General features: G+C 61.1%; 111 protein-coding genes and 3 pseudogenes (2 of these 114 running past the window's edge). 63 read left to right on the forward strand and 51 right to left on the reverse strand.

Features of this window, described 5'->3' with window-relative positions; genetic code table 11:
- The 4 genes from CAG18_RS02045 to CAG18_RS02060 all read right to left on the reverse strand — a co-directional run.
- A protein-coding gene (locus CAG18_RS02045) for an endonuclease (protein ID WP_015270262.1) crosses the window boundary here: on the reverse strand, window positions 1-567 show its 5' portion. 399 nt of this gene lie to the left of the window's left edge; the window shows 567 of its 966 coding nt (coding positions 1-567); it begins with the start codon at window positions 565-567; its stop codon lies beyond the left edge, outside the window.
- Window positions 568-581: 14 nt separating this feature from the next.
- Window positions 582-881: a hypothetical protein gene (locus CAG18_RS02050; RefSeq protein WP_015270263.1), complete on the reverse strand. Its 300-nt coding sequence runs from the start codon at window positions 879-881 to the stop codon at window positions 582-584.
- A gap of 387 nt (window positions 882-1268) precedes the next feature.
- Complete coding sequence (locus tag CAG18_RS02055) at window positions 1269-2453, reverse strand: MFS transporter (protein ID WP_043935602.1); 1185 nt, start codon at window positions 2451-2453, stop codon at window positions 1269-1271.
- Between the two features lie 80 nt (window positions 2454-2533).
- A complete protein-coding gene (locus tag CAG18_RS02060; RefSeq protein ID WP_085720112.1) occupies window positions 2534-3415 on the reverse strand; it encodes a LysR family transcriptional regulator in 882 nt (293 codons plus the stop codon).
- Between the two features lie 170 nt (window positions 3416-3585).
- Between CAG18_RS02060 and CAG18_RS02065 the strand changes: the two genes are divergently transcribed.
- Window positions 3586-5229, forward strand: coding sequence for an acetolactate synthase large subunit (locus tag CAG18_RS02065; RefSeq protein WP_013972567.1), 1644 nt, complete (start codon window positions 3586-3588; stop codon window positions 5227-5229).
- Between the two features lie 134 nt (window positions 5230-5363).
- On the opposite strand, the gene CAG18_RS02070 is transcribed toward CAG18_RS02065, so the two are convergent.
- Window positions 5364-6686: an APC family permease gene (locus CAG18_RS02070; RefSeq protein WP_054571951.1), complete on the reverse strand. Its 1323-nt coding sequence runs from the start codon at window positions 6684-6686 to the stop codon at window positions 5364-5366.
- 99 nt (window positions 6687-6785) lie between these two features.
- On the reverse strand, window positions 6786-7607 hold the full coding sequence (locus tag CAG18_RS02075) for a carbon-nitrogen hydrolase family protein (protein WP_085720114.1): 822 nt from the start codon (window positions 7605-7607) through the stop codon (window positions 6786-6788).
- 162 nt (window positions 7608-7769) lie between these two features.
- On the opposite strand from CAG18_RS02075, the gene CAG18_RS02080 reads away from it, so the two are divergent.
- Together CAG18_RS02080 and CAG18_RS02085 are read left to right on the forward strand one after the other, a co-directional pair.
- Window positions 7770-8558 carry a LuxR C-terminal-related transcriptional regulator gene (locus CAG18_RS02080; protein WP_085720116.1) on the forward strand — a complete coding sequence of 263 codons (789 nt, stop codon included), beginning with the start codon at window positions 7770-7772 and terminating at the stop codon, window positions 8556-8558.
- A gap of 91 nt (window positions 8559-8649) precedes the next feature.
- Window positions 8650-9291 carry a dTMP kinase gene (locus tag CAG18_RS02085; RefSeq protein WP_054571948.1) on the forward strand — a complete coding sequence of 214 codons (642 nt, stop codon included), beginning with the start codon at window positions 8650-8652 and terminating at the stop codon, window positions 9289-9291.
- 18 nt (window positions 9292-9309) lie between these two features.
- Here the strand turns inward: CAG18_RS02085 and CAG18_RS02090 are convergent, their stop codons facing one another.
- Window positions 9310-9732 carry a hypothetical protein gene (locus tag CAG18_RS02090; RefSeq protein ID WP_054571947.1) on the reverse strand — a complete coding sequence of 141 codons (423 nt, stop codon included), beginning with the start codon at window positions 9730-9732 and terminating at the stop codon, window positions 9310-9312.
- 239 nt (window positions 9733-9971) lie between these two features.
- Between CAG18_RS02090 and CAG18_RS02095 the strand changes: the two genes are divergently transcribed.
- From CAG18_RS02095 to CAG18_RS02110, 4 genes are all read left to right on the forward strand, one after another.
- Window positions 9972-10409: a YeeE/YedE family protein gene (locus CAG18_RS02095; protein ID WP_003258763.1), complete on the forward strand. Its 438-nt coding sequence runs from the start codon at window positions 9972-9974 to the stop codon at window positions 10407-10409.
- A gap of 1 nt (window position 10410) precedes the next feature.
- The gene (locus CAG18_RS02100; protein WP_024087109.1) at window positions 10411-10830 is read left to right on the forward strand and encodes a DUF6691 family protein; all 420 of its coding nucleotides are present in this window, start codon (window positions 10411-10413) and stop codon (window positions 10828-10830) included.
- A gap of 90 nt (window positions 10831-10920) precedes the next feature.
- Window positions 10921-11424, forward strand: a complete 504-nt coding sequence (locus CAG18_RS02105; RefSeq protein ID WP_054571946.1) for a peroxiredoxin — start codon at window positions 10921-10923, stop codon at window positions 11422-11424.
- A 330-nt stretch (window positions 11425-11754) separates the two neighbouring features.
- Window positions 11755-12213 (forward strand): MaoC family dehydratase, encoded by a 459-nt coding sequence (locus CAG18_RS02110; protein ID WP_039613420.1) that lies wholly within the window; start codon window positions 11755-11757, stop codon window positions 12211-12213.
- A 22-nt stretch (window positions 12214-12235) separates the two neighbouring features.
- On the opposite strand, the gene CAG18_RS02115 is transcribed toward CAG18_RS02110, so the two are convergent.
- Window positions 12236-13102: a patatin-like phospholipase family protein gene (locus CAG18_RS02115; protein WP_015270273.1), complete on the reverse strand. Its 867-nt coding sequence runs from the start codon at window positions 13100-13102 to the stop codon at window positions 12236-12238.
- A 240-nt stretch (window positions 13103-13342) separates the two neighbouring features.
- On the opposite strand from CAG18_RS02115, the gene CAG18_RS02120 reads away from it, so the two are divergent.
- The 9 genes from CAG18_RS02120 to CAG18_RS02160 all read left to right on the forward strand — a co-directional run bounded on the left by CAG18_RS02120 (window position 13343) and on the right by CAG18_RS02160 (window position 18748).
- On the forward strand, window positions 13343-13561 hold the full coding sequence (locus CAG18_RS02120) for a hypothetical protein (RefSeq protein ID WP_013972583.1): 219 nt from the start codon (window positions 13343-13345) through the stop codon (window positions 13559-13561).
- An 18-nt stretch (window positions 13562-13579) separates the two neighbouring features.
- On the forward strand, window positions 13580-13876 hold the full coding sequence (locus CAG18_RS02125) for a hypothetical protein (RefSeq protein ID WP_013972584.1): 297 nt from the start codon (window positions 13580-13582) through the stop codon (window positions 13874-13876).
- Window positions 13876-14589 carry a DUF72 domain-containing protein gene (locus CAG18_RS02130; RefSeq protein WP_085720118.1) on the forward strand — a complete coding sequence of 238 codons (714 nt, stop codon included), beginning with the start codon at window positions 13876-13878 and terminating at the stop codon, window positions 14587-14589. The genes CAG18_RS02125 and CAG18_RS02130 overlap by 1 nt, the downstream gene beginning before the upstream one ends.
- A 112-nt stretch (window positions 14590-14701) precedes the next feature.
- Window positions 14702-14998 carry a DUF6555 family protein gene (locus CAG18_RS02135; RefSeq protein ID WP_015270275.1) on the forward strand — a complete coding sequence of 99 codons (297 nt, stop codon included), beginning with the start codon at window positions 14702-14704 and terminating at the stop codon, window positions 14996-14998.
- 107 nt (window positions 14999-15105) lie between these two features.
- Window positions 15106-15630 (forward strand): hypothetical protein, encoded by a 525-nt coding sequence (locus tag CAG18_RS02140; RefSeq protein ID WP_015270276.1) that lies wholly within the window; start codon window positions 15106-15108, stop codon window positions 15628-15630.
- A gap of 241 nt (window positions 15631-15871) precedes the next feature.
- Window positions 15872-16459, forward strand: coding sequence for a hypothetical protein (locus tag CAG18_RS02145; RefSeq protein ID WP_043935605.1), 588 nt, complete (start codon window positions 15872-15874; stop codon window positions 16457-16459).
- Entirely contained in the window at window positions 16459-16887 is a 429-nt protein-coding gene (locus CAG18_RS02150) for a phage holin family protein (RefSeq protein ID WP_003258743.1), read from the forward strand. Before CAG18_RS02145 ends, CAG18_RS02150 begins: the two co-directional genes overlap by 1 nt.
- The gene (locus CAG18_RS02155) at window positions 16884-17690 is read left to right on the forward strand and encodes a DUF3618 domain-containing protein (RefSeq protein ID WP_015270279.1); all 807 of its coding nucleotides are present in this window, start codon (window positions 16884-16886) and stop codon (window positions 17688-17690) included. The genes CAG18_RS02150 and CAG18_RS02155 overlap by 4 nt, the downstream gene beginning before the upstream one ends.
- An 83-nt stretch (window positions 17691-17773) precedes the next feature.
- Entirely contained in the window at window positions 17774-18748 is a 975-nt protein-coding gene (locus CAG18_RS02160) for a LysR family transcriptional regulator (RefSeq protein WP_085720120.1), read from the forward strand.
- A gap of 49 nt (window positions 18749-18797) precedes the next feature.
- Here CAG18_RS02160 and CAG18_RS02165 read toward each other — a convergent pair whose 3' ends face one another.
- From CAG18_RS02165 to CAG18_RS02175, 3 genes are all read right to left on the reverse strand, one after another.
- On the reverse strand, window positions 18798-19805 hold the full coding sequence (locus CAG18_RS02165; RefSeq protein ID WP_039613412.1) for a zinc-binding alcohol dehydrogenase family protein: 1008 nt from the start codon (window positions 19803-19805) through the stop codon (window positions 18798-18800).
- 221 nt (window positions 19806-20026) lie between these two features.
- The gene (locus CAG18_RS02170; RefSeq protein WP_015270282.1) at window positions 20027-20791 is read right to left on the reverse strand and encodes an SDR family oxidoreductase; all 765 of its coding nucleotides are present in this window, start codon (window positions 20789-20791) and stop codon (window positions 20027-20029) included.
- 20 nt (window positions 20792-20811) lie between these two features.
- Window positions 20812-21609 carry an SDR family oxidoreductase gene (locus tag CAG18_RS02175; RefSeq protein ID WP_015270283.1) on the reverse strand — a complete coding sequence of 266 codons (798 nt, stop codon included), beginning with the start codon at window positions 21607-21609 and terminating at the stop codon, window positions 20812-20814.
- A gap of 106 nt (window positions 21610-21715) precedes the next feature.
- On the opposite strand from CAG18_RS02175, the gene CAG18_RS02180 reads away from it, so the two are divergent.
- Window positions 21716-22669, forward strand: coding sequence for a GlxA family transcriptional regulator (locus CAG18_RS02180; RefSeq protein ID WP_054571942.1), 954 nt, complete (start codon window positions 21716-21718; stop codon window positions 22667-22669).
- 45 nt (window positions 22670-22714) lie between these two features.
- On the opposite strand, the gene CAG18_RS02185 is transcribed toward CAG18_RS02180, so the two are convergent.
- From CAG18_RS02185 to CAG18_RS02205, 5 genes are all read right to left on the reverse strand, one after another.
- The gene (locus CAG18_RS02185) at window positions 22715-23092 is read right to left on the reverse strand and encodes an NUDIX domain-containing protein (RefSeq protein WP_054571981.1); all 378 of its coding nucleotides are present in this window, start codon (window positions 23090-23092) and stop codon (window positions 22715-22717) included.
- Window positions 23093-23157: 65 nt separating this feature from the next.
- Window positions 23158-23481 (reverse strand): hypothetical protein, encoded by a 324-nt coding sequence (locus CAG18_RS02190; RefSeq protein ID WP_054571941.1) that lies wholly within the window; start codon window positions 23479-23481, stop codon window positions 23158-23160.
- A gap of 212 nt (window positions 23482-23693) precedes the next feature.
- Complete coding sequence (locus tag CAG18_RS02195) at window positions 23694-25298, reverse strand: hypothetical protein (RefSeq protein ID WP_085720122.1); 1605 nt, start codon at window positions 25296-25298, stop codon at window positions 23694-23696.
- A gap of 70 nt (window positions 25299-25368) precedes the next feature.
- A complete protein-coding gene (locus CAG18_RS02200) occupies window positions 25369-27105 on the reverse strand; it encodes a hypothetical protein (protein WP_085720125.1) in 1737 nt (578 codons plus the stop codon).
- On the reverse strand, window positions 27102-28928 hold the full coding sequence (locus CAG18_RS02205) for a tyrosinase family protein (protein WP_178075686.1): 1827 nt from the start codon (window positions 28926-28928) through the stop codon (window positions 27102-27104). Before CAG18_RS02205 ends, CAG18_RS02200 begins: the two co-directional genes overlap by 4 nt.
- A gap of 159 nt (window positions 28929-29087) precedes the next feature.
- On the opposite strand from CAG18_RS02205, the gene CAG18_RS02210 reads away from it, so the two are divergent.
- Window positions 29088-29567, forward strand: a complete 480-nt coding sequence (locus tag CAG18_RS02210; RefSeq protein WP_003258733.1) for an Lrp/AsnC family transcriptional regulator — start codon at window positions 29088-29090, stop codon at window positions 29565-29567.
- Between the two features lie 47 nt (window positions 29568-29614).
- Here CAG18_RS02210 and CAG18_RS02215 read toward each other — a convergent pair whose 3' ends face one another.
- Complete coding sequence (locus CAG18_RS02215; protein ID WP_015270291.1) at window positions 29615-30067, reverse strand: helix-turn-helix domain-containing protein; 453 nt, start codon at window positions 30065-30067, stop codon at window positions 29615-29617.
- 173 nt (window positions 30068-30240) lie between these two features.
- Window positions 30241-30927, reverse strand: coding sequence for a hydrolase (locus CAG18_RS02220; protein ID WP_013972601.1), 687 nt, complete (start codon window positions 30925-30927; stop codon window positions 30241-30243).
- A gap of 263 nt (window positions 30928-31190) precedes the next feature.
- Between CAG18_RS02220 and CAG18_RS02225 the strand changes: the two genes are divergently transcribed.
- Complete coding sequence (locus CAG18_RS02225) at window positions 31191-31652, forward strand: Rid family hydrolase (protein WP_015270292.1); 462 nt, start codon at window positions 31191-31193, stop codon at window positions 31650-31652.
- 20 nt (window positions 31653-31672) lie between these two features.
- On the opposite strand, the gene CAG18_RS02230 is transcribed toward CAG18_RS02225, so the two are convergent.
- Window positions 31673-32650, reverse strand: coding sequence for a LysR family transcriptional regulator (locus CAG18_RS02230; RefSeq protein WP_224765923.1), 978 nt, complete (start codon window positions 32648-32650; stop codon window positions 31673-31675).
- A 165-nt stretch (window positions 32651-32815) separates the two neighbouring features.
- Between CAG18_RS02230 and CAG18_RS02235 the strand changes: the two genes are divergently transcribed.
- Both CAG18_RS02235 and arfB read left to right on the forward strand, forming a co-directional pair.
- On the forward strand, window positions 32816-33238 hold the full coding sequence (locus tag CAG18_RS02235; RefSeq protein ID WP_085720129.1) for a hypothetical protein: 423 nt from the start codon (window positions 32816-32818) through the stop codon (window positions 33236-33238).
- Between the two features lie 77 nt (window positions 33239-33315).
- Complete coding sequence (gene arfB / locus CAG18_RS02240) at window positions 33316-33729, forward strand: alternative ribosome rescue aminoacyl-tRNA hydrolase ArfB (protein ID WP_015270295.1); 414 nt, start codon at window positions 33316-33318, stop codon at window positions 33727-33729.
- Window positions 33730-34177: 448 nt separating this feature from the next.
- On the opposite strand, the gene CAG18_RS02245 is transcribed toward arfB, so the two are convergent.
- Complete coding sequence (locus CAG18_RS02245) at window positions 34178-35428, reverse strand: MFS transporter (RefSeq protein ID WP_226989615.1); 1251 nt, start codon at window positions 35426-35428, stop codon at window positions 34178-34180.
- Between the two features lie 612 nt (window positions 35429-36040).
- Entirely contained in the window at window positions 36041-36877 is an 837-nt protein-coding gene (locus CAG18_RS02250; RefSeq protein WP_015270297.1) for an IclR family transcriptional regulator, read from the reverse strand.
- Between the two features lie 82 nt (window positions 36878-36959).
- Between CAG18_RS02250 and CAG18_RS02255 the strand changes: the two genes are divergently transcribed.
- From CAG18_RS02255 to CAG18_RS02285, 7 genes are all read left to right on the forward strand, one after another.
- Window positions 36960-37766, forward strand: a complete 807-nt coding sequence (locus CAG18_RS02255) for an enoyl-CoA hydratase/isomerase family protein (protein ID WP_085720131.1) — start codon at window positions 36960-36962, stop codon at window positions 37764-37766.
- 3 nt (window positions 37767-37769) lie between these two features.
- Window positions 37770-39845 (forward strand): acetate--CoA ligase family protein, encoded by a 2076-nt coding sequence (locus tag CAG18_RS02260; protein WP_085720133.1) that lies wholly within the window; start codon window positions 37770-37772, stop codon window positions 39843-39845.
- Between the two features lie 217 nt (window positions 39846-40062).
- Window positions 40063-40890 (forward strand): ABC transporter ATP-binding protein, encoded by an 828-nt coding sequence (locus CAG18_RS02265; RefSeq protein WP_015270300.1) that lies wholly within the window; start codon window positions 40063-40065, stop codon window positions 40888-40890.
- Between the two features lie 26 nt (window positions 40891-40916).
- The gene (locus tag CAG18_RS02270; protein ID WP_003258714.1) at window positions 40917-41684 is read left to right on the forward strand and encodes an ABC transporter permease; all 768 of its coding nucleotides are present in this window, start codon (window positions 40917-40919) and stop codon (window positions 41682-41684) included.
- 36 nt (window positions 41685-41720) lie between these two features.
- Window positions 41721-42719: an ABC transporter substrate-binding protein gene (locus CAG18_RS02275; RefSeq protein WP_085720135.1), complete on the forward strand. Its 999-nt coding sequence runs from the start codon at window positions 41721-41723 to the stop codon at window positions 42717-42719.
- A gap of 80 nt (window positions 42720-42799) precedes the next feature.
- Window positions 42800-44053, forward strand: a complete 1254-nt coding sequence (locus CAG18_RS02280; RefSeq protein ID WP_085720137.1) for an OprD family porin — start codon at window positions 42800-42802, stop codon at window positions 44051-44053.
- Window positions 44054-44079: 26 nt separating this feature from the next.
- The gene (locus CAG18_RS02285) at window positions 44080-46164 is read left to right on the forward strand and encodes a 3-hydroxyacyl-CoA dehydrogenase NAD-binding domain-containing protein (RefSeq protein ID WP_085720139.1); all 2085 of its coding nucleotides are present in this window, start codon (window positions 44080-44082) and stop codon (window positions 46162-46164) included.
- Window positions 46165-46174: 10 nt separating this feature from the next.
- Here CAG18_RS02285 and CAG18_RS02290 read toward each other — a convergent pair whose 3' ends face one another.
- A complete protein-coding gene (locus CAG18_RS02290) occupies window positions 46175-47284 on the reverse strand; it encodes an AbrB family transcriptional regulator (protein ID WP_085720142.1) in 1110 nt (369 codons plus the stop codon).
- Window positions 47285-47384: 100 nt separating this feature from the next.
- Here CAG18_RS02290 and CAG18_RS02295 point away from each other — a divergent pair, with 100 nt between their 5' ends.
- Together CAG18_RS02295 and pcaF (CAG18_RS02300) are read left to right on the forward strand one after the other, a co-directional pair.
- Complete coding sequence (locus CAG18_RS02295) at window positions 47385-48287, forward strand: LysR family transcriptional regulator (protein ID WP_015270305.1); 903 nt, start codon at window positions 47385-47387, stop codon at window positions 48285-48287.
- A gap of 103 nt (window positions 48288-48390) precedes the next feature.
- Window positions 48391-49608, forward strand: a complete 1218-nt coding sequence (pcaF, locus tag CAG18_RS02300; RefSeq protein ID WP_085588712.1) for a 3-oxoadipyl-CoA thiolase — start codon at window positions 48391-48393, stop codon at window positions 49606-49608.
- Between the two features lie 73 nt (window positions 49609-49681).
- Here pcaF (CAG18_RS02300) and CAG18_RS02305 read toward each other — a convergent pair whose 3' ends face one another.
- Window positions 49682-50608, reverse strand: a complete 927-nt coding sequence (locus tag CAG18_RS02305; protein ID WP_085720144.1) for a LysR substrate-binding domain-containing protein — start codon at window positions 50606-50608, stop codon at window positions 49682-49684.
- A 152-nt stretch (window positions 50609-50760) separates the two neighbouring features.
- Here CAG18_RS02305 and CAG18_RS02310 point away from each other — a divergent pair, with 152 nt between their 5' ends.
- Window positions 50761-51684: a carbon-nitrogen hydrolase family protein gene (locus CAG18_RS02310; protein WP_085720421.1), complete on the forward strand. Its 924-nt coding sequence runs from the start codon at window positions 50761-50763 to the stop codon at window positions 51682-51684.
- Window positions 51685-51825: 141 nt separating this feature from the next.
- Here the strand turns inward: CAG18_RS02310 and CAG18_RS02315 are convergent, their stop codons facing one another.
- Genes CAG18_RS02315 through CAG18_RS02345 form a run of 7 tightly spaced genes read right to left on the reverse strand, consistent with a single transcriptional unit; the run spans window position 51826 to window position 58284 of the window.
- A complete protein-coding gene (locus CAG18_RS02315) occupies window positions 51826-52719 on the reverse strand; it encodes an alpha/beta fold hydrolase (RefSeq protein WP_085588716.1) in 894 nt (297 codons plus the stop codon).
- On the reverse strand, window positions 52716-53528 hold the full coding sequence (locus CAG18_RS02320) for a substrate-binding domain-containing protein (RefSeq protein WP_085720146.1): 813 nt from the start codon (window positions 53526-53528) through the stop codon (window positions 52716-52718). The genes CAG18_RS02315 and CAG18_RS02320 overlap by 4 nt, the downstream gene beginning before the upstream one ends.
- 25 nt (window positions 53529-53553) lie before the next feature.
- Window positions 53554-54489, reverse strand: a complete 936-nt coding sequence (locus CAG18_RS02325) for an SMP-30/gluconolactonase/LRE family protein (protein ID WP_043935618.1) — start codon at window positions 54487-54489, stop codon at window positions 53554-53556.
- Window positions 54490-54525: 36 nt separating this feature from the next.
- Entirely contained in the window at window positions 54526-55470 is a 945-nt protein-coding gene (locus tag CAG18_RS02330; protein WP_224765922.1) for an amidohydrolase, read from the reverse strand.
- Between the two features lie 60 nt (window positions 55471-55530).
- Entirely contained in the window at window positions 55531-56349 is an 819-nt protein-coding gene (locus tag CAG18_RS02335; RefSeq protein ID WP_003258699.1) for an SDR family NAD(P)-dependent oxidoreductase, read from the reverse strand.
- Window positions 56350-56359: 10 nt separating this feature from the next.
- Window positions 56360-56920, reverse strand: a complete 561-nt coding sequence (locus CAG18_RS02340) for a carboxymuconolactone decarboxylase family protein (protein ID WP_085720148.1) — start codon at window positions 56918-56920, stop codon at window positions 56360-56362.
- Window positions 56921-56931: 11 nt separating this feature from the next.
- Window positions 56932-58284 (reverse strand): cation:dicarboxylate symporter family transporter, encoded by a 1353-nt coding sequence (locus tag CAG18_RS02345; RefSeq protein WP_085720150.1) that lies wholly within the window; start codon window positions 58282-58284, stop codon window positions 56932-56934.
- 112 nt (window positions 58285-58396) lie between these two features.
- Here CAG18_RS02345 and CAG18_RS02350 point away from each other — a divergent pair, with 112 nt between their 5' ends.
- From CAG18_RS02350 to leuD, 3 genes and pseudogenes are all read left to right on the forward strand, one after another.
- A complete protein-coding gene (locus CAG18_RS02350; protein WP_256573333.1) occupies window positions 58397-59377 on the forward strand; it encodes a LysR family transcriptional regulator in 981 nt (326 codons plus the stop codon).
- Window positions 59378-59589: 212 nt separating this feature from the next.
- The gene (locus CAG18_RS02355) at window positions 59590-60471 is read left to right on the forward strand and encodes an alpha/beta fold hydrolase (protein WP_085720154.1); all 882 of its coding nucleotides are present in this window, start codon (window positions 59590-59592) and stop codon (window positions 60469-60471) included.
- Window positions 60472-60661: 190 nt separating this feature from the next.
- A pseudogene (leuD, locus tag CAG18_RS02360) lies at window positions 60662-61212 on the forward strand (3-isopropylmalate dehydratase small subunit).
- Window positions 61213-61298: 86 nt separating this feature from the next.
- On the opposite strand, the gene CAG18_RS02365 reads toward leuD, so the two are convergent.
- From CAG18_RS02365 to paaY, 3 genes are all read right to left on the reverse strand, one after another.
- A complete protein-coding gene (locus CAG18_RS02365) occupies window positions 61299-61826 on the reverse strand; it encodes an SH3 domain-containing protein (protein ID WP_080604872.1) in 528 nt (175 codons plus the stop codon).
- A gap of 1124 nt (window positions 61827-62950) precedes the next feature.
- Entirely contained in the window at window positions 62951-63874 is a 924-nt protein-coding gene (gene paaX, locus CAG18_RS02370) for a phenylacetic acid degradation operon negative regulatory protein PaaX (RefSeq protein ID WP_015270318.1), read from the reverse strand.
- A 77-nt stretch (window positions 63875-63951) separates the two neighbouring features.
- Entirely contained in the window at window positions 63952-64551 is a 600-nt protein-coding gene (paaY, locus tag CAG18_RS02375) for a phenylacetic acid degradation protein PaaY (RefSeq protein WP_085720156.1), read from the reverse strand.
- 355 nt (window positions 64552-64906) lie between these two features.
- Here paaY and paaF point away from each other — a divergent pair, with 355 nt between their 5' ends.
- The 16 genes and pseudogenes from paaF to CAG18_RS27010 all read left to right on the forward strand — a co-directional run bounded on the left by paaF (window position 64907) and on the right by CAG18_RS27010 (window position 80798).
- The gene (paaF, locus tag CAG18_RS02380) at window positions 64907-65680 is read left to right on the forward strand and encodes a 2,3-dehydroadipyl-CoA hydratase PaaF (protein WP_015270320.1); all 774 of its coding nucleotides are present in this window, start codon (window positions 64907-64909) and stop codon (window positions 65678-65680) included.
- A gap of 34 nt (window positions 65681-65714) precedes the next feature.
- Complete coding sequence (paaG, locus tag CAG18_RS02385; RefSeq protein WP_015270321.1) at window positions 65715-66506, forward strand: 2-(1,2-epoxy-1,2-dihydrophenyl)acetyl-CoA isomerase PaaG; 792 nt, start codon at window positions 65715-65717, stop codon at window positions 66504-66506.
- A 2-nt stretch (window positions 66507-66508) separates the two neighbouring features.
- Complete coding sequence (gene paaH, locus CAG18_RS02390) at window positions 66509-68026, forward strand: 3-hydroxyacyl-CoA dehydrogenase PaaH (RefSeq protein ID WP_085720158.1); 1518 nt, start codon at window positions 66509-66511, stop codon at window positions 68024-68026.
- The gene (gene paaI, locus CAG18_RS02395) at window positions 68019-68459 is read left to right on the forward strand and encodes a hydroxyphenylacetyl-CoA thioesterase PaaI (RefSeq protein ID WP_013972610.1); all 441 of its coding nucleotides are present in this window, start codon (window positions 68019-68021) and stop codon (window positions 68457-68459) included. The genes paaH and paaI overlap by 8 nt, the downstream gene beginning before the upstream one ends.
- Window positions 68452-69672: a 3-oxoadipyl-CoA thiolase gene (gene pcaF / locus CAG18_RS02400; RefSeq protein WP_085720160.1), complete on the forward strand. Its 1221-nt coding sequence runs from the start codon at window positions 68452-68454 to the stop codon at window positions 69670-69672. Before paaI ends, pcaF (CAG18_RS02400) begins: the two co-directional genes overlap by 8 nt.
- A gap of 121 nt (window positions 69673-69793) precedes the next feature.
- Entirely contained in the window at window positions 69794-71113 is a 1320-nt protein-coding gene (gene paaK, locus CAG18_RS02405) for a phenylacetate--CoA ligase PaaK (RefSeq protein WP_039613396.1), read from the forward strand.
- A gap of 292 nt (window positions 71114-71405) precedes the next feature.
- Complete coding sequence (paaA, locus tag CAG18_RS02410) at window positions 71406-72395, forward strand: 1,2-phenylacetyl-CoA epoxidase subunit PaaA (RefSeq protein ID WP_015270325.1); 990 nt, start codon at window positions 71406-71408, stop codon at window positions 72393-72395.
- 25 nt (window positions 72396-72420) lie between these two features.
- The gene (gene paaB, locus CAG18_RS02415; RefSeq protein ID WP_013972614.1) at window positions 72421-72702 is read left to right on the forward strand and encodes a 1,2-phenylacetyl-CoA epoxidase subunit PaaB; all 282 of its coding nucleotides are present in this window, start codon (window positions 72421-72423) and stop codon (window positions 72700-72702) included.
- Between the two features lie 8 nt (window positions 72703-72710).
- Complete coding sequence (paaC, locus tag CAG18_RS02420) at window positions 72711-73469, forward strand: 1,2-phenylacetyl-CoA epoxidase subunit PaaC (RefSeq protein ID WP_085720163.1); 759 nt, start codon at window positions 72711-72713, stop codon at window positions 73467-73469.
- Window positions 73456-73989: a 1,2-phenylacetyl-CoA epoxidase subunit PaaD gene (paaD, locus tag CAG18_RS02425; protein WP_024087128.1), complete on the forward strand. Its 534-nt coding sequence runs from the start codon at window positions 73456-73458 to the stop codon at window positions 73987-73989. Before paaC ends, paaD begins: the two co-directional genes overlap by 14 nt.
- 15 nt (window positions 73990-74004) lie before the next feature.
- Window positions 74005-75081, forward strand: coding sequence for a 1,2-phenylacetyl-CoA epoxidase subunit PaaE (gene paaE, locus CAG18_RS02430; RefSeq protein WP_085720165.1), 1077 nt, complete (start codon window positions 74005-74007; stop codon window positions 75079-75081).
- A gap of 169 nt (window positions 75082-75250) precedes the next feature.
- The gene (locus tag CAG18_RS02435) at window positions 75251-75559 is read left to right on the forward strand and encodes a DUF485 domain-containing protein (RefSeq protein WP_004376242.1); all 309 of its coding nucleotides are present in this window, start codon (window positions 75251-75253) and stop codon (window positions 75557-75559) included.
- Window positions 75550-77118 (forward strand): annotated as a pseudogene (locus CAG18_RS02440) (cation acetate symporter); the annotation flags it as partial. The gene CAG18_RS02435 and the pseudogene CAG18_RS02440, both read left to right, overlap by 10 nt.
- 40 nt (window positions 77119-77158) lie before the next feature.
- Entirely contained in the window at window positions 77159-78391 is a 1233-nt protein-coding gene (locus tag CAG18_RS02445) for an OprD family porin (protein ID WP_031324467.1), read from the forward strand.
- 28 nt (window positions 78392-78419) lie between these two features.
- Window positions 78420-80471: a phenylacetic acid degradation bifunctional protein PaaZ gene (gene paaZ, locus CAG18_RS02450; protein WP_085720167.1), complete on the forward strand. Its 2052-nt coding sequence runs from the start codon at window positions 78420-78422 to the stop codon at window positions 80469-80471.
- 156 nt (window positions 80472-80627) lie between these two features.
- The gene (locus tag CAG18_RS27010) at window positions 80628-80798 is read left to right on the forward strand and encodes a hypothetical protein (RefSeq protein ID WP_155252250.1); all 171 of its coding nucleotides are present in this window, start codon (window positions 80628-80630) and stop codon (window positions 80796-80798) included.
- A 388-nt stretch (window positions 80799-81186) separates the two neighbouring features.
- Here the strand turns inward: CAG18_RS27010 and CAG18_RS02455 are convergent, their stop codons facing one another.
- Window positions 81187-81456, reverse strand: a complete 270-nt coding sequence (locus CAG18_RS02455; protein WP_015270332.1) for a DUF6555 family protein — start codon at window positions 81454-81456, stop codon at window positions 81187-81189.
- Between the two features lie 167 nt (window positions 81457-81623).
- Complete coding sequence (locus CAG18_RS02460) at window positions 81624-81833, reverse strand: general stress protein (protein WP_003259459.1); 210 nt, start codon at window positions 81831-81833, stop codon at window positions 81624-81626.
- Window positions 81834-82112: 279 nt separating this feature from the next.
- Here CAG18_RS02460 and CAG18_RS02465 point away from each other — a divergent pair, with 279 nt between their 5' ends.
- Together CAG18_RS02465 and CAG18_RS02470 are read left to right on the forward strand one after the other, a co-directional pair.
- Window positions 82113-85895 (forward strand): CheR family methyltransferase, encoded by a 3783-nt coding sequence (locus CAG18_RS02465; protein ID WP_085720169.1) that lies wholly within the window; start codon window positions 82113-82115, stop codon window positions 85893-85895.
- A gap of 81 nt (window positions 85896-85976) precedes the next feature.
- Window positions 85977-86375 carry an NUDIX hydrolase gene (locus CAG18_RS02470; RefSeq protein WP_015270334.1) on the forward strand — a complete coding sequence of 133 codons (399 nt, stop codon included), beginning with the start codon at window positions 85977-85979 and terminating at the stop codon, window positions 86373-86375.
- Window positions 86376-86500: 125 nt separating this feature from the next.
- On the opposite strand, the gene CAG18_RS02475 is transcribed toward CAG18_RS02470, so the two are convergent.
- Window positions 86501-87052: an ATP-dependent Clp protease proteolytic subunit gene (locus tag CAG18_RS02475; RefSeq protein ID WP_015270335.1), complete on the reverse strand. Its 552-nt coding sequence runs from the start codon at window positions 87050-87052 to the stop codon at window positions 86501-86503.
- 22 nt (window positions 87053-87074) lie between these two features.
- Window positions 87075-87449: a low affinity iron permease family protein gene (locus CAG18_RS02480; protein WP_003259456.1), complete on the reverse strand. Its 375-nt coding sequence runs from the start codon at window positions 87447-87449 to the stop codon at window positions 87075-87077.
- A gap of 165 nt (window positions 87450-87614) precedes the next feature.
- Here CAG18_RS02480 and CAG18_RS02485 point away from each other — a divergent pair, with 165 nt between their 5' ends.
- From CAG18_RS02485 to CAG18_RS02505, 5 genes are read left to right on the forward strand one after another with little or no spacing between them, the layout of a single operon-like run.
- Window positions 87615-88532, forward strand: a complete 918-nt coding sequence (locus CAG18_RS02485; RefSeq protein WP_015270336.1) for a DUF72 domain-containing protein — start codon at window positions 87615-87617, stop codon at window positions 88530-88532.
- A complete protein-coding gene (locus tag CAG18_RS02490; protein ID WP_013972626.1) occupies window positions 88529-89314 on the forward strand; it encodes an endonuclease/exonuclease/phosphatase family protein in 786 nt (261 codons plus the stop codon). Before CAG18_RS02485 ends, CAG18_RS02490 begins: the two co-directional genes overlap by 4 nt.
- The gene (gene clsB, locus CAG18_RS02495; RefSeq protein ID WP_085720171.1) at window positions 89311-90513 is read left to right on the forward strand and encodes a cardiolipin synthase ClsB; all 1203 of its coding nucleotides are present in this window, start codon (window positions 89311-89313) and stop codon (window positions 90511-90513) included. Before CAG18_RS02490 ends, clsB begins: the two co-directional genes overlap by 4 nt.
- Window positions 90513-91466 (forward strand): lysylphosphatidylglycerol synthase domain-containing protein, encoded by a 954-nt coding sequence (locus CAG18_RS02500; RefSeq protein WP_085720173.1) that lies wholly within the window; start codon window positions 90513-90515, stop codon window positions 91464-91466. Before clsB ends, CAG18_RS02500 begins: the two co-directional genes overlap by 1 nt.
- A gap of 28 nt (window positions 91467-91494) precedes the next feature.
- Entirely contained in the window at window positions 91495-91923 is a 429-nt protein-coding gene (locus CAG18_RS02505; protein WP_085720175.1) for a hypothetical protein, read from the forward strand.
- Window positions 91924-92114: 191 nt separating this feature from the next.
- Here the strand turns inward: CAG18_RS02505 and CAG18_RS02510 are convergent, their stop codons facing one another.
- Together CAG18_RS02510 and CAG18_RS02515 are read right to left on the reverse strand one after the other, a co-directional pair.
- Window positions 92115-92339, reverse strand: coding sequence for a metallothionein (locus tag CAG18_RS02510; protein ID WP_054573293.1), 225 nt, complete (start codon window positions 92337-92339; stop codon window positions 92115-92117).
- Window positions 92336-92800 (reverse strand): phosphotransferase system, HPr-related protein, encoded by a 465-nt coding sequence (locus tag CAG18_RS02515; RefSeq protein WP_085720177.1) that lies wholly within the window; start codon window positions 92798-92800, stop codon window positions 92336-92338. Before CAG18_RS02515 ends, CAG18_RS02510 begins: the two co-directional genes overlap by 4 nt.
- A gap of 128 nt (window positions 92801-92928) precedes the next feature.
- On the opposite strand from CAG18_RS02515, the gene ligD reads away from it, so the two are divergent.
- Genes ligD through CAG18_RS02540 form a run of 5 tightly spaced genes read left to right on the forward strand, consistent with a single transcriptional unit; the run spans window position 92929 to window position 98538 of the window.
- Entirely contained in the window at window positions 92929-95421 is a 2493-nt protein-coding gene (gene ligD / locus CAG18_RS02520; RefSeq protein ID WP_085720179.1) for a DNA ligase D, read from the forward strand.
- A gap of 54 nt (window positions 95422-95475) precedes the next feature.
- A complete protein-coding gene (locus CAG18_RS02525) occupies window positions 95476-96519 on the forward strand; it encodes an acyl-CoA dehydrogenase family protein (RefSeq protein WP_024087139.1) in 1044 nt (347 codons plus the stop codon).
- Window positions 96516-97271, forward strand: a complete 756-nt coding sequence (locus CAG18_RS02530; RefSeq protein WP_085720181.1) for a PIG-L deacetylase family protein — start codon at window positions 96516-96518, stop codon at window positions 97269-97271. The genes CAG18_RS02525 and CAG18_RS02530 overlap by 4 nt, the downstream gene beginning before the upstream one ends.
- Before the next feature lie 11 nt (window positions 97272-97282).
- On the forward strand, window positions 97283-97882 hold the full coding sequence (locus tag CAG18_RS02535) for a bifunctional 2-polyprenyl-6-hydroxyphenol methylase/3-demethylubiquinol 3-O-methyltransferase UbiG (protein WP_085720183.1): 600 nt from the start codon (window positions 97283-97285) through the stop codon (window positions 97880-97882).
- Window positions 97879-98538 carry a glycosyltransferase family 2 protein gene (locus CAG18_RS02540; RefSeq protein WP_061551225.1) on the forward strand — a complete coding sequence of 220 codons (660 nt, stop codon included), beginning with the start codon at window positions 97879-97881 and terminating at the stop codon, window positions 98536-98538. The genes CAG18_RS02535 and CAG18_RS02540 overlap by 4 nt, the downstream gene beginning before the upstream one ends.
- A 222-nt stretch (window positions 98539-98760) precedes the next feature.
- Here the strand turns inward: CAG18_RS02540 and CAG18_RS02545 are convergent, their stop codons facing one another.
- The 11 genes and pseudogenes from CAG18_RS02545 to CAG18_RS02595 all read right to left on the reverse strand — a co-directional run bounded on the left by CAG18_RS02545 (window position 98761) and on the right by CAG18_RS02595 (window position 108488).
- A complete protein-coding gene (locus tag CAG18_RS02545) occupies window positions 98761-99582 on the reverse strand; it encodes a Ku protein (RefSeq protein WP_015270347.1) in 822 nt (273 codons plus the stop codon).
- Window positions 99583-99656: 74 nt separating this feature from the next.
- Entirely contained in the window at window positions 99657-100562 is a 906-nt protein-coding gene (locus CAG18_RS02550) for an SDR family oxidoreductase (protein WP_013972638.1), read from the reverse strand.
- 127 nt (window positions 100563-100689) lie between these two features.
- Complete coding sequence (locus tag CAG18_RS02555; RefSeq protein WP_015270348.1) at window positions 100690-101277, reverse strand: nucleoside phosphorylase-like protein; 588 nt, start codon at window positions 101275-101277, stop codon at window positions 100690-100692.
- Window positions 101278-101333: 56 nt separating this feature from the next.
- Window positions 101334-102440 (reverse strand): carboxylate-amine ligase, encoded by a 1107-nt coding sequence (locus CAG18_RS02560; protein WP_085720185.1) that lies wholly within the window; start codon window positions 102438-102440, stop codon window positions 101334-101336.
- A 6-nt stretch (window positions 102441-102446) separates the two neighbouring features.
- Entirely contained in the window at window positions 102447-103400 is a 954-nt protein-coding gene (locus CAG18_RS02565; protein ID WP_085720187.1) for a class I SAM-dependent methyltransferase, read from the reverse strand.
- The gene (locus CAG18_RS02570) at window positions 103400-104734 is read right to left on the reverse strand and encodes an iron-containing redox enzyme family protein (RefSeq protein ID WP_085720190.1); all 1335 of its coding nucleotides are present in this window, start codon (window positions 104732-104734) and stop codon (window positions 103400-103402) included. Before CAG18_RS02570 ends, CAG18_RS02565 begins: the two co-directional genes overlap by 1 nt.
- 21 nt (window positions 104735-104755) lie before the next feature.
- Window positions 104756-104953 carry a hypothetical protein gene (locus CAG18_RS02575; protein WP_061302263.1) on the reverse strand — a complete coding sequence of 66 codons (198 nt, stop codon included), beginning with the start codon at window positions 104951-104953 and terminating at the stop codon, window positions 104756-104758.
- A gap of 60 nt (window positions 104954-105013) precedes the next feature.
- Window positions 105014-105133, reverse strand: a pseudogene (locus CAG18_RS02580) (general stress protein); the annotation flags it as partial.
- A gap of 205 nt (window positions 105134-105338) precedes the next feature.
- Complete coding sequence (locus tag CAG18_RS02585; protein WP_085720192.1) at window positions 105339-106622, reverse strand: NTP/NDP exchange transporter; 1284 nt, start codon at window positions 106620-106622, stop codon at window positions 105339-105341.
- A 4-nt stretch (window positions 106623-106626) separates the two neighbouring features.
- Window positions 106627-107535 (reverse strand): aldo/keto reductase, encoded by a 909-nt coding sequence (locus CAG18_RS02590; protein WP_054573281.1) that lies wholly within the window; start codon window positions 107533-107535, stop codon window positions 106627-106629.
- An 89-nt stretch (window positions 107536-107624) separates the two neighbouring features.
- Window positions 107625-108488 carry a Dyp-type peroxidase gene (locus CAG18_RS02595; RefSeq protein ID WP_013972645.1) on the reverse strand — a complete coding sequence of 288 codons (864 nt, stop codon included), beginning with the start codon at window positions 108486-108488 and terminating at the stop codon, window positions 107625-107627.
- A 184-nt stretch (window positions 108489-108672) separates the two neighbouring features.
- On the opposite strand from CAG18_RS02595, the gene CAG18_RS02600 reads away from it, so the two are divergent.
- The gene (locus CAG18_RS02600; protein WP_015270355.1) at window positions 108673-109566 is read left to right on the forward strand and encodes a bile acid:sodium symporter family protein; all 894 of its coding nucleotides are present in this window, start codon (window positions 108673-108675) and stop codon (window positions 109564-109566) included.
- A gap of 168 nt (window positions 109567-109734) precedes the next feature.
- On the opposite strand, the gene CAG18_RS02605 is transcribed toward CAG18_RS02600, so the two are convergent.
- On the reverse strand, window positions 109735-109987 hold the 3' portion of the coding sequence (locus tag CAG18_RS02605; RefSeq protein ID WP_085720194.1) for a sterol desaturase family protein. It continues 215 nt past the right edge of the window; 253 of the gene's 468 nt are visible here — the last part of the coding sequence; its start codon lies beyond the right edge, outside the window; its stop codon occupies window positions 109735-109737.

Below are 109987 nucleotides of genomic sequence, written 5' to 3' on the forward strand. Positions count from 1 at the left end.
CTTGTAACGGTCGTACATGTAGAAGGTGGTGCGGGCGACCAGGCCTTTCACTTCGTCGCGTGGTTCGGCAGCACGCTGCACGAAGTCCACCTTGGTGGTGCACTGCCCGTATTGCCCTGCATTGCCAGCAACCATGCCGTAGTTGAAATTGCTGCGATCACCGTTTACCTCGCCCACTGCCGGGTACAGGTTGAACAGATCGGCCTCCATGGCGCGGAACACCGGGTCGTCATCCACGCAATGTTCGCGGCCGCCATTCTTCCAGCACTGGCGCTGGTTGCCGAAGGTGTAGGCCGGCACGATGTGTTCCCATTCGGTGCGTTCGGCGCGGTTCTGCTGCTTGCGGGTCTGGTAGCCGCACGAGGCGGCATCGATACGCCCGCCAGACTTGCCCACCCAGGCCCATTTGCAACCGCAGTACAGGTCGCCCATGGCACTGCTGGCCTGGTCCATGTACACCTTCTGCTTGGCCACCACCTTGGCCTCGGTGAAGGTCGCCGGCGGGCTGGCCAGGGCAGGGAGGGTGAAGGAAAACAGTAAGGATACGGCGTAAAGCAGTGATTTCATGGGAAAAACATATTTCAGGTTGGGGCATGCATTGTAATCATTTCCCTGGGGCTGGCCAGCTCGCCGATCCACACCAGTGGGCGGCGCGGGTCGTCGCTGCCCATGCTGCTGAACGTGGCCGAGTCGTGCATCGCCTTGAGCTGGGTGGCCATGCGCAGCAGGCGCTCGATGAAGCCGGTACCGACGGCGCCCAGTACCACGGTGAAGCGAGGGCTAAGCTGCCCGGCCAGGCGCTCCTGGACCAGGTCGAGTAGCGCGACCGGGACTTCGTCGGGGCGCAGTGAAGTGGGGAAGCATGGTGTGAAGGGTGGCATGGGCATGTCCTGCTAGGCGGGGGTACGAGTCCTGGGCAGCTTAAGCAAGGTCACTGTCAAAGGGGTAAAAGCGGGTAATGCTCAACGCCAGCTCGGTGCGGTCTCTGTAGGAGCAGCCTTGTGCTGCGAAGAGGCCAATCATGCCTCTACATTTCCGTCGGCCGTGCTGGCCTCTTCGCAGCACAAGGCTGCTCCTACACGGAGTCAGGCATCAGAAGGTCTGTCCCAGCGAGAACTGGAAGATCTGGGTTTCTGCCCCATCCGGCTTCTTAAGCGGTGCCGCCGGGACCGCACAAATTTCAGGCATTGTGCGGTCTCTGTGGGAGCTGGCTTGCCGGCGATGGGCTGCATGGCAGCCCCGTTCACGCTATCTGTCAGGCCTCAACCTTAGTGCCCACCCTTCATCCGCCGTGCCACCAGGTAGATCCCCAGCCCGACCAGCGCCGTAGCCGCGCCAATGTACCCGGTGCTGGTCCAGCCCATACCTGCGGTAATCGCCATGCCACCCAGCCACGGCCCCAGCGCATTGGCCAGGTTGAACGCCGCATGGTTGGACGCCGCCGCCAGGCTTGGCGCTTCATGGGCAATGTCCATCAGGCGGATCTGCAACGGCGCCGCCAGGGCAATCATGGTGCCGACCAGGCCAATGCCCAGCAGCAGGCTCCACAGCGCCTGTGCGGCAAAGCTGAAGAACAGCAGCACGGCAATCGACCACACCAGCACCAGCCCGACGGCGCGGAACTGCAGGCGGTCGAACAGCTTGCCACCGGCGATGTTGCCGACGATGCCGCCGACGCCGAATGCCGCCAGGCCGAATGGAATCCACTGCGGCGACACCTGGGTCACCTGCAACATGGTCGGCGCCAGGTAGCTGAACACACAGAACATGCCGGCAAAGCCGATCGAGGCGATGCCCAGCGCCATCCACACTTGCGGCAGGGTGAAGGCTTGCAGTTCCTTGCGCGGGTCGCTGCGCACTTCATCGTGGCGCTGGGGCACGAAGCGCCAAACCAGGGCGATGGTGCACAGGGCGATCACGCCGACCAGCACGAACGCCGAGCGCCAGCCGAAGTACTGGCCCAGCAAGGTGGCAACCGGGTTGCCGAGCAACATGGCCACGGTCAACCCCATCATCACCCGGGCCACGGCCCCCGCCCGCTGGTCCTTGGCCACCATGCTCGATGCCACTACCGCCGCGATGCCGAAGTAGGCACCGTGGGGCAGGCCGCTGATGAAGCGGAAGGCGACCAGGCCACCGAACGAGGGGGCGAAGGCGGTAGCCAGGTTGCCAAGGGCATACAGCGCCATCAACAACAGCAGCATGTGCTTGCGCAACAGCCTGGCACCGATGATCGCCAGTGTCGGGGCGCCAACCATCACCCCCAGCGCATAGGCGCTGATGGCATGGCCCACCTGGGGCTCGCTCAATTGCAGATTGCTGGCGATATCGGGCATCAGCCCCATGATGGCGAACTCGCCGGTGCCAATGGCAAAGCTGCCCAGTGCCATGGCAGCTTCCATCTTCGCGACGGTACTTTTGCTAGAGAGAGGGGGTAATTCCTGAACTGACATCTGGATCCTTGTGAAACATGCTGAAACGTTCAAGGTGGGATCATAGTCAACTCGCGATAGTGACGTCGAGCAGGGTGGAATCAACGTTCCAGGTAATGGGTCTGCGCGGCAAAATCGATGAAGCGCTTGCTGGCCAGCGACAGGTATTCCCCCGAGCGCCAGCACAAGCGGAAGCTCATCTGCTGCGCTGGCTGGAACGGTATGCCGACGATGCCCGGTGTGCGCTGTTGCACCGAGCGCAGCAGGGTCGCCACGCCCATGTTGTCCAGCGCGGCTTGTACCACCAGCGATACGAAGTTGCTCTGCAGCGCTACCTGGTACGTGATGCCATGTTCGGCGAAGAACGCATCCAGCAGGTGGCGCTGCACGAAGGTGCGGTCGAACACCACCATGTCGGTATTGCGCAGGTCCTCGGCTGTGAGGAAGGCCTTGCCAGCATAGGGATGGTCAGGGTGCATGCACGCCAGCATCTCATCGCTGCCCAAGAGGATCGATTCCTTGTCGGGCGGCACGCGCCGGGACTCCAGCAGCGCCAGGTCGATCTCCCGTTGTTCCAGGCGATGACCAATGTCCTCGGCACTGCCTTCGAACACGGTCATGGCAATACCCGGGTACAGCTGGCGGAAGGCGTTCATCAGGCCGGGTACATAGTGCAGGCCGAACATCGGCGGGATTCCCAGGCGCACTTCGCCGCGCTTCAGGTCGGCCATGTCACGCAGTTCTTGCCGCGCCACATCCATTTCGCGCAGGGCCGCTGCGATACGTGGCAGGAAGCGTTCGCCCTCGGCTGTAAGGATGACTTTGCGCGTGGTGCGGTTGAACAGGGTGACGCCCAGTTCTTCTTCCAGGCGGGTAACGGCCATGCTAAGTGCCGGCTGGGCGATATGCAGGTGCTGCGCGGCTTTGGTGAAGCTGCCTTGGCGCACGATCTCGACGCAGCAGCGCAATGCCTTGAGGTTCATTGAGGGGGGTTACCGTTCATAACAAACTGTGATGCCAAGCATCATAACAATATATTTATTATTATTAACCAGAGGGCCTACGATGCGCGCCACTGAGACATCCTGCAACATCTCAGTCACGCAGCTTAATAAATCTGCAATCCCACAAAGATTTTGAGGTAGTACCCCAAATGGCCAAGGCCGCCGATGTCGTTGTGCAATGCCTGGAAAACGAAGGTGTCGAGTATGTGTTCGGCATTCCTGGTGAGGAAAACCTCGACCTGCTCGAATCCCTGCGCAAGTCGAAGATCAAGCTGGTACTTACCCGTCACGAGCAGTCCGCAGGTTTCATGGCTGCCACCTATGGTCGCCTGACCGGCAAGACCGGCGTCAGCCTGTCGACCCTCGGCCCTGGCGCCACCAACCTGGTCACCGCCAGCGCCTACGCCTACCTGGGCGGCATGCCGATGATGATGATCACCGGCCAGAAGCCGATCAAGAAGTCCAAGCAGGGCCGTTTCCAGATCATCGACGTGTGCGGCATGATGGACCCCATCACCAAGTACACCCACCAGTTCGCTTCCGCCGACAACATCCCTTCACGCATGCGTGAAGCCTTCCGCCTGGCTGAAGAAGAAAAGCCGGGTGCCGTGCACCTGGAGCTGCCGGAAGACATCGCCGCCGAGCAGACCGACGCACTGCCGATCCCGCCAAGCCTGCACCGCCGCCCGTTGGCCGAGCACGTGGCGATCGACGCAGCCGTACAAAAGCTGCTGAACGCCCGCAACCCGATCCTGGTGATCGGCGCCGGCGCCAACCGCAAGATGACCGCCAAGGTCCTCAAGCAGCTGATCGACAAGACCGGTATCCCGTTCATCACCACCCAGATGGGCAAAGGTGTGGTCGACGAGCGCCATCCACGCTTCCTGGGCAACGCCGCGCTGTCGTCGGGTGACTTCGTGCACCGCGCCGTCGAAGCCGCCGACCTGATCGTCAACATCGGCCACGACGTGATCGAGAAGCCGCCGTTCTTCATGGTCCGTGGCGGCACCGAAGTCATCCACATCAACTTCCGCTCCGCCGAGGTCGATGCCGTGTACTTCCCGCAGGTGGAAGTGATCGGCGACATCGCCAACGCCGTATGGCAGATCAGCGAAGCGCTGAACGACACGTCGCACTGGGACTTCACCCGCCTGATGGCGATCCGTGAAGCCAACGAAGCACAGATCGCCGAAGGTGCCGACGACAACCGCTTCCCGGTCTACCCGCAGCGCATGGTCGCCGACATCCGTCGCGTGCTGCCGTCCGAAGGCATCGTTGCCCTGGACAACGGCATCTACAAGATCTGGTTCGCCCGCAACTACAAGGCGCACAAGCCGAACACCGTACTGCTGGACAACGCCCTGGCGACCATGGGCGCGGGCCTGCCATCGGCCATGGCCGCGCACCTGGTGCACCCGGACCGCCCGGTAATCTCGGTTTGTGGCGACGGCGGCTTCATGATGAACAGCCAGGAGCTGGAAACTGCGGTACGCCTGGGCATGCACATCACCGTGGTGATCCTGCGTGACGACGGCTACGGCATGATCCGCTGGAAGCAGGCCAACATGGGCTTCACCGATTTCGGCCTGGACTATGGCAACCCGGACTTCGTCAAGTACGCCGAAGCCTACGGTGCCAACGGCCACCGCGTGGAAAGCGCCGAAGGCCTGCTGCCGCTGCTGGAGCACTGCATCAAGACCCCGGGCGTGCACGTGATCGACTGCCCGGTCGATTACAGCGAGAACGACCGCATCCTCAACAGCGAGCTGCGTGAGCGCGCGCTGGCCGTGTAAGGCCTGACAGGATCGGCGCCACCTCAAGGCTGGCGCCGATCCGCCCTGCCTCAGAATCCGCCACCGCAAACACCGGCGCCGCCGGTGCCATCCAGAGCATCGCTCAAAGCGCCGTATCGACCTGAGTGGACAGCTCAGGCTTCCTCGAAGTGCATCTCCGGGGGCTTGCGCTTGAAACCACGGGTAATCACCGTCAGGTAGAGCACGCCGAGGCAGAGCCAGCCTGCCCCCAGGTAGATCGCCAGGTGATCCAGGCTTGCCATCAGCCACAACGTGGAGGCGAAGCCCACCAGGGGGAATGCGAGGTACATCAGTAGCGCGTTCGCACCACGCTGCTGCATGGCGACCCAGTAGTGGAAGATCACCGCCAGGTTGACCAGGCTGAAGGCGAGAAATGCACCGAAGTTGATGAACGAGGTGGAGGTCGTCACGTCCATGCGCAAGGCAAGCAGGGCGACCACCCCGCACAGGATGATGCTGGGCACCGGCGTGCTGAAGCGTTCGCTCAACCTTCCAAAGAATGACCTGGGCAGCACTCCGTCACGCCCCATCGCATACAGCAGCCGGGAGGCGCTGGCCTGCGCCGACAGGCCAGAAGTGAACTGGCCGACGATCAGGCCCAGCAGGAAGATGCTGACGAAGATGTCGCCACCGATGTTCTGGGCTATTTCATAAGCCGCCGCGTCGGCGTTGGCAAAGTCGGTGGACGGGTGAGCGAGCTGGACGAAGTAGCTGCAGGCGATGAACAGCGCGCCGCCAATCAGGGTGATCAGCAGGATGGCTTTCGGGATGTTCTTGCGTGGTTCTCTGGTTTCTTCAGTCAGGGTACTGACTGCGTCGAAGCCCAGGAATGAATAGCAGGCAATCGCCGCACCGCTCATGATCAGCGGCAACTGGGTACCTTCCTTGTAGAACGGCTCTAGCGTCCACAGCGGTACCGTCGGGTCGCCCCAGACATAGTGCACCGCGAGCACGACGAACGCCGCCAGCACCAGCAGCTGGATGAACATCAACAGGCCATTGACGGTCTTGGCCAGCCGCAGGCCGATCACATTGATCGTTGTGGTGATGCCGATGAATGCCAACACCCAAATGGCTTGTGGCACGCCCGGGAACGCCGAGTGCAGATAGGCCGCGCCAATGAGCCAGATCGCCATGGGCAGGAACAGGTAGTCGAGCAACACCGCCCAACCGGTGATGAAGCCCAGCTGCGGGCTGATCGATTTGCGCACGTAGGTATAGGCGGACCCGGCGACCGGGAAGGCGCGCGCCATGTGGCCGTAGCTCAAGGCGGTAAAGAGCATGGCGATGGCTGCAGCGAGGTAGGCTGCAGGTACCCTCCCTCCCGTGGTCTCGGCCAGGATACCGAATGTGCCCAGGACGATGATGGGGGTCATGTAGGCGATGCCGAAAAGCACCACCGAGCCCAGCGAAAGCGTTCGCTTGAGTGTGGCCATTACTGCTTGCTCCAGCTTGTGATTGTTATTCAGAGTCGAACACGCTGCCGTCCCTGGCGGCCTTGCATTCCAGTAATAGAGCCTGGAAGGGTGGAATTTTCAGGAGGGGATGGTCAGTTCGCGAAGGCCGTTGGCGTGCTCGACCTGTTCACCCGGCAGATGGATGCGGCGCTGGGCAATGTAGCTGTAGTCGCGCCGTGACCGCTGCAGTTGCTCCATGGCCAGCTCGACGGTCATGCGGCACTCGCCACGGCCGGCTTCGCACAGCAACTGGCCGTACGGGTCGACGACGGCACTGCCGCCAGCGAAGACCAGGCCGCCATCACCATCGCCCACGCGGTTGACCATGACTGCAAAGGCCTGGTTTTCCATGGCGCGCGCGGTGATGGCGGTTCTGTGGGTGGGCCCGTACGGGTCCATGTTGCCGTTGGTGACGATGATCAGTTCTGCTCCCAGCTGCCCCAGGGCACGGGCGGTTTCGGGGAATTCGATGTCAAAGCAGATCAGCAGGCCGACACGGATGCCTTTGAACAGGGCTGTCGCAAAACGGTCGCCTGGGGTGAAAACCCCGCAGTCCGATGCCCAAAGGTGGGTCTTGCGGTAGGTGAGCGCTACGCCTTCAGGCGTGACCAGCACAGTGGTGTTGTAGAAACGGCCGTCGTTTGCGGCTTCGGCCATCCCGACGACCACGGCAACATTCTGCGCTTGTGCTGCCTGTTGGACTGCCGTGATGCTCGGGCCATCCAGTGGCTCGGCGATGCGGCCGATGTTTTCTTCGGTTGGGAAGCCCATCAGCTGGGTTTCCGGAAAGACCAGCAGATCGGTATCGGCGCCGCAGTTGCCGATCGCCTCGATGGTGCGCTGCAGGTTGTACGCGGTATCGCCATCGCGACCGGCCAGTTGGACAAGCTCTACCTTCATTTCCAATCCTCGACTAACAGCTTCGACCGCCACGCCGTGGCGACATGGGGTGTAAAAAACGATCCCGGTACAGGTTCGCTCAGCGTAAGCTAGCCCGGATTATGGGGTGGTCATCATGGCGGGGGGTATTACGCCCACGTGGTAACCCAACAGGGGTAGAGGATGAATTTTACGCTGCACGACATCGCCTGGCACCGATCGGTAGGCCAATTGATCGAAACCCTCGACAAGGACCACTTCTGGACAGCCTTGGTGCGGTTGCTGAACGAGTACGTTGCCTGCGACAGCTGGGTTGCGCTGCTGTTTTCCGCAGGGCGCTCGCAGGTGTTCGCCGAGTGCCCCAGTGCAGACGGCAACCCTGACCCGCTGTTTCAGGATTACCTGAAGGGCTTGTACCTGCTGGACCCTTTCTACGTGGCCAGCCGAGAGGCTGCGGTGTCCGGCCTGGTGCGCCTGGCGGATGTGGCCCCTGAGTGTTTCGAGCAGACGGACTACTACCAGCGCTATTTCCGGCTTAACGTGGTTGCCGATGAAATTCAGTTCAACGTGCAGCTGGATGCGCAGCGCACGCTGTGCCTGTCGTTGGGTAGCAAGCGCCGGTTCAGCATCGAACAGGTCACCCTGCTGGAACTGTTGCGGCCGTGGGTCACTGCGCTGATGCGCCAGCGGATGACGTTCGAGCGGGAGTTGCTGGAAGAGGCCACCAAGCCTGCGCCGCACTGGCAAAGCCGCATGGAGGACAGGGTCGAGCAGATGGAGTCGCCGCTGACCGGGCGTGAGCTGGAGGTGGGCCGGCTGATGCTCAGCGGGTGTTCCAGCAAAGAAATTGCGCGCAAGCTTGAAATCTCGGTGGAGACAGTGAAAGTGCACCGCAAGCATATGTACAGCAAGTTGGGTATCAAATCGCAGTCGGAGCTTTTTTCGCTGTTTCTTCAGGCCCAGCTGGGTTGATTCAGGCTAGCTGCATGGCTCCACTGGCTTGTGATGAATACTGTCGCACCCAGGCCTGCGCTGCATCTTCAGATTCGACTGGTAATTAAAAATGACCCGCCCGCTGTTTGTTTCCATCGATGGGCCCAAGGGCACTGGCAAGACCACGCTTCTGGAGGCGGTTACCAAGGCCTTGCGGGCTGACAACAAGAAAGTGATCCGGCTTTGCGAGAAAAAAAGCGACCCCTACCGGGGGGAAACCATGGCCCTTGTCAATCAACTGGTCAGAAACCCCTCCCGGGACCTGGAGTTGAGGGTATGCGAGCGCTTCGCCGAAAGCCGTGCCTGGATTTCCCGAGACGTGCTGCCCAGGCAGCCAGCGGGCAGCATCATCCTGATCGATCGCTGGTACCCGTCTGATGCCGCATTTCGCCGCAGCGTGGCGTTCGACGAGATTCTGCGCCTGAACCTCGAGCGAAATGTACAGGTGCCCGATTTGCATGTCGGCGTTGTCACGGCCCCCGATACTTCGTGGGCAAGAGCCGCGGCAAGGACGCGCGGGCTGGGCAGTACGGTGATCCATAGCCTGGTCGAGCAGGTTGCCTGTACCGAGGCGTTCGAGCGTGCGGTTGCGGAACACGGCTGGGTATTGTGCCGTAATGAAGGGGCCATCGAGGATGCAACGCGGCAGATAGTGGCCGAGATCGATGGCGTGCTTCGACCACGTCATCGACCGCAGTGCGATCAGTGCTGAAACAACAGCAAGTACTGGTTACTGCTTCATGGGCATATCCATCATCGACGACTGCTGATCCATCATCTTCATCATCATGTCCATCATTCCGTCGCCCATACCCATGCCACCCTTGGCTCCCGACATTCCCATGCCCGAACCCATGCAGCCCGCAGCATGTTGCTGGTGCAGCATGGCCATGCTCTCCTTCATTGTCTTCATGCCCTCGCGCATGGCGGCCTGGCGCTCGGCAGGGGTCTTCGCGGCTGCGGCTTTGTCATGAGCAACCTGCATCTTGTGCATTTGCTCGCTCATCGCCTTGTGCATGGGCGACTCGGAAGTTGTACTGGCGGCTGGGGCGCTGGTGGAGGCGTCGCCAGCCTGATTTTTGTCTTCGGCATGCGCCATGAATGCACTACCGGCCAGAACAACAGCAAGAACCAACTTCAATTGCGTTTGCATGGCGAACTCCACTTTTATGGATATATACGACGTGCCTCAAGGCCTTGGTATGCCTGGATGATTGCAGTCTAGGCGGCCATCTGGTCGCGAATTTGACCTGCATCAAACAAGTGCAGCTTCATGCACTTTTAATAGGCTGGCTAATCTCATTGAAATTGTCGGCATAGGGGGCGTGGTATTCTTCAACTTTCTTACTGAACCGTTAATTGTTCTCTTGTTCCTGTTCCGGGAGAAATACGATGGCAATTGATTGGCTGGCCTTTACACCATGGTCCGCGCTGGCTGGTGGTGTGTTGATCGGGCTGGGGGCTGGGCTGTTCGCGGTGGTGAATGGCCGTATTGCAGGAATCAGTGGTTTGCTCGGTTCGATGCTGCAGCGAGGCGGGGAAGGGCGCAGAGAAAAGCTTGCCTTTCTTTTGGGGCTGCTGGCAGCCCCGTTGCTTTGGGGGATATTTGCCACGCTGCCGTCAGCCCGTTTCACCACGGCTTCCTGGACACTCATCGCGGCGGGCCTTCTGGTAGGGCTGGGGACGCGCTACGGCAGCGGTTGTACCAGCGGCCACGGCGTCTGTGGCCTGTCGCGCCTGTCACCCCGTTCGGCGGTGGCAACGCTGTGCTTCATGGCTACCGGTTTTGCCACGGTGTATGTGGTCCGCCATCTCGTACAAGGGGCCTGAAATGCCGGTGTTCAGTGGTTTCATCGCCGGGCTGCTGTTCGGCGTGGGGTTGTTGCTGGCAGGCATGGCCGACCCCGCCAAGGTGCTCGGTTTTCTCGACATCGCAGGGCAATGGGACCCTTCGCTGGCGCTGGTGATGATCGGGGCGATTGCCGCAGCATGGATACCGATGCGCTGGGCGAGCGGTCATCCAACGGCCCTGCTGGGTGGAGCGATGCAATTGCCTGGCCGACGTGATGTGGACCGCCGCCTTATCGGCGGCAGCCTGGTATTCGGCATTGGCTGGGGGCTTGCGGGCATCTGCCCGGGGCCGGCCCTGGTGCTGCTGCCTGCAGGGTACTGGCAGGCCTGGCTGTTCGTCGCTGCGATGCTGGTTGGCATGGGGTTGTTCCAGTGGCTTGAGGCGCGTCGTGGTAGCTGACATCCAGCTTTCCAGAGCAGGCCGCTGTATGTACGCACCTTGGTGGATGCTGCATCATGCCTGGCCATTTACCGCCCCACGGAGAAAACGATGATCAAGACCGGCGATACACTGCCCGACGTAACGCTTTACCAGTACAGCAACGGCGAGGGCGGCTGTGCAATCGGCCCGAACGCGTTTTCCCTGCACGAGCGCTGCAAGCAGAAAAAAGTGGTTATCTTCGGCTTGCCTGGTGCCTTCACGCCTACCTGTTCGCAGCGGCATGTACCGGGCTACGTGGCCGCGGCCAAGGACCTGTTCGCTACCGGGGTTGCCGAAATTCTCTGTGTTTCGGTCAATGATGCGTTCGTCATGAATGCCTGGGGTGTAAGCCTGCAGGTGGGCGATGAGGTCATGATGATCGGCGATGGCAACGGTGAATTCAGCGAGGCGCTGGGCCTGATCCAGGACCTCTCGGCGCGCGGCATGGGCCGGCGCTCGCAACGCTATGCCATGCTGGTCGACGACTTGGTGGTAAGGCACATCGCGGTCGAAGCACCCGGCAAGTTCGAGTGCAGCGATGCTGCGAGCATGTTGGCTGTTTGTAAGCTCTGAAGGCATACACAGTTCATGTGGGAGATAGCTTAGCCCTTTGGGATGCGCTATCACGCAGAAAACAAATATCGCTCGCTTGACGCGTTCTTTGTAGGAGCAGCCTTGTGCTGCGAAGAGGCCCGTACTGGCATTGCATATCTGTTGCCTATACCGGCCTCTTCGCAGCACAAGGCTGCTCCTACTGGACCCTGCTAAATCAAAGGTTCATGTGTTGCGCCTCACGCCACTAGGACAACGTGTCTTCTGGAGGCAGGTAGGGAAGGGCTAAACTGGCGCCAGTTCCAGACGTTTCGCTTTGCCGCCGCTGCCTGTATACCCAGGAGGTAACTCATGGCTTCTGCACCTGAAAGGCTCTTTTTCGAGGACTTGCAAGTAGGTGAGTCCTTCATGAGCGGCTCGTATGAAATGACCCAGGAGCGGATCCTGAGTTTCGCCTCGGAGTTCGACCCCCAGCCATTCCATACGGACCCCGATGCTGCACAAGAAACCTTTTTTGCTGGGCTGGCTGCTAGCGGCTGGCATACCTGCGCAGTCACGATGCGGTTGTTGGTAGAGAGTGTTCCAGTGGCTGGAGGGCTCATCGGCGCCGGCAGCGAAATCAGCTGGCCAAGGGCCGTGCGACCAGGTGACCTGTTGCGAGTGACCACAACCATAAGGGAGCTTGCCGCGTCGAAGTCGAAACCTGACCGGGGCTTCGCTGTCCTTGAGAGCATCACGCTCAATCAGGACGATGCCGTATGCCAAACCACTGTTTCAAGGGTATTGGTGTTTCGCCGGGCAGATGCGTAAGGCCCCGAACTGTCCACAGCATTCAATGCTCATGGGCATGCGAGTGAACGGTCAGGGCACCCGGCACCTTGGTCCGTTCGAGCCCGCCGTGGTCCAGCCACCGAAGCGTCTGCTCATAGGCCCGCTCCAGCAACGACTCGGTCTGGTCGAAGTTGAATACCGAGACATCGACCGGGCACAAGGGCGGAACGATATGCAGGCTGGTGAGCGTGCGGAAGTGTTCGATGTCACTCACAAGCTGGCGCATGCTCATCAGGTTGACAGTGTGCAGGGCCAAGGCGACAAGGCCGCGGGGCGGTTGAGTCAAGGCGCAGCTGAGCCCGGTGGGAATTACCACGACATTGCTGGCGCCCAGCGCTACGGCAGTCGAAATAGGCGTGTTGCTTGCCACACCGCCATCCACCAGGAACTGGCCGCCGATCTGCACGCAAGGGAACACCAGCGGTATCGCGGCGCTGGCCAGTAGCGCCTGCTCGAGTTCGCCATTGCACAGCACTGTCTCGGCACCACTGAGCAGGTCGGTGGTGACGATATGCAGGGGCAGTTTCGCATCCTCGATGCGATGGATCGGCAGCGCCTTGCCAAGCAATCGGTGCAAGGCCGCTGGTTGCAGCAGGAAACCACGCCGTTTGAGCAGGCCTCGGCAGGTATCGAGCCAGGACAACGGAAAGATGTCGGTTCTGCTCAGGCCTCGCCAGAATTCGGCGAGAGTCTCGACACCCTGAGCGTTGGGCCTTGCTGCAAAGTAGGCACCGTTGATGGCGCCTACCGAGGCGCCAACCACCATGTCGAACTGGACTTCGGCTTCGACCAGGGCCCGCAGCATCCCCACCTGGACCGCACCCAGACTGCCGCCGCCAGCGAACACGATTGCGGTTTGCGTAGGCATGATTGCTGTCTCTGCACAGACGTGTGTCGACTGAGTGTAGTTGGCCGGGTGCCGGCGGGGCTGGGTGCTGCCAGTGCCGCCCACCTCTCATTTCTTGCCCGGCAATACCGAACCGAGAACCTGCCTGGCCGTCTGCACGATGACCTGAGCCGGTCGTCGTCGCTGCTGAACGGCTGCACTCAAGCCAGGATCAATCGAGCTGAGTCGCCCGATTTCATTCAGCCAGCAGGAGTTACAGCGATGGCCCAGTACCTGTACCTGATCAGCTACATCCTCGACAACCAACCCGGCACCTGCGAATTGCGCAGTGACCAGGAGGACCTGAGCCGCGAAGCAGCGCGCGATTACCTCCAAGGCCTGCACCGCAACGAAGCGTCATCTTTCACTGACGTGCAGGTGCAACGTCTGGAGCACGACCATGAGCCAGGCACGTCGCCGGGGCATTATCAGCAACCATGAAAAGGTGAGGGCTGGCAGATGAAAAGAAGAGGTGAAACCTATAGAAAGTGGTGCGACCCGATCCTGCACCATCAAACCCATGAGGAAACGCTCGGAACCGGCACTTGCCTGGAAGTGCAGACGCGCTTGTCACGCACAGGCGCCACGCAGTTGTTCATTGGTGTCTATCGCACCGACGGTTCGGTGCTGTGCGAACGGATCTACGACCAACGCGCGGGGGAAACCATGAGGCGTGCGTTGCTGTGGGGTGTGGGATATGCCCGACGCGTCGCGGGTGAGGGCGAGGCGTTGCGTGGCGAACCGGCAGGTAGCTGATGATTTATCTCGGTTGCGCTGGCTGGAGCCTGTCGAGCCGTTACGCGGAGGCATTTGCGCAGCCCGGCAGCCACCTGCAACGCTACGCCACCCGCTTCAATGCAGTGGAAATCAACAGTTCCTTCTACCGGCCCCATCGCCCCGAAACCTATGCCCGTTGGGCTGCGTCCGTACCTGAGCATTTCTGCTTTGCGGTGAAGGTGCCCAAGGCCATCAGCCATGAGCAGCGGCTCTGCGGGTGCGAGGACGCGCTGGACAGGTTTCTTGCTCAATGCGGTCAGTTGAGCGACCGCCTGGGTTGCCTGCTGGTACAACTGCCGCCATCGCTTGGCCATGACCCCCAGCATGCGCGACGTTTCTTCGAAAGCCTGCGGCAACGGTATGACGGGCCGGTAGCGCTGGAGCCCAGGCACGCCAGCTGGCAATCGGCGCAACCGATGCTGGTCGATTTGCGCATCGCCCAGGTTGCCGCGAGCCCGTCGCGCTTCGTTACCGATGCGCAACCGGGAGGTTGGCCGGGGCTGGTCTACTGGCGCCTGCATGGCGAACCGAGGATCTACCACAGCGAGTATCCCGACGAATATCTGCAGCGTCTGGCTGAACGCTTGCAGCACAGCCTTGCCGCCGGAGTGCCCACCTGGTGCATTTTCGACAACACCGCCTCCGGCGCTGCGATAGCCAATGCACTGGCTTTGGAGCGGCATTTGCGCTGAGGAAGTGATGGAAGCATGGCGATGGAAAAGAGCGATGACCAATCAGTCAAAATTAATGAATCTTTTTACACGTCGCTCGCTCCATTAGTCTGAATTGGTGAAGGAGAGTGCAATGGCTGGACAGCAGTTGTATGTGATCGAGTACGAGCTTCATGGGGAATTTCGCACCTTCATCATCCGGCTCGAGCGTATGGACAACGCCGAAGCCTGGCACTGGGCAAGTTGCGATGCCGGCGTGGGTATCATTCCACGGTTCGGCCAGCACAAGATCAAGAAGGTCAGCCGGCCAATGGCTGAGCGCTACGGCATCGGCAATGTGCGCTGGCGGGTATCGGGCGACGGGCCGGAGTTCGTCGCACCGACCATTGATGTGAAGAAGTTTTCCAATAGCGGTACCGGCAATACCTGAAGCTTGTTGTGCGCAAGGCCTGCCTGAAGTCTTCAGGCAGGCTTGCGCTCATGGGTTCGCTTCCCAAGTTTCGAGGCACCATCACTCTCACTTTCAGGAGCCAGTACGTGCCGCAAATCATCACTCCAGGCACCCCTGAACACGAGATCAGCGAGCGGAACGCCCGCATGTTCGGCTCGCCAAAGGAACGCCTGGATTTCTACCGCCGTGAAATCCAGTACGAGACCAGCATCCTTGCCAACCGCACTGACGCCTATCTAGCTGCCCAGTCGTTTCTGGTGATCGCCTTCGTGTCGTCAATGAGTAACCTCAACCAGAGCTGGGGCGAGATGTTCACGCTGGTGGTTCCCCCGTTTCTCGCATTGCTGGGCGTGTTGAGTTCACTCAATGCCTGGCCGGGCATTCGCGCGGCCTACAAGATCATCGAGCACTGGCAATTGAAACAGAGCCACCTTCTGCGCAGCGAGCCATTGATGGGCCTGGCATATGACGAATCGCCACTGTTCAGCGAGGCGGAAACCTCCCTGGCCGGGCACCGCAAGTCGTTGTTATTTTCGCTGCGTACGCCTTGGATATTCCTGGTCTTCTGGATGATTCTCGGTATTTACGCGGTCTTCATCCAGCTGGCGTGAGCGGCGCGGCTGCACCCCGAGACAACGCGGTACTCCAATCGTTGTCGACGCTGATTACCGCCACCTTCAAAGCCTTTGCTCCGGTACCAATAACCAGGTTTGATTGCGCCATTTTCTTTGGGTCTCCAGACAAGTGTCATAGATCACAAACGCTGAACTCCTGCCGCCCCACCTGCGTCCCTCGAATGAATGCCCCAGTAAAGACGGCATCCACCCAACAATCAGCTTCGAGGGCGAAACGATGGACAAGACTAATCAAAGCTCGACGTCTCCACCCGGTAGCACCCAGGAACATGCCTTGATCGATGACGCCGGTGCGCTGCTTGGCGAGGCCAGGCACAAAGGCAGCGAGCAGTTCGAACACTACCGCGATAACGCAGCCGATCAGCTTGATTCGCTCGAGGAAGGTGCGCGTTCGGCGGCAGCTGCGCTGCAAGGCAAGGACAGTCTCGGGCTGTCGCAGTACCTGAACCAGGCAGCAGAGTGCGTGGGTGAGTTCGCCGAACAGGTACGCCATGAAAGTGCCGAAAGCCTGCTGCAGCGTGGTGCTCAGTTGGCCAGGAGCAACCCGGCGCTATTCCTGGCCGGTAGCGTCGCGATCGGGTTTGCCGTATCGCGTTTCATGCGAGCCAGCACCAGCCATGAGTCCACCACCCCTGCGTCGTCCGGTGATTGGCAACAGTCCCGCCCCGCGCAGCCAGTGCCTGATCGTGGTAGCGACGTATCCACCCGTGAACCTTTCACCCCAGTCGACCCAGTCGGCCCTGGTGCAGGCACGCCGGTCAGTGGCAGCCCGTTCGAACGCGATCCTCTCAAAGGAGGTGAATGATGAACAAAGAACCCTTGCATACCACCCCGAGCTTGCACACGGCGGAAGACGACGCCGTCGGTGTTGGCGGTTTGTTGCGCCAGCTGATGCGGGAAGTACCGGACCTGTTCACCAAGGAGCTGGCGCTGGCCAAGGCAGAGCTGCAGCAGAACCTCGCCACCCTCAAAGCCGGCACGGCTGCGGTGGCAGCGGGTGCGATCGTGATGCTGGCGGGCTTCGTCATCCTGTTGCTGGCGGCAGTCTACGCCTTGGCGATGGTGCTCGAACCCTGGCTGGCAGCCCTGATCGTGGGCGCGGTCACCTTGGTAATCGGGTTCATCATGTTGCAGTCGGGCAAGAAACGGTTCGAACCCACGCACCTGGCCCCTGACCGTACCTTGCATGCCATGCAGCAGGACAAGGACACGCTGAAGAGGAAACTGCCATGACCACTTCCTTCGAACATGAAGCGCACAAAGACCCTGACTTGCTCGAGCAGGAAATCAACGCCAAGCGCGAGCACATCAGCGATCTGGTGGACGCCCTCGAACAGCGCCTGAGCCCGGGCCAGATGGTCGACCGGGTCCTGGCCTATGCCAAGGGCAATGGCGGCGAGTTCTTCGAGAACCTTGGCACCACCCTCAAGAACAACCCCGTACCCGCAACCCTGACGGTATTGGGCCTGGCCTGGCTGGGCCTGAACCAGAACCGCCCCTTCAACCCCGGGCCTGCGCACCATGGGCCTGGGTTGGGCGAAAAACTCGGCGACGCGGTGGACACGGTGAAGGGCGCTTTCGCGCAGGCGGGGGAGGCAGTGCACGACGCCAGCCAGAAGGTGCGCATGAAAGCCCATGACATGCGCGATCGGGCCAGCGACTTTGGCAGCGGCGCCCGCGACTCCGTGGGGGCTTCCGCGGATACCCTGCGCCATTCGGCACACAAGGCCGCAGATCAGGCCACGGCACTGAAGGGCCAGTTCGATCACCTGCTGCAGGAGCAACCTCTGGTATTGGCCGCTTTGGGCATAGCACTGGGTGCGGCATTGGGGGCCGCATTACCCACTACCCGCAAGGAAGACCAGCTGATGGGCGCCAGCAGTGATCGTTTGACCGACACACTCAAGGCCAAGGGCCGCGAGGTGAAGGCGTCGGTCGAAGAGTCGTTCGACAAGGTGGGTGGTAAAGCGTCTACACAGGCCGAGCGCAAGCCTGCAGACTCCGACCTTTCCTCAGGGTTGGGCTTCAATTCCTGATCCCGTGGGATGTGCGTCGCCGGCCCCTCTGCCTGTGCAGAGGGCTGGCGGCTCATCACGAAGGTTGTAGGCTCAGGCTGGGAATGGCTGCGCAATATCGCTACGCTTTGGCCCACGCGCCAGGTCAAGAATTCGCCACAGTGAAGAAAACAGTTCGGTTTGATGATCTTCAGGTCTTCGTCACAACAGCCTTTGCCGGCAGCTTCTCGGCAGCGGCCAGGTTGTTGGATATTTCACCGGCCTTGGCCAGCGGGGCTGTCCAGCGACTGGAAAGCAGCCTGGGTGCCAGGTTGTTCGTGCGCTCCACGAGGCGTTTGCGGCTCTCGGATGATGGCGAGCGATATCTGCCCCATGCCCGTCAGGCCTTGGACGCACTGGACGCCGGTGAGGTGGCGCTGACCGAAGGGCGAGATGAGATCGCGGGTACACTTCGCCTGTCCATCCCTTCGGATATTGGCAGGAATCTGCTGCTGCCCTGGCTCGACGATTTCCAGCGGTTGAACCCCAAGGTGACGCTGCAACTGCGGGTCAGCGATCAGGTGGCCGACCTTGTCGGCCAGCAACTGGATGCGAGTATCAGGTATGGGCAACTGGCAGACTCCAGCCTCGTTTCACTGATGCTCGCCCCAGGGAATCGCAGAACGGTCTGCGCCTCACCTCGATACTTGGCACGACATGGGGCGCCAGACGCTCTGGAAGACCTGGGCAGGCATAATTGCCTGCGCTATGTGATGGGCGAGCAGACTTACGAGCGATGGAGTTTCCATTTGCCCGGTGGAATCAAGACCGTCCAGGTTACAGGCGACCGCTTGAGCGATGACGCCGATGTCGTTCGGCGCTGGGGCGTTGAAGGATTGGGGATCGTTTACAAATCCAGGCTGGACGTTCTGGCGGACATACGCGCTGGGCGGCTGGTCGAGTTGTTTCCTTGGGGTTACGGCCAACCTGCGCCGTTGCAACTGGTGTGCGCTCATCGAACCTCGCTCACACCTGCCGTGCAGGTGCTCAGAGCGTTTCTGGCGGAGCGTTTCGAGCAGCTCATCGCTGCTGATGGATAAGCTGACGGGGCTCATGGCCCCGCCTTGGTTACCTTGACTGGATGAATGCTCAGAAGCCTTCCAGGACAATCTTGCCTTTTGCCTTGCCGCTTTCGATCAGGGCATGGGCGCGTTTGAGGTTGCTGGCATTGATGCTGCCGAAGTGCTCGCCAACGGTGGTCTTGATGACCCCTTCGTCGACCAGCGTCGAGACTTTTTCCAGCAGATGGTGCTGCTTGATCATGTCCTCGGTCTGGTACAGCGAGCGGGTGAACATCAGCTCCCAGTGCACCGACAGTGATTTGCGCTTGAACGGCACGACATCAAGATGCTCAGGGTCATCGATCAGCGCGAGCTTGCCCTGTGGGCGCAGGACTTCGACGATCTGCGCAAGGTACGCATCGGTGTGAGTCAGGCTGATCACGTAATCCACTGGGTTGAGCTGGAGTTGCTCCAGTTGCAGGGCAAAGGATGCCGAATGGTCGATGACGTGATGTGCCCCGAGTTCGCTGACCCAGGCCTGGGTTTCAGGCCGTGACGCGGTACCGATCACCTTGAGCTGGGTACGCTTGCGTGCAAGCTGTACCAGGATCGAACCAACCCCGCCGCCGGCACCGATGATCAGCAGGCTCTTGCCAGCGCCGCCATTTTCCTCAACACCCAGGCGGTCGAACAGCAGCTCCCAGGCGGTGATGGACGTCAGCGGCAAGGCTGCGGCACTGGCATTGTCCAGAGTACGAGGCTTGTGCCCGACGATGCGTTCGTCGACCAGGTGAAACTCGCTGTAAGTGCCCGGGCGGTCGATCGCGCCGGCGTAGAACACTTCGTCGCCAGGCTGGAACAACGACACCTCGGCGCCGACCTCGCGAACGACGCCCACGGCATCCCATCCCAACACCTGGGGATGGGCGCCGCCGCGGCTGGCTCTGACCTTGGTATCGACCGGGTTTACTGCGATAGCTTTGACTTCCACCAACAGGTCCCTGGCGCCGGGCGTGGGTTTGGGCAGTTCGTGCTCGTACAACGATCGGGAATCCTGGATCGGGAGGCCGGGGGTGTCGTAGACGATTGCTTTCATTGGGATGTGACCTTTCAGGTAAACAGTGGTAACAGGCTAATCGTGTCGGCCCCCCTGAAAAACCGGGCTATTGCCGGAACACTTTCCGCGTTTCGCTGAAAATCGGCTAGCTGCCGCCCGGGTTGAAAGGGCTCCCTTGGACCGGGCGGCAGCAATCGGCAGCCTTGTGGTGGAACGTTGCCAACAGACTGCGCAACGTTGTCGGGATTCGGGAATTGGGTTCAGGCAACAGGGATCGGGTTCTCAACCAGCGCCAGGTTGAACTGGTGAATCAGTTCGTGTTCGTTCAGGCCCTGGTTGGCTCGCAGCGGGACGACACGATCCACCAGGACTTCCGTGGTTGCGGATTCGAGCTTGACCAAGGTTTCCTGGATAAAATCATCCAGCGGCATGGCACGCTCATCACCGCTCTTGTGAATCAGATCGGTGTCCACCCAAGGTGGCGCAATTTCCAGTACCTTGACGCTGGTGTCACGCAGGCTGAACCGCTGCGACAGTGAGTAGGAGTGGATGGCGGCCTTGGTCGCCGAATACAAAGCGGTGGCCGCCAGCGGCAGGTAGGCCAGAACCGAACTGTTGTTGATGATGCAAGCATCCGGTTGGCGCTTGAGGTGCTCGACGAAGGCTGCGCTGACGCGCACCGGGCCGAGCAGGTTGGTCTGCAGCAAGCTCACTGCTTGTTCGTCGTCGAGGTCCCCGGAAGCCGGATTGTCGAACGGCATGACGCCGGCATTGTTGATGATCACGTTCAATGCAGGATGGCGGCGGATCACATCCTGGGCCACCTCCTTGATCTGCTGCGGATCATTGATGTCCAGGCGCACTGTATCGATCCCCGGGTTGGCCTGGGCGATTTCATCCAACAGTGCCTGACGGCGCCCCGCAACGATCACTTTATTGCCACGTTGGTGGAATGCCTCGGCCAGAGCGCGGCCGATGCCTGAGGTACCGCCGGTAATGAAAATGGTGTTTGCGCTAAGTTTCATGATCCGTCTCCTTGCATTGTTCAGTTGGCGTTGTAGCGAGGGGCAAGCTGATTGCTGGACAGCTGGCCGAACAGGGCTTGCCGGCTGGCCTCGTAGCGTTCGAAGGACTTCAGGTCATGCATCGAGGGGATAGAGATCAGTACCTCGTCGTCAAAGTCCTGCAGGGCACCGTCCACCAGGTCCTGGGCCGACATCACGATACCCGGATCAAGGTTTTCGACCGGCAAGCCGCCGATCTGCCAGAAGTCGGTGGCGGTGGCTCCTGGCAGCACTGCCTGGATCCTTATGCCTTTGTCCGCAAGCTCCTTGTGCAGGGACTGGGTAAAGGCGGTGACATACGCCTTGCTGCCACCGTACACACCATTGAGCAGCTCCGGCGCCAGGCTGACAACGGACGAGATGTTGATCACGGCGCCTTGCGCACGGGCGACAAATCCGGGGATGGCCGCGTAGGTGAGGCGGGTGAGGGCGGTGACGTTGAGGGTGATCATTTCAGCCATGCGCTCGACATCACTTTCCAGCAGGCTAGTGTGGGTGCCTATGCCTGCGTTGTTCACCAGCAGGCTGATACTGGCGTCCTCGCGCAATTTGCGTTCTACCTTGGCCAGGTCATCCGTGTTTGCCAGGTCTGCCGGAAACACCTCCACGTTCTGCCGGGTTTCCGTAGTCAGCCGGCTGGCCAACGTATTGAGGCGCTCCCGGTTGCGGGCCACCAGCACCAGGTCGTAACCCCGACGCGCCAAGCGTTCTGCGTAGATCGAACCGATGCCGGTAGAGGCGCCAGTGATGAGGGCAGTGCCTTTGAATTGCTGCTTCATGGTCATGCTCCGTTGTTGGATGTGGAGCCCATGATGCAGAAGGTCGCCTTTGTCTTAAACGACACATATGGTACGTTTTCAGGACATCCAATGTGGAGCTCCAACCATGCACCGGGTCGGCTATCTCATCACCGAAGGTTTCCAGATCATGTCGCTGGCGACGCAGGCCGTGTTCGAGTTCGCGAACATTGTCGCGGGCGAAACGGTTTACAAGATCCAGAATTTTTCCATCGGCGGCGGCACGGTGCGTTCTTCCCTGGGCATGTACATGGACACGCTGCCGTTGGGCGCTCCTGGTCTGGCTGATACCTGGATGATCACGGGAACCCTGACGCCGCTGACTCCGCCAGGCGAGGAAGTGCTGGCCAGCGTCAGAGGCTTTGTCGATGGCGCTCGACGCACTGCCGGTCTGTGCACCGGCTGTTTCGTGTTGGCCCAGGCAGGCGTGCTGGACAACCGGCGGGCCACGACACATTGGGCCTATGCGAAAAAGTTGCGTGAACTGCACCCGAAGATCGAAGTGGAAGAAGACCGAATCTTCATTGTGGACGGGCAGATCTGGACGTCCGCCGGGATGACCGCCGCCCTGGACATGGCACTGGGTATGGTGGAAAAAGACCTGGGAACCGAGATGGCCAGGTCAGTGGCACGCAAGCTGGTGATGCATCAGCGCCGCTCCGGTGGGCAATCGCAGCATTCCGAGTTGCTGGCGCTTTCGCCGAAGTCTGATCGGATACAAAACGCCCTGGATTACGCACGCAAGCATTTGAGCCGTCCATTGAGTGTCGAAGAGCTCGCCGAGTCCGTGCATTTGAGCCCCCGACAATTTACCCGCGTATTCACTGCCGAGACAGGTCAATCACCTGCCAAGGCTGTGGAAAGCCTGCGTCTTGAGGCTGCCCGCCTGATGATCGAGCAGAGTCGCCACAGCCTGGATGTGGTGGCGAAGGAAACCGGGTTCAGGGACCGTCGGCACATGCGGGAGGTGTTCATTCGTGGATTTGGTGTCCCGCCTCAAGCCGTGCGAAGAGATGCCCGGCGGGTCATATTGGTTGAATGACAACGGACCCAGCCCGATGGATGTGCGCTTTCTGGCTCTGATCCACTACACAGGAAGCAGGTGCTCTCGTTCAAGCAACTCGATGTTGGACGGCTTCACCCGAACTTCGTGAAGCTCTGGGGCAGTGAACCAGCGGCACTCCACGATCTCGTGATCTGCAGCAGGCTTTGCTCCCGTTTCAACAGGCAACTGATAGAGGTAGTGCTCCTCACCCGCGAGCACGTAATGGTTGAGGAATCGAGCACCATTGAAGGGTAGGCAAGTTTCCTCCATCAGCTCGCGCTGCGCTGTATCCAGGTGATGCTCGCCTGGGTCAATCTTCCCGCCTGGCAACGCCCATTCAGCGCCTTGCTTGCGCACGAAAAGGATACGTCCTGCTTGCAGGCAAATGACAGTCGAGTGTCGTTCTGTGGCGTTGTTCATCATGCCCTCCCGTACCATGGAGGTGGCATCAGGGCAGCAATCACCCTGATGCCCGCTGCTGATTATCAGCGCTCTTTATCCCACTGCTGCTGATCATCTGCCTGGTTTTGCTGACCACCCATGCGGTCCTTGTCTTGCAGGTTCTGGCTCTGCTTGTCGGTCGTACCCTGGCCGCCCTGGCCGCCCTGGCTACCCGTATCACGGGAACGTTCCCAGTCCTTGTTCATCTTGTCCTCAGGTTTTTGGCCGGATTGGCTGCCACCTTGCTGCTGACCGGGCATCCGCCCCCCCGAACCTTGGCCGCCTTGCTGGCCAGCTCCGGCAGTATTGTTGCCCATGCCGGTGTCGGCATTGCCCTGGTTGCCACCTTTGTCTTGATTGTTTGCCATGATCGCTTACCTCGGGTCAAACACAGGAAGGTCTGTGTGTACCGTTATGACCGAGGCCCGTTCGCGCGGTATTCAAGGAATATTTGGCTAGCTGACTAAACGCATGAATTTCAGGGGTACGAGATTTTGGTGTGTGGGCAGGAAGGTGCCTGAAGGGCAGCGCCATCTGCGAAACCCTGTTCGGGGCGATCGGAGATCGCCCCTTTTGCGGTTCAGGGGCGGTCCTTGAGGGTTTCGAAGGCTTTGACGCTTTTGATCAGACTTTTGTTGCTGGCGGAGCCGGCACTGTTGAACAGAAAAGAGAAATCCGAGGCCAATGACGGGCTGCCGGCAATCGTCGCGTACTGATGGCACTGATTGCAGTTATCACCCTGCACGTAGGTCTCCATGGTGGTGTTGGCCACCGGCACGTTCCCCTGGCTGATGAACGGCCCGTACGACAGCGGCACTTGCGCGTTGGCGCCCGGTTCCGGGCTGGGCGGGTTGGGAGCGAGGGTCCAGAGTACGTTGACCAGCTTGTAGTACTGGAACACCGACTTGCCTTGGCTGTGCTGCGCGAAGTTGGCTTGTACCGCGCTGTTGAGGGCTTGCAGGTCGCCGGGCACGGGGTGTTCGCGGGTGGTCTGTACCGGCTGGTCGCGCGGGAAGAGATCGGTGCAGTCCTTGTCGGGATGCGTTTGCTTGCACTGGATACGGGCTTGGTTTGGTGTGCACTCGGGGCCGTTGCCACAGTCAGGGTTGTTGAAGGCAAACCCGTTTGGCGGGGTTTGTTGCGGCGGAACCTGGGCCGGTTCGGGCACGTTGTCCACCTGCTCGAAGGTGGTCCAGATGAAGTTGGGCGAAGCCTGGGTCTTGTTGATGATATGCAGGCCCACCAGCCCCACCACCTCCTGGGTGCACTCCAGCGTGTCGGGACGTTTGAGCCAGGCGACGGTAGTCAGGTAGCGCCCGAACAGCTCGGGTTTGCCAGTCAGTACCCGCCAGGCGGCCTTGAGCTCGATCGCGCCCAGTTGCTCCTGTGGCACTGGGGAGGTAGGCAGTGAGCGCATCGGTTCGCCGATGGGCAGTGACAGACCCTCCGGTGTCTGGCCGTCGAGGTTTCGCGCGACCTTCAATTGGTTGGCGGCGTCGTAGAGCCCCTTGTCGACGATGTAGTCGAACTCGGCCTTGCCCACCTTGCGTTCAAAAAACACCAGTTTGCCCGCCTGGTCCGTCAGCCAGCCGCCGGCCGCTTCCATGACCGGGTCGGGAATGGAGGCAAGTGTCCCGGTCGACAGGTGGAAACCGTGCAAGGCATTGATCGCGCCTTCGGAGGTGGCGTTCATGAACTTGCGCGCGCCCACCTTGAGTGTCTTGAGGCTACCTTGGGTGCTGCAGTCGGACGGTACCAGGGTTTGCACGCCCCAGCCGGTGGGCGTGGGGGCGCCGGGCAGGAAGATGTCGTTGGCGTCCTTGTAGCTGGCCCATACCGGGGCCACGCTCATGGGTTGACCCGGTGTGGAGGGGACCCCGAACTGCGCCAGCGTGCTTTGCATGTCGGGTTCGCCCGCCAGGCTGGCGGTGGCCGGCCAACCGGGGTTCACCGGCCAGTTCAAGGCAATGAACAACTGCCAGCCAAAGCAGTTCATGAACGCCTGGCTGGTGGCATTGAAGTTGTTGACCGGCAGGAATCCCCCGCTGGCCGGGTTGAACACCAATTGCTGCTGTACACAGGTATCGGCGTCCGACAGCGTGGCCGCCGTGGCGGGTTGCGGGGTCGACAGGCACAGTAGAATGCCGCACAGCAGCGACAGAAGACTCAAGCGTGACCTGGACATCATTGCGCTCCTTGCAAGCTGTGAAGCCGCACCCGAAGGTGCGGCGGTAGAAGGGCGTAAGTGGCGTGGCTCAGGCGCCAGGCACCAGCGCCAGGCCAGATTCCCAAGGGTGGTCTGTCGCGCTCACGTTCACATCTTCACCCGGGTTGAGGGCACGCAATGCCACCAGGCCGGGTGCTGCGGAGGGGCTGACCGTGATGGTCAGAATGTAGGCCTGGGTGCCGCCCGAGTTGGTCTGGCCGGGAATGGCCGACGCGTCGGGCAGGTACTGGGTTACCTGCGCCGTCACCCCGGGGTTGGAGAATTGCACCCTGGCATTCTGCGCCGTGGTAGTCGGGTCGGCACCTTGCACCACCAGCACGAACTGGTTGCTGCTACCCGGTGCAAGCCAGGCGGGCAGGTCGGTGGGGGATTGCCCGTAGAACAGGTCCAGCGGCAGCAGTTGCACTGGCCAGGGTTGCAGGCCGGCTACCCGGTCCTGCACGCATGGGAATGCTTGGGGCGTGGCGCTGAGCGGCTTGACGGTGACGCTCAGGCCGACCAACAGTTGTTGGGCGATGACCCACACATAGTTGACCTTCTGGTTGTTGATGGTGATGTCATTGATCGAGAAACCAGCGCTTTCCGGCACCTCGAACACCGCCTGCAGGATCTGGTCGGAACCGTTGGCAGCCGACTTGGCCGTACCGCGCGTGATGCGCCAGTACTGGCTCACGTCCTGGCCTTGTGGGCCCTTCCAGGCGCTGAAATCGGTGGGCTGTTGCAAGTACAGGCCAATGGGGTTAGTCAGCGACAGTCGGTTGTTCACCGCCGTGGTATTGGCCATGAAACCGATGTGCGGATCAGAGTTGCGATAGTTTTGCCCGTACTGCGCGCAGCAGATCAACGACTGGGCGTTCTGGCTGCTGCTCACCGGGCGCAGGATGGTGGCGGCGGCGGCCAGGTACACCTCGGCGCTGAGGGTATTGGGGCCGGAGGTCAGGTGCATCGCACCGCCGTACTGGCCGGGCACACAGGCCGTTCCGGCGTTCCATTTGTTGACGGTGTCATAGGCCGGCTTGCCGGTGGTGGGGTCGATGACCGGGTCGCCGGCCTTGCCGGTCGGGCAGTCGACGGTGTAGCGCAGGTACAGGTCTTCGAGTTGCACGTTCGGGTCGATGTAGTCGCGGTACAGGCCCAGCACTGCGTTCGGGTCGATGCGCCACATGGTCAGGAAGTACGCGGGGTTTTCGCAGGTGAAGGTGATCTTGCGCATGTTGCCGTTGGCATCGCGTACGATCGACCACTCGCAGTACTCGTCGAGCCAGCCCCGCGGGCCGGAAGGCGAGAACGCCGTGTACTTGCCGTTCCAGTCGATGCTCGGGCAGCGCTTGGCCGGCAGTTGCAGCACAGTACCTTGCTTGTTGGGGTCGTAGAGCATGTAGAGGGTGTTGTCGAGCGTGATCTGGCCGTGGTCGGTCAACGCCATCACCTGGTCCAGGGTCATGGCCTTGCCACCCAGCTGGGGAATGACCGCTGCACCGTTGTTGTAGAAGAACGTCCAGAGCCGGTTGGGGAAGGGCGCCCAGGTGATCGCCGGGGCGGTCACGTCGCCGAAACCTTCCACCAGCGGGTTGTAGTAACCCGAGCGGGGGGCGTCGTTCAGGCCCGACCAGGGGTTGCCGATGATCGACGATTCGGTCCAGCCGGTGAGGTTGTTGTTCCAGTCGGTTTCAAACTGCGGCAACTGGTCTTCCAGGCCCAGCTTGTTGTAGTCCTTGGGGGCTTGGCCGGCGGGAGAGGTGAACTGCTTGAAGGGCGTGCTCATGTCGGTTCTCCTGATGTGCGTGAGGTGGAAGCAGAGCAGCAGCCGGCGACCGGGGGCGGGCCGGCGAGGGTCTGGCGCGGGTCGTCCCACACCAGTTGGGCGATGAAACCGGGCAAGGTCATGTATTCGTCAGGCGTCAGCACGCGGCCGCTGTCGAGGTGGGTCACCACCAGCGACAACTGCACCGCGTCGCCGCGGCCAAGGCCCAGCGCAGCAGCGTTGCGGGCCGCATTCAGTGCACGGGACACGCCGTGGGTGATGCACCGGCCCTTGTCGTCCACCAGCCCCATGCCGATACGGCTGAAGCGCCCCACGTAATGGGGGTTGTCGGCGCTGATGTGCTGCGTGGCAGCGTCGGGCTGGTCGAGAAAGACATCGATCAGATAGGTGTCATGGGTGCAGCGCACATGATCGAACACCACCCACGGCCCGGGCCCTGCGGCGTTGCCCGCGGCAGGCCCGGCTTTTGCGCTGTGCTTGCAGCAGGCGCCGGTGGCCGCCTTGGGCGCGCCGAATTGTGGGGCCACCGGCACGCCGTAGTCGTAGCCGATGTGCCGGCTGTCCTGGGCCATGTCGCCGATGGTGGTGTAGCGCCAGGCGTCGGCGCTGGTGAAGGTGAGCTGCGTGGCGTCGTGGCCGGAGAACGGCTGGAGCAGACACTGCGTGGTGAATTGCGCCCCGGGGTTGGCCCTGATCCATACCTCGAGCATGCGGTCGATATTGGCGTGGTAGGAGCAGAACACTGGGTCGAAGGCGGTGTAGGCGTTGTCGGCCATGTCACCGCCGATCCAGCCGTGATAGTTGTCGTGGGGTTGCTCGTACAGGCCGTCGAAGTTGAGGGCACGATTGGGGTACAGGCTGTCCTTCTGGGGCGGGTCGAACACCGGGATGTTGGCCCACGGATAACCGGGCACACCTTGTGGTTGGCTGAAGGTGGTGAACTTCAGGGCATCTACCACCTGTTGCTGGAAAATCCGGCTCATGCCGAACAAACGGGTGCGCTCCGAACGCGAGTCGTCACCGTGGGTGTAGAACAACCGGTCGCGTTGCACATACCGGCAGTCCACCCCTTTGACCGCACCGTTGGCGCACACTTTCGAACAACCATCCTTCGCGGCCGCGTAGCGCAGGGGGTTGGGCCGGGTTTCGCCGGTGTGGGGGTGCACATAGGTTTCATCGAGAAAAGCCTGGGGCAGGCCGGCCTGTGGGCTGCCGTCGACGCTGGCGTCTTCGGCCATCCAGTCCCAATAGGGAATGGCACAGTCGATCAGTTGTTCCAGGTACAACAGGTAGGCCCGGTGCCAGAGGGCAAACGCCTCCTGATAATGCAGGCACCAGTTGGTGTGGATGTAGGCGTAACGTTGCCAGGGCGAACCACTGTCGGGGTCGCCCACCTGCATCACATCGTCCAGGCGGGCGCGGTACAGGTTCAGCTCCTCAAAGGTCAGGGCGCGGATGTCCTTTCTCACCCGCCTGACCGATTGGGGCAGGTCTGGTGGCGGGATGCGTTCGGCCAGATCGAAGGGAGAACCGGCGTCCAGGCGCCAGCCCTGGTTGACCCACAACCTGAAAGTCTCCAGCGCATCGATCGGCCAGAACTGTTGCTGGTCGAGGGTCAGCGGCATGTTGCGCGAGGCCAGGTGCTGGTAGATGGTTTCTGACCAGGTTTTGACCGACTCCGGGTCGTCCAGGTAGACGAAATAGGCGTTCATGCACCCGGTCCAGGAGGCTGCCACGGCCGCGCGCTGCGCAGCGGGAATCCAGTAGGGAGCGGTAAAAAGGCCGTGGATGTCCGCGGTCCATGTCGGTTTCGCGATGATCATAAGGTCCCTCTCATGCGCCCCGCAGGCCATATTCGGCCAGGCTGCTAAGCTCATTTGATGGTAAAGAGCTGGCGCGCAGGGAATCGTGCAAATTGGCGCGTCCTTGCGGCGGATTCATTGCAGTTTTTCAGGGAAGACACGTGAAAAATGACAGACGCCATGGATCTGAAGATTCTGGGAAAGCTGCAAAAGGATTGCAGCCAGAATCTGGAGTTGCTGAGCGACAGCGTTGGGCTGTCTTCCACCAGTTGCTACCGGCGTATCAGGCGCCTGGAGAGCGCAGGCATCATCAAGGCCAAGGTCGCGATACTGGACGAGCGCAAGCTTGGCATTCAGGTGACTGCCTTCTTTCTGGTGAAGCTGGACCGCGACAGCAACGACATTGACCGCAAGATGCAGCACATCCTGGCCAGCCACCCGGAGATTCAGGACTGCTACCTGATGACGGGCGAGTTCGACTTCGTGATGGTTGCCAAGTTTCGCGATGCCACCGAGTACACCGACTATATCTACCGGTTTCTCGACACCTACCGAGATATTCCGATTCGCACTTACTCCTCGACGTTGGTGGTGCGCACGGTAAAGAAATCGTACGAATTGCCGCTGGGAGGAGGGCTGCAGCAGGCTGTCGATGCCTGACAAAGCTAGCGCGGTACCTTGAACCGCTCGTGATACTCAGCATTTATTCAGAGGTAGATTGCTGCCGTACCGTCGGAAGAGTACAGATGTGCTCCTTGATTGAGCAAAGGCTCAGTTTGAATGGACGCTTGTCGCTGCCAAGCCTGCGGCGACATTCCCTCGGCCTTGACGAATGTGCGACAGAAGTGGGACTGATCGCAGAAACCGCACTCCAGTGCGATCTCAGCGAGCATCATTCCCGAGCCCCCCAGTAGTTCCTTGCTTTTGCGCAACCGTTGTTCACGCATCCACTGCTGCGGGGGCACATGCAGGGTATCCCTGAACATTCGTGTGAAATGGCTACGCGACAGCGAGCAGGCTTGGGCGAGTTCCGTAACCGTTATGCCGGTGTCCAGGTTCTCCAGCATCAACCTCTTGGCAGTCGTGACCTGCCAGGGCTTGAGGAGCCCGGTCGTTTTCAGTGCGACAGTCGCCAGCACAGTGCAGTGATCGCTGTTCATACAAATCCATTAATCAATGAAGTGGGCACGCACATTTCGAGTGGGCAGAGCAGGCCACTGCAGCCGCGGGCGGGCTACAGACGATAACGCTCGATTCGATGGCCTGGCTCAGCCAGCCGGCGTATCCATCAGCGGGTCAATGAACAGCCCCTGGAGGCAGGGGCTGGCAATGGTCAGACAGCAGCAGCAACCGGGGCCAGGGTTGGGCCGTGTTGAACGCGCTCTGGTGCTTTGTGCACCATGGTGTAGGCATAGTCGACACCCATGCCGTAGGCGCCGGAGTGTTCTTTCACCAGTGCCATGACGGCATCGTAGGTATCGCGGTTTTTCCAGTCGCGCTGCCACTCCAGCAGCACTTGTTGCCAGGTCACCGGAACCACGCCTGCCTGAATCATGCGCTGCATGGCGTAGTCGTGGGCTTCCTTGGTGGTGCCACCGGAGGCGTCGGCAACCATGTAGATTTCATAGCCGGCATCGTTCATCGCCGACAGCGCGAAGGTGGTGTTGCACACCTCCGTCCACAGGCCGGAAACGATGATCTTGTTGCGCCCGTTTTTCTTCAGCGCGTCACGCACCTTCTGGTCATCCCAGGAGTTCATGGAGGTTCGCTCCAGCAGCGGAGCGTCGGGGAAGACGGCGAGCAGCTCGGGGTAGGTGTGCCCAGAGAAGCTTTCAGTCTCGACCGTCGTGATGGTGGTGGGCACATTGAAGATCCTGGCTGCCTTGGCCAGGCCCACGGTGTTGTTCTTCAGCGTCTGGCGGTCGATGCTCTGAACGCCGAAGGCCATCTGTGGCTGCTGATCGATGAAGATCAGCTGGCTGTTGAATGGGGTCAGTACTTCAGTTTTCGGATTGTTCATTTGTGTTCCCTGTCAGCTGGATGATGGTCATCGCACAAGTCACGGCGCCTGCTTTCTGCAGGCTGTGCTGAGGCACTGGATGACGTCCTCAGTGATGCCCGTTGCTTGAGTCCGAGAACAAGATAGCCAATCGCAGAGCGAAGCGGTGGCGCACTTTTGCGCTCTCAAAGGCGCATTAATGCGCCCTTCGTTTGTTCATCCTGTTGCTAGTATTCGCACGCAAACGCGGATCTACCTGATCCGGTTTACGCCAGGAGAAAGCGATGGCAGCTTCACAACCACTCAACAAACAAACCGCCTATTGGGGCGTTCCGTGGGAGAATTCCTACGGGTATCCGCAGGCACGGCGGGTAGGGGACGAGATCTACGTATCGGGCCAGTTCAATCATGACGAGGAAGGGAACCTGGTCGCGCCGGCACCCTTGGATCGTGACGGCAGGCCCTGTGATTTCTCTTCGATGGGGGATCAGATGCGCGCCGCCTACGACAATATTGCCAAGCTGCTCGCGCTATACGGAGCGACGCTTGAAGATGTCGTGGAAGAGACGCTCTACGTACTGGACATGGACGCGGCCTTTGCCGTGGTCGGCAAGGTGCGCAAGGCCGCCTACGGCACGGAACGGCCTCAATGCGCCAGCAACATCATCGGCGTATCGAGGCTTGCCCAGCGCCCACAGCTGATCGAAATCGCCTGCAAAGCGGTACTTGGCTCACACGCAGAGTGACCCGCACTCCCGGTTTCGCTCTACGTGACCGGGAGTACCAGTTGGCCCTCGATCAACGGCTTCTGGTTGGCAACGGCAGCTGCACAGAACGTCATGAACGCTTTGACTCGCCACGATTTGCGGATGTCCTGGTGCGTCAGCAGCCACAGCTCATCCTGCAGCTCCGGCACCACCGGGCCGACGCGTTCAAGTCCAGGCGTGATATCACCCAGCATGCAGGGCAAGAAACCCACTCCCAGGCCAGCCGCGATTGCAGCACTTGCCGCCGCAACCGAATCGGTGCGGTACGAGATGCACTCGGCTGCGACCCTGTTTTCGACATAGCTCGTTGCCTTGAGGCCGCGTAGCGCTGCGGAATAGGAAACCCATGCCTGGCCTTCAGTGAACAGAGGAGTAGGCGATGTGTGGTTGCTGCTGCCGTACGGAGCCCAGGCGATTGTGGCCAGTTTGCGGCCCACCAGGCTTTCGGCGGGTTTCCTGGTCGCCCGAACCGCTATATCCGATTCGTCTCGCGCAAGGCTCAGTGATTCGTTGCCCACCAGCACCTCAATCGTGATGCCTTCATTGAGGGCCTTGAAGTCCGCGATGATGGGGGTGAGGAAGTAAAGCAGCAGTGAGTCGCTGGTAGTGATACGAAGCTTTCCGAGTGGCCCCTGGCCGGCGCGCGAAACGCGTCGCGTCACGCTGACGATGTCCAGCTCCACGCGCTCGGCGAGGGCACGCAATTCCGCGCCCTCGATGGTGAGCAGATAGCCCGATTTGCGGTGATCGAACAAGGCTACGCCAAGTGTTTTTTCAACCTGGGAGACCCTGCGGGAGACGGTGGACACGTTGATGCCGAGCTTCTTGGCTGTGGCAGCGCGATTGCCACACTCACTGAGCGTTTTGATGATCCGCAGGTCGTCCCAGGAGAGCTGGTTGGCAGCCTCGCCCACGTTCCATTTCACGTCCTTGGGGGTAGCCGGGGCAGTTGGGGCATTTCCAGGTGACGACTTCACGAAATCCGTTCCAGATCAGATTGCAACGATCATACGAGAAGGGGCTGCGTGAACCAAGTATCAGCATGAAGGCGAAGGAGGGGGCTTCGGTCGTCCCTTCATGCACACTCAACACTTGTCGGCGTTATCCTGTCTGTTGAGCCGAGAGTCTTTGGGGAATTACTCATGCGCAAGTTGACACTGTTGTTGGCGATCGCTGCATTTGCTGGTTGCCAGGCGCCGATGCCAACTGCCAACCCACAGATGGCTTGGGTCGATCTCTCGATGCCATTCCCGAATGACCGTGTGCTGTTGGCCGAACGCCTGGATAAACAACGCCTGCGCGACGGGCGCTTCTTTGAGGTCAGCCCCGGCAGCCATGAATTGGTCGTCAGGTTCGACTACGAAGTAAATGGTGGCGGTGGCATCAGCCTGATGGGAGGCACCACGGTAAGGCAATGCTACCTGACCCTCGACTACGAGCATTTCAAGGCTGGGCAGCGCTACGTGCTCGAGGCCCGCTCCATGGCCATGACGCCAGAGGCGAGGCTTTATGATGCGAAGGGAGAGATTGTGGCAGAGGTTACGGAGTTCTATTGCCTGATGTGATGGTGCTGCGTACATCAATGACTGGCATGGTTGCTTGGCGACCCTGGATAATGGAGGGGAATCACAAGGGCCATGCCATGCTGACCATCTCTAATAATGTGCACCTGCCAGACGCCGAAATCGAACTGACATACATCCGCGCGCAAGGCGCAGGTGGGCAGAATGTCAACAAGGTGTCCAGCGCCGTGCATCTGCGCTTCGACATCACTGCCTCGTCGCTACCCGAGTTTTACAAGGAGCGGTTGTTGGCGCTGCGTGACAATCGCATCACCGGCGACGGCGTGTTGATCATCAAGGCGCAACAATACCGCACACAGGAGCAGAACCGTGCGGATGCACTGGCGCGCCTTGCCGAGTTGATCATCAATGCCGGCAAGACCGAGAAGAAACGCCGTCCCACCAAGCCAACCCTCGGCTCGAAGACCCGTCGCCTCGAAGGAAAAGCCAGGCGCAGCACTGTCAAGGCGGGTCGAGGCAAGGTGGAGTTCTAGGCTCTGGGTGAAAGAGATTATGAACGTGCGCGTCCAAATACGTCATTTAACAAGTGGGCGATGTCAGGTGTTCATAAGCAGCTCAAAAGCCTGAAATTACTGGCTAACCGCTCTAGAGATTAACGTGCTTGTTCATCGACTGATGTTCATAGACCTAGTCTTCTCCGCCGTCCTTACGTGCGGGCAGGGGATTTTGTATCTGGTCCTATGGAGGTCGAAATATGGGAGATGGCTCGTGCTGACTGGTTAGAAAGGACAACTGCCAGTCGCTAGTTTTACGGTATCAGTCACCGCCAGCTTCGAATTGTAAGCTACCCTCCGAAAGGTCCGAAAGGCAGCTCTGGGTCGAAAGCGGTCATCCTCGAAGGATGTCGCCAGTAAGGTCAATGCTCCCCCGCATGCAGGTTATTCATGGGCCACCTGCATGCGGTATCACCTAGTCAGCCGTCTATTTTCTCTCCTTGACCATGAAGCTAAGAACGATGGTCAGCACGGTAGCCAAGCAAAGCATGAATGCCATGCCCATCAAGCCGGCGCTGAAGGATCCAGTGACATCCTTGAGCCAGCCGACTGCGTAAGGTCCTACTAAGCCACCAAGGCTGCCAGTCGCGTTGATGAAAGCAATACCCCCAGCGGCGGCTTGCTTGCTCAAAAATGTCGACGGGATGCTGTAGAAACAGGTCCGCACGGAGCAGAGTCCAATCAATGCTACTGTGAGCCCGAATAGAGCTGGAAGTAAGTCACTGTAAACCACAGAGAAAATGAAGCCAGCCGCGCCCGTGCCGCATGTTAGTGCAAGGTGCAGAATGTAGCGTCTTTTCCTGGCGAGCACTTTTGCCCAGATCAACATGGCTGCGCTTGCAATCACATAAGGGGCAGCCGAGATCCACCCGATTTGCATATTGGTCAAGTTGTGACTCTTGAGGATCTGTGGAAGCCAAACACCGATACCTAGGATACCAATGATGTAGCTGAAGAGGATTCCTGCGAGCAACCAAACCCGCGGATCCTTGAGCGACTGTTTAAAGCTGTGTGCGCTCTTAGATTCATGCTCGGCATCAAGAACTGCCTGAAGTGCCTGCTTCTCCTCAGGAGTGAGCCAGTGCGCATCAGCTGGCTTGTCGGCCAGCAAACGCAAACACAAGAGTCCCAGGAAACATGCCGGAAGACCCTGCAAGACAAGCAACCACTGCCACCCTGCAAAGCCCCAGATACCATCCATTTCCAACATGGCGGCAGACAAGGGGCCGCCGAGCACGGAGGACATTGGAATCGCGAAGAGAAACCAAGCCATGACCTTCGTGCGGTAATGAGCGGGGAACCACAACGAAAGGAAGAAGATCACGCCAGGGAAGAAACCTGCTTCGGCAATCCCAGCAAGTAACCTAATCGCGGCATAGCTGGTAGGGCCTTGTGCAAGGGAGGTGGCGGCGGCAAACAATCCCCAGGTAATCATGATTCTCGCAAGCCAGCGACGTGCACCGTATTTATAGAGTGCCAGATTACTTGGCACCTCAAATATACAGTAACCTAAGTAGAAGATCCCTGCAGCAAAGCCAAACTGCGACGCTGTGAGCCCGAGATCGTCGTTCATCGTTAGTGAAGCGAATCCTACGTTTGTGCGATCCAAATAGTTGAAGAAGTAAGCAAGCGCTAGTAGCGGTATAAGTCGTATTGCAGCTTTTTTACACGCGCGTATTTCGGCAGGATCTCTTTCCTGCGCGATGGGTGCAGTCAAGGTTGTCATTTAGGTAACCGTTATTTTTGTAGGGGCAGGGTCGGGCAGCATAGAGCAGAGAAAACGATCAGTGCCAAAACCTTTTAGCCATGACTTGCTATAACTTTTCGGCATGCCCGGACCATGCTTAATTGGTATCGTTACTTATGAAAACAAAGCATTTGTTGTTTTTTTGTTGTTACTTATCCTTCGGGTCGCCCTGACAAGCCATGAACATAAAATATGGGTGCTTCAAGACTAACTATGGACTGTGGTCCCCACATGTTGAAATTCATGCTTGGGATTGAGCTGAACGCCAAAGGCTAGGTTTTCTGGAGCGTCAGGCATGTCATGGCTCTGGAACAGCCAATGGAGATGGGCGATGCCAATGCTAAATTCGCAAATCGGGCTTATGCCAACTGCTAAGTTCCGCTGAAGGGGCAGGTTTTTCCAGTACTTGGTGATGACATCTGGTTAATGCCCAGGGCTTTCTCACACCGCTTAGCTACCGTGCGGGTTTGCTAGGCGGTTTTTTTTGGTCGGTTGTATGAAGATTGGGCAAAAGGGCAGTGCTCGCGTAGTTATGCTCTCCGCTCACTCGTCCCCGGGCTGGTTGAGTGATGCTCGGATGGATTCTGCGAGCGACAGGAGGATTGGAGCATACCGATCGATGACTCCTTCGGGAGCTTCGACCGTTGAAAGGCTGATGTTCAGAGCGTGTGTCTTGTAGACCGGGTGGTTCAGTGGGGTAGCGATAGCGATGACTTCAGGCTGCCATGAAGCAACGCAATAGCCGTTGTTTTCTACATCGGTAATCGCGGCCTCGATATCTGATATGAGCTGTTCAGCTCTGGCTTCGCATCGTCTTGATCTGAACAGCTCGATCAGGGGCCGTCGTTGCGCGTCGTTCAGGATCGAGAGATAGGCTCTACCCAAAGATGTCATTTCCATGGGCAGCCGCTGGCCGGTCAGTACGTTTCGCGGAGATTTGCGTTTACTAAAACGTATCGACTCGAGGTAGATCATCTCGTCGCCGTCCGCTGCGGCTAGGCCAACATTCACTTGATGGTCTCGCGCCACCTGGGCCATCAGAGGCGTAGCGACTTGAAGCAGAAAGCTGCCGTGGTACATGGAGTGAGCCATGCCAAGTACCGAAGGCGCTAGCCTGTAGCCCCTGGAAATACTGTCGAAATCCAGGAAACCAGACCGTACGAGGGTCTGTGTAAGCCTGCTGACAGTGGACTTTGATAGTCCGGTGATCTCGCTCAGGTCCCCATTGGTCAGATGTTCGCTGCCAGGTCTGAAGGCGCGAAGAATATCTAGCCCGCGCTCCAGCGAGCGATTGAGCGGTGCCTTGCCTTGCCCGGGAATGTGAGGGGAGGTAAGGCCGCTCTCGCCATGTTCCAATAGGTGGAACGGTCGCGTTGTCATGAAAATCACTCTCCCTCAGATTGGAATCAAGCTTGGCTCATTGCTGGGCGGTCAATCAACCGAATAATAAGAGAGGCACCGCATGACGACTTCCACGGAATTGTCAACTCCGATCGACCTTACCGTCACTGACGGTATTGCAACCCTGACGCTCAACCGTCCAGAGGCACGTAACGCCATAAGCGATGAAATGCGATCGCTGCTCATCGAGCACCTTGAGCATGTCGCGGCGGACAGCAGCATCAAAGCGCTGATCCTGACCGGCGCTGGCAAAGGGTTCTGCGCCGGCGGCGACATCAAGGGCATGCAAGCCCGAATGAGTGCACCGGCCGGTTCGGTAGCTTTCAACGGCTGGAAGCGTCAGCAGCGCGTCCACCACGCAGTGTCTCTGCTCCATAACCTGCCTAAACCCACCATCGCTGCAGTCAATGGCGCGGCAACCGGACTGGGCTGCGACATGGCGCTGAGCTGTGACTTCATCATCGCCTCCGAGCAAGCTTCGTTCGCTATGAGTTACATCGCGCGGGGCCTGATCCCTGATGGCGGTGGTTTGTACTTCCTTCCACGCCGTGTAGGGCTGAGCAAAGCAAAAGAGTTGATCTTCAGCGGCCGCGCCGTTTCGCCACTCGAAGCACAGCAGATCGGGATGATCGATCGCGTGGCACCGCATGAGAACCTTCTCCCTGCAGCTCAGCATTGGGCTCAGCAGATCTCTGCTGGCTCGGCTACTGCTCTGGCGCTGAGCAAGTCGATCCTGAACAACACCTTTGAGCTGACTCAGAGCCAGATCTTCTCCATGGGCAGCCAAGCCCAGGGCATCTGCTACACCTCCAGCGAGCATCAGGAGTCGGTTGCCGCCTTCCTTGCTCGCAAGGCAGAGCGGAGCTAAATCATGGACCAAATTGCACGCCTTCTCAGCCCTGCCAGCGTTGCCGTCATCGGCGCATCGGGTGATGCTCGAAAAACCTCCGGCCGTCCCATCGCATTTCTTCGCAAGCACGGCTTCGAGGGCCGGCTGTACCCGGTGAACCCGCGGTACGAGGAAATTGATGGATTGCGCTGTTACCCCTCCGTGGATGCTTTGCCGGAAGTACCGGATGTCGCGATCATTCTGCTTGGTCCAGAGCGGGCCAACCAGGCTGTTGCCGATCTCGCTGCGCGCGGCTGCCCAGCAGCGATCGTACTGGCAGGTGGTTATGGTGAGACCGGCACAACCGGGGCTCAACGGCAAGAAGAGCTCAAGGCGGCACGAGGCTCGATGAGAATCCTTGGTCCTAATACTATCGGGCTGGTTAACCTCACGGAGCGCGTGACCCTCTCTGCAAGTGGTGCATTGGACATGGACCAGCTGCTCCCCGGCCGCGTCGCAGTGGTTTCTCAGAGCGGAGGTATCCTGGGCGCGCTTCTTTCTCGCGGTGTCGCTGCTGGAATTGGCTTCTCGAAGCTCATTTCTACCAGTAACGAAGTGGATCTCGACGTTGCAGACTTCGTCGACTACCTCGCTGATGACCCAACCACATCGGTCATTGCGCTGTACATCGAAGGACTGCGCGACAGCGAAAAATTCACTCGAGCAGCTCGCAAGGCCCGCAGTGCTGGTAAGCCAGTTGTGGTTTACAAGGTAGGACGGTCCGAGGCAGGTGCTCATGCGGCCAATTCGCACACGGGCGCGCTGGCTGGCTCTGACGACCTGTACTCCGCTTACTTCAAGCAGCTTGGCGTGATCCGCGCCGAAACCTTCGCGGATTTGCTCGATATCCCCTTCGCGTTGGCAAGCGGAAGATCAATGAATGGCCGTCGAGTGGCGATCCTGACCTCGACCGGTGGAGCTGGCACACTGATCGCTGACAACCTGGGCATGAGCGGTTTCGAAACACCTGCGCCTGGGCCGGAAACTGCCGAGAAGCTGCGTAACTTGGACATCGGTGACCAAGCGGTGCTCGACCGTAATCCCATCGATTTGACCCTGGCAGGCTTGCAGCCAGAGTTGATGCGCAGCGCCATCGGCATTCTGCTCGACAGCGATGACTATGATGCTGTGGTCACCGTAGTTGGCTCATCGGGTGTCGCTCAACCTCATTTGATGGCGGACGCTATCCGCGACAGCCTAGCTAGTTCGGATAAGCCGGTCTTGGCCTACATCAGTCCCCACGCCCCCGCAGCAGCTCAGCGTATCAACGGCTCGGGTGGTGTTGCGTTCAACGCCCCTGAGAGCTGCGCCAGCGCGCTCAAGGCTTTGGTCATGAGCGGTCAGGGGAGCTCGGCAAGTGCGGCCGATATAGCCCCGTCAGCAGCTAGGGTGGAAGAACTGCCAAGTGGTCCGCTTGATGAAGAGCGTAGCAAGCGCTTGTACGCGGGCTTTGGCATCACGGTCACTCGCGAACTGGTGGTGAAAAGCGGGCAGGAGGCAGCGCAGGCTGCGAGCGAACTTGGCGGGCATGTAGCCTTGAAAGTGCTCTCGGAACTGATCCCGCACAAAAGTGAAGTGGGTGGAGTAGCGTTGCATCTTTCTTCGGACACCATCGGGGATCGTTTGGAGCGCATGCGCGATGAAGTCGGCGGGCATGTCGGCTTCACCCCGGAGTCGTTCCTGGTCCAGGAGATGGTCACTGGTGGGCAGGAACTGATCCTCGGCTTCCATCGGGACCCTCAGCTCGGCCCAGCGCTGCTGCTCGGAATGGGAGGCGTCACTGCGGAGCTTTTCCAGGATACGACCTTGCGTCTTCTGCCTGTGAGTGAAGAGCAAGCCCGGGAAATGCTGTGTGAACTGAAAACCTACCCGCTATTGGATGGCTTCCGCGGCATGCCAAAGGCAGATGTCGACGCCGCAGCAAAATGCATCGTGGCGTTTTCGCAAATGGCCATGCAGCTCGGCGACCGATTGGTCGAGGCGGAAATCAACCCGCTCCTTGTTCGTCCTGCGGGTAGCGGGGTCATCGCTCTAGATGGCTTGACGATCATCGCGTGAAAAGAACGGCTGTTCCATTCTGTGGAACAGCCTCTTTGACCTCGTATCTCACGATTGCATAATCAAAGAACGCTTCATTTCTGACTCATAAAAATAAGTAGGTCGCTATGAACAGTCTCTATTCCGCCGCTTCACGGCGCAGCGCTCTTTCGACCACTTCAGTTGTGACAGCCAAGATTTTTGAGCTGAACGCCACCTTCGTGCCGGGAGTATCGTCATGACCGCCGTGTTGAAAAGTGCCACTTCACCCGAGCCTATCGGCGCAAAAGCCGTCTCACCGACGGTCATTTCGTTCAGAGAGGTTTCGAAGTCATTCACCGTGAAGGGGGTTGCCAAGCAAGCCTCCCACAGCATCAATGTCGACATCCAACAGGGACAGGTGGTGACCATCATCGGTCCTTCGGGTTGCGGCAAGTCCACTCTTTTGAACATGGTCGCTGGGCTGTTCTCGCCTACAACAGGTGAAGTGCTCTACCGGGGCCAGGCTGTTCAAGGTATCAACGGCCGTACCGGTTACATGACCCAAAGCGACCATTTGCTGCCATGGCGTGATGTGACTGGCAATATCGCCATTCCGCTTGAAATCCAAGGTGTCCCGAAGGCCAAGCGACAGGAGCGGATTCGCGAGCTTTTGTCCCTTGTGGGTCTTGAGGGGCATGAAAAAGCGTATCCCAGCCAGCTTTCCGGGGGCATGCGCAAACGCGCTGCGCTGGCTCGATTGCTGGCTTACGATCCAGAAACCTTGCTGATGGACGAACCATTCGCTGCCCTCGATGCACAACTGCGCATGCGTATGCAGACCGAGCTGTTCAAGCTTAGCCGTCAGCTCAACAAGACCGTGCTGTTCGTCACGCACGACCTGGATGAGGCCGTGGCATTGGGCGATCGCTGCCTGATCTTCTCTGGACGTCCGGGCACTATCGTTCGCGACGTGAGTATCCCTCTAGGTGATGACCGCAACATTCTCCAGCTACGCAAGGACCCGCGTTACCACGAGTTGTGCGGCGATCTTTGGGAGTTCATCACTCCCTCTCATGACGCCTAAGGTCCTTCTTCCGGAGAATTACGAACATGAAAATCTTCCTCGGCCGTGTCGCCATTTTTGCTGTGCTCTTTCTGTCCTGGCAATTCGCTTCAGGCCCGCTGATCGACCCGTTTTTCGTGAGTTCGCCATTGGAAATCGGGAGCCGCTTCATTGACCTGGTTGCCAGTGGCCGTCTGTTCTCGCATGGTTGGATCACTGTGGTTGAAACCCTCGTAGGCTTCTTCTTCGGCGCTTGTGCAGGTATATCGGTGGGCCTGATCCTCGGTCGCAATGAGCTTCTGGCTAAATTGCTCGACCCGATTCTTGTCTCGATTTACAGCCTGCCGAAAGTCGCTTTGGCTCCACTCTTCATCATGTGGTTCGGTATCGGCATCGAGATGAAAATCATCCTTACCGCCACGATCGTCTTCTTCCTGGTGTTCCTCAACACCTACAGCGGTGTTCGCGCTGTGGAGCGCGAGCAGTTGGAAATTCTGCGGTTGATGGGTGCCAAAGAGCATCACCTGATTACCAAAGTCGTCCTGCCTTCGGCAATTCAGTGGGTATTTACCGGCCTCAAGATGTCGGTCCCGTACGCGCTGATCGGCGCCATCGTTGGCGAGATCATGGCCGCCAACCGAGGCTTGGGCTATCTGCTGCAGGACGCTGCCGGGCAGCTGGATACGGCAGGCGTGTTCGCAGCGCTCATTGCAATCATCTCGCTTGCGCTGATCCTCCAAGCCGCTGTGCGCAAACTGGAAGCGTCATTGATGCCTTGGAAAAAAGATCAGGAAGAACGTGAACTGTCCGTCTGATTGCAACCAACACAACAACAAGAAGAGGTCTTTGCCATGTCTATCAAGCGTCTGTTCTCTGCGCTGGGGTTGAGCGTTGCCATGAGTGCAACCAGCTTTTACGCGCAGGCTGCCGAAACGGTTAAAGTTGCTCTGGGTACGGAGGGGTTTGTTCACATGCCCTTGTTCGTAGCCTTGGACGGCGGCATGTTCAAAAAGCATGGACTAGATGTCGAGCTGGTGAAATTCAAAGGTGGCGGCGCGGCGGCCTCAGGGCTTGCCAGTCGCTCGGTCGAGTTCTGCTCGTGTGCTATCCAGAATGCGATCAACGCGAAGGTGAAGGGGGCGGACATCACCCTGCTTGGTCGTTTGGTCGGCCAATACGCAAGCAACATAGTTATCCATCAAGACCTCGCTGATCGCCTGGGCCTCACAGCAGACTCGACGGTTGAGCAACGTTTGGCTGCGTTCAAGGGGCTGCGCTTGGCAGTCAGCGGCGCCGGCGGAAGCGCAGACTTCCTCGTGCGCTTCCTAGGTAAAGAAGCGAAGTTGAATGCAGAAAAAGACTTCACACTTCTGTACCTCAACAACGGTGCGGCGATGCTTGCAGCATTTGCCCAAAACAAGATCGACGGCTTCGCGCTTTCGTCGCCGGCGTCCGATAGCGCCGTAATCGACCACAAGGGCTACACCTTGCTCGACATGTCCGAAGGAATGGTACCTGAGCTTGATGGCTACCCGTCGATTGCACTCAGTGCTCGTCGTCAGTGGGCGACCGAGAACCAGGACACAGTCAAAGCCTTCCTGGCTGCCTTGAGCGATGCCACGAAACTCATCAACGAGCAGCCTCAGGAAGCTATGAAGTCAGTTCGCAGCCGCTTCGAGGGCGTGAACGACAAGGTTTATGCAGCCGCGTGGGAGAACAATCGCAAGTCGTTCCCGCAGACGCCTTACCTCACCGATGAGGAAGTCAATCGTGCGATCAAGTTCCTGGGTGATATTCAGAACGAGAAAATCCCTGGTAAAGCCGAAGATTACCTGACCCAGGTGCGCTGAAGCGCCTTGCAAACTCCTGCCTGATCACCGCGGTGGCGACGGACTACCGCCGCGCACGATCAACTTCTTGGTAAGCAGTAATGATGAAAAAAAATATGCCGCTCTGCGCGGCAGGGGTTGGCTTTGCCGTGTATCTGCCGCTTGCTGGTGCGCAAGGCTTCTTTGAAGACAGCAAAGCTTCCCTGGAGCTGCGCAACTTCTACATGAGCCGAGATTTTCGCGAAGGTAGTGCGCAATCCAAGCGACAGGAATGGGCCCAGGGCTTCATTCTACGCTATGAGTCGGGCTACACGCCTGGCGTTATAGGTTTTGGCTTCGATGCAATCGGCATGCTTGGGGTCAAGCTGGACTCAGGGCCGGGTCGTTCGGGTACTGGGTTGCTGCCAGTGCAAGATGATGGTGATGTGCCGGACAACTACTCCAAAGCCGGTGGGACACTCAAAGTCAAGGTGTCCGAGAGCGAGCTCCGTGTCGGCACGTTGATACCAAAATGGCCAACCCTGGTCTCTAACAACGGACGTTTGTTGCCCCAGACATTCGACGGTGCCCAGATTCAGATCAACGAATGGAAAGCCTTGGAGTTTACCGGGGCGAAGATCCAGGGAACTGTATATCGCGATCAATCCGGTTCCACAGGGCTGGCACTGAACAATAAGAACCGTCGGTTTAGCGGTCCTCTTGATGGCGGTGATTTTAACCTGATGGGGGTGGCGTACCACCTTGCTGATAGTACGGATTTGTTGGCTCAGTACGCGGTTCTCGAAGACGTCTATACCCAGCGATTTTACGGTTTGACTGATCGTAGAAAGAGCACCTGGGGCTCATTCACGAGTGATGTCCGCTTGTTCGACAGCGACGATCAGGGGCAAGCCCGCGGCGGTCCTATCGACAACCGCGCACTCAGTGTCATGGGTACTTACAAACTGGGTGGCCACGCTTTTGGTCTCGGCTACCAGAAAATGTCCGGGGACTCGGCATTCCCCTACGTGGATGGCACTGACCCCTACCTGGTCAACTTCGTGCAGGTGGGCGATTTCGCCGAGAAGGACGAGCGCTCCTGGCAGGCTCGCTACGACTTCGATCTTGCGAGCGTGGGTGTCCCAGGGTTGACCTTCATGACTCGATATCTGAAAGGCAACCAAGCTGATGTGCGCGGAGTGGATTCCGGCTCGGACGGCGAGCGCGAGCTCGATGTCGAGTTGCAGTACGTGTTGCAGAGCGGGTCCCTGAAGGGGCTGAGCATGCGTCTGCGCAGTGCCACCTACCGCGCGGACTTCGCTCGGGATGCCGATGATGTGCGGGTGATTGTCAGCTACCCGTTGTCGCTTCTGTAATCAATATCCTCACCAGGAGAGAAACGATGCACTCCCTCGTAGCGCTTCAACGCGAAGGTGATGTCGGTCTGATCATCATCAACAATCCGCCAGTAAATGCCCTCTCGCGTGAGGTCCGCGAAAAGGTACTTGCGAGACTCGAGCAGGCGGCGGGTGACGCCGATATTCGGGCAGTAGTGATCGTGTGTGAGGGGCGTACCTTCATCGCCGGTGCTGATATAAAAGAGTTCGATCTGCCTTTGCAGGCTCCGCACCTGCCTGATGTATTGGCGGCAATCGAAAACTCGCCGAAGCCTGTTATCGCTGCGATGCATGGTTCGGTCCTAGGTGGCGGCCTTGAGCTTGCGCTTGCCTGCCATTACCGCATCGCAGGTCCAGGCACTCAGTTCGGGCTACCCGAAGTGGGTTTGGGCTTGATCCCCGGCGCCGGCGGAACGCAACGCCTGCCGCGTTTGTGCGGGATGCTCCCGGCGCTCGATATGGTATTGGGCGGAGAGCAGGTTGGTGTAGAGCAAGCGTTGGAGATTGGTTTACTGGATCGCTTGAGTCGCTCATCCGTATTCGAGTCTGCTTTGGAGTTCGCCCAGGAGATTATTGGGCAGCCGATACCGCGCTGCTGCAATCGGACCGTATCTGCATTTGATCCAGCAGTTTTCCAGCGACGGGCTCAGGCGATTCTTCATAAGCTTGTGGGGCAGGAGGCTCCACCTCTCGCGCTCCAAGCACTGCAGGCAGCTTGGCAGGTTCCCTTTAACGAGGGCATGGCGCTGGAGCGAGATCTTTTTATTTCTCGGCGTGAAAGTGTTCAGGCACGCGCCTTACGGCATGTCTTCTTTGCCGAGCGTGATCTTGCCTCTCGCCGCCGCACATTAGCTAAACAAGCCCCAGTTCGTGCCGTTGATTCGGTCGCGGTGATCGGAGCGGGCACGATGGGGAGCGGTATCGCGTTGTGCTTGGCTAACGCGGGTATCGCGACCGTGCTGATCGATACTCAGCCTGCGGCGCTTGATCGCGGACGAGCGGCTGTCGAGCGCTACTATGTCAGCGCGCTTGAGAAAGGCCGCCTCTCCGCAGAAAAGGCGGCTGAGCATGCTGGGCATATTCGGTACGAAGGTAGTCTTGAGGCGATCGCAGGTGCAGATTTGATCATCGAGGCAGTGTTTGAAGACTTGGCCGTCAAGCAAGACGTCTTCCGAACGCTGGATCGTTTTGCCAAGCCCGGGGCGATCCTGGCAACCAATACCTCTTACCTCGATGTCGATGCGATTGCCAGTGTTACCGATCGCCCAGGAGACGTCATCGGTATGCATTTTTTCAGCCCCGCTCACGTCATGAAGCTGCTCGAGGTTGTGAAAACCGCTCACCTGCACCCCGATGTGCTGGCAACCGTGCTCCAACTGGGTGGGCGCTTGGGCAAGACCGCGGTTGCGGTAGGGCACTGCTATGGGTTTGTAGGGAATCGGTTGTTGGCCGTCCGCGAGCGCGAAGCGACATTCTTGCTTGAGGAAGGCGCGTCACCAGAGGATGTCGACCGAGTGCTACGTGGCTTCGGCTTCCCGATCGGCCCCTTTGAACTGCGTGATCTGGCTGGCGTTGATATCGCGTGGTTCAACAGGAAAGGCCGGGGGGAACACCTCGGTCAGGCTGAGCGTCGATGCAACCTGATTGAGCAGCTACACGAGGCCGGCCGTCTCGGCCAGAAGTCTGGGGCGGGGTACTACCGGTATGAAGAGGGCCAGCGCAAGGGTTCTCCTGATCCATTCGTTGCGAAGATGCTTGTTGAACACAGGCACGCAAGAGGCCTGGAGCCGCGGGTAATCTCGGACGATGAGATCTTGCAGCGGTGTTTATTCGTAATGATCAATGAAGCCGCTCACATGTTGGAGCAAGGCATTGTCGACAGCCCTAATGACATTGATCTCATCTGGATCCACGGATATGGCTTCCCACGTTACCGCGGTGGGCTTCTCTACTATGCAGATCAGATCGGGCTGACTCAGATCGGCGAAGCCCTGGAGCAGTGGGCTCTCAAGCATCCTGACCGGCAATTGAATGTCTGCGCTTTGCTTCAATCCAGAGCAAAGGAGCGTGTTTCACTTAGCCAAAGTTAATGCTGCGGATTTACTTTGGGTCGGCCGATGACCACGACTTCGGCTGACCCTTTTTTTCTGCGGCATCTGAGGGCGCGTTTCGCAAAACCTGGCGCGCCATCACCACGCTGACCAATACTACGGAAAACAGTCTCAGCGTTTGGCTGGCGAGCACGAAGCCGGTGTCTGCGTGCGTCTCGACAGCTAGGATCGCCATGGCGTCCAGGCCGCCTGGGCTTGTGGCTAAGTACATCGAAAGAAAATCAATACCCATCAGCTTTGCAAGGAACCAGGCAGAGCCGGCACACAGTAAAATCAGGGCAGAAGAGCTCAAAACCATTGCAGGCATTTGCCGCCAGACGTACGCGACGGTTCGTCGGTCAAATCTGAGTCCGATGTAGCATCCGATCAAACCGTAGCCCAGGCTGAAGATCCAACTGGGAAGATCAATCGTTATGGCGCCAGACAGCTGTAACGCGCCTCCAAGCAGTAGTGGCACCAGCAGTGCGCCTGCCGGCAGACGCGTACCTGCTGCAACACCGACCAAGATGACCCCGAGACTCAAAACTAGATCCAACAGGTTTCCGGTCTGGCCCATATTGGCGGCTCCTGAGGAAGGCGTTTGCGCACCTAGCACGTGGCTCACCAGTGCTCCTACAACTATCACGCAAACCACCCTGACGTACTGCATGGTCGCAACCACACGTGCATCAGCTCCATAATCTTCCGACATTGCCACCATCGCCGATGCTGCACCGGGTGCTGTTCCCCAAGCTGCAGTTGCTTTAGATAGGCCACTGAATCGGATAGCTCCCAGGCTTACCAGTGCGCTCATGGCCAGTGTCAGGGCTGTGATACCCAACATCTGATACCAGGATTGTGCGAGCGTCTGGATGACTGGCCAAGTCATCGAGTGAGCCACCAACACACCCACGCAACCTTGGCCGAAGCGAAACGCATGACGATGAACACGGATTGTCACGCCCAAAAGACCACAAGCAATGCCCGCGAGCATGGGCCCGAGGAACAGACCTGCAGGGATATGCAGGAAGTGAAAAAACTGCCCCGCAGCGCCGGCTGCGAGTACCACGCATAGCCACTGCAGCAGGGCGGGCTTCGAGAGTGAAGAGGGGGTTGGCACTGGAGAATCCTCGGATGCTGGGCCAGATGATTATCCGAGGGGCTAATGGGCGTGGTCCATTTGCTGTTTTTGATGAACCGATTACCGAGAGTTATGAATCATGGATCTTAGGGACCTCACTTACTTCGAGACCATTGCCCGAACGGGTCATCTCGGTAAAGCTGCAGAGTTGTTGCACAAAAGTCAGCCTGCGCTCAGCAAAAGCATTCAGCGTCTCGAAGAGGCTTTAGGCGCGCAGCTTTTCAGACGAGAAGGCAGGAGAATAAGGCTCACTGAGGTTGGCGAGCTCCTTCTCCAGCGCGGGCGGCAGTTACAACTGAGCATTGCGGAGACCGAGCGCGAAGTACGAGACTTTGCGAGCGGGCAAATCGGGACTATACGCCTGGGCTGTTCCGCGAGCATGGCCGAGCACCTCCTTCCGCAGTTGGCATCCTTCTTGTTGGAGCGCGCTCCCGAGCTGCGATTGAAGCTCTCGATCGGCCAAGATGACATTCTCAGGGAGTCCCTGAGCTCCGGCCGCCTGGATGCGATTATTTGCCCTTTGAATGCTGGTGATCCCCATCTGCTCACCTTCCCGATTCTTCAAGATGAAGCTGTCGTCGTGGCCAGCGCAGATCATCCCGTCTTCTCTTCTCTTATCAGCATCGCAGCGCTATGCCAATACCGCTGGGTTCTGCCTGGTGATGCAGTCGCCTCCAGACGCTGGATCGACGAGGCATTCAGGTCACATCAGTTGCCTGCTCCTACGGTGCAGATTGAAGCAAATGCCGTTTCATTGTTGCCGAGGCTGATAGCCAAGACGCAATTACTGAGCTTTCTGGCCCGGGAAACGTTAGTGTCTGGACGTTGGCAATCCACTCTAAGAGAGGTCCCTATTCAAGAGACGACGATGACTCGGACCGTCGCGGTTTCAGTGCGAGCGGAGGCCTATCTGGCACCGGCTGTGCGACTGATGGTCGAGTTGCTGAAGGCTGACGGAAAGCGATTTTTCACAGAGATCTGATTCCAGTCAGTGGAACTCGCTCATTGTCACTGCCGAAGTGCTCTCCGACACTGTGGGCGCGCGTCGATTGGCTGCGCTAACCACTCTTGTAAGGAGAGCTCTGATGAGTCGCGATGTCTTCATCTGTGATGCAGTACGCACCCCGATTGGCCGTCTGAATGGTGTCCTTTCTGCAGTGAGGGCGGATGACCTTGCTGCTATCCCACTCAAAGCGTTGATTGAGCGCAATCCAGGTATCGATTGGGCCGCCGTGGACGAAGTCTTCATGGGGTGCGCCAACCAGTCAGGTGAAGACAATCGCAACGTGGCACGCATGGCGCTTTTACTCGCTGGGCTCTCTCCTTCGGTACCTGGTGTGACGTTGAATCGGCTGTGCGCATCCGGTCTGGAAGCTATTGGTGCGGCTTTCAGGGCGATTGCTAATGGGGAAATGGAATTGGCCGTTGCCGCAGGTGTTGAGTCGATGACTCGTGCACCCTACGTCATGGGAAAAGCTGACGGCCCGTTTGGGCGTACGCAGAAACTTGAAGACACGACGCTCGGTTGGCGCTTCATCAATCCGGCAATGGAAAGCGCGTACGGTGTCGATAGTATGCCGATGACCGGTGACAAAGTTGCCCAGCAGTACGGCATTTCTCGTGAGGATCAGGACGCCATGGCTCTGCGTAGTCAAGCACGAGCTGCTAGCGCGATCGAGCGCGGGTTTTATGCTGAAGAGATTGTTCCCGTCATCATTCCCGGCAAAAAGGGCGAAACCGTTGTGGTGTGTGATGAGCACCCCCGTCCTGAAACCACTGCAGAAGCGCTGGCCAAACTCAAACCGGTAAATGGTCCTTATTGCACGGTAACTGCTGGCAACGCTTCAGGCCTGAATGACGGCGCCAGCGCGATGATCCTCGCTAGTGCTGATGCGGTAGACAAGTTCGGTCTAAAACCTCGTGCCCGGGTCCTTGGAATGGCCAGCGCCGGTGTTTTGCCTGAAGTAATGGGAATTGGTCCAGTCCCTGCTGTGCGAAAACTTCTGCAACGGCTGAACATGACAATTGATGCTTTCGACGTCATTGAGCTCAATGAAGCCTTCGCAGCGCAAGGATTGGCAGTGATGCGCGAGCTCGGTTTGCCAGATGACAGTGAGCGAGTGAACCCCAACGGTGGAGCTATAGCGCTGGGTCATCCTTTGGGGATGAGCGGAAATCGACTGGTCTTGACAGCGGTGCACCAGCTCGAGAAGACGGGGGGGCGCTTTGGTGTGGCCACGATGTGCGTGGGGGTGGGACAAGGCTTGGCGCTGGCCTTCGAACGTATCGACGCTGTCACCTAGAGAAAGATATTGCTGTACTGGTGGACCATAAACCGCCAGCCTGAATGGGCCAGCAGCGTCTCTGTCCTTTGAATCAACCGACGACCACGACACCAGGCAATTGGGCGATGACTTCACGAATCAAGGTAATGATCAAGCCAATGGCAGGATCACGCGCATTGTCGATTCGCCATCCCAGTTCTATTGAGTAGCGCGGAAGGTTGATTGGGCATGGGTGGCATTGGACGTTGCTGACGCTGGCCAAGGCTTTGGCGGCATGGGTCGGCAAGGTGGCCACGCAGTCGCTGTGCTGCAGAAGCGCGGGAAGCGCGGCGAAATGAGTGGTTGAAGCCTCCACTGTGCGATTCAGCGACTGCGCAGCTAGCACCTCATCAACCACGCCCACATAGCCGCCCGATGAAACCAGAATGTGGCGCTTTTCAAGGTAAGACCCGGGTGTCAGCGGGGTGGCGTCAGCACGGGCCGCAGTAAGGCAGGTGTAGTCACCCGTTGCAAGCGCCAGCCGCCCCAGCGTCTTCGAGGCCACGGCGCCCGATGTCAAGGCAAGATCAAATTGCCGGTTCATCAAAGCATCGCTTGCCAGCAAGCTGTGGGTTTGCTTGAACACTAGGCGGATACCAGGCGCCTGTTCCCGGATTTTGTCGATCAACAGCCTGCCAATTGCCAGTTCGAAGTCATCCGACATGCCCAGTGCAATGGCGCGCCCGTGAATCGCCGCATCGTCATGGAGTGCCAACATCAGCCCCTGACGACACTTGTCCAGCGCGGCGGCCACGATAGGGCGCAATTCCTCGCTTTTTGCGGTGGGTTTAAGGCCTCGTCCTGTCCGTTCGAACAAGTGGTCACCGAACACTGCCCGTAGTCTGGATAGAGCAGCGCTCACCGCTGATTGGGTAATGCCCAGGCGAATGGCGGCGCGGCCCGCGCCTCCTTCCTCATACAAGGCTTCGAAAACCTTGAAGAGGTTCAGGTCCACAGAGGCGATGTCCAGCTTTTTCATGATTGGTGGAATCTTTCCAGGCACACAGGTAGCAGTCCCCCAATGCTGTCACGATATGATTGTAATTGATATCAGATCGAGTCGGTGCAGTATTGCTCAATAACGGATCGGGGCCGAACATTGCCTGCACTTACATCATGCGAGATCTCATCATGTCCCGTATCACCGTTGCAGCGCTACAGGTTGGCTCCCATCCACTCGGAAAGGCCCAGACGCTGAAATCCATCATCGAGTATGAGGCCAAGATAAAGTCGAGCGGGGCGAAACTGGTCGTATTGCCCGAGGCGATCCTAGGTGGGTACCCAAAAGGGCAGATATTCGGCACTTTCCTGGTATATCGCTTGCCGGAGGGGCGTGAGACATTCCAAGCCTATTTCGAGAATGCTATTGATGTCCCCGGCGCGGAGACAGACGAGCTCGCTGCATTGTCCGAACGCACGGGAGCTCACCTGGTCGTCGGGGTGATCGAGCGTTCTGGTAACACGCTGTTCTGTTCCGCGCTGTTCTTCTCACCAGAGGGTGGACTCATCGCCAAGCACCGCAAGTTGATGCCAACGGGTACTGAGCGTCTCATCTGGGGGCAGGGTGACGGCTCGACATTACCTGTTGTCGATTCACCAGCCGGCAAGCTCGGCACGGCGATCTGCTGGGAAAACCACATGCCGTTGTTACGCACTGCGATGTACGCCAAAGGCGTGCAGGTATGGTGCGCGCCGACAGTCGATGAGCGTGACGTCTGGCTGGCCAGCATGCGGCATATCGCTCATGAGGGGCGGATGTTTTTGGTTAGTGCATGTCAGGTGCAGAAATCGCCACTCGAACTGGGTATCGAGGTACCAGCCTGGGATCCTGACCGTCCCCTGATTCAGGGCAACAGTGTCATCGTCGGGCCGCTGGGTGATGTACTCGCCGGTCCACTGCGTGGTGAAGAGGGATTACTGACGGCAGAAATCGATCTTGATGAGTTGGTGCGTGCTCGCTACGACTTCGATGTGGTTGGCCACTATTCGCGGCCCGATGTGTTTTCACTGAGCGTCGATGAGCGCGCCAGGCCGGGTGTCGACTTTTTCAAGTGAGGAGTTTTCGGAACCTGCGGCAGGCTTTGATTAGCTTTGCGAAGCGCAAATGCGCCGTGATGTCGTCGCTCAGGCAGGGGCAGTGAAACGTGGATGTGCAGACCAAGGGCAGGCGCCTCGCGGCGCCCGTCCTGGTTTCCATCAATGCGCGTACTGAGCTTTGGCAAACGTCGCAATAGCGTCGGCCATTGCCTTCGGTTGCTCAGGCGCCATCGCATGTCCGGCGTTTTTGAGCACCACCACCTGAACGCGATCGCCCAGCATGCTTTGCAGAACGCCTGAGAACCTGCGTGGGGCTACTGTGTCGGATTCACCCTGCAGGTCGAGGATTGGGGCCTTGCCAGCGGCGAAGTAGTCATCGACCGGTGTGGTATTGCGTGCATGGGACTGAGCTTCATGCGTTTCGTCGTGCCATCCGCCAAGCCAGACACGAGGGTCGTTGCCGGGGGCGAAGAATGCTTTGCGCAGGTAGACCAGACGTTGCTCTTCGGACAGAGACATGTCACCGGCCCCATCGATTGCCTGACGCATTTCGGCGTTGATGGGCTTCTCAGACGATCCGGGTGGAACCTTGCCGGCAGAAGCCGCTGCGAGCACCACGCCGCGCACCAGGTCGGGCCTGTCGGCCGCCAGTTGTCGAGCCGGGAAGTTACCCCAGGCGTGCCCAACCACTACTACCGGCCCTTGTTTCTCGTGCTCGACAACTGCAGCGATATCGCGGGCAAAGTCATGGACTGAGAGCTTTTCCATCGGGCCTTTGCTTTGGCCTATGCCGCGGGGTTCAGGGCGCACCACCCTGAACCCATCTTGCTGCAGGTAATTTGCCACTTGGTCATAGTCACGACCCGAGCGTCCCAGCGAGGGAAGCATCACGATGATCGGACCCTTACCTTGGGAGTTGACCTCGATCTGGACGTTGTCGTACCGCACCATTTCCTGTTGCACTGCATTCGTTGCGGCAGAGCTGCTAGCCATGGCGATGGAGGCAGCCAGCGTCAGGGACGCACCAATGATGAAGTGAGAAATCTTTTTCATTGTTTTTTTCCTTGGGCAGTAAGTGATGGGGCAGGTTCAAGGCCGCTTTCCTCAAGCAATTTGTTAGCTTCGGCACTGTTGAGGTATTCAAGGAATTCACGTGCAACCTTGGTGTTAGAAGTGGTACTGGCCACGGCCGCATAAAACCGGCTGACTTTCTGTACCTCATCGGGAAGCGGGCCTAGGTAATCCACGCCAGGGGTTACCTTCAGTTCGCTGATCTGCTGCATGCCGATGTCCGCGTCGCCGCGAGCAAGCGCAGTGCCCACCAGTTCCTTGCCTTGAATCTCGACTGTTTTGTGCTTGACCGAATCGGTGATGCCCAAGCGAGCAAACAGCTCTGTCCGGATGTAGACACCACTAGCGCCTTGGGAATATGCGATTTTGTCAGAGCTGAGTAGCGCGGCACGCAGAGCGGACACGGTGGACACATCCAGGTGAGGATGACCTTTTGGTACGCCTATGCCGATACGGGAGTCGGCGATTTCTCGGCGAGTGCTCATGTCGAAAGCACCTGTAGGTCCCAGTAGATCCAGGGTCTCGCTGGCCATGATGGCCAAGTCCATAGGCTCCTTGTGTTTGATTCGCTGGGGGATGGACTCAGGAGAGTCTCCCATCGAAGGTCCCCAACTAATGCTCAGTGTGTTGCCACTGGCTTTCTCGTACGCTGGCTGTAGTTGGGCCATGGCCCCCTTCAGCGCACCGCTCGCGATTATCTTGAGCTCGGATGCTTCAACGCCGGCAGAGAGGGTCAGAAGACCGGCGAGGCCAGTCGAGAGCAGTAGCGGAGCAGATCTTGTTTTTTTCATATAGCTACCTTAGGAAGGGCGCACTTCAGGCGCCGCGAGTGTTAACGAACAGCGAATACAATGAGGTTGTGGAGGCCATCAGCAGGCGATTGCGTCGCGGGCCGCCGAAGCAGAGGTTGGCGCATCGCTCAGGCAGATCAATGTGTCCAATAGGAGTACCGTCAGGTGCGAAGACGCGAACCCCATCCAGGCCAGGCTCGGGAGCGCCCCAGCCACACCACAGGTTTCCGTCCACGTCGACGCGTATGCCATCGGGCAGGCCATGGCCTGCATCGATGAGTTCCCTGCGCTCGCTGAGCTGGTTCTGGTCATCGACGCTGTATGCGACGATGCGGCGTGGGCGAGCTCTCGACTCGACCAAGTAGAGGATTTTCTCGTCGGGTGAGAATGCGAGTCCGTTAGGACCTTCGACATTTTCGGCAACGCAGTGAAGCTTTCCGTCCGGCGTTAGGCAGTAAACGTTAGCCGGCAGCGCTGCTTCGCCTTGACGGCCCATGTAGTCACTGACCAAGCCAAAGGGCGGATCGGTGAACCAGATACTGTCGTCCGACTTCACCACGATGTCGTTTGGAGAGTTGAGTGGCTTGCCTTCAAAGTGACTCGCCAGAACGGTGATGCTGCCGTCGTATTCCGTGCGTGTGACTTGTCGACCACCGTGTTCACACACCAGCAGGCGGCCTTGGCGATCACGCGTCATCCCATTGGCCTGATTGGCCGGTTGGCGAAACACGCCGAGGACACCGGTGGCTTCATCCCACCGCATGATGCGGTCGTTGGGCAGATCGGTGAGCAGCACATACCGGCCATCTGCGAACCAAGCCGGCCCCTCAGCCCACCGCATTCCCCCACCCAAGCGTTCCACTTTTGCGTGGGCGAGGCGGTAATGTGCAAAGCGTGGGTCAAGCTCCCGTACGGCCGGATCAGGCACACGGGTGCTTGGACGCCAATCTCTATCGTCCATTATTCGTTTCCGTCAGTGTGTTGAAACCAAAAGAGCTCAGCGGTACAAGCGGGCCGGGTTGTCGACCAGAACGGCTTGTTTCAGTGCAGGGCTGTCACATACCTGTTGAATGAAGTTGAGCAGTTGGCGGTCATCCGGAGGGGAGCCCTTGATGTTTGGATGCGGCCAATCGGAGCCCCAAATCGCGCGTTCCGGGGCATACTCCAGAAACTCGCGAACGTAATCCAGAGCCTGCGGCCACGGGCCAGGTTGACCCTGCATGGCGCGATCGATACCGGAGAGCTTGATCCATCGGGCCGAATGCTCAAGATGCTTCTTCAGAGCAGCAAGCTCTTCTCTATCGAGGGGTTGGGTGAAATCTGGGCGCGCCATGTGATCAATGACCAGAGGCGTCTTCAGGTCCTTCCACTGGTCCAGGAACGGCAACAAAGTGTGTAGTTCTCCGTGAACCAACACATGCCATCCAAATGGAGCAACACGTTCGGCCAGTTGTCGCAGCTTTTGAGGATCCCGTGCGCCCGGCAGGTGCCCCATTAGATTGAAACGGATGCCACGCAGCCCGCCGTCGTGCAGAACCTGCAGCTGTTCATCGGTGGTTGTTTCGTCGATCAGACCAACGCCGCGGTAGTGTCCACCGCTCTCAGCGATTGCGGCCAGGATGGCGGAGTGATCCGTTCCATAGGGTGCAGCTTGAACAAGCACACCGTGCTCAATGCCAAGGCGCTGATGCAACGCCAGAAGATCTGAAAATGGCGCGGGGGCGGGAGTGTATGCGGCGTTCGCAGGGAGTGGGAAACGATCCCAGGGGCCGTAAATATGGGTGTGGCAATCCCACATCCCAGGCGCATTGGTTGGGCTGGACATGGAGGCTCCAAATGTCTGGCTGGTTGCTTCGCCGAGTAGGGTGATAGCTGCTGCAGCGATGGCTGTGTGCTTGATGAACAGGCGTCGTGAGGCCTGAACTTGATTTAGATCGTCCATAGTGACCTGCTCTTATTGTTTGTCGGTGGACGGGGGGCCATGGCCGGCCCCCTATAGAAATCAGCCGCAGCGAACGGTCATGCCGCCGTCGACGACGATCTCGGTACCAGTCACGAAGCGCGACTCATCACTGGCCAGGTACAGCGCGGCGTAAGCGGTGTCACGACCGTCGCCCATGAAGCCCAGTGGAATTCGAGCCAGGCGGGAGTCGAGCAGCTTGTTTACGTCGCCGCCGGTGCGCTGCCCTGCGAGACGGACTTCGACCATAGGCGTATGCAGCTGACCGGGTACCACGGTATTTACGCGAATACCTTTGGGGGCGTACTCAACGGCAGTAACACGGCCTAGTTGGATGACGCCGGCCTTGCTCGCGGCGTAGGCGACTTGCGCCGAGCCGGTGAACCGAATGCCAGACGTCGAAGCAGTGTTGATGATTGAGCCGCTGCCTTTTGCCTCCATTACCGGGATCACGTGTTTACAGGTCAGGTACACACTTTTCAGATTCAGAGCGATCTGGGCGTCGAACTTGTCCTCTGGCAGGGCAACTGCGCCACCCGCGGCGGAGCCGCCGACGTTGTTCACCAGGATGTCTACAGTCCCGTACGCTTGCTTGCAGGCTTCTACCATGGCAGCTACCGCTGAGCTGTCGGTGACGTCGCAGGCATACGGCGTCACTTCACCACCCGCTTCACGAATACGGCCCAGCGTTTCCTCCATGGCGCCGAGGTCGCGATCGACAGCGAACACCTTGGCGCCGGCAAGGGCGAACAGTACTGCCACGGCACGGCCATTACCCCAGCCGGCACCCACACAACCTGCACCGGTGACGATGGCGACCTTGCCTTTCAAGCGATCGCTGGTTGGAATATCTTCAGTCATGGGGTAATCCTCAATTCAACGTGGTAGGCAGTTCGGGAGCGACACCAGCCGGTGGCGGCACTTCGAAGACCTTGATAGTCATGGAAATCAGCGTGTAGTAGCCGGCAATGCCAACGAGATCGACTGCGGCGTCGTTACCCAGCAGCTCAATGAACTCTTTGTAGAGGCCGTCGCTAATGCCGCGGGTATCGTGCAGTTCACGAACGAAGCGATAAACCAACGCCTCATCGGCTTTCTGAAAGCTCGGCTCTTGCCCATCGCGTATGGCGTCGATGATCTCGGGAGCCAGGCCGGCCTCCAGAGCAAACGGTTTATGTGCAGCCCACTCATACTCTGCGAGCCAATGACGCCCCATCAGCAGAATGGCCAATTCAGAGAGGCGCGGTTCCAGGCAGCTGTCGTAGCGGCAGTAGCGACCAAGGGCCTGGGCGCACTCAGCCAGTTCTGGTCGATGTAGCCAGATGGCGAGCGGGCCGCGGACGCCTTTGCGTGGGCCGTTGGCGATGCGGTCGTAAACGACACGCTGGGCGTCATTCAGTTGTTGCGGATCAATGGGAGGCAAGCGATTCATGGCCGTTCCTGTTACGAGTGCTGGGTTTGCGATTGAGACAGGGGTTGGGCTTGCGCAACAGCTTCGGGGGCAGTTACTTGAGCTGCGCTGACATCCGAGGGGCGCAGCAGGCTGCGGCCAGGGGCACGGCCCGTTTCACGTTCGAACGCTTCCGGATCAAAAGCACCCTCCCAGCGGGCGATTGCGAAAACGGCGATGGTGTTGCCAACGATGTTGGTCAGGGCTGTTGCTGTCGCCATGATCCGATCAATGCCGAACAGAAGGCCCAAGCCGCTCAGCGGAAGGGTCTGTACAGACTGCAGGGTGGCTGCCAGCTTGATGAAAGCACCACCTGCAACCGTTGTACCGCCTTTGGAGGTAATGCTGAGGATCGCCAGCAAGCCGGCCTGTTGCCAGAGCGAGAACGGAGTGTCGGTGGCTTGCGCAATGAATCCGATAGCGATTGCCATATAGATCGCCGTGCCGTCCAGATTGAAGCTGTAACCGGCCGGCAGCACAAAACCAACAACCACTTCATCACAACCAGTACGTTTCAGTTTCTCGATAAGCCGCGGGAACGCGACTTCACCAGAAGCGGTACCGAACACAAGCAGAATTTCATCGCGGATCAACCGCAGCACGGTCATGAACGGCAGGCCAACCGACCAGCTGATGGTGCCGAGCACTCCGAACACGAACAGGAGCGAGGCGGCGTAGTAGACGGCGATGAGCTTGAGAAGGTAAAGAAGGGTGTCGCCACCGTAGCTACCGATCGCAGCGGCCATCGCGCCAAATGCGCCGAGGGGGGCCAGCTTCATGATGAAGCTGAGCATCTTGAAGAGGATGGTTTGAGCTTCGTCAATTGCGCGCACTGCTACGGACTCTGGCCCGCACGTACGGTTGATAGCAATACCGGCCAGTACTGAGATCAGCAGGACTTGGATGATGTCGCCTTTGGCGAAAGCATCCACAAGGGTGTGCGGGATCAAGCTCAGCAGGTAGGTGATGACCGAGACCTCGCCTGCTGCGGCTGTAGCCTTGATGGCAGCCGAAGACTCGTTCATCCCTGTGGCATGCAGCCCAACACCTGGCTCGACAACGTTCACCAACACAAAGCCTACGAGCATCGCGACCGTGCTGACGACTTCAAAATAGAGCAGTGATTTCATGCCAAGCCGGCCTAGCTTGCGCATGTCCTGGACGTGGGTGAGGCCATGCACCAAGGTCACGAAGACGATTGGAGCGAGCATCATTTTCAGGAGCGCAATAAAGGCTTGTCCGAGAGGTTTCATGGCAGTGGCCCAGGTGGGCGCGGCGAAACCGAGGATGACGGCAGCGACAAGTGCTATCAGCACCTGAACGTGGAGCTTCTTCAACTGGTTCATGGCAATTCCTCGCCCACGGGATGGGCGTCATTGTTCTTGTGATTCGCATGCTGGGATGGCCAATCCCACCGGCATAGCTATTAGAACTGAGCATAGAGATCTGGCGTAATCGGTGCAAAAACCTTATTTTGATAAAAAGCTATGCCAGTTAAGCATGGAGTTTCAGATGGATATCCGTGAGCTTCGTTCCTTCGTCAAGGTCGCCCAATGTGGTGGATTCAGTCGGGCTGCGAGGGATTTATTCATCGCTCAACCAGCGCTCAGTCGACAGATTGCAAAGTTGGAAGAGCAGCTGCAGGTCGAGCTTTTCACTCGACATGGGAGAGGTGTTGAGCTGACTGCAGCAGGCTCTCGTTTGTTGGAGCGTGCAGAGATCATGCTGCGCTACATGGAAGAAACTGCAGACCATGTGCGCAACACTGCGGATGAGGAGCGGGGGCATTTGGCGATAGGCCTGCCCCCAGCAATTGGGTCAATTGTCGGCCCTCAGCTGATTCGTAGTTTCAAGGACCGGTGGCCAAAGGCATCGCTGCATGCGCTTGAGGGGCTCAGCACATCGCTTCAAGAATGGTTGCTGGAGGGCCGGATCGATGTGGCGGTTGTCTATAACCAACCCTTGATCGAGGCATTCGATGTGCGGCCATTGTTCAGCGAACGGATGGTGCTGGTTGGCCCACCTGGCGAGGCATCGCGTAACGTCCGTCTGACTGCGCTTGGCGACTTCCCTTTGATCTTGCCGGGGTTGCCTCATAGCAACCGTCGCCTGGTGGAACAGATTGCCGCACAAAACGCGGTTCGTCTGAATGTCGTGCTCGAGGTCGATAGCGTTAGTTTGACGAAGCGGTTGGTCGCTGAGGGGCTTGGCTACTCCATTCTCGCCCATGCCGCTGTTCAGGAGGACATGAACAGCCACACGCTGGTCGGCCATGCAATTGAACGGCCCGGTATCCGCTCAACCGTGTCATTGACTCGGCTACGCGACCGACGTAGCTCTCGTCTGGCCTTAAGCTATGAAAAAATCTTGCTGGAGACCCTGGAAGAGCTCGTTACGGTCGGTGCTTGGAAAGAGGCAACGCACTGGCTGGCGCAGTGACAGCGATGCTCAAACCCATGTATGTCCTGTGCTAGACATCGCCCTCGCATGCTGTTCTTTCACCGAGGGAGCGGATTGAAGAGAGCCATGCTCAATTGTCATGAACTGCTATCAATACACGGTATTTGTCAGTTTTTTTTAAATGCATAGTCTGCTGTCAGCGGGGCAGGTATCAGCCTTCGCATACCAGATAAAAATAAGAGGCATAGACCATGCGTTCTACCTACTTTGCGACTTCACTAACTCTGCTCAGTTTTTGCTTGGCTAGCCAATTTGCTCACGCCAAGAATGATGTCTCCATCCTGACTGCGAGCAAGGGGGATGTCCACATTGAGGCATTGGTTCAGGGATCTGGAAAAACCATCGTCATCCTGCCGTCTAAGGGCCGGGGTGCTCACGATTACGATCAGGTAGCCAGCTACCTGGCTGATGATGGTTACCGCGTGATTCGACCAGAGCCTCGGGGTGTCAATGGAAGCCGGGCCCCCATGGACACGCCAACGTTGCATGATTTTGCTGCCGATGTTGCGTTAGTGATGGACAAGGCCCACGCCGGGGCTGCAATTGTCGTTGGTCATGCCTGGGGAAGCCAGCCCGCACGCGTGCTTGCGGTTGATCGTCCGGATCTTGTGAAAGGTGTGGTGTTGGCTGCTGCATCCATTGGCAAGTTGCCTCCAGGATCGTCGGAGAAGCCCTATGGAAGGATGGTTGAAGCGATCAAGGGAGCGGGCAACTATGCGTTACCTGAAGCTCAGCGAATCAAATACCTTGAGCTAGCATTCTTCGCCCCTGGCAATGATGCGCGAGCGTGGTTAACCGGGTGGTATGACAAAACACATGTGGCTCAAGATCACGCCCGAGATAGCACACCGGTTGAGAGCTACTGGTCTGCTGGTAACACAGTGCCCATTCTGGACCTTCAAGCTGAAAAGGATGCAGTTGTAATTCCCAATATACTCAAGTCGATGCTGGGTGATCGAGTGGAACACCAAGTAATTGCCGGAGCAGGCCATGCCCTTGCACCTGAACGGCCGAAGGAGATGGCTGATGCGATTTCCAGGTTTGCTGATCGGGTTTACGCAAGTAAGGACTGACTCCTCCACCATCTCTCGGCTCGAGGTCTACATAATTTCTAAGCAAATTTGTCGTGTTCAGGAATCTGGCCATCGCTGATGGCCAGTTGGGAGTTTGATGTCGAAGCTCCAAATCAGGTCTGGTGTGGAGACATCACTTACGTCTGGGCACAGGGCAAATGGCACTATCTTGCAGTTGGATCGCGCCAATGTGGACACTGACGCTATTCTACCAAAGCAATTCCTGATGATTATCGAACGCAGTACCATGGAGAACCCTATCAGGACTGCTCAAAAAGGCCTCTAAACTTGAGCTTTCCACTCAACCAGCCACGATATGAAGGCGCTGGAATTATGTTGGCTCGTGGTAACTTTGGTTGTGGTTCTAGCCGTGAACATGCGCCTTGGGCTTTGCATGAATGGGGAATTAGGGCGATTATTGCACCGAGCTTTGCTGAAATTTTTTATAGCAACTGCTTCAAGAACGGGATTCTACCAATCGTGCTGGACGAGGTTGCTCTCGAAAATTTATTCGTCGCAGTTGAGCAGCTGCCAGGTTATCAAATAAGCATAGACCTTGAAAAACAAGAGATTGTAGACGGCCATGGCAACCGCGTTCCGTTTGATGTCGACCCGTTCCGAAAGCATTGCTTGCTTAATGGTTTGGACGAAGTGGGGATGACGTTACTAAAGGTGGGTGCTATTCGGGAATTTGAGAAAACACGTATAGTTTTGGAACCATGGCTTTACGAGAGGTTCTAGCCCTTCAATGGCTCCTCTACCAAAACTTTTTGGCGTTCGGCGCTGAGCATCCAGATGTCGTCGTGTAGCTAAAGGCTTTAGCGATGCTATACGCCATAGCGTTTGTTTCCCCCAGACGTGATGCAGTAGCGGCCGCCTCTTGGGCCTATGCATACACGACCAGAGGAGCAGGGGCACGATGATCCATATTCGGGTGTTGAGCTTCGAACTGGCTGCGGAGTAGGGCGCTCCCGTTTGGGCCGCGGGGCGACAAAGCAGTTCGGGCCGCTGCAGAGATTTTTGTAGGAGATCCACCGTTGTGGTTGGCCGTCGAGGCTGATGCGCGCCCATTCCGCTTTTTGCTCATAGACCTGAACCTTCTCACCGCGCTTGAGGCTAGAGATCACTTTCCCTCCCGGTTCAGCGCGCAGATTCAGCTTGTCCGCGTTGACGAAATGCTCAGGTGCCGAGGCTTGTGTAGGTTGTGGTGCTGGTGATGAATTTGAAGCCAAAGTGTTAACCGACGCCTGGATAGCTGGTGGCTCAGTTTTAGGCGAATCCTTCTTGCCAATGGCCCAGATCACCACGAAGAGAACTAGCAGCGGCAGAAACCATGATTGACCTTTCTTGCGCATATCCTTTGCACCCTCGAAATGATATCTGTCCTTTTAGAAGAGGCCGGCTGGAGCCTGGCGAGCAATTTTCCATCTTTCATCGTCGATACAATTCAGCTTAGCCGACTGAGGCTGGTTGGAGCGGCAGCCGCACCTGGCTGACGTCCCGGGCCGTTAACGCGCCTGATGGTATGTCGTGCCGGATATGTTCAGTCATACGCTACCTGAGCCTCTCAGTGACCAGCCTTCGATAATCCCATGTGTGTCAAAGGTGCTCAGGAAAGCACGCAGGGTCGGGGAAGTTGGTGGTTGCAGCGACAGCAAGAGGATTGAGTACAAATGTGCTCCGTGGCGCTAGTGAAGGCTGACGGGCTCCATGAACGGGCACTTCCAAATACGTCATTTAACATAATACTCATTATGCGCTAGTCAATATTTGGTCACCGAACCACGAGTGAGGCACTTTGGGACCAGGGAAAGCTCCCTGGTCTAGATAATCTGTCCTGATCCATCGCCCACTTCGCCGACTTTGGTGCTGGATGCGTTAGCCTTGCCTTTTGACTGTTGGCTACCGCGACTTGGACATCAGGCCAGCCATTTGCACCTGTACCCTGAGTGCTTGAAAGAAACCTGGTACGGTCACCCTCGACCTTGTTTACCAAGACAAATCCGGCGCATGCATGACCACACTGACGACTAGCGCCTGTCAGCCAGCGCCATTGAGTTTGCCACGCTGCCCATCGCCGGCAACCCAACTCCCGGTCGATCGGTTAACGCGGTCAATTGTAGGAGCGGCCTTGTGTCGCGATGGGCTGCAACGCAGCCCCAGCAATTCATGCCGTTGCTCTGAAACTTTGGGGCTGCTGCACAGCCCATCGCGACGCAAGGCCGCTCCTGCAAGGGCCAGCAGGATTGGGAAGACAGTTGTTTACATCTCACGCAGACCTCAGCCACGAACCATCCCTGTGGGTGCTGGCCTGCAAGCGATGTGACCAGTACAAGCGACAAAAAATACATGAGGACCGCGCGATACCTGAGGGCCAGGCATACCCCCCCATTTGCCATGCTGTATATGCAAATAGGATATAACTACACTAAATACTCATTTAGCGTAGTTATATAGAACCCGTCTCTGCACCCAATCCTCAAACAAGCCCGCCAAAACGCCTGTAAAAGCCTTCATTCACATCCGGCAACGGCCCATCAGCCGTCTCCAGCGCTGCATTCAGCCATTCTTCCGCCTTGGCAAACACCAGCCGATAGAGGTTACGGCACAACTGTCGCGCGGCCCTTCCCTCCCAATCCCCAGGCAGCAGCTCGTCCGGCAGTTGCGGGTCGCGCAGCAGCAGCCGGCGGTATTCGTGAATCAGCAGCGTACGCGCCAGGAAGCAATCCTGCGCATCAAGTTGTTGCTGCTCTTTCAAACCTTGCCATAGCGGCCTGAACAGCTGGATGAACTCGCTGTACTGCTGCCCCAGTTCGTCGATGCGCCAGCTTTCCCGCACCTGGGCACGCATGGCCTTGGATGCCAGCACTTCCTGGGTGTGGGTTTCGAAGACGATGCTGTCGTCGCTCGCCTCCAGGTCACGCAAGGTGGCGGCCAGGTCGGCGCGGTCTGCCCGTGGGCAGCCCAGCAGGTTTGGCGCCATGGTCCCGAAGCCCTGCCACTCCAACTCTTCACGCAAAGCCTTGCGCTTGCCGGCCTCCAGTTGCGAGAGCAAAACCAGTGTCCAGGCACCGTCCCAGGCTGGCTGGCTGGGGCTGTAGACCCGCTTGAAGGCCTTCTCGAAACGCCGGCGGCCGGTACCTGTCAGGCTGTAGTAGCTGCGGCGGCCAACCTTTTCGGCAGTGAGCCAGCCTTCCTTGGTAAGGCGGAAGATCGATGTGCGTATCAGGCGCTCGTTGATGCCGATCGGCTCCAGCAGGTTGATCAGGCTACCCAGCCAGACGGTTCCGCCGTGGGGCTCGATGGCGTCGCCGTACAAAGTGATGATCAGGGAACTGGCGCGGATCGGCGTCTGCTCCTGGAAGCGGGTGATCAGGTTGTTCAGTGGGGCGAGATTGCTCATGGGCGAACTGTGCGCGGTTAAAGCACCGACTATACCTGCGCGGCGGGCCGCCTGACCATTGCGTGACGCTGCCAGGCTCATGCCGATGCCTGGCCTTTGGGCCTGACGCCAGTGTCTTCCATGCGTGGGCGCTCGGGCTCGACCTCGGTCAGTGGCGGGCATTCGACCATGCTGTTCATGCAGCGTTGCGCCAGGTGCTGATACTCCGCCGTGCCGCGTTGCTTCCAGACCAGTTCCTGTTCGGTCAGTGGGCGCTTGACCTGAGCTGGCGAGCCCATCACCAGGCTTTGTGCCGCACATTCGAAACCCGCCTTGACGAATGCCGTGGCCGCGACGATGCAGCGCGGTGCCACATGGGCGCCATCCATCACCACCGCGTTCATGCCGATCAAGGCGTCTTCGCCCACGCGGCAGCCGTGCAGCACGGCGCCATGCCCGACATGCCCGTTGCGTTCGACCACCGTATCGCCGCCCGGAAAACCATGCATCACGCAGGTGTCCTGCAGGTTGGCACCCTCCTCCAGCACGATACGGCCGAAATCCCCCCTTAGTGACGCCAGTGGGCCGACGTAGCAACGAGGGCCGACGATGACATCACCAATCAGCACGGCGCTGGGGTGCACGTAGGCTGTCGGATGAACCACGGGCGTCAGGCCGTCCAGTCGATAGCAAGGCATGGCAAAGCTCCTGAAATGATTTCAAATGCGCCTTGATCTTGTATCACAATCTTGTGATGCGTCAATCGCCATGGTCGTGTATCGCTTTTGCTGGGGTCATCGCGCCCCATTAAATCCAGCGTAATTCGTTGATTACAAAGTGATGAAGCGATTCATTATCCTAAAACCCTTTGCTGAGGCAGGTGTCACTCTCACAAAAAGAGATACATGGAACAATTTTGAATGTTGCATAATTGTATCGCATAATGCATATACTGGTTCCACCTGGACGTGATCCCCGCATCACGCCCCTGCAAACAATTCCAAGAAATGCCGGCCCCACGATGTGCCGTGCGTGCAGCCAGAGGAACCCGACATGCCGCGATATCTCGATGTGCAGGCGCCTGAACACGGCGTCCAGCTCATTACCCTGCAACGGCCCGAGGCGCTCAACGCCCTGTGCACCGAGCTACTGGCAGAGCTGGCCGCTGCGCTGGAAGCGGCCGGGAAAGACGAACAGACCCGCGCGGTGGTCATCACCGGCAGCCGCAAGGCATTCGCCGCAGGCGCCGATATCCGCGAGATGGCCGAGCGCGACCTGGTCGGCATCCTCAACGACCCCCGGGTGGCCCACTGGCAAAGCATCGCCGCCTTCGCCAAGCCACTGATCGCCGCCGTCAACGGCTACGCCCTGGGTGGCGGCTGCGAACTGGTGATGTGTGCCGACATCGTCATCGCCGGCAGCGACGCCCGTTTCGGCCAGCCAGAAATCAACCTCGGCATCATCCCCGGTGCCGGTGGCACCCAACGCCTGCTGCGGGCAGTAGGCAAGCCGCTGGCCATGCAAATGGTGCTGACCGGTGAAGCCATCACCGCCCCTCATGCATTGCAGGCCGGGCTGGTCAGCGAAATCACCCAGCCGGAACTCACCGTAGAACGCGCCCTGCACATCGCCCGCAGCATCGCCGCCAAGGCCCCGCTGGCAGTGCGCCTGGCCAAGGAAGCGTTGCTCAAGGCCGGCGATACCGACCTGGCCAGCGGCCTGCGTTTCGAACGCCATGCCTTCACCTTGCTGGCCGGCACCGCCGACCGCGACGAAGGTATCCGTGCCTTCCAGGAAAAACGCCAGGCCCGCTTCCAGGGCCGCTGATCATCTTTCCCTCGACTGACGGAGCGAGTCTGTCATGACTTTCCAGCACATCCTGTTTTCCATCGAGGACGGCGTCGCCCTCCTCTCGTTGAATCGCCCCGAGCAGCTGAACAGCTTCAATACCGCCATGCACCTGGAAGTGCGCGAGGCGCTCAAGCAAGTACGCCAGAGCAGCGAAGCCCGGGTGTTGTTGCTGACTGCCGAAGGCCGGGGTTTCTGCGCCGGCCAGGACCTGTCCGATCGCAACGTCGCCCCGGGTGCCGAGATGCCGGACCTGGGCGAATCGATCGACAAGTTCTACAACCCGCTGGTGCGCACCCTGCGCGACCTGCCGCTGCCGGTGATCTGTGCGGTGAACGGCGTGGCAGCCGGCGCCGGTGCCAACATCCCGCTGGCCTGCGACCTGGTGCTGGCGGCACGCTCGGCCAGCTTCATCCAGGCCTTCTGCAAGATCGGCCTGGTACCCGATTCCGGCGGCACCTGGCTGCTGCCGCGCCTGGTCGGCATGGCACGGGCCAAGGCTCTGGCCATGCTGGGCGAGCGCCTGGGCGCCGAACAGGCCCAGCAATGGGGGCTGATCCACCGCGTGGTGGACGATGCCGCGCTGCGCGACGAAGCCCTCACCCTCGCCCGCCAGCTCGCCACCCAGCCCACTTACGGCCTGGCCCTGATCAAGCGCAGCCTGAACGCCAGTTTCGACAACGGTTTCGATGAACAGCTGGAGCTGGAGCGCGACCTGCAGCGCCTGGCCGGGCGCAGCGAGGATTATCGCGAAGGCGTGAGTGCCTTCATGAACAAGCGCACGCCGGCATTCAAGGGGCGTTGATCATGAGCGCACTCGCAAGCAATGCCCAAGTGGCGGTGATCGGTGCAGGCGCCATGGGCGCAGGCATCGCCCAGGTTGCGGCCCAGGCCGGCCACCCGGTAAAGCTCTACGACAACCGCCCGGGCGCTGCCGCCCAGGCGGTGGCCGGCATAGACCGGCAACTTGCCCGCCTGGTGGAAAAAGGCAAGATGCAGGCTGCCGAACGGGAAGCCATAAGCGCCCGGCTGTGCCCGGTAGACGCCCTCGAAGCCCTGGCCGATGCTCACCTGGTGATCGAGGCCATCGTCGAGAACCTGAAGGTCAAGCAGGCGCTGTTCAGCCAGCTGGAAGCCTTGTGCGCCACCGACTGCATCCTCGCCAGCAACACTTCGTCGCTGTCCATCACCAGCCTCGCCGCCGGGCTGCAACGCCCGCACCAGGTGGTTGGCATGCACTTCTTCAACCCGGCGCCGCTGATGGCCCTGGTCGAAGTGGTCTCGGGCCTGGCCACCGCCCCGGCTGTTGCCGCGTGCATTCATGCCACCGCCCAGGCCTGGGGCAAGCAGCCGGTGCACACGCGCTCCACGCCGGGCTTCATCGTCAACCGCGTGGCGCGGCCGTTCTACGCCGAAAGCCTGCGCCTGCTGCAGGAAGGCGCAGCCGATTGCGCCAGCCTCGATGCGCTGCTGCGTGATGCCGGTGGTTTCCGCATGGGCGCATTCGAACTCACCGACCTGATCGGCCACGATGTCAATTACGCCGTTACCTGTTCGGTCTTCGATGCGTTCTATGGCGACTTCCGCTTCCAGCCTTCGCTGGTGCAAAAAGAACTGGTGGACGCGGGCCGCCTCGGGCGCAAGACCGGCCAAGGCTTCTATAGCTATGCCGAAGGCGCCGAACGCCCGCAGCCAGCCGAACTGCATAGCCCCGCCATAGTCGATGCCTGCGTCGTCGAAGGCGACCTGGGGGTGATGCAGCCGCTGGTCGAACGCCTGCGCCAAAGCGGCGTCGCCGTGACCCAGCGCGCCGGCAGCGGCCTGATCCAGGTGGGCGATGCCACCCTGGCGCTGTCCGATGGCCGCCTGGCCAGCCAGCGCGCCCGGGAAGACGGCCTGCGCAACCTAGTGCTGCTCGACCTTGCCTTGGACTACACCACCGCCACCCGCCTCGCCATCAGCTGGTCGGCCGACACCAGCGACAACGCTCGCGACCAGGCGGTGGCCTTGCTGCGGCGTGCCGGCCTGAAGGTAACGGCGGTCGCCGACCTGCCCGGCCTGGTGGTGCTGCGTACCGTGGCGATGCTCGCCAACGAGGCCGCCGATGCCGTGCTGCAAGGTGTCGGCAGCGCCGCCGACATCGACCTGGCCATGCGCGCCGGCGTCAACTACCCCTGCGGCCCGCTGGCCTGGGCCGCGAACCTCGGCATCCCCCACACCCTGCGCGTGCTCGACAACCTGCAGCGCAGCTACGGCGAGAGCCGCTACCGCCCTTCCCTGCTGTTACGCCGCTGCGAAGCCAAAGGAGGCACCCTGCATGACTGAAGTCGAACTGGCACAAGCCTGTGCCGAGGCCATGTACGCCCGCGACCAGGCCACCCAGGGCCTGGGCATCCGCCTGCTGGAAGCCGGCCCGGGCCAGGCATGCCTGCGCATGCCGGTACGCGCCGACATGATCCAGGGGCATGGCACCTGCCATGGCGGCTTCCTGTTCGCCCTGGCCGACTCGGCATTTGCCTTCGCCTGCAACAGCCACGACCAGGCCACCGTCGCCCTGGGCTGCAGCATCGACTACCTGGCCCCGGCGCTGCGCGATGACGTGCTTACCGCCCGCGCCAGCGAGGTCAGCCGCAAGGGCCGCACCGGCCTGTACCACGTCCGCATCGAGAACCAGCGCGGTGAGCTGGTGGCGATGTTCCATGGCAAATCCTACAAAGTGCGCGGCACCGTGCTGGCGCAGGAGACGCAAGATGACTGAACACACCCTGGCCGATGCGTTGATCATCGACGCCGTGCGCACCCCCATCGGCCGATATGCCGGCGCCTTGAGCGGCGTGCGCGCCGATGACCTGGCCGCCATCCCGCTCAAGGCCCTGATCCAGCGCCACCCCGAACTGGACTGGAAAGCCATCGACGACGTCATCCTCGGCTGCGCCAACCAGGCTGGCGAGGACAACCGCAACGTCGCGCACATGGCCAGCTTGCTGGCCGGGTTGCCGATCGAAGTGCCGGGCACCACCATCAACCGCCTGTGTGGCTCGGGCCTGGACGCCATCGGCAATGCAGCCCGCGCCCTGCGCTGCGGCGAAGCCGGGCTGATGCTGGCCGGCGGCGTGGAGTCGATGTCACGCGCGCCGTTCGTCATGGGCAAGTCGGAGCAGGCGTTCGGCCGTGCGGCCGAACTGTTCGACACCACCATCGGCTGGCGTTTCGTCAACCCGCTGATGAAGGCGGCCTTCGGCACCGACTCGATGCCGGAAACGGCCGAGAACGTTGCGCAGCAGTTTGGTATTTCCCGCGCCGACCAGGACGCCTTTGCCCTGCGTAGCCAGCACAAGGCCGCCGCTGCACAGGCACGCGGGCGCCTGGCACGGGAAATCGTGCCGGTCGAGATCTCGCAGCGCAAAGGCCCGGCCAAAGTGGTCGAGCACGACGAACATCCCCGCGGCGACACCACCCTGGAGCAACTGGCCAGGCTGGGTACCCCGTTCCGTGACGGCGGCAGCGTCACCGCCGGCAATGCCTCCGGGGTCAACGATGGTGCCTGCGCCCTGCTGCTCGCCAGCAGCGCCGCCGCCCGCCGTCATGGCCTGAAGGCTCGCGGCCGAATCGTCGGCATGGCGGTGGCCGGGGTCGAACCACGGCTGATGGGCATCGGCCCGGTGCCGGCGACCCGCAAGGTGCTGGAGCTTGTCGGGTTGTCGCTGGCAGACATGGACGTCATCGAGCTCAACGAGGCCTTTGCCGCCCAGGGCCTCGCGGTACTGCGCGAGCTCGGCCTGGCCGACGACGACGCGCGGGTCAACCGCAACGGCGGTGCCATCGCCCTGGGCCACCCGTTGGGCATGAGCGGTGCACGCCTGGTCACCACCGCGTTGCACGAGCTGGAAGAAACCGCCGGACGCTACGCCCTGTGCACCATGTGCATCGGCGTTGGCCAAGGCATCGCGATGGTCATCGAACGCCTCTGAGCGGCTCAGACCATCGGCTTGTTACCGAACCGAACGCAGCCGTATATGCTGCTTCCATGACACTCACCACGCGGCCTGCAACCGGTACCGCGCGGCGTACAAGAACAATTCGAGTGAAGCCATGAACATGTACCATGATGCCGATCGTGCCCTGCTGGACCCGATGGAAACCGCCAGTGTCGACGCCCTGCGCCAGCACCAGCTGGAGCGCCTGCGCTGGAGCCTGAAGCACGCCTACGACAACGTACCGCTGTACCGCCAGCGCTTTGCCGAGTGCGGTGCCCACCCCGACGACCTCAAGTGCCTGGAAGACCTGGCGAAGTTCCCCTTCACCGGCAAGAACGACCTGCGCGACAACTACCCCTACGGCATGTTCGCCGTGCCCCAGCAAGAGGTGGTGCGTCTGCACGCCTCCAGTGGCACCACCGGCAAGCCGACGGTGGTGGGCTACACCCAGAACGACATCGACACCTGGGCCAATGTGGTCGCCCGCTCGATCCGCGCCGCGGGTGGGCGCAAGGGTGACAAGGTGCATGTCTCCTACGGCTACGGCCTGTTCACCGGCGGGCTTGGCGCGCATTACGGTGCCGAGCGCCTGGGCTGCACGGTGATCCCCATGTCCGGTGGTCAGACCGAAAAGCAAGTGCAGCTGATTCGCGACTTCCAGCCCGACATCATCATGGTCACCCCCTCCTACATGCTCAACCTGGCCGACGAGATCGAGCGCCAGGGCATCGACCCGCAAGACCTCAAGCTGCGCCTGGGCATATTCGGCGCAGAGCCGTGGACCGATGAGCTGCGCCGCTCTATCGAGCAACGGCTGGGCATCGATGCCCTCGACATTTATGGCCTGTCGGAAATCATGGGGCCTGGGGTGGCGATGGAGTGCCTCGAAACCAAGGATGGCCCGACCATCTGGGAGGACCATTTCTACCCCGAGATCATCGACCCGGTCACCGGTGCGGTGCTACCGGACGGCCAACTGGGCGAACTGGTGTTCACCTCGCTGAGCAAGGAAGCGTTGCCCATGGTGCGCTACCGCACCCGCGACCTCACTCGCCTGCTGCCCGGCACCGCCAGGCCGATGCGGCGGATCGGCAAGATCACCGGCCGCAGCGATGACATGCTGATCATTCGCGGGGTCAACGTGTTCCCGACCCAGATCGAGGAGCAAGTGCTAAAAATAAAACAGCTTTCCGAGCTTTATGAGATTCATCTGTATCGCAATGGAAACCTCGACAGTGTCGAAGTGCATGTGGAACTGCGTGCGGAGTGCCAGCACCTTGATGAAGGCCAGCGCAAGCTGTTGACCGGGGAGCTGACCAAGCAGATCAAGACCTATATCGGCATCAGCACCCAGGTGCGCCTGCAGCCCTGCGGCACGCTCAAGCGTTCCGAGGGCAAGGCCTGCCACGTGTTCGACAAACGGTTGGCCAGCTGATTCATTCGGCTGCCTTTTCGGCCCCGGCATCGTCCGGGGCTTTTTTTTGCCTGGGAGATTGCTGGGGGCGCTTTGCGCCCCTTTCGCCGGCAAGCCAGCTCCCACAGGGGCAGCGTCCATCTCCAGGGCAACCGCTCTCCTGTGGGAGCTGGCTTGCCGGCGAAAGGGCTGCACAGCAGCCCTCTTGGCCCGCAAAGTGATACACAAATCTTATTTGATACACATAAAACTGTTTGACGTTATGTTTTGTATCGCTTACAAATGACTCATGCCTTAGCAGGAGTCGGAACACATGTACGCACAGCTAGTGGAAACCGGAGTCAAGCGCGTCAAGTCGCTGGAAGAGATGTCGCCCGAGGAGCGCAACTTCCAGGAAAAGATCGACGCCGAAATCAAGATCGAAGCCAAGAACTGGATGCCCGAGGCCTACCGCCAGACCCTGATCCGGCAGATCTCCCAGCACGCCCACTCGGAAATCGTCGGCATGCTGCCCGAAGGCAACTGGGTCACCCGTGCCCCCAGCCTCAAACGCAAGCTGCAGCTGATGGCCAAGATCCAGGACGAAGCCGGCCACGGCCTGTACCTGTACAGCGCCATGGAAACCCTGGGCGCCGACCGTGACGAAGAAATCGCCAAGCTGCACAGCGGCAAGGCCAAGTACTCGAGCATCTTCAACTACCCCACCCTCAGCTGGGCCGATATGGGCGCAGTGGGCTGGCTGGTGGACGGCGCCGCCATCGTCAACCAGGTGGTGCTGCAGCGCACCTCCTACGGCCCGTATTCGCGCGCGATGATCCGCATCTGCAAAGAAGAGAGCTTCCACCAGCGCCAGGGCTACGAAATCCTTCTGACCATGATGCGCCACGGTACCCAGGCCCAGCGCGACATGGTCCAGGACGCGATCAACCGCCTGTGGTGGCCGGCACTGATGATGTTCGGCCCCAGCGACGAGCACTCCCCCAACAGCGCCCAGTCCATGGCCTGGAAGATCAAGCGCCAGACCAACGATGAACTGCGCCAGCGCTTCATCGACCAGACCGTGCCGCAGCTCGAGCTGCTCGGCTGCACCGCCCCCGACCCCGAGCTGAAGTGGAATGCCGAGCGCGGCCATTACGACTTCGGCGAAATCCAGTGGGACGAGTTCTACGAAGTGATCAAGGGCAATGGCCCATGCAACCAGGAACGCGTCGCCACCCGACGCAAGGCCATCGAGGACGGTGCCTGGGTGCGCGAGGCCGCCGTGGCCTACGCGCGCAAGCAACAGAACAAGAACGCCGCCTGAGCGGCGATTGATGCGGAGATCGAAAATGTCTGTCTGGACCCTCTACGAAGTGTTCGTGCGCAGCAAGCACGGCCTTAACCACAAGCATGTCGGCAGCGTGCACGCCGCCGATGCCGCCATGGCCATCGAAAACGCCCGCGAGCTGTACACCCGCCGCAGCGAAGGCGTCAGCCTGTGGGTGGTGCCCTCGGCACTGATCACCGCCTCTTCCCCGGACGAGAAAGACCCGCTGTTCGCCCCGGCGGACGACAAGGTCTACCGCCATGCCAGCTTCTACGAACTGCCCGACGAAGTCGGACACATGTGAGGTTGGCCATGCACAACGAAACCCTTGTCCCCTACCTGCTGCTGCTCGGCGACAGTGCCCTGGTGCAGGGCCAGCGCCTCTGCGAATGGTGTGGCCGCGCCCCGGCCATCGAAGAAGAACTGGCCCTGATGAACGTCGGCCTCGACCTGGTAGGCCAGGCGCGCAACTGGCTGGAGTACGCCGCCGAGCTGCTCGATGATGGCCGTGACGCCGACGCCCTGGCCTTCCGCCGTGACGAGCGCGCCTATCGCAACCTGTTGCTGGTCGAGCAGCCCAACGGCGATTTCGCCGTGACCATGACCAAGCAGTTCTTCTATGACGCCTGGCATTTCGCCGTGCTTCAGGGTCTGGTCGGCTCGAACGACGAGCGTATCGCCGGTATCGCCGCCAAGGCCCTGAAGGAAGTCACCTACCACCTGCGCCGCTCCAGCGAGTGGGTGCAACGCCTGGGTGGTGGCACCGAAGAAAGCCGCCAACGCATGCTCGCGGCCATCCCGGCACTGTGGCGCTTCACCGTCGAACTGGCCGCCGGTAGCGACAATGAAGTGCACCTGGCGCAAGCGGGTATCGCCGCCGCCCCCGCTGCCGTCGGCGCGGCCTGGCTCAAGCAGGTTAGCGAGACCTTCGCTTCGGTCGAACTGCCGTTGCCCAAGGCCGCCAGCCACTTCTACCTGGACGGCCGCAAAGGCCTGCACACCGAGCACCTGGGCCTGCTGCTGGCCGAGATGCAGTTCCTGCCAAGGGCGTACCCCGATGCAACCTGGTGAGCTGATTGCCGGCGACCGTGGCGCCCGCGCGCCACGCGGCGATGACCTGGCCCGGGCCTGGGCGGTACTGGCCCAGGTTATGGACCCGGAAGTGCCCGTGGTCAGCGTGGTCGACCTGGGCATCGTGCGCGACCTCGACTGGCGCGCCGGGCACCTGCACCTGGTCGTCACACCGACCTACTCCGGCTGCCCTGCCACCGAGGTGATCGAAGGGGATATCCGCCAGGCGCTGGAGCAGGCCGGCTTCCCCGCGCCGCTGCTCGAGCGCCGGCTGACCCCGGCCTGGAGCACCGACTGGATCAGCGAACTGGGCCGCGAGCGCCTGCGCGCCTACGGCATCGCCCCGCCACAGGGCAGCGCCAGCAAACGCAGCCTGCTCGGCGAGGCGCCGCAGGTGTGCTGCCCGCAGTGCGGTAGCGCCCATACCGAATTGCTCAGCCAGTTCGGTTCCACGGCTTGCAAGGCGCTTTACCGCTGCCGCGAGTGCCTGGAGCCGTTCGACTATTTCAAATGCATTTGAGCCGTGGAGAACGCCATGAGCCAGTTTCACAGCCTGACCATCAAACAAGTGCGCAACGAGACCCGCGATGCGGTGTCGATTGCCTTCGACGTGCCCGAGCACCTGCAGGCGCAGTTCCGTTTCACCCAGGGCCAGTACCTGGTCATGCGCACCCAACTGGATAACGAAGAAGTCCGCCGTTCCTATTCTATCTGCAGCGCCGTGCAGGATGGCGAACTGCGTGTGGCGGTGAAGCGCGTGCCAGGCGGGCGCTTTTCGGCATTTGCCAACGACGTGCTCAAGGCAGGCCAGCAACTGGAAGTGATGCCGCCGTCGGGCAGCTTCTTCGTGCCACTGGAGCCGGCCCGCCAGGGCAACTACCTGGGCGTGGCTGCCGGCAGCGGCATCACGCCGATCCTGTCGATCGTCGCCACTACCCTGGCCAGCGAGCCGTACAGCCGCTTCACCCTGCTGTACGGCAACCGCTCCAGCTCTGGCGCACTGTTCCGCGACAAGCTGGAAGACCTGAAGAACCGTTACCTCGACCGCCTGAACCTGATTTTCGTGTTCAGCCGCGAGCAGCAGGATGTCGACCTGTACAACGGCCGCATCGATGCCGACAAGTGCGGCCAGTTGTTCTCGCGCTGGATGGACGTTGCCAACCTGGACGCTGCATTCATCTGCGGCCCACAGGCGATGACCGAGACGGTGCGCGACAGCCTGCAGGCCAATGGCCTGGCCAAGGACCGTATCCATTTCGAGCTGTTCGCAGCCGCCGGCAGCGAAGCCCGCCGGGAGGCCCGCGAGGCGGCGCGCCAGGTGGATTCGGCGCTCAGTCACATCACCGTGATCAGCGACGGCCGCGCCCTCACCTTCGACCTGCCACGTAACACCCAGAACGTGCTGGACGCCGGCAACGCCATCGGCGCCGAGCTGCCGTACTCGTGCAAGGCCGGCGTGTGCTCGACCTGCAAGTGCCGGGTAATCGAGGGCGAAGTGGAGATGGACAGCAACCATGCCCTGGAGGATTACGAAGTGGCGGCCGGGTATGTGCTGTCGTGCCAGACCTACCCGGTGAGCGACAAGGTGGTGCTCGATTTCGACCAGCTCTGAGACCGCGTCGCCTGCTTCGCGGGCGCGCCCGCTCCCACAGGGATAGCACAAGTCTCAAGCACACCGCCGCACCTGTGGGAGCGGGCATGCCCGCGAAGAGGCCCTAAGCAACACCGCAACACCCGCGTGACCTCAACAAAACAATTACAACACCCAGAGATCGCAACCCATGACACCCGAACGCATCGAAAGCATCGCCAACCACCCCGACTTCCAGCACCTGGTGCAGCGCAAACGCCGCCTCAACGGCAGCTTGACCCTGGCCATGCTGGTGATCTACTACGGCTTCGTCCTGCTGGTGGCGTTTTCCCCCAGCACCCTCGGCCAGTCCCTCAGCGGTGGCGTGACCACCGTTGGCATGCTGGTGGGCGTGCTGATGGTACTGCTGTCCTTCGCCTTGACAGGCATCTACGTGCACCGCGCCAACAACGTGCTCGACCCGCTCAACGACAAGGTCAAGCAGGAGTGCGCACAATGAACTGGACTGCCATCTCGATGTTCATGGTGTTCGTCTGCTTCACCCTGCTGGTCACCCGCTGGGCTGCCATGCGCACGCGCTCGGCCAGCGATTTCTACACCGCCGGCGGGGGCCTGACCGGCATGCAGAACGGCTTGGCGATCGCCGGCGACATGATCAGCGCCGCCTCGTTCCTGGGCATTTCGGCAATGATGTTCATGAACGGCTATGACGGCCTGCTGTATGCCCTGGGCGTACTGGCCGGCTGGCCGATCATCCTGTTCCTGATCGCCGAACGCCTGCGCAACCTGGGCAAGTACACCTTCGCCGACGTGGTCAGCTACCGCCTGGCACAAACCCCGGTGCGCCTGACCTCGGCCTTCGGCACCCTGGTGGTGGCGCTGATGTACCTGGTGGCGCAGATGGTCGGTGCCGGCAAGCTGATCGAACTGCTGTTCGGCATCAGCTATCTGTACGCGGTGATGCTGGTCGGTGTGCTGATGGTCGCCTACGTCACCTTCGGCGGCATGCTCGCCACCACCTGGGTGCAGATCATCAAGGCAGTGATGCTGCTTTCGGGCACCAGCTTCATGGCCTTCATGGTGCTCAAGCATTTCGGCTTCAGCACCGAGGCGATGTTCGCCAGCGCCGTGGCCGTGCATGCCAAGGGCCAGGCGATCATGGCCCCGGGCGGCTTGCTGTCCAACCCGGTGGACGCCATTTCCCTCGGCCTGGGCATGATGTTCGGTACCGCCGGCCTGCCGCATATCCTGATGCGCTTCTTCACCGTCAGCGATGCCAAGGAAGCGCGCAAGAGCGTGTTCTATGCCACCGGGTTCATCGGCTACTTCTACCTGCTGCTGATCGTCATCGGCTTTGGTGCAATCGTCATGGTCGGCACCGAACCGTCCTACCGTGATGCCACCGGCGCCATTATCGGCGGCGGCAACATGGTCGCCGTGCACCTGGCCCAGGCCGTGGGTGGCAATCTGTTCCTCGGTTTCATCTCCGCCGTGGCCTTCGCCACCATCCTGGCGGTGGTCGCCGGCCTGGCGCTGTCCGGTGCATCGGCCGTTTCCCACGACCTGTATGCCTGCGTGGTGCGCCAGGGCAAGGCCAGTGAACAGGAGGAAATGCGCGTGTCGCGTATCGCCACGCTGCTGATCGGCCTGCTGGCGGTCATCCTCGGCCTGATGTTCGAGTCGCAGAACATCGCCTTCCTCTCTGGCCTGGTGCTGGCCGTGGCCGCCTCGGTCAACTTCCCGGTGCTGCTGCTTTCGATGTTCTGGAAAGGCCTGACCACCCGCGGCGCAGTGTGCGGCAGCATGGCCGGCCTGGTTTCGGCGGTGCTGCTGGTGGTGCTGGGCCCGGCGGTGTGGGTCAACGTGCTGCATCACGAAAAGGCGCTGTTCCCCTACAGCAACCCGGCGCTGTTCTCCATGAGCCTGGCCTTCCTCGGCGCCTGGGTGTTCTCGGTCACTGACAGCTCCGAACGCGCCAGCCAGGAACGTGGCCGCTACCTGGCCCAGTTCATCCGTTCCATGACCGGAATCGGCGCCGCCGGCGCCAGCAAGCACTGACTCTCAGGGAAGAACAACCATGTCGGGTAAAACAACAACAATGAACCGCACGCACTTCATTTCGGCCGCCTGGCTGGCGACCCTCGCCTTGCCGATGCCGGCGATGGCAGACTTCATCGGCGACAGCCACGCTCGGTTGGAGCTGCGCAACCATTACCTCAACCGCGACTTCCGCCAAAGCAATGCACCGCAGGCCAAGGCCGAGGAATGGGGCCAAGGCTTTACCGCCAAGCTGGAGTCGGGCTTCACCGAAGGCCCGGTCGGCTTTGGTGTCGACGCCATGGGCCAACTGGGCATCAAGCTCGACTCCAGCCGCGACCGGCGCAATACCGGCCTGCTGCCTTTCGGCCCGAACAGCCATGAACCGGTCGACGACTACAGCGAACTGGGCCTGACCGGCAAGGTGCGGGTGGCCAAGAGCACCCTGCGCCTGGGGACCTTGCAACCGATCCTGCCGGTGGTGGTGTACAACGACACCCGCCTGCTGGCCTCCACCTTCCAGGGTGGCCTGCTCACCAGCCAGGACCTGGCCGGCCTGACCTTCAACGCCGGCCGCCTGACCAAGGCCAACCTGCGTGATTCCTCGGGCCGCGACGACATCGGCTACGGCGCCGCCAGCAGCGACCACCTGGACTTCGGCGGCGGCAGCTACGCCATCACCCCGCAAACCAGCGTCAGCTACTACTACGCCAAGCTCGAGGACATCTACCGCCAGCAGTTCGTCGGCCTGATCGATACCCGCCCGCTGGGCGAAGGCCTGAGCCTGCGCACCGACCTGCGCTACTTCGACAGCCGCAACGACGGCGCCGAGCGTGCCGGCAACATCGACAACCGCAACTTCAACGCCATGTTCACCCTCGGCGTACGGGCCCACAAGTTCACCGCCGCCTGGCAGCAGATGTCCGGCGACAGTGCCTTCCCGTTCGTGAACGGCGGCGACCCGTTCACCGTCAACCTGGTCACCTACAACACCTTCACCCGCGCCGGGCTGGACTCGTGGCAGGTGCGCTACGACTACGACTTCGTCGCCATGGGCATCCCCGGCCTGAGCTTCATGACCCGCTACACCGATGGCCGCCACGCCGAGACCGCCACCGTCAGCAACGGCCGTGAGCGTGAGCGCGACACCGACATCACCTATGTCATCCAGAGCGGCCCGTTCAAGGACGTCAGCCTGCGCTGGCGCAACGTCACCTTCCGTTCCGGCAATGGCCTGACCAACGCCGTGGACGAAAACCGCCTGATCATCGGCTACACCGTGGCGCTGTGGTAACAGCGCCCCCTCTACATTGGAGAACAGCATGTCTGCCGCCCCTACCCTGCAAAGCTTCATCGCCGGCCGCTGGCTTGGCCAGCACGGCGCCCAGGCCCTGCGTAGCGCCCTGGATGGCCACGTTTTGGCCTACAGCCACGAAGAGCGCCCGGATTTCGCCGAGGCCGTGGACTTTGCCCGCGCCCGTGGCCTGGCCACGCTGATGGCCATGGACTTCCAGCAACGCGCTGCCCGCCTGAAGGCAATGGCCCTGTACCTGGCCGAGCGCAAGGAGCAGCTTTACGCCCTGTCCCACCACAGCGGTGCTACACGTGCCGACAGCTGGATCGACATCGAAGGCGGCAACGCCACGCTGTTCTCCTATGCGGGCATCGGCAGCCGTGAACTGCCGTCGGGCAACCTGGTGCACGAAGGCCCGGCCATCCCGCTGGGCAAGCAAGGCCATTTCGCCGGCAGCCACATCCTGGTGCCGCGCGCCGGCGTGGCGGTGCACATCAACGCCTTCAACTTCCCCATCTGGGGCATGCTGGAGAAGTTCGCCCCGACCTTCCTGGCCGGTATGCCGTGCATCGTCAAGCCGGCGACCTCGACCAGCTACCTGACCGAGGCCGTGGTGCGGCTGATGAATGCATCCGGGCTGTTGCCCGAAGGCAGCCTGCAACTGGTGATCGGCAGCACCGGCGACCTGCTCGACCGCCTGCAAGGCCAGGACGTGGTGACCTTCACCGGCTCCGCTGACACCGCCGCCAAGTTGCGCGTCACGCCGAACCTGGTGCGCAACTCGGTGCCGTTCACCGCCGAAGCCGATTCGCTCAACTGCGCCATCCTCGGCCCGGACGTGACCCCGGACAGCGAAGAGTTCGACCTGTATATCAAGGAGGTGGTCCGCGAAATGACCACCAAGGCCGGCCAGAAATGCACCGCCATCCGCCGCGCCATCGTACCGGCCAGGCACATCGACGCGGTTGCCACGCGCCTGCGCGAGCGGCTGGCCAAGGTGGTTGTCGGTGACCCGTCGCTGGAAGGCGTGCGCATGGGCGCCCTGGCCTCCCACGACCAGCAGCACGATGTGGCCGAGCGAGTGCGCAGCCTGCTGCAGAGCTGCGACCAGCTGTTCGGTGCCAGCGATGGCTTTGCGCCGCGTGGCGAGGGTGTGGCCGAGGGCGCGTTCTTTGCTCCGACCTTGCTGCAGGCCCGTGACCCGCATGCCGAAGGCGGTGCCCACGATATCGAAGCGTTCGGCCCGGTCAGCACGCTGATGGCCTATGACGACCTCGATGAAGCCCTGGCGCTGGCCGCGCGGGGCAAAGGCAGCCTGGTGGCGACCCTGGTCACCGCCGACCGCAGCGTGGCAGCCAAGGCCATTCCAGTGGCTGCCGCCTGGCACGGCCGCTTGCTGGTACTCGACAGCGAGGCGGCCAAGGAATCCACCGGGCATGGCTCGCCATTGCCGCAACTCAAGCACGGCGGCCCGGGCCGCGCTGGTGGGGGTGAAGAGCTGGGTGGCCTGCGTGCCGTCAAGCATTACCTGCAGCGTGCCGCAGTACAGGGTTCGCCGAGCATGCTGACGGCGGTAACCGGCGAATACGTGCGCGGTGGCGAAGTGATCGAAACCGAAGTACACCCGTTCCGCCGCTATTTCGAGCAGTTGCGCATCGGCGAGTCGCTGCTCACCCATCGGCGCACCGTGACCGAAGCCGACCTGGTCAACTTCGGTTGCCTGTCGGGTGACCATTTCTACATGCACTTCGACGAGATCGCCGCCAAGGAATCGCAGTTCGGCAAGCGCATCGCCCACGGCTATTTCGTGTTGTCGGCAGCGGCCGGGCTGTTCGTCTCCCCGGGTGCAGGCCCGGTACTGGCCAACTACGGCCTGGATACCCTGCGTTTCATCAACCCGGTCGGCATCGGCGACACCATCCAGGCGCGCCTGACCTGCAAGCGCAAGATCGACCAGGGCAAGACCAGCCCGCTGGGCCAGCCCCAGGGCGTGGTGGCGTGGGATGTGGAGGTGACCAACCAGCTGGGCGAGCTGGTCGCCAGCTACGACATTCTCACCCTCGTGCTGAAGAAGCCCTGACAGTACCGTTGGTCAGGGGTGGTGGATATCCAACCGACCGCCCCTGGCTGTTGCCGCTCTCATTCAATGAGGGGTGGTCAATGGCTTCGCCTCTCACTCCTGTATTGGGCCCGCCTGATCGCGGGCCTTTTTTTCATCGAGAGCGAGGGTTGCGAGATGAAAGAGTTTACTGCGATGGGTGGCGGCAGCGCACAGGATGACTGGCCGGAGCTCGAGCCGGACCGGCGCAATGACCGGGCAGATGACCCGGATGCCGACCCCAATGTGACTGATGACGAAGAAAACCGCCCGGGCGTACCGGCCAGCGACCCAGAGTCCGGTGCCTAGACGGCCTGCGCGTACCTGTAGGAGCGGCTTTAGCCGCGAAGAATCCAACGCGGTGAATGGCACCGGCTGCGCCGGTGTTCGCGGGCGCGCCCGCTCCCACAGGTATGGCGCACTCCTTGAACTGGTGATGTCCCTGTGGGAGATTGCCCAGCCCTTTGGGCTGCGCTGTCGCGCAGAGAACCAATATTGCTCGTCTGACGCGTCCTTTGTAGGAGCAGCCTTGTGCTGCGAAGAGGCCGGTACAGCCAATAGACAGGCTTCGTCAGCCCCGGCCTCTTCGCAGCACAAGGCTGCTCCTACAGGACCTCGCCGAACCAATGAGTCATGTGTTGTTCTATCAGAGCGGGCATGCCCGCGAAGCAGGCGACACAGTGCTTTGGGCCAGCGGTCACATTGTCGCCGCTGGCCCCCCCACCGACTGGTTCGGCTTGCTGCCGGATATGCGCCATTGCACGGCGGTAATCCCGTAGCGCTCGGCCATCGGCCTGCTGACTTTTCTGATTTTTTCGCGCCCGAACTTCGGAATGATGCCGATGCCCGCATCACAACTTGCCCAATGCCAGGCCTCGGCGTTGTCCAGCGTCTCCAGACGGATGATGAAACTGCGCGGCTTGCCATGCAGTTGGTAATCGATGATGTATAGCTGTGGGCCAGGCATCGCAGGGGCCTCCTCTTCTCCATGGATGACACCCTGATTGATCGGGGTACGGCCAGAAGATTCAAAAAAATGTCGAGCAACAGGTACCAAAGGCCATTGCAGTCCCGGTACACAGGAGGTAGCCGGCACCCGGCACTGCGGGTACCGGGTGCCCAGGAGCACTCAACTCACTGTTGGCGGCCCCCGCCGTGGCTGTTCTGGCCGCCCTTGCGACCGGCCTCCGATGCCCGTTGGCGGTCGTTGGCGAAGTTGCCGCCAGAAGCCTGCCCACCCTTGTGCCCCGCGCGGGAGGCCCGTTCCCGGTCATTGGCAAAATTGCCAGGGTTGGTTTCCTTGGTGCCGCCGCGCTGGCTGGTTCGCTCTTGATCCTGCGCCATGTGGTATCTCCTTGCGATGGATTGACTGCTCGCATGGATGTTTGCCATGCCTTGGTTCCGAGCCGCCAATCACACAGTCTGCTCAATGGTTTTGCCGGCAACTGACCAGTGGCACCAAACATGGGCCGGCAAAAGGTTTGCGTGACGGAAGCAGGCGGGTCGCACTTTCCTTCGCAAGCAGAGGTCTCAATAACATGGCGACGGCCTATAATCCCGCCACACACACGCCCGATGATGCTGCTAAGGGCGGAACGTTCCGGTCTGCACAAGGCTCCGTCCATGAAGTCGTCCCCCAAGCAACCTGCCTCGCCCCAGAACCCGGCACTCAGCCCCAGCCACCTGGATTTCCCGGTGGTGGGCATCGGTGCATCGGCAGGCGGCCTGGAAGCGATCTGTACGCTGTTCCGGCAAATGCCCAACGATTGCGGCATGGCCTTCGTCGTGGTCCTGCACCTGTCCCCCGACCACCAGAGCGTCGCCGACCGCATCATCCAGGACACCACGCAAATGCCGGTGCGCCAGGTGACTGAGCCGGTGCCCATCGAGCGCAACCACATCTACGTGATTTCACCGGCCAATCGCCTGTCCACCAACGACGGCTACCTGCGGGTGACCCCGGCCAACCGGAGCCGTGGCGACCACGTGGCCATCGACCTGTTCTTCCGTGACCTGGCTGACGTGCACAAGGACCACGCCTTCTGCGTTGTGTTGTCCGGTACCGGTGCCGATGGCGCCGTGGGCCTGTCGCGGATCAAGGAGCAAGGCGGTGTGACCCTGGCGCAAACACCGGACGACGCCCAGTACGACAGCATGCCCCGTGCCGCAATCGAGACCGGCATGGTCGACCTGGTGCTGCCGGCGGCAGAAATCCCGCAGAAGCTGCTGGAGCTGTGGCGCAATGCCCGCCAGGTCAGGCTCCCGGAAATCGAAGACGATACCCTGCCTCCGGCCTTGGGCACCCGAGTCGGCGATGCCCAGGCCAGCGAGCCGATGCTCGAAGAGATCCTGCTGCAGTTGCGCAGCAATACTGGCCACGACTTTCAGCACTACAAGCGCGCCACGGTACTGCGACGCATCGAGCGCCGCCTGCATGTGACCGGCCAGGCAGACCTGGCGGCCTACCTGCATTACCTGGAACAGTACCCCGCGGAATCCAGGGCCTTGCTGGCCGACATGCTGATCGGCGTGACCAATTTCTTCCGCGACCGCGAAGCGTTCGAAGCACTGGAGCGCCATGTGTTGCCACAGCTGGTCTGCGAACGCGACCCGGCCGAGGGCGCGGACGAGATACGCGTGTGGTCGGCCGGCTGCTCCACCGGCGAAGAGGCGTACAGCCTCGCCATGCTGGTTTGCGAGCAGCTGGCACTGGAGCAGCGCTCGCACAAGGTACAGGTGTTCGCCACCGACCTGGACGAACGCGCCATCGGCATCGCCCGCAGTGGCTCATACCCCGAGGCGATCGTCACCGACGTGCCGCCCAGCCGGCTGCGCCAGTTCTTCCTCAAGGAAGACCAGCATTACAGGGTGCGCAAAGAGGTTCGCGAAAAGGTGCTGTTCGCCCGGCACAACCTGCTGTCGGACCCACCGTTCTCGCAGATCGACCTGATTGTCTGCCGCAACCTGCTGATCTACCTGGACCGCGAGGTGCAGCGTGACATCCTGCAGATGTTCCACTTCGCCCTGCGCCCGGGTGGCTACCTGTTCCTCGGGTCGTCCGAGTCGGCCGACATGGCCAGTGAACTGTTCGCCCCGGTGGACAAACGCAACCGCATTTTCCGCGCACTCGATGCCAGCAATACCGGCCGCCGTTCCGGCCGTCAGCTGGCCGGCACATCTGCCGCCAGCATGCCACTGGAAACGCTGGCCAAGGCCAAGCCGGGGCGCAAGCCATCCTTCGCCGACCTGCACTACCGCGCCCTGGCGCGTCGCATGCCGCCCAGCCTGATAGTCGATATCGACGGCAATATCCTGCACATGAGCGAAGGCGCAGGGCGTTTCCTGCAACTGGCCGGTGGCGAACCGAGCCGCAGCCTGCTCAACCTGGTGCTGCCGCCCCTGCGCCTGGCCCTGCGCAGCACCTTGTTCCAGGCGCGCCAGGGGACCGAGGCGGTGACTTCGCGCCCTGTCGACCTGGCGGAAACCATGGGCAAACTGCAGGTGGAAATCACCGTGCAGCCGTACAAGGACGACCTCAGCGCCAGCGATTGCCTGCTGGTGGTGTTCGAGGAACGCGCGCCCGACCCGTCCCTGCCGTTACCCGGCGTCATCCGCCAGACCGACAGCATGGTGCTGCACAACCTCGAACGCGAACTGCAGCGCACTCGCCTGCAACTGCAGGAAACCATCGAGCAGTCAGAGGTCTCCAGCGAGGAGCTGACGGCTTCCAACGAAGAGATGCAGGCCATCAACGAGGAGTTGCGGTCGGCCAGCGAAGAACTGGAAACCAGCAAGGAAGAGCTGCAGTCGATCAACGAGGAACTGCTCACGGTCAACTACGAGCTGAAGAACAAGGTCGAGGAAACCGACAAGGTCAACGACTACCTCAGCAACCTGATCGCCTGCACCGAGATCGCCACGGTGTTCGTCGACCGCAACCTGCATATTCGCTGGTTCACGCCCCGCGCCACCGACCTCTTCAATATCCTGCCAGTCGATACCGGCCGTTCCCTGCTCGACATCACCCACTGCCTGGATTACCCGGCGCTGGCCGACGATGCCCGCGCCGTGGCCCAGGGCGAGGCCGTCATCGAGCGTGAAATCGGCGGCCAAAGCGATCACTGGTACCTGGCGCGCCTGCTGCCCTACCGCTCCAGCGAGCAGAAAATCGACGGCACGGTGCTGACCTTCATCGACATCAGCAGCAGCCATGCCGCCGAAGAGCGCGTGCGCCTGGGCGAAGAGCGCCTGAGCAAGCAGTTGGCCGAGACGCAGAGCAACAACCACATGAAGGACGAGTTCTTCGCCGTCATGTCCCATGAGCTCAAGCACCCGCTCAACCTGATCCAGCTCAATGCCGAAATCCTGCGCCGCCTGCCGTCGCTGCGCAACATCAGTGCAGCGAGCAAGGCCGTGGGTACCATTTGCGACGCGGTAACCAGCCAGGCGCGGATCATCGACGACCTGCTGGATGTGGCGCGCATTCGGACCGGCAAGCTTAAGCTCAAGACCCAACCTGTGGATCTGCTCGCCCTCCTGCAGGGCATCCATGATGTGGTGGTGAGCGAGCAACACCCCTGCCCGGTTCGCCTGGAGCTGCCCGCCGACACCCTGCCGGTGATGATCGAAGGTGACGTTACCCGCCTGGAGCAGATCATCTGGAACCTGCTCAACAACGCGCTGAAGTTCAGCCCGGCGGGCAATGAGATACGCCTGGTGCTGAGCCACGACGAAAACCACGCGCGGTTGCAGGTGATCGACCATGGCGTAGGCCTGAGCCACGACAGCCTCGAGCACATCTTCGACCTGTTCAGCCAGGCTACGCCGCAACAGGCCAGCCACAGCCGCGAGGGCCTGGGCATCGGCCTGTCGCTGGTACGGCAACTGGTCGAGGCCCATGGCGGTAGCGTACGCGCCAAGTCACCGGGGCTGGGCCTGGGCTGCACCTTTGAGGTCACCCTGCCACTTTGCGATACGCAACTCCCGCAGCGTGAGCAAGGCTCGGAGCCACTGAGCGAGGGCCGCCTTAATGGAATTCGCGTGTTGCTGGTGGACGATTCCGTAGAAGTGCTGGCGGTAATGCAGGAGCTGCTGGAAATGGAGAGCGCCACTGTCAATGCCTTCAGCAAGCCACGTGAGGCCCTGGACGCCGCTGCGGGTGAGGAATACGACATCATCCTGTCCGATATCGGCATGCCGGTGATGGACGGCCATGCGCTGATCAAGGCCCTGCGTGGCTACGTGCACCTTCGCCATACCCCTGCCATCGCCCTGACCGGCTATGGCGCCAGCGCCGACCAGTACAAGTCACGCCAGTCCGGCTTTGACCGGCACCTGAACAAACCGGTGGGCTATGACGAGCTGGTCGAGGCCATCGAGGCCCTCAGCGGTTCGGTGCCTTACTGACCGTTGGTCGCTTTCAACGCAACGTTCAGTGCCGCCGGGGGCCGAATCTACATGGAATGAGGGATTCGCCCGGGAGCCTGAATGAAACCAGTCAAGCATCGCGCAACGATCATCTGCCGGCATGGCAAACAAACCCATAAATGGCTGTGGGTGAGAAAGCCCAACGCCGCCTGGACCCTGCCCGGCGGCAGGATCGAGCCCGGCGAGACGCCAGTACAGGCAGCGGAACGTGAATTGCTTGAGGAAACCGGGTTGCAGGCAGAATCGCTGACCCTGCTGATGCGCCACGAAGCGGCAGAGCGCATGCATTATGTGTTCGAAGCGGAGTTCGCCGACGCCCCACATCCCAAGGCCCTGCGTGAAATTGCTGATTGCCGGTTCGCCCACCCGGACCAGGTGCCCATGCTCAAGGACGAGATCAAGCTGCTGATCCGCTCGTTGCTGGCGTGTGACCGGGCAATGGCAGCGTCAGTGAGGTAGACCTTTTTCTCCTGTGCCGGCCCTTCGCGGGCTTGCCCGCTCCCACAAGTACTTCACCGCTTCTGAAGCATGTGCTGAACCTGTGGGAGCGGGCATGCCCGCGACGAGGCCGGCACAGGTATCAGCTAGGCATGCACACTCCACTGACAAGCCTCCACCTCGATCGGCATCTCGTCTATGGCATGGATCATCCCGTTCGCCAATGCCTCCCGGGGCCCGAGTATCCGCGGGTAGGCCATCAGATACCGCGGTACATCCAGCACCTCGTCCGCCCCTTCGGTCCGCTCGGCGACGATTTGCGCGTACAGCCGCAGGTCATAATCCAGGCTCATCGCGTATTCAGCCATGCGTGAGTGGTCGACCGAGCCATGCAAGGTCCAGTGGAAAGGATGAAACAGGAACTTGCTGTAACTGCATGCCGTGCGCCGTTCCCCGGCCAGGAAGATGATGTTGCCCATGGATTCCACCGTGCCCAGGTTGTGGGTATGCACCTCGACCGGTAACGCCCGCAGAAAGTTGTACAAGGTAAACCCGTAGCTGCACTCGCCGCCCATGGTAGCGATGTTCAGTTGCAGGGCGTCGGCGCCCTGCTGCAACGCCCGCGAACAGGTGTTGATCAGGTTGCCGCAGGTGGATGAATTGATAGGCCCGGTGAAGTGGACGATATGTCTGGCCATGCTTGCCTCCAGGGTTGACAGGTCATTCCTTGGTTGAATGCGCATCGTCACCCTGCCCGGCCATCTGCCGGTATTGCTTGCGCAGGGCATGCAGCTCGGCCGGATCCATGTCTTCAAGGTCCAGCAGCGCCTTGTGCGCCTTTTGGGTTGTGCGCAACAGCTCATCGATCTTGATGTGCAGTTCGTCGTTGTCGCGGTTCTGGGTGTTCTGGATCAGGAACACCATGAGAAACGTGATGATGGTGGTCGAGGTGTTGATCACCAGTTGCCAGGTGTCGTTGAAGCCGAACAGCGGCCCGGTCACTGCCCAGATCAGGATCAGCAGGCAGGCGATGCCAAAAGTCAGCGGGCGGCCGGCCCAATTGGCCAGCCATTGGGCGAAACGGTCGAATTTCATCCTGGCGCCCTTCCTCGTAGCAGGTATGCGGTGGAAACGCCGCGGGCCGCAAAGTTCCACGCGGCATCAGCCTTTTCCGTTGGTCAACCGTGCTGAACCCTGGCCGCTGTTCACCAGTCGCACCTTCAGAGTGACCGAACAAGGACTGGCAATGAGGAAGGCAGCGTGAGCGATATCCGCATCGGCATCTCCGGTTGGCGCTACGGCCCGTGGCGCAAGGACTTCTACCCGAAGGGCCTACCCCAGGACGACGAACTGGCGTTCGCTTCGCGGGCGGTCAACAGCATTGAAATCAACGGCTCGTTCTACAGCCTGCAAACACCCGAACGCTACCAGGGCTGGCATGACCAGACGCCGCCCGGCTTCGTGTTCGCGGTAAAAGCCCCGCGCTACATCACCCATGTACGGCGGCTCAAGGACATCGAAGAAGCCATGGCCAATTTTTTCGCATCCGGGCCGCTGCTGCTCGGCAAGAAGCTGGGCCCGTTCCTGTGGCAGTTTCCGCCGAACATGAAGTTCGACGAAGGCCGCTTCGCCCGTTTTCTCGAACTGCTACCGCACAGCCGCAAGGAGGCCCGCGAATGCGCACAGGGGTGTGCGCAGCGCCTGAAGGACAACGGCAGCACCGATATCAAGGGCAACGCACGGCTGCGCCACGCGGTGGAAATCCGCAACGAAAGCTTTTTGTGCGAAGCCTTCATCAAGTTGCTGCGCAAGCACCAGGTAGCGCTGGTAGTGGCCGACAGTGCCGGTAAATGGCCCTATGTCGAGGACCTTACCGCCGACTTCGTGTACATGCGCCTGCATGGCGATGTCGAGCTGTACAGCAGTGGCTATACCGCTCAGGCGCTGCGGCGCTGGAAGCAGCGCATACAGCACTGGAGCCAGGGCCGCCAGGCCGACGATGCCCAGCTGGTGGTGCCTGGGCCGCCACCACGGCGCGCTGCCCGGGACGTCTACTGCTATTTCGACAACGACCAGAAAGTCCATGCGCCTTATGACGCCCGGCGCCTGTTGCAGAAGCTGTCGCTGGACCATGAACTGATGACCGAGCCTGGCGTGGTGCCGGAGGTGACCCTGTGAACAGGACCCTGCCTGCCCCGCACGGCATCATCGACAAGATCACCGCCGTGCGTCGGCTGAATGTACTGACGTTGAACGTGCACAAGGGCTTCACCTTCTTCAACCGGCGCTTCATCCTGCCCGAGTTGCGCGAAGCCGTGCGCGCCACCGGCGCCGACCTGGTGTTCCTGCAGGAAGTGCACGGTAGCCACCAGCAACATGCCCTGCGCCACCCGGCCTGGCCGGATACGCCACAGTACGAGTTCCTGGCCGACAGCATGTGGCCGCAGTTCGCCTACGGCCGCAATGCGGTGTACCCCCATGGGGACCACGGCAACGCGCTGCTGTCGAAATTCCCCATCAGCCGCTTCGACAACCTGGACGTCTCGGTGCAGGGCAACGAGCAGCGCGGGCTGCTGCACTGCCAGCTGGAGGTGCCGGGCCATGACCAGGTGCATGCGGTGTGCGTGCACCTCGGCCTGCGCGAGGCCCACCGGCAACGCCAGGTAAAGCTGCTGCTGGACCTGCTCGACAGCCTGCCGCCCAAGGCGCCGGTAATCATCGCCGGCGATTTCAACGATTGGCGGCTGAAGGCCGATGCCGTGCTGTGCGAACACCTGGTAGAGGCCTTCGGCGAGCACTTCGGCACCCCGGCGCGCAGTTTTCCGGCGCGTCTGCCGCTGTTGCGCCTGGACCGCATCTACCTGCGCAATGCCATGCCCGGCACGGCCCAGGTTTTGTCGAAGTACCCGTGGTCGCACCTTTCCGACCACGCCCCTCTGGCTGCGGAGATCAAACTGTGAACCGACCCTGGGTAGACGGCAACAGCGTGCAGTTGCTGATCAATGGCGAGCAATACTACCCCCGCGTGTTCGAGGCCATGGCCCAGGCACGGGAGGAAATCCTGCTGGAGACCTTCATCATCTTCGATGACAAGGTTGGCCAGCAATTGCAGCAGGTCCTGATCGATGCCGCCCAACGCGGCGTACGTGTCGAAGTGGCCGTGGATGGCTATGGCACGGCCGACCTGCCCGACACCTTCATTGCGGCCATGACCGATGCCGGGGTCAGTTTCCACGCCTTCGACCCTCAGCCGAGGCTGGTGGGCATGCGCACCAACCTGTTCCGGCGCCTGCACCGCAAGATCGTGGTCGTCGATGGCGAGCGGGCCTTCATTGGCGGCATCAACTACAGCGCCGACCACCTGGGCGACTTTGGTGCCATGGCCAAGCAGGACTATGCCGTGGAAGTCGCCGGCCCGGTGGTGGCGCAGGTGCATGCCGCCAGCAAGCGCCTGATGTCGCCGGTGCTGCAGCCGCCCAGCGCCGTACGCCCGCTGACCGAGCCTGCCGGTACCTGCAGCGCCGTGCTGGTCGAGCGCGACAACGGGGTGCGCAGCACCGATATCGAGGCCCACTACCTGCAGGCGTTTCGCAGCGCCCGGCAGCGCATCGTGGTGGCCAACGCGTATTTCTTCCCGGGTTACCGGCTGATGCGTGAACTGCGCAATGCGTCCCGGCGTGGCGTGGAGGTGCGGCTGATCCTGCAGGGCCAGCCAGACATGCGCTGGGTGCGGGCGCTGTCGCGGCTGTTGTACAACTACCTGCTGCGCGATGGTGTGGCCATTCACGAGTATTGCCAGCGGCCGCTGCACGGCAAGGTGGCGCTGGTGGACGATGAGTGGGCCACGGTCGGCTCCAGCAACCTGGACCCGCTCAGCCTGTCGTTCAACCTGGAAGCCAACCTGTTCATCCGTGATCGCGCCTTCAACCAGCAGCTCAACCAGCACCTGCAGCAGCTGGCCCGCGAACAATGCAAGCCGGCCACCCTGGAACGCATGGTTCGCGGCTACTGGTGGCGGGCGCCACTGATTTTCGTGTGCTTCCACGTGATCCGCCATTTCCCGCGGATTGCCGGCTGGTTCCCGGCGCACCGCCAGCACCTGCGCTCGGTGCAGCCGGAGGCCGAGGCACAGGGTGACTACCACGAGGGCCAAACCTGATGGCGCGTAAACACTGGAAAACCTGGGGCAAGCGGCTGTTCACCCTGGCATTCCTGATCCTGATCCCTGCGCTGTTGTACCTGCTGGCGCGCAACCTGGACTGGAACGAGGTGCGCCAGTCGTTGCTGGCCTACAAGCCCGGCACCCTGGCCATAGGCCTGGCGCTGGCCGGGTGCAGCTACCTGACGTTCGCCAGCTACGACCTGCTGGCTCGGGCCTACACCGGCCACCACCTGCCGGCACGCCAGGTTTTGCCAGTGGCCTTCGTGTGCTATGCCTTCAACCTCAACTTCACCACCTGGGTGGGTGGCGTTGCCTTGCGCTACCGGCTTTACAGCCGCCTGGGCCTGGACACGGCTACCATCACCCGTATCCTCACCCTGGGCCTGCTGACCAACTGGATGGGCTACATGCTGCTGGCTGGCACCGTGTTCGCCTTGCGCCTGGTCGAGCTGCCCGCCAACTGGGCGGTCGGTGCCAGCGGCCTGCAACTGATCGGCGTGGTGTTGCTGGCGATTGCCGCTGGCTACCTGCTGGCCTGTGGCTTCGCCAAAAAGCGTACCTGGCGCTGGCGCGACCATGAGGTAACGCTGCCGTCGCTGCGCCTGGCGCTGTGCCAGGTTGTACTGGGTGCCAGCAACTGGGCGCTGATGGCGCTGCTGATCTTCTGGTTGCTGCCTGGCGAAGCCTTCTACCCGTCGATTCTTGGCATCCTGCTGATCAGCTGCGTTGCTGGTGTGGTTGCGCATATCCCGGCCGGGCTGGGTGTGCTGGAAACGGTGTTCCTGGCCCTGCTGCATGGGCAGCTCGCCCAGGGCACGCTGGTGGCGGCCCTGCTGGGCTACCGCACGCTGTACTACCTGGTGCCGCTGTTGCTGGCGGTGCTTGTCTACCTGATCCTCGAGAAACGCGCCAAGGCCATGCGCCGGCGCGAGAAGCCTGCCCAGACCTGACAAGGGCCATTGGCCCGGGAGGTGGCAAATGCGTGGCGCTGTCTTGAAGCCGATGTTGATACTGATGATGGCCAGCCTGCTCAGCGGCCAGGCCCTGGCCGAAGCCTGCAACGTGCTCACCCGTTCCTCCAGCGAGGCGGTAACGCCGGTGGAGCGACACAGCTGCTACAGCTACAGCAACCTGCCCGCCGAAGCGATCAACTGGTCGTGCAGCAATGAGAGCAAGGACATGCTCAACAGTGAAAAGCACAAGGTCGCGCGCTGTGCGGATGGCAGCGTTGGTAGTTGCATCGCACCGTTGACCCAGGAAGCATTGGCCAACCCAAAGGCAACTGGCGGTGACAAGCCGGCGTTGCCCAAGGATGCACGGGTGATCACCTACTACTACGACACCCCCAGCCTGGGCCAGGCCCGCAGTGATTGCGAGCGTAGCAACGGCATCTGGCAGACTCACTGATTCTGCCGGCTTGGCGCGTGTTTTGTAGGAGCGGCCTTGTGTCGCGAAAGGGCCGCAAAGCGGCCCCGGCAATTTTCCGTGCGAAGCTGAAATTCTGGGGCCGCCTCGCGGCCCGTTCGCGACACAAGGCCGCTCCTACAGGATCATCACCGCCCCATAGACCTATGCAGAAGCTATGAGACGGCGATGTTTCAGGGCGAAATCGGGTCACTCGCCGGGAAAGTCTCGTCCAGCGCATTGTCCACGGCGCTTTCCTTGGTTTTTCCCCCACAGTGGCAATCCGGCATCCGGCACGGTTCGCCATTGCGATGCCCGCTGGCACAGGCCTCGCAGCAATACACCTTGCCTTCGAGCTGCAAGGCATTGGCATCCACGGTGCAGGAACAATCTGCACAGGCACAACGCAACTCATTCATGGCTTGCTCTCCTCGTCGTCGATCACATCATCGGTCCACGGTTCGCCATCAAGCGGTGCGGAGCGGGCCAGTTCGGCTTCGTCCAGGCCTTTGCCGCCGCCAATCTCATTGGCCTCTACCCGCCTAAGGGTCTTGTCTGCAGGGCCACCGCTGCCACCGGGTTCGTGCGGGTCACGGGCGCCGGTCTCGTCCAGCAAGGTGTCCGGGCTAAGGTCGTCGTAGGTGACGTTGTCCTCGTGCAGGCTGTCGCTCAATGCCTCGCCGCCAGTCATGCCGCTTTCGGCCACGCGCCTGGGCGGGAACTCGCGGGCCACGTCCGCGGCTGGTCGCTCGTCACCCGCACGCCCCTCGCGCTCGTCCAGGCGCTCGTCGAAGTCCAGTTCATGCACGCTGCCCATGCGGTCTTCGGTATCGTCGATTTCAGTGGGGGTATAGGGCTTCGGTTCATCTGTTCGGGCCATGTGCGTTCTCCGTCAGGTGGCTTCATTCGGTCGACTGCACCTGCTGGTGGAAGATTCAGAGTTTTTTTGAACTACCGCTCGGGCCGTTGCCTCCCAGATTAGAGACTGCGAACCGCCCGGAGCCCGCCATGGCCAAGCCCCTGCAGGAATATGCGCGCAAGCGCGACTTCAATGCCACGCCCGAGCCCAGCGGCAAGCGCAGCCGTGGCAAGCGGGCCCACGCGCTGCAGTTCTGCATCCAGAAGCACGATGCCAGCCACCTGCACTACGACTTCCGCCTGGAACTCGATGGCACGCTGAAAAGCTGGGCCATCCCCAAAGGGCCGTCGCTGGACCCCAAGGTGCGCCGCCTGGCCGTGCACGTGGAGGACCACCCGCTGGACTACGCCGACTTCGAAGGCCATATCCCCGAAGGCCATTACGGCGCAGGTGACGTGATCGTCTGGGACCGGGGCATCTGGGAGCCCGAAGGCGATGCGCATGAGGCCTATGCCAAGGGCAAACTGCGTTTCCGCCTGCAAGGCGAAAAGCTCGGCGGTGTATGGAACCTGTTCCGCACCCACCTGGCCGGCAAGAAGGAGCAGTGGATGCTGGTCAAGTCGCACGACGGCCTGGCGCGCAGCGAAGCCGACTACAGCATCGTCGACGCCCAGCCCGACAGCGTGCTCAGCGACCGCACGCTGGTGCCGCGAAAGCCGACAGCAAAAAAGGCCGCCGCGCCACGTCGCAAAGCCGCCAGCAAAGGCCGGAAGGTGCCGTTGCCGGCGCAGCTGCAGCCACAACTGGCGACCTTGGTCGACTCCCCGCCCAGTGGCGACTGGCGCTACGAGGTCAAGTTCGACGGTTACCGCATCCTTGCCCGCATCGACGGTGATGACGTGCGCCTGTTCACCCGCAATGGCCATGACTGGAGCAGCAAGATGCCCAGGCAGGTTGCCGCCTTGCGTGCGCTGGGCCTCGATTCGGCCTGGCTCGATGGCGAGGTGGTGGTGGCTGGCGAAAACGGCGCGGCGGACTTCCAGGCGCTGCAGAACGCTTTCGACACCGAGCATGACGAGCACATCACCTATTACCTGTTCGACCTGCCCTTCCTGGGCGGCCAGGACCTGCGCCAGTTACCGCTGCAGGACCGGCGCGACACCTTGCAGCGCCTGCTGGAGCACAACGAAGCGGACGTGCTCAAGTACTCCGACGATTTTGACCAGCCCGTCGAGTCCCTGCTCGATAGCGCCTGCCGGCTGCAACTCGAAGGCCTGATCGGCAAGCGCGTCGACAGCCCCTACAGCGGCCGCCGCAGCCCCGACTGGATCAAGCTCAAGTGCAAGCAGCGCCAGGAGTTCGTGATCGTCGGCTACACCGACCCCAAAGGCAGCCGCAGCGGCTTTGGTGCCCTGCTGCTGGCCTTGCATGACAACGACAGCGGCGAGTTGCGCTATGCCGGCAAGGTCGGCACCGGCTTCAGTGCAACCACGCTGGCCAGCATCCATGCCCGGCTCAAACCATTGGAAACCGCCAAGCCGGCCCTGCCCAACCCGCCCACCGGGGCCGAAGCCCGGGGCGTGCACTGGCTGAAACCGCAACTGCTGGCCGAAGTCGCCTATGCCCAGATGACCCGTGACGGCATCGTGCGCCACTCGGTGTTCCACGGCCTGCGCGATGACAAACCGGCTACCGCCATCGACCTGGAGCGCAGCATGCCCGCCAAGACCCTGCCCAAGCGCAAGCAGGCCAAGGCCCCCGAGGCTTTGGGCGAGCTGCGCCTGACCCACCCCGAGCGGGTGGTCGACGCCACCAGCGGCGTTACCAAGCGCGAGGTCGCCGAGTACTACGCTGCAGTCAGCCAATGGATACTGCCCCAGCTCAAGAATCGCCCGGTGGCGCTGGTACGTGCCCCGGACGGGCTGGCCGGGGAGCTGTTCTTCCAGAAGAACGCCGGCCAGTTGCATCTGCCCAACGTGCTCAGCTATGACAAGGCCGAGGCCGGCCAGGCGGCGATGGTCATCAATCGCGCCGACACCTTGATCGGCGCAGTGCAGATGAACATGCTCGAACTGCACACCTGGAACGCCACCGACAAGGACTTCGACAAGCCCGACCGCTTCGTCCTCGACCTTGACCCGGACCCGGCGCTGCCGTGGAAGGCCATGCTGGAAGCCACCCAACTGGCCCTCACCTTGCTGGATGAACTGGGCCTGAAGGTGTTTCTCAAGACCAGTGGCAGCAAAGGCATGCACCTGGTAGTGCCCCTGACCCGGCGTGCCAGCTGGGATGAAGTCAAGGCATTCAGCCACGGCATCGTCGATTACCTGGCCAGGTTGTTCCCCGACAGGCTCAGTGCCGTGTCCGGGCCCAAAAATCGCATCGGGCGCATCTTCATCGACTACCTGCGCAACGGCAAGGGGGCTACCACCGCCTGCGCGTATACCCTGCGCGCACGCGAAGGCCTGCCGGTATCCGTGCCGATCTGGCGCGAGGAACTGCCGCAACTCAAGGGCGCCAACCAGTGGAACATCGGCAACGTGCTTGAACGCCTGGGTGATGTCGACGACCCCTGGGCCGATTATGGCAAGACCAGACAATCGATCACCGTGGGCATGCGCAAACAGCTGGGGCTGGCCTGATGACGGCTTGCCTTCAGCGCTACGCCCGCAATGCCTGACCAAGGAGCCGCGCCCATGAGCATCGTCCAGGATTTTGACCTGACCAACCTCGATCGCCTGTTGCGAGCCTTCGGCGAGCGGCAGCAACCGCTCAACCTCGATACCCAGTTGCCGCAGCTGATTCAGGCACTGCAAGCCGACCACCTTGACCTGCTGCCCCTGCCCGGCCAGGGCAATACGCTACGGCGCTGGCAAACCCTGGCCCGGGTGGCAGGCTGTGACCTGGCCTTGGCCAAGCTGTACGAGGGCCACACCGACGCGTTGGCGATCCTTGCCGAATGCGCGGCTGCACACCACGCTGCCGAGGGTATATGGGGCGTGTGGGCCGCCGAACCGCCGGATGCCCGCGCCTGCATTGTCGCCCGTGATGGCGACCAGGTCCGCCTGGAGGGTCGCAAGGCCTGGTGTTCGGGCGCACTGCAGATCGATCGGGCGCTGGTCACGGCCTGGGACCAGCATGACCAACCCCAGCTGGTGGCCATCGAACTGTCCCATCCCAGCCAGGGCCTTGTCATAGACCGCTGGCAGGCCATTGGCATGGCCACCACCGCCAGTGTCGAAGTCGAGTTCAACCACACCCCTGGCATCGCCATCGGCCGCCCCGGGCAATACCTGTCACGCCCCGGCTTCTGGCATGGCGGTGCTGGCATTGCAGCCTGCTGGTACGGCGCCGCCGAAGCCTTGGCCGACTACCTGCGCGAACACTGCCGCAACCCCCGCCCCGACCCACATGCCGACGCTCACCTGGGCGCAGTCGACGCCGCCTTGTACGGCGCCAGGGCGGCACTGCGCGAATGCGCGGCATGGATCGACCGCCAGCCAGGCGCAGACGCCAGCTTCGAAGTGCGCCGCACCCGCGCCCAGGTGGAACAGGCCGTTGAACAGGTGATCCACCACGTTGGCCGGGCGCTGGGCGCCACTCCTTTCTGCCGTGACAACCACTTTGCCCGGCTGAGTGCCGACTTGCCCGTGTTCCTGCGCCAGAGCCATGCCGAGCGCGACCTGGCGGCGCTCGGGGAGCAGTTGGCAAAACAGCCGGCGGGAGTCTGGCAACTATGAGCGAGAACCTGATCCAGGCGAACAGCGGTACACCGTGGGCGGACTGGCAGCAGGCCGCGCACCTGGCCAGGGCCACCTGGATCACCCCTCAGCAATTGTGCCCACCGGGCCGCCGCCTGGTGCTGCTGGCACCGCACCCCGATGACGAGATTCTCATGGCCGGCGGGCTGCTGGCGGGCTTTCATGGCCGGGAAGACGACCTGGTGTTGATCTCCGCCACCGATGGTGAAGCCAGCCACCCTGGCTCTACCCACTGGAGCGAACACCGCCTGCGCCGGCAAAGGCCACTGGAGAGCCGCCATGCCCTGCAACAGCTTGACCTCGACCTCGGTCGCCTGGACTGGCGGCGGCTCCACCTCAAGGACGGCGCGTTGCCACGTGACGAGGCGTTTCTGCTCAACCACCTGAGCCAGTTACTCAGGCCTGACGACCTGCTGATGGCCACCTGGAGCGGCGATGGCCACTGTGACCACGAAGCAGTAGGCCGGGCTGCCGCGCAGGCGGCCCGGATGCGCAAGGCGCAATGCCTGGAGGTACCCGTGTGGGCGTGGCACTGGGCACGACCGGACGACCCGCGTCTGCCGTGGCCGCGTGCCCACCGCATTCAGCTGGACGAGGCCAGCCTGGCCCGCAAGCGCAAGGCCCTGGCCGCTCATGTCAGCCAACTCGAACCGGATGGCCAGCGCCCGCCCGTACTGCCGCCGAACTTGCTGGATTGTCTGCTGCAACCTTTCGAACTGGTGTTCCTGTAAAAGGAGTTGTCATGAGCCTCGACCCACAGTATTTCGCCGACCTGTACGCCACCAGTGAAGACCCTTGGGCCTTTCGCACCCGCTGGTACGAAAAGCGCAAGCGCGAGCTGGTCATGGCCTGCCTGCCGCGCCAGTGCTACCAGCGCGTGTTCGAGCCCGCTTGCGCCAATGGCGAGCTCAGCGCCTTGCTGGCCGAGCGTTGTGCCAACCTGGTGTGCCAGGACCTGGACCCTACTGCGGTAGCGCTGGCCGGTGAACGCTTGGCTGGGCTGCGCAATGTCTCGGTGGAACTGGCGCGGCTGCCGGCGGACTGGCCAGGTGGGCGTTTCGACCTGATCGTGCTGAGCGAGGTGGGTTACTACCTCGACCCGACCGACTGGTTGCAGGTGATCGAACAGTCGGTGGCCAGTCTGACCTACGACGGCGGGCTGCTGGCCTGCCACTGGAAGCATCCCATCGCCGGCTGCCCGCAGGACGGGCGTGAAGTGCACCGCATACTGGCCCGGCACCTTCCGCTGTATCTGCAGTTCCAGCATGACGAGGCGGACTTCTTGCTGGAGTACTGGTCCTCTCAGCCCAGCGTGGTCGACCTCGATGAGACCTGCCCATGATTGCCGTGGTGATCCCGGCCCACAACGAGGCCCGGCGCCTTGGGCGCTGCCTGCGGGCAGTACTGGCTGCCGCCCTGCAGGCGCAGCAGGCGGGGCACCAGGTGGAGGTGCTGGTGGTGCTGGACCGCTGCAGCGATGGCAGCGCCGCCGTGGCAAGGCGGTTCGGTGTACAGGTGCTGACCGTGGATGCCGGCAACGTCGGTATGGCCCGCCGGGTGGGCGCGGCATACATGCTCGAGCGCGGCGCGCAGTGGCTGGCGTGCACCGATGCCGACAGCCGGGTGCCGGCGCACTGGCTGCTGTCGCAACTGGCCTGCAGGGCCGAGGTAGTGTGCGGCACGGTGCACGTCGAGTACTGGCAACCCTGGCAGACAGCGGCCTTGCGCAAGCTGTACCACAGCCGTTACCAGGCACATGAGGGGCATCGGCATGTGCATGGGGCCAATCTGGGGGTGTGTGCCGACGCCTATGATCGTGTGGGCGGCTTCCAGCCACTGGCGGCGCATGAGGATGTGCAACTGGTCAGCGACCTGCAGGCCAGTGGTGCGCAGATCGTATGGACCGCCAGGCACAGCGTGGCCACCAGCAGCCGGCGCGACAGCCGCGCCCGCGAAGGGTTTGGTGATTATCTGGCGGGGTTGCAGACACAGGTTTGATGAGGCTTGTGTTTGACTCTTGGTTCAGCAGTTTCTGTAGGAGCAGCCTTGTGCTGCGAAGAGGCCGGTCCTGACAAAGCCTTTCTATTGCTTGTACCGGCCTCTTCGCAGCACAAGGCTGCTCCTACAAAGGACGCTTCAAACGAGCGATATTTGTTCTCCGCGCGACAGCGCGGCCCCAAAGGGCTGGGCAATTTCCCACCCAGTGCAAGCGCAACGGAATCACGACGCCTTGCGTGTCTTCTTCGCCGGCTTCTTGCCACCGAGGCTGCGCTTGAGCAGTTCGGTGAGGTCGAGGATGTCTGCGCCTTTCCCTGCTTCCGTCGCCTCGCCCTTCTCCACGGTCTCGATCTTGCCCTTGCTGGCCTTTTCTTCCACCAGGTCCATGATGGTCTGGCGGAAGGCATCGTGGTAATCCGCAGGCTTCCACTGCCCGCTCATGTCCTCGACCAACCGCTTGGCCATGTCCAGTTCGCGCTTGTCCACCTTGGCCTCGGTGACGCTGCTGTCCAGCTCCAGCGTTTCCAGCCCACGCACTTCTTCAGGCCAGCGCAAGGTGATCATCACCAGCGCATCATCCAGCGGCCGCAACAACGCCAGGTGCTGGCGGGTGTGCAGCACTACCGTGGCCAGCGCCACCTTGCCGGTCTTCGCCAGGGTTTCGCGCAGCAAGGCGTATACCTTGCCGCCACGGCGGTCGGGGGTAAGGTAATACGGCGTGTCGAAGTGCTGCAGCGGGATCTCGCCAGCCTCCACGAAGGAGAAGATATCGATCGTCTGGGTCGCCTCGGGCCGGGCCTTGCGGATTTCCTCCTCGCTGATCACCACATAGCGGCCCTTCTCGAACTCGACGCCCTTGACGATGTTGTCCTTGTCGATTTCCTTGCCAGTGACCTTGTTCACCCGCTTGTAGCCGACCGGCTCCATGCTGCGCTTGTCGAGCCAATCGAAATCGACCCGCTCGGTGCGCACCGCGGTATTGAGGGCCACGGGAATATGCACGAGGCCGAAACTGATGGCGCCTTTCCAGATTGCCCTAGCCATTGAAGGTGCTCCCAGGGTTGCCTGCCAATACCTGAATCGACTGCAACCGGCGGCGAAGGTTTAGCCGCCCCGCCCTACGGCAACGGGTTGCCGCCGGTCACGCCGAACACCTCGCCGGTGATGTAGCTGGACTCCTGGCTGGCCAGCAACACATACACCGGCGCACACTCGGCGGGTTGCCCCGGTCGCTTCATCGGCGTTTGTGCGCCGAACTCGGGGATTTTCTCCGGCGGTTGGCCGCCACTGGGTTGCAACACGGTCCAGATGGGCCCCGGGGCCACGGCATTGACCCTGATGCCGCGCTCGATCACCTGCTTGGCCAAGGCCTTGGTGAAGGCGACGATCGCGGCCTTGGTGGTGGCATAGTCGAGCAAGGTGGCCGAAGGCTGGTAGGACTGGATCGAGGCGGTATTGATGATGGTCGCCCCCGCCGGCATCAGCGGCACGGCCGCCTGGCACAGCCAGAACAGCGCGTAGACGTTGGTTTTCAGGGTGTGGTCGAACTGCTCGTGGCTGATCTGGCTGATGTCCTTGCGCGCCTCCTGCTTGCCGGCGACGTTGACCAGGATGTCCAGCCCGCCAAGTTGCTCGTGGGCCTGGTCGACCAGCTCCTTGCAGAACTGCTCATCCTTCAGGTCACCGGCAATTGCCACCACCTTGCGGCCTTCGGCTTCAATCAGCTTGATGACTTCGCGGGCATCGGGTTGCTCGATGGGCATGTAGTTGAGGGCAATGTCGGCACCCTCACGGGCAAAGGCGATGGCCACTGCACGGCCGATGCCCGAATCCGCACCGGTGATCAGCGCCTTGCGCCCTGCCAGGCGGCCAAAACCCTTGTAGGTGGTTTCGCCGTGGTCTGGCTCGGGCTGCATGTTGGCATCCAGCCCCGGTGCTGGTTGGCCTTGGGCCGGGAATGGTGGATGCGGGTACTGGGTCAGCGGGTTCTGCATGCTGAACTGGTCGTGGGGTTTGTTAGGCATGGGGGCCTCTCCTCTGGTGTACCGGTGTTGGCCCATTCGCGGGCTTGCCCGCGAAGGCCGTCCTACCGTTTTCGAGGAGAGCCTTCATCGATGGTTTTTTTCGACTGGCCCAAACACCGACCAGCGGTCACACCGGGCTAAACAGCACCCGCCTGAAGGCCTCGGCAGCCAGGTGCACCTGTACCGCCCAGTCCTGCGCCGCATCACTGCCGGCATCATCGGAAATGTACTTCAGGCACACGAACGGGATGCCTTCGCTGCGTGCGATCAGCGCCAGCACGTAGGCTTCCATGTCGACCACGTCATAGGGTGCATCGCCATGGTTGATCTCGAAGCTATCGCCACTGCCGCAGGTCTCCAGGGCCAAGCCTGGGATCTGCGCCCCATGCTCCAGCACCACCGGGATGTCCGACAAAGGTGTCTGGTAACGGGCGAAGCCCAGTGGGGTCACATCCATGTCGCGCTGCACGAAGCGGGTGCAGCACACCACCTCGCCCTTGCCATGGCGCTGGCTGCCGGCCGAGCCGAGGTTGACGATCAGCCTGGGCCGGCGCGCGGCAATGGCCTTGGTCAGGGCGATGGCGGCATTGACCTTGCCGATGCCGGTAAACACGGTATTGACGTCAGCGAATACATCGCCGGCCTCGGCTTCGAGGGCGAAGACAAACAACGTGTCGTCCAGGGAAATGTCGGGGAATTGCTTGATCAGCATCATGGCGCAGGTGGTTCCGGGTGGCTGCGAAAGGCGCGGCCATTTTCGGTCAACCCCGGCTAATTGCAAGCCCCGGCGGCCACCACGGCTCGTAATGCCTGCGCCCTGCCCAAGCCTGCAGCGCTGGCCTGGGCCAGGCATTGCAGCTGCTGGTCGGCATGGGTGCCATCGCGCAGCAGGCGTTGTGCATGCAGGAAGGCGCGTTCGGCGTCTACAGTGTCGATCGGCAACTGTTCCTGCAACTGGGCCAACCAACCTGCGGCCGTGACCGGCTGCTGCTCATGCAGGCCAATGAACTCGCCCTGGCGCCCATGGCGCATGGCGCGCCAGTAGTTTTCCTGGGTGATCCAGCGCTGCTCGCGGTTGCAGGCGGACGAGTCGTGCCGGTACACGATGCTGTGCTCGACCAGGTGACGAAATAGCGCGGCGATGCACAGCGCGTCCTCCAGCCGCGGGCAGCCATCGCAGATGCGCAGTTCGACCGTCGGGAAGCGCCGTGAAGGCCGGATCGCCCACCAGAAGTCGCCATCCGCGGCCAACGACCCTGTGCGTTGCAGCAATGCACGGTAGCGCTCGTAGGCTGCCCAGTCCGGCAAAGGCTCGGGCAAACCCATGTGCGGCCACTCCCCGCAAATTACCCGCCGGTAGCTCATGTAGCCGGTGCACTGGCCTGCCCACAGCGGGGATGACGTGCTCAGCACCAGCAACAGAGGCAGCCAGCCCAGTACACGGTTGATCAATTGGATGCGGTCGCAACCTGGCGGTACGCCCACGTGAACATGCAGGCCGTTAAGCAGGCTACGCCGCGCCACATGCCGGTAGTCAGCGAACAGTTGCTGGTAATGCGCAGGGGTAGCAGGTTTCTGACGCAGCCAGGCGGCATTGGGGTGGCTTGCCGCGCCGTACAGGCCCATGCCCTCTTCGGCCAGCGCTGTGTTCAGCCGCTGGCGGCTGTGCAGGAAGAACTCGCGTGCCTCGAACAGGTTGGCGAACACCGGCGAGGCCACTTCGATCTGGCTGCGGAACATTTCCTGGGCAAAATGCTGGCCCAGCGCCTTGCGACAACGCCCGAGCACGGCTGGCGAAGGTGTGGCTGGCACCTGCCCCGTGTCCAGGTTCACCAGCAGGTATTCTTCCTCGATGCCGAACGTGCAGGGTCGGGCCATGCTGCCTCAGCTGTTGCGGGTGACTGTGAGCACCACCGCGGCGATGCGCTCGACCTGCTCGTAACCGGGTTCGTTCAGTTGCTCGCCAAACACGTCCGGGTCGATTTCCCGATATACCCAGGACCATTCCGGGCCCGCCAGGCGCAGGCGAATGGCTTCGAGCAAGGCATCACGGCCTTCGACTATCGCCACGCCGGTATACAACAATAGCGAGCCCCCCGAGCCGAGCCGCTCGCAAGCTTGCTCGACGATACGCAGCGAAAGCTGCGCGCCGAGCGAACCACCGCCATGCCGATAGGTACGTTGGCAGGCATCCAGCATGTACGGCGGGTTGGCAACGATTAGGTCGAACAGCCCGGTAATGCCGTCGAGCAGGTCACTGGGTTCCACGGAAACATTGCTCAAGCCCGCCAATGCCGCGTTGATCGCGGTGTAACGCAGCGCGAGCGGGTTGATATCCACGGCGCTGACATGGGCATGGGGCGCCGCGCGGGCGATCAGCAAGGCGCCGACACCCGTGCCGCACCCGATATCCACGGCATGCTCGACACGCTTGGGGGTGCGTTGCAGGTGATCGTGAATCACTTGGGCGAAACGGTAACTGTCGGGGCCGAAAAACACTGCGTCGGTTTCCTCGGTGGGGTAAGCAGAGTGCAGCAGCAGCAGGTCGTCGATCGTGGACCAGCGCACGGTGCTGATCAGCAGTTCTCCGTGCTGCTTGAGCACCTGAGCCCGCCGCATCTGGTCCAGCTCATCGGCAGAAACCAATGATGAACGGAACGGGCGGTTCCAGCCGAACACATCGCGCACTGTCCTGGCTTGCCCGGCTTCCGGGCGCGCATTCACGCGAGCATGGGTTGCCGGGGTGACGCAGGTGAAGCGGTAGCCGTCGGCGCGCAGGCGCCTGCCCAATTGCAGCATTGCCTGGTCAGCCTGGATTTGTTGTGGATCGAGCAGCATCAGCGGGTTACCTCCTGATTCAGGCCGGTAGCACGCAAGTAGCGCCGGGTGGCCAGCAACCCTTCCGGTGTCGCATGACGGTTACCGAACATCGTGTCGATCAACGTCTGGATATCGGCGTCCGGGGCAGGAGTCGTGAGCGTATCATCCGATTCCACCTGCACCTCCCAGCTGCCAGGCAGCACGCGACGCCCGCGGGCTTGCAAGCCTGCAGCGATCCAGTCGTGCCATAGCTGTTTTTCATACGCCGTGAACACGCCATACATCGGTGCCGAGGGGCCATCGATGAGTCCCCACCAGCGGCTGTTGGCGGGAGCTTCACCACGGCGGATCCAGCCCTGTGCCTGCAACGCTTGCAGAAACGCGGGCATGGCACCGGGCTCGGCCAGCCATTGGTTGACGGTGCGTTTTTGCAAGCGGCAATGGTCGGAATGCATGAATTGGCCAAAATTGCGCTTGCGCTCCAGTGCCGAAAGCAGCTCGGATTCAAGAAAGAAGCTGCTGATCAGGCTGGGTGTATCAAGCCCCAGGTCATTCAAGCGGTACCCGCTGCGCACCCGCTGGTAAAACTGGCCAGCGTCGTCGACCGGGCAGAATTGGCGTAGCGCCTGGATGGACAGATGCGCATGCCCGCTGGCCGCGTTATCGATGGTCACATGAAGCTGGAAATAATGGCCATCAATGCCCACTTCCGCCAGTTCGTAAGTGGTAATCAGCAAATGCAACGGTGGTTGTTCATAGCCCAGGTTGTAGCCGATCAGCTCGGGAAGAAAATCATCGCCATGGCGCCCCAATGCCAACTGCAAGGCACCTTGCAGGTAACGCTGGTCGTCCAGTTCAGTCAGGCCCAGGCAACCCAGCCGGCTCAACAGCCGTTGGTAGATCAGCACATGGTTGCAGCGCGGATCGCCGCCGCCCAGTTCTTCCATGTAGGTGCGAATCAGGCCGTGATAGCGCGGATCGCCCCAGTGGCGCAAGGTGCTGTGCAGCCATGCCCCGTCCACTGCCTTGGTGGGTGCCACTTGTTGCAGGAACCACAACGCCTGGGCACGGTTGGCAAAGTAGCGCCGAGGTGCACCTTGGCGGCGTTGTTCGAGGTAACTGGCATATGCTTCGGCCACCTGGCTTGCATGGCCAGCGCTCCAGGCTTCCAGCTGAGCAGGATCGGCAGGCAGGTCATCCGGCAAACGCTGCGCGCGTGCCAATTGTTCGCTCAGCCAGGCTGCGCTCGTGGTGTCGTGGCTCACGAGCAGCTTGTGGTAACGCTCCTTCAGGCTTGGCCCATTTGCCGAAGCCGGTATCACCGCGCTGGTCTTGCGGGTCATTACCGTCATGCCGTAGTCCTTGTCCGCGTTTTATTGGCTGGGTTTCTGCCCGGGCATCGGTTCAGGGGCCGGCGCCGGCTGGGTAGCGGGTTTGTCGCCGGGTTGCTGCATCTGCAGTGAAGGTTTGCTTTGGTCGGCATCCTTTGCCGGGTGGTCGTCATCCCGGTCGAAACAACCACCCAGCAAGCCAAGCGTGCCCACCAGCGCTATCAGAGGGATCAATCGCATGGGGTTCTCCTCATGTGCAGAATCGCAGTGCCCGATCACCCGGGCACTGCGTAGCCTCACTTACGAACGGCCGCCCTTGCGGCCCGATTCGCTGGTACGGCCACCACCGGATTGCTGGCCGCCCTTGCGCCCAGCTTCGGAGGCTTTTTCGCGGTCATTGGCAAAGTTGCCCGGGTTCTTGTTGCCACCCTGGCTGCCTTGCTGGTTGCCGGTGCGGCTGTTCTCTTTGTTGGCCATGGTCTTAAACCTCGTATGACTTCGGAATGCACGGCATTACCCGCCGTACACCTGTTGGGAGTTCGGTCATTTCGGTGGATTCGGTTTAATGCGAAGCGTTCTGACCAGCGGCATTAAATAAGCGGCACCCGCATATTTGGCGCGCTTGTCAGTCGCGCGATGCGCTTTCCAGGCGGGCCTGTCGCCTTCCCAGCACCCCGCCGGTCAGCGCCCAGCCCAAGGCAATCAGCGTACCGATCAACATCGCCAGTTGCGGGTACTCGCCCATCACGTCCAGCGCCCGTTTGAGCCAACCACTCAAGGCATCGCCACCGCGGTAGACCACGGTGTCGATGAAGTTCTTGGCCTTGTACTTGTCCTCGACGGGCAGCACGGTAAACAGCATCTCCCGCCCCGGCCGCACCAGCGCGTACTCACCGGCCCGACGCACCACCATCACCACCACGAACACGGCGAACACCGGGGCCAGTGCCAGCCACAGGAAGCCCGCAGCCATCACCAGCGGCACCGCCACCAGCAGCACGCCCACCCCCAGCCGGCGGGCCAGGCGACCGGTGAGGAACACCTGGGTGAGGATGGCCAGGGCCTGTACCACGCTGTCGATCAGGCCGAACACCTGGGTTTGCCGGGTACGGTCGGTGAAGGTTTCGCTGACGATGCGTGCCTGCTCGAAATACAGGAAGGTGCTGACACTGGCGAGCAACACCACGAACAGGGCAATGCCCAACAGATAGGGCGAGCGCAGTACGGCAGTGGCACCGGCAAACGGGTTGCCGCCCAGTGGCCGGGAATCCGCCCGCTCGGCTTGCGCCGGTAGAGGGTTGAGCTTTCGCCAGCGTTGCAAGTACAACGTAGCGCCAATGCTGCCCAGAAGAAGCGCTGCGGCCAGCACCAGCAAGCCGGCATGGCCCAGCGGCGCTACCAGCAGCGTGCCCAGGATGGGGCCGCTGAGCCCACCCAGGCTGGCCCCGGCCGCCAGCAGGCCGAACAGGCGCTTGCCTTGTGCGGTGGAAAACAGGTCGGCGAGCAAGCTCCAGGCCAGCGAGATGCTCAGCAGGTTGAACACCGACAACCAGATGTAGAAGGCCCGCGCCGCCCATGAAGCTTCCGGATTGCGGGCGAACAGCACGGCGAACAGCAGCAGGTTGCTGGCGAAAAAGCCGTAGGTCCAGGGCAGGATGTACCGGCGCTGCACCTTGGAGGCCAGCCAGCCAAACAGCGGCAGGCACGCCAGGGTGGCGATGAAGGTGCCGGTGAACAGCCATTGCAGGTTGTCCACGCCACCGGCGACGCCCATGGTTTCGCGCACCGGGCGCAGCATGAAATAGCCAGTGAACAACAGGTAGAACAGCAGCAAACCGGCGATCACCGCTGGCCCTTCGCCGGGCTGGATGTTCAGCCCCTGGTCCAGGCGCCGCCGCCAGGCTGCCATGGTGTCAGGCAAACTGCTTGATCAGCGCCTGTTGCTGCGCCTGGGTCAGCAACGGCCCGTGCCCGGCCTTGAGCTGGTCAAGTTGGCGCTCGGGCCGGCTGGTCGCGGGGATGACCGTGGTCACCGCCGGGTGACTGATGGCGAACTTGAGAAACAGCTGCGCCCAGCTGCCGACACCCGCCTCTGCGGCCCAGCCGGGCAAGGCTTGGTCCTTCACCCGGGCGAACAGGCGGCCATCGTCGAACGCCCGGTTGACCAGCACGGCGACGCCCTTGTCCTGGCACAGCGGCAGCAGTTCGCGGGCGGCGTCGGGGGCATTGACCGAGTAGTTGATCTGGATGAAATCCAGCGGCTCGCTGCGCACGATGCGGGCTACCTCGTCCTGGCCACTGTTCAGGTAATGGGTGATGCCGACATAGCGGGTCTTGCCCTGCTGCTTCAATTCGCGGGCATAAGGCAGCTGGGTCTGCCAGTCGCGCAGGTTGTGGATCTGCAGCAAGTCGACCTTGTCGGTGCGCAGGCTCGCGAGGCTGCCGGCCCATTGCGCTTCGGCGTCTGCCCGGCTGTCGGCGGCGATCTTGGTGGCAATGAAGCATTGCCGGTGCCAGCCGCCCTCTTCCAGCAGCTGGCCGAGAATGCTGTCGGCGCCGCCGTAGTTGGGCGAGGTGTCGATAACCCGGCCACCGCCTTCGAAGAACGCCTGCAGTACAACTTTCAGCTGCTGGTACTGGGCGGAACCGGCTTGCACTTCGAAACTGCCGGAGGTACCGGCGCCGATCACCGGCAGCGCTTCACCGGTGCTCGGCACTTGGCGGGTCAGCAAACCCGCCGGGGCAGCGGCGTGCAACCAGGGGCTGGCGGCCAGCAAGCCCAAGGTGGCACCCGCACGTAGGACATCACGACGTGCGTACATGGAAAAGCTCCCGTCATGAAGCGGAAACTTTCAAGGCTAGCCGCTGCCCCCGGCTGCGTCCGGTGTTTCTGTATCTGGATGTTTAGCGATCAGGCTTGCAGCAACAGGCTCAGGTCGACACCCGTCTCGCTCATCGGCGGACACCAGTAGTATCCACCGGTCAGTGGCCGGCTGAAGCGGTACAGGCCGTCGATGATGCCGTCCTCCAGGCCGCTCATGCGCCGCAGCTGCACCTCGAACGCATCGAAGCTGTGGCCCAGGGCCACGAAGGCCAGGCCTGCGCCCCGTTGGTCTGCCCAGGCCACCGAACGACGGACCATGAACGCTTCTGGTTCGAAACTTTCCTGGGCCGTGCGCTTGACGTGGGCGGACTCGGGGGCGTCGTCGAGCTCTTCGTTGTCGCTAAGGCGCCGGCCGATGATGTTGTCCTGGTCAGCCTGGGGCAGCGACTTGAAGTATTCCAGGTCGTGCTTCCACAGCTGGAACGCGGCAAAGCTGGAGCCATCGGCGCCAATTGCCGCCTGCACGGCCTCTTCGTCCACCGGGTTTTCGGTGCCGTCCTCATAGCCGGTCAGGTCATGGCCGCCACGGTGCAGGAAGCCATCGACGCTGTCGGCCAGGCGCAGGGCCGGAGCCAATGCCAGCTCAAGGGCCTGGGCCCGCAGCAGCAGGTCACCGCGCTCGTCGCCACGCAGCCACAGCCACAGGGCGTGTTGGGTGCTGGGGTTCTCCACGGCAGCATCCAGCTGAGGGAAGGCGCGCAAGCCAGGTACGTCACGGCCCAGGGCCTTGGCCAGCGGGGCGCCGACACCCAGGATCAACTGTTCGCCATCGACCTGCGGCAGCAAGGCATCCAGGGCGGCAGGCAGGGCCTCGGGCGACTGCAGGGAGAAGAACAGGTGACGGGCGTGGGCCGGCACCGGGGTGGCAAGCAGACCTTGCTGGAACGGCATGACAGGCTAATCCTCGGTAAAAACAGGAATGCTACTGCGCCTGCAGGCCTGCTGCAACGCGGCATACAGCCTCGCTGGGCGCTGCGCTCGGTAACAAACGGTTACCAAGGGCTGGCGTTTTGCGATTAGCTATCAATCAGGGCCGACCTACACTCCACCGGGTCCTTCGCCCGAGAGACCGCCCATGACCGCCTCACCTTTGCTCACCGCTTTTCTACCGCTGGCCCTGGGCATCATCATGCTCGGTCTCGGGTTATCGCTGACGCTGGCCGACTTTGCCCGCGTAGTGAAGTACCCCAAGCCGGTGGTGGTAGGCCTGGTTTGCCAGATCCTGCTGCTGCCGCTGGTGTGCTTCCTGATCGCCAGCGGGTTTGGCCTGGAGTCGGCGCTGGCGGTGGGGCTGATGCTGCTGGCCGCCTCGCCGGGCGGCACCACGGCCAACCTGTTCAGCCACCTGGCCCATGGCGATGTGGCATTGAATATCACCCTGACGGCAGTCAACTCGCTGATCGCGATCCTGACCATGCCACTGCTGGTGAACCTGTCGCTGAGCTGGTTCATGGCATCGGACCAGGCCATACCGCTGCAGTTTGCCAAGGTGATGCAGGTGTTTGCCATCGTCCTGCTGCCGGTGGCGCTGGGCATGCTGGTTCGCCGCTTTGCACCCGCCTTCGCCGCGCGCATGGAGAAGCCGATGAAGCTGGTGGCTGCGTTGTTCCTGGCGTTCACCATCGTCCTGGCGCTGGCCAAGGACTGGCAGACCGTGGTTGCCTACGCACCGGTGGTGGGCCTGGCCGCGCTGCTGTTCAACCTGCTGAGCCTGGGCGTGGGCTACTGGGTACCGCGCCTGCTGAACATTCCCAAGCGCCAGGCGATTGCGATCGGCATGGAGATCGGCATCCATAACGGCACCTTGGCGATTGCCCTGGCATTGAGCCCTTCGCTGCTGAACAACGCCACCATGGCAGTGCCGGCGGCGCTGTACAGCCTGATCATGTTCTTCACCGCGGCGGCGTTTGGCTGGTGGGTGAGCCGCGGGCATGTGGCGGCGCAGCCCAAGGGTGAAACAGTGAATTGAGGGCCTTTCCACGTACCCTGTGGGAGCGGGTTTACCCGCGAAGAATCCAACTCGGTGCATGGCACCGGCTGCGCCGGTGTTCGCGGCTGAAGCCGCTCCCACAGTGTCCCTGCTTACTCAATGAGTCATGTGCAGTTGCATCATCGTGGGCTGCTCTGCCAGTCCCTGTCACAACTGGCTGCGCTTGTGCCGCAACTCCTGCTTCAGCACCTTCAACGGCGGTGCATAGAAGAACCCGAACGACACACTCCCCGTTCTCCCTTTCACCGCATGATGCAACCGGTGTGCGCGGTGCAGGCGCTTGAGGTAGCGGTTGACCGGCCGTGGCTTGCGTGGCCAATGCCGATGAAAGAACCCGTCGTGGGCCACGACATACAGCACGCCGTACCCCGCCACGCCGCCACCCACCCACTGCAAGGGC

The sequence above is a fragment of the Pseudomonas sp. B22(2017) genome, assembly GCF_002113105.1.
Classification (GTDB): Bacteria; Pseudomonadota; Gammaproteobacteria; order Pseudomonadales; family Pseudomonadaceae; genus Aquipseudomonas; species Aquipseudomonas asiatica.

What these genes read in the sequence shown, in the direction of transcription:
- CAG18_RS02050 (WP_015270263.1), bottom strand. Translation starts at nt 881, where the DNA reads ATGCCACCCTTCACACCATGCTTCCCCACTTCACTGCGCCCCGACGAA.
- CAG18_RS02055 (WP_043935602.1), bottom strand. Translation starts at nt 2,453, where the DNA reads ATGTCAGTTCAGGAATTACCCCCTCTCTCTAGCAAAAGTACCGTCGCG.
- CAG18_RS02060 (WP_085720112.1), bottom strand. Translation starts at nt 3,415, where the DNA reads ATGAACCTCAAGGCATTGCGCTGCTGCGTCGAGATCGTGCGCCAAGGC.
- CAG18_RS02065 (WP_013972567.1), top strand. Translation starts at nt 3,586, where the DNA reads ATGGCCAAGGCCGCCGATGTCGTTGTGCAATGCCTGGAAAACGAAGGT.
- CAG18_RS02070 (WP_054571951.1), bottom strand. Translation starts at nt 6,686, where the DNA reads ATGGCCACACTCAAGCGAACGCTTTCGCTGGGCTCGGTGGTGCTTTTC.
- CAG18_RS02075 (WP_085720114.1), bottom strand. Translation starts at nt 7,607, where the DNA reads ATGAAGGTAGAGCTTGTCCAACTGGCCGGTCGCGATGGCGATACCGCG.
- CAG18_RS02080 (WP_085720116.1), top strand. Translation starts at nt 7,770, where the DNA reads ATGAATTTTACGCTGCACGACATCGCCTGGCACCGATCGGTAGGCCAA.
- CAG18_RS02085 (WP_054571948.1), top strand. Translation starts at nt 8,650, where the DNA reads ATGACCCGCCCGCTGTTTGTTTCCATCGATGGGCCCAAGGGCACTGGC.
- CAG18_RS02090 (WP_054571947.1), bottom strand. Translation starts at nt 9,732, where the DNA reads ATGCAAACGCAATTGAAGTTGGTTCTTGCTGTTGTTCTGGCCGGTAGT.
- CAG18_RS02095 (WP_003258763.1), top strand. Translation starts at nt 9,972, where the DNA reads ATGGCAATTGATTGGCTGGCCTTTACACCATGGTCCGCGCTGGCTGGT.
- CAG18_RS02100 (WP_024087109.1), top strand. Translation starts at nt 10,411, where the DNA reads ATGCCGGTGTTCAGTGGTTTCATCGCCGGGCTGCTGTTCGGCGTGGGG.
- CAG18_RS02105 (WP_054571946.1), top strand. Translation starts at nt 10,921, where the DNA reads ATGATCAAGACCGGCGATACACTGCCCGACGTAACGCTTTACCAGTAC.
- CAG18_RS02110 (WP_039613420.1), top strand. Translation starts at nt 11,755, where the DNA reads ATGGCTTCTGCACCTGAAAGGCTCTTTTTCGAGGACTTGCAAGTAGGT.
- CAG18_RS02115 (WP_015270273.1), bottom strand. Translation starts at nt 13,102, where the DNA reads ATGCCTACGCAAACCGCAATCGTGTTCGCTGGCGGCGGCAGTCTGGGT.
- CAG18_RS02120 (WP_013972583.1), top strand. Translation starts at nt 13,343, where the DNA reads ATGGCCCAGTACCTGTACCTGATCAGCTACATCCTCGACAACCAACCC.
- CAG18_RS02125 (WP_013972584.1), top strand. Translation starts at nt 13,580, where the DNA reads ATGAAAAGAAGAGGTGAAACCTATAGAAAGTGGTGCGACCCGATCCTG.
- CAG18_RS02130 (WP_085720118.1), top strand. Translation starts at nt 13,876, where the DNA reads ATGATTTATCTCGGTTGCGCTGGCTGGAGCCTGTCGAGCCGTTACGCG.
- CAG18_RS02135 (WP_015270275.1), top strand. Translation starts at nt 14,702, where the DNA reads ATGGCTGGACAGCAGTTGTATGTGATCGAGTACGAGCTTCATGGGGAA.
- CAG18_RS02145 (WP_043935605.1), top strand. Translation starts at nt 15,872, where the DNA reads ATGGACAAGACTAATCAAAGCTCGACGTCTCCACCCGGTAGCACCCAG.
- CAG18_RS02150 (WP_003258743.1), top strand. Translation starts at nt 16,459, where the DNA reads ATGAACAAAGAACCCTTGCATACCACCCCGAGCTTGCACACGGCGGAA.
- CAG18_RS02155 (WP_015270279.1), top strand. Translation starts at nt 16,884, where the DNA reads ATGACCACTTCCTTCGAACATGAAGCGCACAAAGACCCTGACTTGCTC.
- CAG18_RS02160 (WP_085720120.1), top strand. Translation starts at nt 17,774, where the DNA reads ATGGCTGCGCAATATCGCTACGCTTTGGCCCACGCGCCAGGTCAAGAA.
- CAG18_RS02165 (WP_039613412.1), bottom strand. Translation starts at nt 19,805, where the DNA reads ATGAAAGCAATCGTCTACGACACCCCCGGCCTCCCGATCCAGGATTCC.
- CAG18_RS02170 (WP_015270282.1), bottom strand. Translation starts at nt 20,791, where the DNA reads ATGAAACTTAGCGCAAACACCATTTTCATTACCGGCGGTACCTCAGGC.
- CAG18_RS02175 (WP_015270283.1), bottom strand. Translation starts at nt 21,609, where the DNA reads ATGAAGCAGCAATTCAAAGGCACTGCCCTCATCACTGGCGCCTCTACC.
- CAG18_RS02180 (WP_054571942.1), top strand. Translation starts at nt 21,716, where the DNA reads ATGCACCGGGTCGGCTATCTCATCACCGAAGGTTTCCAGATCATGTCG.
- CAG18_RS02185 (WP_054571981.1), bottom strand. Translation starts at nt 23,092, where the DNA reads ATGAACAACGCCACAGAACGACACTCGACTGTCATTTGCCTGCAAGCA.
- CAG18_RS02190 (WP_054571941.1), bottom strand. Translation starts at nt 23,481, where the DNA reads ATGGCAAACAATCAAGACAAAGGTGGCAACCAGGGCAATGCCGACACC.
- CAG18_RS02195 (WP_085720122.1), bottom strand. Translation starts at nt 25,298, where the DNA reads ATGTCCAGGTCACGCTTGAGTCTTCTGTCGCTGCTGTGCGGCATTCTA.
- CAG18_RS02200 (WP_085720125.1), bottom strand. Translation starts at nt 27,105, where the DNA reads ATGAGCACGCCCTTCAAGCAGTTCACCTCTCCCGCCGGCCAAGCCCCC.
- CAG18_RS02205 (WP_178075686.1), bottom strand. Translation starts at nt 28,928, where the DNA reads ATGATCATCGCGAAACCGACATGGACCGCGGACATCCACGGCCTTTTT.
- CAG18_RS02210 (WP_003258733.1), top strand. Translation starts at nt 29,088, where the DNA reads ATGGATCTGAAGATTCTGGGAAAGCTGCAAAAGGATTGCAGCCAGAAT.
- CAG18_RS02215 (WP_015270291.1), bottom strand. Translation starts at nt 30,067, where the DNA reads ATGAACAGCGATCACTGCACTGTGCTGGCGACTGTCGCACTGAAAACG.
- CAG18_RS02220 (WP_013972601.1), bottom strand. Translation starts at nt 30,927, where the DNA reads ATGAACAATCCGAAAACTGAAGTACTGACCCCATTCAACAGCCAGCTG.
- CAG18_RS02225 (WP_015270292.1), top strand. Translation starts at nt 31,191, where the DNA reads ATGGCAGCTTCACAACCACTCAACAAACAAACCGCCTATTGGGGCGTT.
- CAG18_RS02235 (WP_085720129.1), top strand. Translation starts at nt 32,816, where the DNA reads ATGCGCAAGTTGACACTGTTGTTGGCGATCGCTGCATTTGCTGGTTGC.
- arfB (WP_015270295.1), top strand. Translation starts at nt 33,316, where the DNA reads ATGCTGACCATCTCTAATAATGTGCACCTGCCAGACGCCGAAATCGAA.
- CAG18_RS02250 (WP_015270297.1), bottom strand. Translation starts at nt 36,877, where the DNA reads ATGACAACGCGACCGTTCCACCTATTGGAACATGGCGAGAGCGGCCTT.
- CAG18_RS02255 (WP_085720131.1), top strand. Translation starts at nt 36,960, where the DNA reads ATGACGACTTCCACGGAATTGTCAACTCCGATCGACCTTACCGTCACT.
- CAG18_RS02260 (WP_085720133.1), top strand. Translation starts at nt 37,770, where the DNA reads ATGGACCAAATTGCACGCCTTCTCAGCCCTGCCAGCGTTGCCGTCATC.
- CAG18_RS02265 (WP_015270300.1), top strand. Translation starts at nt 40,063, where the DNA reads ATGACCGCCGTGTTGAAAAGTGCCACTTCACCCGAGCCTATCGGCGCA.
- CAG18_RS02270 (WP_003258714.1), top strand. Translation starts at nt 40,917, where the DNA reads ATGAAAATCTTCCTCGGCCGTGTCGCCATTTTTGCTGTGCTCTTTCTG.
- CAG18_RS02275 (WP_085720135.1), top strand. Translation starts at nt 41,721, where the DNA reads ATGTCTATCAAGCGTCTGTTCTCTGCGCTGGGGTTGAGCGTTGCCATG.
- CAG18_RS02280 (WP_085720137.1), top strand. Translation starts at nt 42,800, where the DNA reads ATGATGAAAAAAAATATGCCGCTCTGCGCGGCAGGGGTTGGCTTTGCC.
- CAG18_RS02285 (WP_085720139.1), top strand. Translation starts at nt 44,080, where the DNA reads ATGCACTCCCTCGTAGCGCTTCAACGCGAAGGTGATGTCGGTCTGATC.
- CAG18_RS02295 (WP_015270305.1), top strand. Translation starts at nt 47,385, where the DNA reads ATGGATCTTAGGGACCTCACTTACTTCGAGACCATTGCCCGAACGGGT.
- pcaF (WP_085588712.1), top strand. Translation starts at nt 48,391, where the DNA reads ATGAGTCGCGATGTCTTCATCTGTGATGCAGTACGCACCCCGATTGGC.
- CAG18_RS02305 (WP_085720144.1), bottom strand. Translation starts at nt 50,608, where the DNA reads ATGAAAAAGCTGGACATCGCCTCTGTGGACCTGAACCTCTTCAAGGTT.
- CAG18_RS02310 (WP_085720421.1), top strand. Translation starts at nt 50,761, where the DNA reads ATGTCCCGTATCACCGTTGCAGCGCTACAGGTTGGCTCCCATCCACTC.
- CAG18_RS02315 (WP_085588716.1), bottom strand. Translation starts at nt 52,719, where the DNA reads ATGAAAAAGATTTCTCACTTCATCATTGGTGCGTCCCTGACGCTGGCT.
- CAG18_RS02320 (WP_085720146.1), bottom strand. Translation starts at nt 53,528, where the DNA reads ATGAAAAAAACAAGATCTGCTCCGCTACTGCTCTCGACTGGCCTCGCC.
- CAG18_RS02325 (WP_043935618.1), bottom strand. Translation starts at nt 54,489, where the DNA reads ATGGACGATAGAGATTGGCGTCCAAGCACCCGTGTGCCTGATCCGGCC.
- CAG18_RS02330 (WP_224765922.1), bottom strand. Translation starts at nt 55,470, where the DNA reads ATGGACGATCTAAATCAAGTTCAGGCCTCACGACGCCTGTTCATCAAG.
- CAG18_RS02335 (WP_003258699.1), bottom strand. Translation starts at nt 56,349, where the DNA reads ATGACTGAAGATATTCCAACCAGCGATCGCTTGAAAGGCAAGGTCGCC.
- CAG18_RS02340 (WP_085720148.1), bottom strand. Translation starts at nt 56,920, where the DNA reads ATGAATCGCTTGCCTCCCATTGATCCGCAACAACTGAATGACGCCCAG.
- CAG18_RS02345 (WP_085720150.1), bottom strand. Translation starts at nt 58,284, where the DNA reads ATGAACCAGTTGAAGAAGCTCCACGTTCAGGTGCTGATAGCACTTGTC.
- CAG18_RS02355 (WP_085720154.1), top strand. Translation starts at nt 59,590, where the DNA reads ATGCGTTCTACCTACTTTGCGACTTCACTAACTCTGCTCAGTTTTTGC.
- CAG18_RS02365 (WP_080604872.1), bottom strand. Translation starts at nt 61,826, where the DNA reads ATGCGCAAGAAAGGTCAATCATGGTTTCTGCCGCTGCTAGTTCTCTTC.
- paaX (WP_015270318.1), bottom strand. Translation starts at nt 63,874, where the DNA reads ATGAGCAATCTCGCCCCACTGAACAACCTGATCACCCGCTTCCAGGAG.
- paaY (WP_085720156.1), bottom strand. Translation starts at nt 64,551, where the DNA reads ATGCCTTGCTATCGACTGGACGGCCTGACGCCCGTGGTTCATCCGACA.
- paaF (WP_015270320.1), top strand. Translation starts at nt 64,907, where the DNA reads ATGCCGCGATATCTCGATGTGCAGGCGCCTGAACACGGCGTCCAGCTC.
- paaG (WP_015270321.1), top strand. Translation starts at nt 65,715, where the DNA reads ATGACTTTCCAGCACATCCTGTTTTCCATCGAGGACGGCGTCGCCCTC.
- paaH (WP_085720158.1), top strand. Translation starts at nt 66,509, where the DNA reads ATGAGCGCACTCGCAAGCAATGCCCAAGTGGCGGTGATCGGTGCAGGC.
- paaI (WP_013972610.1), top strand. Translation starts at nt 68,019, where the DNA reads ATGACTGAAGTCGAACTGGCACAAGCCTGTGCCGAGGCCATGTACGCC.
- pcaF (WP_085720160.1), top strand. Translation starts at nt 68,452, where the DNA reads ATGACTGAACACACCCTGGCCGATGCGTTGATCATCGACGCCGTGCGC.
- paaK (WP_039613396.1), top strand. Translation starts at nt 69,794, where the DNA reads ATGAACATGTACCATGATGCCGATCGTGCCCTGCTGGACCCGATGGAA.
- paaA (WP_015270325.1), top strand. Translation starts at nt 71,406, where the DNA reads ATGTACGCACAGCTAGTGGAAACCGGAGTCAAGCGCGTCAAGTCGCTG.
- paaB (WP_013972614.1), top strand. Translation starts at nt 72,421, where the DNA reads ATGTCTGTCTGGACCCTCTACGAAGTGTTCGTGCGCAGCAAGCACGGC.
- paaC (WP_085720163.1), top strand. Translation starts at nt 72,711, where the DNA reads ATGCACAACGAAACCCTTGTCCCCTACCTGCTGCTGCTCGGCGACAGT.
- paaD (WP_024087128.1), top strand. Translation starts at nt 73,456, where the DNA reads ATGCAACCTGGTGAGCTGATTGCCGGCGACCGTGGCGCCCGCGCGCCA.
- paaE (WP_085720165.1), top strand. Translation starts at nt 74,005, where the DNA reads ATGAGCCAGTTTCACAGCCTGACCATCAAACAAGTGCGCAACGAGACC.
- CAG18_RS02435 (WP_004376242.1), top strand. Translation starts at nt 75,251, where the DNA reads ATGACACCCGAACGCATCGAAAGCATCGCCAACCACCCCGACTTCCAG.
- CAG18_RS02445 (WP_031324467.1), top strand. Translation starts at nt 77,159, where the DNA reads ATGAACCGCACGCACTTCATTTCGGCCGCCTGGCTGGCGACCCTCGCC.
- paaZ (WP_085720167.1), top strand. Translation starts at nt 78,420, where the DNA reads ATGTCTGCCGCCCCTACCCTGCAAAGCTTCATCGCCGGCCGCTGGCTT.
- CAG18_RS27010 (WP_155252250.1), top strand. Translation starts at nt 80,628, where the DNA reads ATGAAAGAGTTTACTGCGATGGGTGGCGGCAGCGCACAGGATGACTGG.
- CAG18_RS02455 (WP_015270332.1), bottom strand. Translation starts at nt 81,456, where the DNA reads ATGCCTGGCCCACAGCTATACATCATCGATTACCAACTGCATGGCAAG.
- CAG18_RS02460 (WP_003259459.1), bottom strand. Translation starts at nt 81,833, where the DNA reads ATGGCGCAGGATCAAGAGCGAACCAGCCAGCGCGGCGGCACCAAGGAA.
- CAG18_RS02465 (WP_085720169.1), top strand. Translation starts at nt 82,113, where the DNA reads ATGAAGTCGTCCCCCAAGCAACCTGCCTCGCCCCAGAACCCGGCACTC.
- CAG18_RS02470 (WP_015270334.1), top strand. Translation starts at nt 85,977, where the DNA reads ATGAAACCAGTCAAGCATCGCGCAACGATCATCTGCCGGCATGGCAAA.
- CAG18_RS02475 (WP_015270335.1), bottom strand. Translation starts at nt 87,052, where the DNA reads ATGGCCAGACATATCGTCCACTTCACCGGGCCTATCAATTCATCCACC.
- CAG18_RS02480 (WP_003259456.1), bottom strand. Translation starts at nt 87,449, where the DNA reads ATGAAATTCGACCGTTTCGCCCAATGGCTGGCCAATTGGGCCGGCCGC.
- CAG18_RS02500 (WP_085720173.1), top strand. Translation starts at nt 90,513, where the DNA reads ATGGCGCGTAAACACTGGAAAACCTGGGGCAAGCGGCTGTTCACCCTG.
- CAG18_RS02505 (WP_085720175.1), top strand. Translation starts at nt 91,495, where the DNA reads ATGCGTGGCGCTGTCTTGAAGCCGATGTTGATACTGATGATGGCCAGC.
- CAG18_RS02510 (WP_054573293.1), bottom strand. Translation starts at nt 92,339, where the DNA reads ATGAATGAGTTGCGTTGTGCCTGTGCAGATTGTTCCTGCACCGTGGAT.
- CAG18_RS02515 (WP_085720177.1), bottom strand. Translation starts at nt 92,800, where the DNA reads ATGGCCCGAACAGATGAACCGAAGCCCTATACCCCCACTGAAATCGAC.
- ligD (WP_085720179.1), top strand. Translation starts at nt 92,929, where the DNA reads ATGGCCAAGCCCCTGCAGGAATATGCGCGCAAGCGCGACTTCAATGCC.
- CAG18_RS02525 (WP_024087139.1), top strand. Translation starts at nt 95,476, where the DNA reads ATGAGCATCGTCCAGGATTTTGACCTGACCAACCTCGATCGCCTGTTG.
- CAG18_RS02530 (WP_085720181.1), top strand. Translation starts at nt 96,516, where the DNA reads ATGAGCGAGAACCTGATCCAGGCGAACAGCGGTACACCGTGGGCGGAC.
- CAG18_RS02535 (WP_085720183.1), top strand. Translation starts at nt 97,283, where the DNA reads ATGAGCCTCGACCCACAGTATTTCGCCGACCTGTACGCCACCAGTGAA.
- CAG18_RS02540 (WP_061551225.1), top strand. Translation starts at nt 97,879, where the DNA reads ATGATTGCCGTGGTGATCCCGGCCCACAACGAGGCCCGGCGCCTTGGG.
- CAG18_RS02545 (WP_015270347.1), bottom strand. Translation starts at nt 99,582, where the DNA reads ATGGCTAGGGCAATCTGGAAAGGCGCCATCAGTTTCGGCCTCGTGCAT.
- CAG18_RS02550 (WP_013972638.1), bottom strand. Translation starts at nt 100,562, where the DNA reads ATGCCTAACAAACCCCACGACCAGTTCAGCATGCAGAACCCGCTGACC.
- CAG18_RS02555 (WP_015270348.1), bottom strand. Translation starts at nt 101,277, where the DNA reads ATGATGCTGATCAAGCAATTCCCCGACATTTCCCTGGACGACACGTTG.
- CAG18_RS02560 (WP_085720185.1), bottom strand. Translation starts at nt 102,440, where the DNA reads ATGGCCCGACCCTGCACGTTCGGCATCGAGGAAGAATACCTGCTGGTG.
- CAG18_RS02565 (WP_085720187.1), bottom strand. Translation starts at nt 103,400, where the DNA reads ATGCTGCTCGATCCACAACAAATCCAGGCTGACCAGGCAATGCTGCAA.
- CAG18_RS02570 (WP_085720190.1), bottom strand. Translation starts at nt 104,734, where the DNA reads ATGACGGTAATGACCCGCAAGACCAGCGCGGTGATACCGGCTTCGGCA.
- CAG18_RS02575 (WP_061302263.1), bottom strand. Translation starts at nt 104,953, where the DNA reads ATGCGATTGATCCCTCTGATAGCGCTGGTGGGCACGCTTGGCTTGCTG.
- CAG18_RS02585 (WP_085720192.1), bottom strand. Translation starts at nt 106,622, where the DNA reads ATGGCAGCCTGGCGGCGGCGCCTGGACCAGGGGCTGAACATCCAGCCC.
- CAG18_RS02590 (WP_054573281.1), bottom strand. Translation starts at nt 107,535, where the DNA reads ATGTACGCACGTCGTGATGTCCTACGTGCGGGTGCCACCTTGGGCTTG.
- CAG18_RS02595 (WP_013972645.1), bottom strand. Translation starts at nt 108,488, where the DNA reads ATGCCGTTCCAGCAAGGTCTGCTTGCCACCCCGGTGCCGGCCCACGCC.
- CAG18_RS02600 (WP_015270355.1), top strand. Translation starts at nt 108,673, where the DNA reads ATGACCGCCTCACCTTTGCTCACCGCTTTTCTACCGCTGGCCCTGGGC.